Source organism: Neisseria yangbaofengii, assembly GCF_014898075.1.
GTDB classification, from domain to species: Bacteria; Pseudomonadota; Gammaproteobacteria; order Burkholderiales; family Neisseriaceae; genus Neisseria; species Neisseria yangbaofengii.
On sequence record NZ_CP062976.1, the window covers coordinates 920,520 to 1,035,862 of the forward strand.

General features: G+C 49.2%; 88 protein-coding genes, 1 tRNA gene, 1 other RNA gene and 7 pseudogenes (1 of these 97 only partly in view). 48 read left to right on the forward strand and 49 right to left on the reverse strand.

What is annotated here, in order from left to right; all coding sequences use genetic code 11:
* The first annotated feature begins 90 nt into the window (after positions 1-90).
* The 11 genes and pseudogenes from H4O27_RS04475 to H4O27_RS04530 all read left to right on the forward strand — a co-directional run bounded on the left by H4O27_RS04475 (position 91) and on the right by H4O27_RS04530 (position 17,099).
* Positions 91-183: transfer RNA gene (locus H4O27_RS04475), tRNA-Ser, on the forward strand.
* A gap of 740 nt (positions 184-923) precedes the next feature.
* Positions 924-1,242 (forward strand): annotated as a pseudogene (locus H4O27_RS04480) (hypothetical protein).
* Positions 1,243-1,745: 503 nt separating this feature from the next.
* The gene (locus H4O27_RS04485) at positions 1,746-9,314 is read left to right on the forward strand and encodes a two-partner secretion domain-containing protein (RefSeq protein WP_193004336.1); all 7,569 of its coding nucleotides are present in this window, start codon (positions 1,746-1,748) and stop codon (positions 9,312-9,314) included.
* Positions 9,314-9,670 (forward strand): DUF3969 family protein, encoded by a 357-nt coding sequence (locus tag H4O27_RS04490; protein WP_165011052.1) that lies wholly within the window; start codon positions 9,314-9,316, stop codon positions 9,668-9,670. Before H4O27_RS04485 ends, H4O27_RS04490 begins: the two co-directional genes overlap by 1 nt.
* 106 nt (positions 9,671-9,776) lie before the next feature.
* Positions 9,777-10,781: a VENN motif pre-toxin domain-containing protein gene (locus tag H4O27_RS04495; RefSeq protein ID WP_193004338.1), complete on the forward strand. Its 1,005-nt coding sequence runs from the start codon at positions 9,777-9,779 to the stop codon at positions 10,779-10,781.
* Positions 10,778-11,215 (forward strand): hypothetical protein, encoded by a 438-nt coding sequence (locus tag H4O27_RS04500; RefSeq protein ID WP_165011054.1) that lies wholly within the window; start codon positions 10,778-10,780, stop codon positions 11,213-11,215. Before H4O27_RS04495 ends, H4O27_RS04500 begins: the two co-directional genes overlap by 4 nt.
* 108 nt (positions 11,216-11,323) lie before the next feature.
* On the forward strand, positions 11,324-12,247 hold the full coding sequence (locus tag H4O27_RS04505; RefSeq protein WP_165011056.1) for a hypothetical protein: 924 nt from the start codon (positions 11,324-11,326) through the stop codon (positions 12,245-12,247).
* On the forward strand, positions 12,219-12,632 hold the full coding sequence (locus H4O27_RS04510) for a hypothetical protein (RefSeq protein ID WP_165011058.1): 414 nt from the start codon (positions 12,219-12,221) through the stop codon (positions 12,630-12,632). Before H4O27_RS04505 ends, H4O27_RS04510 begins: the two co-directional genes overlap by 29 nt.
* Positions 12,633-12,697: 65 nt before the next feature.
* Positions 12,698-16,441 (forward strand): annotated as a pseudogene (locus H4O27_RS12960) (hemagglutinin repeat-containing protein); the annotation flags it as partial.
* Positions 16,442-16,454: 13 nt separating this feature from the next.
* Entirely contained in the window at positions 16,455-16,733 is a 279-nt protein-coding gene (locus tag H4O27_RS04525) for a hypothetical protein (protein ID WP_226883434.1), read from the forward strand.
* A gap of 18 nt (positions 16,734-16,751) precedes the next feature.
* On the forward strand, positions 16,752-17,099 hold the full coding sequence (locus H4O27_RS04530; protein ID WP_165011078.1) for an Imm8 family immunity protein: 348 nt from the start codon (positions 16,752-16,754) through the stop codon (positions 17,097-17,099).
* A 385-nt stretch (positions 17,100-17,484) separates the two neighbouring features.
* On the opposite strand, the gene H4O27_RS13320 is transcribed toward H4O27_RS04530, so the two are convergent.
* Positions 17,485-17,610: a hypothetical protein gene (locus H4O27_RS13320; protein WP_255525193.1), complete on the reverse strand. Its 126-nt coding sequence runs from the start codon at positions 17,608-17,610 to the stop codon at positions 17,485-17,487.
* Positions 17,611-17,817: 207 nt separating this feature from the next.
* On the opposite strand from H4O27_RS13320, the gene H4O27_RS04535 reads away from it, so the two are divergent.
* Both H4O27_RS04535 and H4O27_RS13415 read left to right on the forward strand, forming a co-directional pair.
* Entirely contained in the window at positions 17,818-19,167 is a 1,350-nt protein-coding gene (locus H4O27_RS04535) for a VENN motif pre-toxin domain-containing protein (RefSeq protein ID WP_226883436.1), read from the forward strand.
* A gap of 50 nt (positions 19,168-19,217) precedes the next feature.
* A pseudogene (locus H4O27_RS13415) lies at positions 19,218-20,072 on the forward strand (IS630 family transposase).
* A gap of 192 nt (positions 20,073-20,264) precedes the next feature.
* Here the strand turns inward: H4O27_RS13415 and H4O27_RS04550 are convergent.
* A complete protein-coding gene (locus H4O27_RS04550; RefSeq protein WP_165007849.1) occupies positions 20,265-20,588 on the reverse strand; it encodes a Dps family protein in 324 nt (107 codons plus the stop codon).
* 364 nt (positions 20,589-20,952) lie between these two features.
* On the opposite strand from H4O27_RS04550, the pseudogene H4O27_RS13575 reads away from it, so the two are divergent.
* The 3 genes and pseudogenes from H4O27_RS13575 to H4O27_RS04560 all read left to right on the forward strand — a co-directional run.
* Positions 20,953-21,060: pseudogene (locus H4O27_RS13575) on the forward strand (ESPR domain-containing protein); the annotation flags it as partial.
* 489 nt (positions 21,061-21,549) lie between these two features.
* Positions 21,550-30,597, forward strand: coding sequence for a YadA-like family protein (locus H4O27_RS04555; protein ID WP_226883501.1), 9,048 nt, complete (start codon positions 21,550-21,552; stop codon positions 30,595-30,597).
* Between the two features lie 258 nt (positions 30,598-30,855).
* Positions 30,856-31,472, forward strand: a pseudogene (locus tag H4O27_RS04560) (NAD(P)H-hydrate epimerase).
* A gap of 22 nt (positions 31,473-31,494) precedes the next feature.
* Here the strand turns inward: H4O27_RS04560 and crcB are convergent.
* Both crcB and H4O27_RS04570 read right to left on the reverse strand, forming a co-directional pair.
* A complete protein-coding gene (crcB, locus tag H4O27_RS04565) occupies positions 31,495-31,866 on the reverse strand; it encodes a fluoride efflux transporter CrcB (RefSeq protein WP_165007851.1) in 372 nt (123 codons plus the stop codon).
* Positions 31,867-31,890: 24 nt separating this feature from the next.
* A complete protein-coding gene (locus H4O27_RS04570; protein WP_165007852.1) occupies positions 31,891-32,568 on the reverse strand; it encodes an energy-coupling factor ABC transporter permease in 678 nt (225 codons plus the stop codon).
* Between the two features lie 151 nt (positions 32,569-32,719).
* Here H4O27_RS04570 and H4O27_RS04575 point away from each other — a divergent pair, with 151 nt between their 5' ends.
* Complete coding sequence (locus tag H4O27_RS04575) at positions 32,720-35,887, forward strand: DNA translocase FtsK (protein WP_165007853.1); 3,168 nt, start codon at positions 32,720-32,722, stop codon at positions 35,885-35,887.
* Positions 35,888-36,243: 356 nt separating this feature from the next.
* On the opposite strand, the gene H4O27_RS04580 is transcribed toward H4O27_RS04575, so the two are convergent.
* The 3 genes from H4O27_RS04580 to nadE all read right to left on the reverse strand — a co-directional run bounded on the left by H4O27_RS04580 (position 36,244) and on the right by nadE (position 39,774).
* Complete coding sequence (locus H4O27_RS04580) at positions 36,244-38,148, reverse strand: ATP-binding cassette domain-containing protein (protein WP_165007854.1); 1,905 nt, start codon at positions 38,146-38,148, stop codon at positions 36,244-36,246.
* Between the two features lie 245 nt (positions 38,149-38,393).
* Positions 38,394-38,771, reverse strand: a complete 378-nt coding sequence (gene gloA2 / locus H4O27_RS04585; protein WP_165007855.1) for an SMU1112c/YaeR family gloxylase I-like metalloprotein — start codon at positions 38,769-38,771, stop codon at positions 38,394-38,396.
* A gap of 211 nt (positions 38,772-38,982) precedes the next feature.
* Positions 38,983-39,774, reverse strand: a complete 792-nt coding sequence (gene nadE, locus H4O27_RS04590) for an NAD(+) synthase (RefSeq protein ID WP_165007856.1) — start codon at positions 39,772-39,774, stop codon at positions 38,983-38,985.
* 204 nt (positions 39,775-39,978) lie between these two features.
* On the opposite strand from nadE, the gene H4O27_RS04595 reads away from it, so the two are divergent.
* Positions 39,979-41,520, forward strand: a complete 1,542-nt coding sequence (locus H4O27_RS04595) for an L-lactate MFS transporter (protein WP_165007857.1) — start codon at positions 39,979-39,981, stop codon at positions 41,518-41,520.
* Positions 41,521-41,751: 231 nt separating this feature from the next.
* Here H4O27_RS04595 and H4O27_RS04600 read toward each other — a convergent pair whose 3' ends face one another.
* The 3 genes from H4O27_RS04600 to H4O27_RS04610 are packed head-to-tail and all read right to left on the reverse strand — an operon-like array spanning position 41,752 to position 44,747.
* Positions 41,752-42,630, reverse strand: a complete 879-nt coding sequence (locus H4O27_RS04600) for an ABC transporter permease subunit (RefSeq protein WP_165007859.1) — start codon at positions 42,628-42,630, stop codon at positions 41,752-41,754.
* Complete coding sequence (locus H4O27_RS04605) at positions 42,630-43,607, reverse strand: ABC transporter permease subunit (RefSeq protein WP_165007861.1); 978 nt, start codon at positions 43,605-43,607, stop codon at positions 42,630-42,632. Before H4O27_RS04605 ends, H4O27_RS04600 begins: the two co-directional genes overlap by 1 nt.
* Before the next feature lie 15 nt (positions 43,608-43,622).
* Complete coding sequence (locus H4O27_RS04610; RefSeq protein WP_165007862.1) at positions 43,623-44,747, reverse strand: ABC transporter ATP-binding protein; 1,125 nt, start codon at positions 44,745-44,747, stop codon at positions 43,623-43,625.
* A gap of 50 nt (positions 44,748-44,797) precedes the next feature.
* Between H4O27_RS04610 and H4O27_RS13335 the strand changes: the two genes are divergently transcribed.
* The 3 genes from H4O27_RS13335 to radC all read left to right on the forward strand — a co-directional run bounded on the left by H4O27_RS13335 (position 44,798) and on the right by radC (position 46,961).
* Entirely contained in the window at positions 44,798-44,920 is a 123-nt protein-coding gene (locus H4O27_RS13335; RefSeq protein WP_255525194.1) for a hypothetical protein, read from the forward strand.
* A 422-nt stretch (positions 44,921-45,342) separates the two neighbouring features.
* Complete coding sequence (locus H4O27_RS04615; protein WP_165007864.1) at positions 45,343-46,137, forward strand: peptidase; 795 nt, start codon at positions 45,343-45,345, stop codon at positions 46,135-46,137.
* Between the two features lie 146 nt (positions 46,138-46,283).
* Positions 46,284-46,961: a RadC family protein gene (gene radC / locus H4O27_RS04620; protein ID WP_165007866.1), complete on the forward strand. Its 678-nt coding sequence runs from the start codon at positions 46,284-46,286 to the stop codon at positions 46,959-46,961.
* 113 nt (positions 46,962-47,074) lie between these two features.
* Here the strand turns inward: radC and H4O27_RS04625 are convergent, their stop codons facing one another.
* Positions 47,075-47,578: a DUF1841 family protein gene (locus H4O27_RS04625; protein WP_165007868.1), complete on the reverse strand. Its 504-nt coding sequence runs from the start codon at positions 47,576-47,578 to the stop codon at positions 47,075-47,077.
* 184 nt (positions 47,579-47,762) lie between these two features.
* Between H4O27_RS04625 and ssrA the strand changes: the two genes are divergently transcribed.
* Positions 47,763-48,126: a transfer-messenger RNA gene (gene ssrA / locus H4O27_RS04630) on the forward strand.
* A gap of 429 nt (positions 48,127-48,555) precedes the next feature.
* Positions 48,556-50,268 carry a proline--tRNA ligase gene (locus H4O27_RS04635; protein ID WP_165007870.1) on the forward strand — a complete coding sequence of 571 codons (1,713 nt, stop codon included), beginning with the start codon at positions 48,556-48,558 and terminating at the stop codon, positions 50,266-50,268.
* 344 nt (positions 50,269-50,612) lie between these two features.
* On the opposite strand, the pseudogene H4O27_RS12975 reads toward H4O27_RS04635, so the two are convergent.
* From H4O27_RS12975 to H4O27_RS04655, 4 genes and pseudogenes are all read right to left on the reverse strand, one after another.
* Positions 50,613-50,870: pseudogene (locus H4O27_RS12975) on the reverse strand (transposase); the annotation flags it as partial.
* The gene (locus tag H4O27_RS04645; RefSeq protein WP_165007872.1) at positions 50,845-50,997 is read right to left on the reverse strand and encodes a hypothetical protein; all 153 of its coding nucleotides are present in this window, start codon (positions 50,995-50,997) and stop codon (positions 50,845-50,847) included. The pseudogene H4O27_RS12975 and the gene H4O27_RS04645, both read right to left, overlap by 26 nt.
* 155 nt (positions 50,998-51,152) lie before the next feature.
* Positions 51,153-52,628: a S41 family peptidase gene (locus H4O27_RS04650; protein ID WP_165007874.1), complete on the reverse strand. Its 1,476-nt coding sequence runs from the start codon at positions 52,626-52,628 to the stop codon at positions 51,153-51,155.
* A gap of 238 nt (positions 52,629-52,866) precedes the next feature.
* Positions 52,867-54,645, reverse strand: coding sequence for a peptidoglycan DD-metalloendopeptidase family protein (locus H4O27_RS04655; protein ID WP_165007876.1), 1,779 nt, complete (start codon positions 54,643-54,645; stop codon positions 52,867-52,869).
* A 157-nt stretch (positions 54,646-54,802) separates the two neighbouring features.
* Between H4O27_RS04655 and H4O27_RS04660 the strand changes: the two genes are divergently transcribed.
* From H4O27_RS04660 to H4O27_RS04675, 4 genes are all read left to right on the forward strand, one after another.
* Positions 54,803-55,363 carry a CreA family protein gene (locus H4O27_RS04660; protein ID WP_193004342.1) on the forward strand — a complete coding sequence of 187 codons (561 nt, stop codon included), beginning with the start codon at positions 54,803-54,805 and terminating at the stop codon, positions 55,361-55,363.
* A 12-nt stretch (positions 55,364-55,375) separates the two neighbouring features.
* The gene (locus H4O27_RS04665; protein WP_165007878.1) at positions 55,376-55,924 is read left to right on the forward strand and encodes a YqgE/AlgH family protein; all 549 of its coding nucleotides are present in this window, start codon (positions 55,376-55,378) and stop codon (positions 55,922-55,924) included.
* Complete coding sequence (gene ruvX, locus H4O27_RS04670) at positions 55,917-56,384, forward strand: Holliday junction resolvase RuvX (RefSeq protein WP_165007880.1); 468 nt, start codon at positions 55,917-55,919, stop codon at positions 56,382-56,384. Before H4O27_RS04665 ends, ruvX begins: the two co-directional genes overlap by 8 nt.
* Before the next feature lie 279 nt (positions 56,385-56,663).
* Complete coding sequence (locus H4O27_RS04675; protein ID WP_165007881.1) at positions 56,664-57,086, forward strand: YidB family protein; 423 nt, start codon at positions 56,664-56,666, stop codon at positions 57,084-57,086.
* 103 nt (positions 57,087-57,189) lie between these two features.
* On the opposite strand, the gene H4O27_RS04680 is transcribed toward H4O27_RS04675, so the two are convergent.
* Entirely contained in the window at positions 57,190-57,774 is a 585-nt protein-coding gene (locus H4O27_RS04680; RefSeq protein ID WP_165007883.1) for a YqaA family protein, read from the reverse strand.
* 191 nt (positions 57,775-57,965) lie between these two features.
* Between H4O27_RS04680 and hda the strand changes: the two genes are divergently transcribed.
* The 5 genes from hda (at position 57,966) to kdsA (ending at position 61,066) form a co-directional block, all read left to right on the forward strand.
* Positions 57,966-58,634, forward strand: a complete 669-nt coding sequence (hda, locus tag H4O27_RS04685) for a DnaA regulatory inactivator Hda (RefSeq protein ID WP_165007885.1) — start codon at positions 57,966-57,968, stop codon at positions 58,632-58,634.
* Positions 58,631-59,299, forward strand: coding sequence for a histidinol-phosphatase (locus H4O27_RS04690; protein WP_165007887.1), 669 nt, complete (start codon positions 58,631-58,633; stop codon positions 59,297-59,299). Before hda ends, H4O27_RS04690 begins: the two co-directional genes overlap by 4 nt.
* A gap of 12 nt (positions 59,300-59,311) precedes the next feature.
* On the forward strand, positions 59,312-59,635 hold the full coding sequence (cutA, locus tag H4O27_RS04695) for a divalent-cation tolerance protein CutA (protein ID WP_165007889.1): 324 nt from the start codon (positions 59,312-59,314) through the stop codon (positions 59,633-59,635).
* A gap of 90 nt (positions 59,636-59,725) precedes the next feature.
* The gene (panD, locus tag H4O27_RS04700) at positions 59,726-60,109 is read left to right on the forward strand and encodes an aspartate 1-decarboxylase (protein ID WP_165007891.1); all 384 of its coding nucleotides are present in this window, start codon (positions 59,726-59,728) and stop codon (positions 60,107-60,109) included.
* A 114-nt stretch (positions 60,110-60,223) separates the two neighbouring features.
* Positions 60,224-61,066: a 3-deoxy-8-phosphooctulonate synthase gene (gene kdsA / locus H4O27_RS04705; RefSeq protein WP_165007893.1), complete on the forward strand. Its 843-nt coding sequence runs from the start codon at positions 60,224-60,226 to the stop codon at positions 61,064-61,066.
* A 68-nt stretch (positions 61,067-61,134) separates the two neighbouring features.
* On the opposite strand, the gene H4O27_RS04710 is transcribed toward kdsA, so the two are convergent.
* A complete protein-coding gene (locus H4O27_RS04710) occupies positions 61,135-62,721 on the reverse strand; it encodes a YdgA family protein (RefSeq protein ID WP_165007895.1) in 1,587 nt (528 codons plus the stop codon).
* A gap of 100 nt (positions 62,722-62,821) precedes the next feature.
* Complete coding sequence (locus H4O27_RS04715; protein ID WP_165007897.1) at positions 62,822-63,022, reverse strand: protein MIGRI; 201 nt, start codon at positions 63,020-63,022, stop codon at positions 62,822-62,824.
* Positions 63,023-63,152: 130 nt separating this feature from the next.
* Between H4O27_RS04715 and metX the strand changes: the two genes are divergently transcribed.
* Together metX and metW are read left to right on the forward strand one after the other, a co-directional pair.
* On the forward strand, positions 63,153-64,292 hold the full coding sequence (gene metX, locus H4O27_RS04720; RefSeq protein WP_165007898.1) for a homoserine O-succinyltransferase MetX: 1,140 nt from the start codon (positions 63,153-63,155) through the stop codon (positions 64,290-64,292).
* Positions 64,289-64,870 (forward strand): methionine biosynthesis protein MetW, encoded by a 582-nt coding sequence (gene metW, locus H4O27_RS04725; RefSeq protein WP_165007900.1) that lies wholly within the window; start codon positions 64,289-64,291, stop codon positions 64,868-64,870. The genes metX and metW overlap by 4 nt, the downstream gene beginning before the upstream one ends.
* A 205-nt stretch (positions 64,871-65,075) precedes the next feature.
* On the opposite strand, the gene H4O27_RS04730 is transcribed toward metW, so the two are convergent.
* The 3 genes from H4O27_RS04730 to typA all read right to left on the reverse strand — a co-directional run bounded on the left by H4O27_RS04730 (position 65,076) and on the right by typA (position 68,600).
* Positions 65,076-65,549 carry an acyl-CoA thioesterase gene (locus tag H4O27_RS04730; protein ID WP_165007902.1) on the reverse strand — a complete coding sequence of 158 codons (474 nt, stop codon included), beginning with the start codon at positions 65,547-65,549 and terminating at the stop codon, positions 65,076-65,078.
* A gap of 79 nt (positions 65,550-65,628) precedes the next feature.
* Positions 65,629-66,711, reverse strand: coding sequence for a magnesium/cobalt transporter CorA (gene corA, locus H4O27_RS04735; protein ID WP_165008009.1), 1,083 nt, complete (start codon positions 66,709-66,711; stop codon positions 65,629-65,631).
* Positions 66,712-66,788: 77 nt separating this feature from the next.
* A complete protein-coding gene (gene typA, locus H4O27_RS04740) occupies positions 66,789-68,600 on the reverse strand; it encodes a translational GTPase TypA (RefSeq protein ID WP_165007904.1) in 1,812 nt (603 codons plus the stop codon).
* A 433-nt stretch (positions 68,601-69,033) separates the two neighbouring features.
* Here typA and bfr (H4O27_RS04745) point away from each other — a divergent pair, with 433 nt between their 5' ends.
* Entirely contained in the window at positions 69,034-69,498 is a 465-nt protein-coding gene (gene bfr / locus H4O27_RS04745) for a bacterioferritin (protein ID WP_165007906.1), read from the forward strand.
* Between the two features lie 19 nt (positions 69,499-69,517).
* Positions 69,518-69,991, forward strand: a complete 474-nt coding sequence (gene bfr, locus H4O27_RS04750; protein ID WP_165007908.1) for a bacterioferritin — start codon at positions 69,518-69,520, stop codon at positions 69,989-69,991.
* A gap of 153 nt (positions 69,992-70,144) precedes the next feature.
* Here the strand turns inward: bfr (H4O27_RS04750) and H4O27_RS04755 are convergent, their stop codons facing one another.
* A complete protein-coding gene (locus H4O27_RS04755; protein ID WP_165007909.1) occupies positions 70,145-71,086 on the reverse strand; it encodes a bile acid:sodium symporter family protein in 942 nt (313 codons plus the stop codon).
* A gap of 118 nt (positions 71,087-71,204) precedes the next feature.
* A complete protein-coding gene (locus H4O27_RS04760; protein ID WP_165007911.1) occupies positions 71,205-72,119 on the reverse strand; it encodes an NAD(P)H-hydrate dehydratase in 915 nt (304 codons plus the stop codon).
* Positions 72,120-72,194: 75 nt separating this feature from the next.
* Between H4O27_RS04760 and H4O27_RS04765 the strand changes: the two genes are divergently transcribed.
* The gene (locus tag H4O27_RS04765; RefSeq protein ID WP_165007913.1) at positions 72,195-72,854 is read left to right on the forward strand and encodes a cytochrome b/b6 domain-containing protein; all 660 of its coding nucleotides are present in this window, start codon (positions 72,195-72,197) and stop codon (positions 72,852-72,854) included.
* A 59-nt stretch (positions 72,855-72,913) separates the two neighbouring features.
* Here H4O27_RS04765 and tadA read toward each other — a convergent pair whose 3' ends face one another.
* The 7 genes from tadA to purM form a co-directional block, all read right to left on the reverse strand.
* Entirely contained in the window at positions 72,914-73,633 is a 720-nt protein-coding gene (gene tadA / locus H4O27_RS04770; RefSeq protein ID WP_165007915.1) for a tRNA adenosine(34) deaminase TadA, read from the reverse strand.
* A 1-nt stretch (position 73,634) separates the two neighbouring features.
* Positions 73,635-74,585 carry a tRNA (adenosine(37)-N6)-dimethylallyltransferase MiaA gene (gene miaA / locus H4O27_RS04775; RefSeq protein ID WP_165007917.1) on the reverse strand — a complete coding sequence of 317 codons (951 nt, stop codon included), beginning with the start codon at positions 74,583-74,585 and terminating at the stop codon, positions 73,635-73,637.
* A 90-nt stretch (positions 74,586-74,675) separates the two neighbouring features.
* Positions 74,676-75,974 carry a 3-phosphoshikimate 1-carboxyvinyltransferase gene (gene aroA, locus H4O27_RS04780; protein WP_165007919.1) on the reverse strand — a complete coding sequence of 433 codons (1,299 nt, stop codon included), beginning with the start codon at positions 75,972-75,974 and terminating at the stop codon, positions 74,676-74,678.
* A gap of 308 nt (positions 75,975-76,282) precedes the next feature.
* Positions 76,283-77,413, reverse strand: a complete 1,131-nt coding sequence (locus H4O27_RS04785; RefSeq protein WP_165007921.1) for an aminotransferase class V-fold PLP-dependent enzyme — start codon at positions 77,411-77,413, stop codon at positions 76,283-76,285.
* 431 nt (positions 77,414-77,844) lie between these two features.
* Positions 77,845-78,732: a LysR family transcriptional regulator gene (locus H4O27_RS04790; RefSeq protein ID WP_165007923.1), complete on the reverse strand. Its 888-nt coding sequence runs from the start codon at positions 78,730-78,732 to the stop codon at positions 77,845-77,847.
* A 284-nt stretch (positions 78,733-79,016) separates the two neighbouring features.
* Positions 79,017-79,304 (reverse strand): hypothetical protein, encoded by a 288-nt coding sequence (locus H4O27_RS04795; protein ID WP_165007925.1) that lies wholly within the window; start codon positions 79,302-79,304, stop codon positions 79,017-79,019.
* Between the two features lie 43 nt (positions 79,305-79,347).
* Positions 79,348-80,382, reverse strand: coding sequence for a phosphoribosylformylglycinamidine cyclo-ligase (gene purM / locus H4O27_RS04800; protein WP_165007927.1), 1,035 nt, complete (start codon positions 80,380-80,382; stop codon positions 79,348-79,350).
* 210 nt (positions 80,383-80,592) lie between these two features.
* On the opposite strand from purM, the gene H4O27_RS04805 reads away from it, so the two are divergent.
* The 7 genes from H4O27_RS04805 to H4O27_RS13340 all read left to right on the forward strand — a co-directional run bounded on the left by H4O27_RS04805 (position 80,593) and on the right by H4O27_RS13340 (position 88,673).
* Positions 80,593-81,663 (forward strand): AI-2E family transporter, encoded by a 1,071-nt coding sequence (locus tag H4O27_RS04805; RefSeq protein ID WP_165007929.1) that lies wholly within the window; start codon positions 80,593-80,595, stop codon positions 81,661-81,663.
* Positions 81,664-81,771: 108 nt separating this feature from the next.
* Positions 81,772-82,488 carry an S-methyl-5'-thioinosine phosphorylase gene (locus H4O27_RS04810; protein WP_165007931.1) on the forward strand — a complete coding sequence of 239 codons (717 nt, stop codon included), beginning with the start codon at positions 81,772-81,774 and terminating at the stop codon, positions 82,486-82,488.
* A gap of 95 nt (positions 82,489-82,583) precedes the next feature.
* Positions 82,584-83,168: a molybdopterin adenylyltransferase gene (gene mog, locus H4O27_RS04815; protein ID WP_165007933.1), complete on the forward strand. Its 585-nt coding sequence runs from the start codon at positions 82,584-82,586 to the stop codon at positions 83,166-83,168.
* Between the two features lie 377 nt (positions 83,169-83,545).
* Positions 83,546-85,456 carry an alpha-amylase family protein gene (locus H4O27_RS04820; protein WP_165007935.1) on the forward strand — a complete coding sequence of 637 codons (1,911 nt, stop codon included), beginning with the start codon at positions 83,546-83,548 and terminating at the stop codon, positions 85,454-85,456.
* A 123-nt stretch (positions 85,457-85,579) separates the two neighbouring features.
* On the forward strand, positions 85,580-87,496 hold the full coding sequence (locus H4O27_RS04825; RefSeq protein WP_165007937.1) for an ATP-binding cassette domain-containing protein: 1,917 nt from the start codon (positions 85,580-85,582) through the stop codon (positions 87,494-87,496).
* Positions 87,497-87,667: 171 nt separating this feature from the next.
* The gene (locus H4O27_RS04830) at positions 87,668-88,219 is read left to right on the forward strand and encodes a hypothetical protein (protein ID WP_165007939.1); all 552 of its coding nucleotides are present in this window, start codon (positions 87,668-87,670) and stop codon (positions 88,217-88,219) included.
* 328 nt (positions 88,220-88,547) lie between these two features.
* Complete coding sequence (locus tag H4O27_RS13340; protein ID WP_255464536.1) at positions 88,548-88,673, forward strand: hypothetical protein; 126 nt, start codon at positions 88,548-88,550, stop codon at positions 88,671-88,673.
* A 219-nt stretch (positions 88,674-88,892) separates the two neighbouring features.
* Here the strand turns inward: H4O27_RS13340 and H4O27_RS04835 are convergent, their stop codons facing one another.
* The 8 genes from H4O27_RS04835 to H4O27_RS04870 form a co-directional block, all read right to left on the reverse strand.
* Positions 88,893-90,911 (reverse strand): site-specific recombinase, encoded by a 2,019-nt coding sequence (locus tag H4O27_RS04835; RefSeq protein WP_165007941.1) that lies wholly within the window; start codon positions 90,909-90,911, stop codon positions 88,893-88,895.
* 250 nt (positions 90,912-91,161) lie between these two features.
* On the reverse strand, positions 91,162-92,112 hold the full coding sequence (gene trxB, locus H4O27_RS04840) for a thioredoxin-disulfide reductase (protein WP_165007943.1): 951 nt from the start codon (positions 92,110-92,112) through the stop codon (positions 91,162-91,164).
* A gap of 192 nt (positions 92,113-92,304) precedes the next feature.
* Positions 92,305-92,886 carry a hypothetical protein gene (locus tag H4O27_RS04845; RefSeq protein WP_165007945.1) on the reverse strand — a complete coding sequence of 194 codons (582 nt, stop codon included), beginning with the start codon at positions 92,884-92,886 and terminating at the stop codon, positions 92,305-92,307.
* Between the two features lie 122 nt (positions 92,887-93,008).
* Positions 93,009-93,515, reverse strand: coding sequence for a hypothetical protein (locus H4O27_RS04850; protein WP_165007947.1), 507 nt, complete (start codon positions 93,513-93,515; stop codon positions 93,009-93,011).
* Positions 93,516-93,977: 462 nt separating this feature from the next.
* Positions 93,978-95,774 (reverse strand): assimilatory sulfite reductase (NADPH) flavoprotein subunit, encoded by a 1,797-nt coding sequence (locus tag H4O27_RS04855; RefSeq protein WP_165007949.1) that lies wholly within the window; start codon positions 95,772-95,774, stop codon positions 93,978-93,980.
* Positions 95,775-96,108: 334 nt separating this feature from the next.
* Complete coding sequence (gene glyA, locus H4O27_RS04860; RefSeq protein ID WP_165007951.1) at positions 96,109-97,359, reverse strand: serine hydroxymethyltransferase; 1,251 nt, start codon at positions 97,357-97,359, stop codon at positions 96,109-96,111.
* A 143-nt stretch (positions 97,360-97,502) separates the two neighbouring features.
* Positions 97,503-97,862 carry a hypothetical protein gene (locus tag H4O27_RS04865; protein WP_165007953.1) on the reverse strand — a complete coding sequence of 120 codons (360 nt, stop codon included), beginning with the start codon at positions 97,860-97,862 and terminating at the stop codon, positions 97,503-97,505.
* Positions 97,855-98,598 (reverse strand): nitroreductase family protein, encoded by a 744-nt coding sequence (locus H4O27_RS04870; RefSeq protein ID WP_165007956.1) that lies wholly within the window; start codon positions 98,596-98,598, stop codon positions 97,855-97,857. Before H4O27_RS04870 ends, H4O27_RS04865 begins: the two co-directional genes overlap by 8 nt.
* 231 nt (positions 98,599-98,829) lie before the next feature.
* On the opposite strand from H4O27_RS04870, the gene H4O27_RS04875 reads away from it, so the two are divergent.
* Positions 98,830-99,051, forward strand: a complete 222-nt coding sequence (locus H4O27_RS04875) for an HP1242/YdcH family protein (RefSeq protein WP_165007958.1) — start codon at positions 98,830-98,832, stop codon at positions 99,049-99,051.
* A gap of 53 nt (positions 99,052-99,104) precedes the next feature.
* Here H4O27_RS04875 and recB read toward each other — a convergent pair whose 3' ends face one another.
* Entirely contained in the window at positions 99,105-102,728 is a 3,624-nt protein-coding gene (recB, locus tag H4O27_RS04880) for an exodeoxyribonuclease V subunit beta (protein ID WP_165007960.1), read from the reverse strand.
* 100 nt (positions 102,729-102,828) lie between these two features.
* A complete protein-coding gene (locus H4O27_RS04885; protein ID WP_308806043.1) occupies positions 102,829-103,782 on the reverse strand; it encodes a Dyp-type peroxidase in 954 nt (317 codons plus the stop codon).
* Positions 103,783-103,873: 91 nt separating this feature from the next.
* Here H4O27_RS04885 and H4O27_RS04890 point away from each other — a divergent pair, with 91 nt between their 5' ends.
* Positions 103,874-104,959 (forward strand): metallophosphoesterase, encoded by a 1,086-nt coding sequence (locus H4O27_RS04890; protein WP_165007964.1) that lies wholly within the window; start codon positions 103,874-103,876, stop codon positions 104,957-104,959.
* Between the two features lie 55 nt (positions 104,960-105,014).
* Here the strand turns inward: H4O27_RS04890 and H4O27_RS04895 are convergent, their stop codons facing one another.
* The gene (locus H4O27_RS04895; RefSeq protein ID WP_165007966.1) at positions 105,015-106,130 is read right to left on the reverse strand and encodes a methyltransferase; all 1,116 of its coding nucleotides are present in this window, start codon (positions 106,128-106,130) and stop codon (positions 105,015-105,017) included.
* 213 nt (positions 106,131-106,343) lie between these two features.
* Between H4O27_RS04895 and H4O27_RS04900 the strand changes: the two genes are divergently transcribed.
* Positions 106,344-108,134 carry a 2-isopropylmalate synthase gene (locus tag H4O27_RS04900; RefSeq protein ID WP_165007968.1) on the forward strand — a complete coding sequence of 597 codons (1,791 nt, stop codon included), beginning with the start codon at positions 106,344-106,346 and terminating at the stop codon, positions 108,132-108,134.
* A 233-nt stretch (positions 108,135-108,367) separates the two neighbouring features.
* On the opposite strand, the pseudogene H4O27_RS13445 reads toward H4O27_RS04900, so the two are convergent.
* The 6 genes and pseudogenes from H4O27_RS13445 to H4O27_RS04925 form a co-directional block, all read right to left on the reverse strand.
* A pseudogene (locus tag H4O27_RS13445) lies at positions 108,368-108,568 on the reverse strand (hypothetical protein); the annotation flags it as partial.
* Between the two features lie 54 nt (positions 108,569-108,622).
* The gene (locus H4O27_RS13345) at positions 108,623-108,904 is read right to left on the reverse strand and encodes a pirin family protein (RefSeq protein ID WP_308806047.1); all 282 of its coding nucleotides are present in this window, start codon (positions 108,902-108,904) and stop codon (positions 108,623-108,625) included.
* A 141-nt stretch (positions 108,905-109,045) separates the two neighbouring features.
* Complete coding sequence (gene purE / locus H4O27_RS04910) at positions 109,046-109,528, reverse strand: 5-(carboxyamino)imidazole ribonucleotide mutase (RefSeq protein ID WP_165007969.1); 483 nt, start codon at positions 109,526-109,528, stop codon at positions 109,046-109,048.
* An 82-nt stretch (positions 109,529-109,610) separates the two neighbouring features.
* A complete protein-coding gene (locus H4O27_RS04915; RefSeq protein ID WP_165007971.1) occupies positions 109,611-110,384 on the reverse strand; it encodes a tetratricopeptide repeat protein in 774 nt (257 codons plus the stop codon).
* Positions 110,385-110,386: 2 nt separating this feature from the next.
* Positions 110,387-111,055, reverse strand: coding sequence for a class I SAM-dependent methyltransferase (locus H4O27_RS04920; protein WP_165007972.1), 669 nt, complete (start codon positions 111,053-111,055; stop codon positions 110,387-110,389).
* A gap of 13 nt (positions 111,056-111,068) precedes the next feature.
* Positions 111,069-111,254, reverse strand: a complete 186-nt coding sequence (locus tag H4O27_RS04925) for a DUF3460 family protein (protein ID WP_165007975.1) — start codon at positions 111,252-111,254, stop codon at positions 111,069-111,071.
* 251 nt (positions 111,255-111,505) lie between these two features.
* Here H4O27_RS04925 and H4O27_RS04930 point away from each other — a divergent pair, with 251 nt between their 5' ends.
* Positions 111,506-112,861, forward strand: coding sequence for a polynucleotide adenylyltransferase PcnB (locus tag H4O27_RS04930; protein ID WP_165007977.1), 1,356 nt, complete (start codon positions 111,506-111,508; stop codon positions 112,859-112,861).
* Between the two features lie 240 nt (positions 112,862-113,101).
* On the opposite strand, the gene mutL is transcribed toward H4O27_RS04930, so the two are convergent.
* Both mutL and H4O27_RS04940 read right to left on the reverse strand, forming a co-directional pair.
* On the reverse strand, positions 113,102-115,102 hold the full coding sequence (gene mutL / locus H4O27_RS04935; protein WP_165007979.1) for a DNA mismatch repair endonuclease MutL: 2,001 nt from the start codon (positions 115,100-115,102) through the stop codon (positions 113,102-113,104).
* A 110-nt stretch (positions 115,103-115,212) separates the two neighbouring features.
* Positions 115,213-115,343, reverse strand: the end of a protein-coding gene (locus tag H4O27_RS04940; protein ID WP_165007981.1) for a YagU family protein. It continues 427 nt past the right edge of the window; the window shows 131 of its 558 coding nt (coding positions 428-558); the start codon falls outside the window, past its right edge; the stop codon is at positions 115,213-115,215.

A 115,343-nucleotide genomic window follows, 5' to 3' on the forward strand; every position in this document is an offset into this window, starting at 1 on the left:
TTGTTCCCAATTAATTCAGATGTTTATTGAACCATTGTCTTTTCGTGCTTGACAGCCCGGCGGTAAAACAGTATAGTTCGGACTTCTTTAGGAGTAATGGCTGAGAGGCTGAAGGCACTTCCCTGCTAAGGAAGCATGTGGGGTCAACCTGCATCGAGGGTTCGAATCCCTCTTACTCCGCCAGTTTAAAGAAAAACCCACTGATTTTTCAGTGGGTTTTTCTTCTTGATTTTGCTGGTATACCAGTCTAACAATTAGTATGCCATTTTACGCAGATTTTAATTGGTACGCATTGGGCTTGCTTGGCTAAATCCCATGCAAGATAAGAAAATTTAAAGCCCCTTCTTTACTCAAACCTTTTTCTTCTCTGAATTTCTCAAAAGCCATCATGGGTTTTCTTGGTAAATAAGAATTTAGGGAGATACTATCTGACTTTTTCCTCTTTTCTCGACAAACTGGTTGCTTAATCGCTTGCTGTAATTCAGGCTGACTCAAAGCACGAGTTTGCTGAATTTTGCCGTCTATCTATGCTTTAATAATGACAAAGGAATTTTAAGGGAAAAGTGTTTGCGATATTGCGGGATGAATATCCACTGTCCCTGTACTTGTTTGGTTGCACGATCCAATGTGCCATAAATGTTTTCAAGCTGCTTTTCATTTTTAATATCATCAAGGGCACTAAGGCCTTATCGCTTTGGTTTAAATCTTATAGTTTAAGTTGCTTAACCAGTGCTCAAATGCTCCTATTACACACAAATAAATCTCAAATCTATGCAACCACTGAAAAATTGAATCTTGGCTATTGAGGTAGCTTTGAAAGTTAAATGGAATAAAATTACTGGGGCTGTATTAGATTAATAGTTATGTTACCCTGAAAAATGAAGATAACTAACTGTAAAATATATAAAAAAGTATAAAAGAAGCTGCTTGGATTTTTTGTGCTCGAAGTTACTGCCCGCTCTGCTGCCGATTTACCGTGTATCAATGCTAATTCGGCAGCGTTGTTTTACCGAAAAATCCGTCTGATCACAGCCTATCATTTAGAATTTCAGGTGGTTTTACCCGCCACCGCATCAACCGTTCGCAACTTTTTGCAACCATAAAAACCAGAACAACAGTATTGAAAACTTTTGGAATCAGACACAACGAGTCTTGCGCAAGTACAACGGAATCGACCGGAAACCTTTCCTGTTGTTCTTGAAAGAACGCGCGCTTCGTTTTAATTTTAGCAAACCTAAATGACAGATGAAAATTCTGCAAAATTGGTGTAGTGTTTGGGGCTAATCTGATACAGCCCCTTTAAAAATCAAAGCATTAATGAATATAAGCTATTATCTTGCCAAGCAAACGTTGCTGGATAGTGCAGCGAAACAGCAAGCAGCGCCTAAGGCACGATTTTTTAATGCGATTCAAATCACAACAGTAGAGGGGGATAGACGTGGCAGACCTAGAAAACAAGTAGAGTATGCAGAAACCCCTGAATTATCGAAGACGTTGAGAAGTTTGCGAGAAGAGTAAGGTTGTATTGTTTTAATAAAAAACTGAAATCAAAGTGTATCCGCTATAGTAGTTTCCCTTGAAGGGCAGCTAAGTAAATAATTTGATAAATAGCAGCGATTGACTTGCTAAAGTCATTAATTTAAAATGAATAAATTATCCAACTTATTTTTTGACAGTATTAAAATTTATCGTGCAATTTACTTGCAACAGTTTTTTTATAATAAATTAATTAAGGAAGTGAAATCATGAATAAAACGCTCCATCGTGTTATTTTCAATAAAAAACGCGGTTGCATGATGGTCGTTGCGGAAACCATCAGGAGCGAGAGGAAAAGCTGTGCAGATATCGATGCAAGCAGTGTTCATGTAAAATCTGTTGCTTTTAACACTGCTCGTTCAAATGCTTTTTCTATTTCTTTATTAGGTTTCTCCTTATTTTTGGCTTTGGGAGCAGCTAACATTGTCCAAGCGCAAGGCATTGCCGCCGATAAGAATGCCCCTAAAACCCAACAACCCACCATTCTGCAGACGGGTAACGGCATCCCGCAAATCAACATTCAAACCCCTACTTCGGTAGGGGTTTCTGTCAATCAATACCAACAGTTTGATGTCGATAACAAAGGGGCAATTCTCAACAACAGCCGCAGCAACACGCAGACCAAATTGGGCGGCTGGATACAGGGTAATCCGTGGTTGGCGCGCGGCGAAGCCAAGGTGATTGTGAATCAGGTCAACAGCGTCAGTCCTTCACTACTCAACGGCTATATCGAAGTGGCCGGCCGTCGTGCCGAGGTGGTATTGGCCAATCCTGCCGGTATCCGGGTGAACGGTGCAGGCTTTATCAATGCGGCGGGGGTAACGCTTACCACAGGCAAACCGCTGTTTGACAACGGCAATCTCACCAGTTTCCAAGTACGCGACGGCGATATTGCCGTCAACGGTGACGGCTTGGATACCTCAGGAGCCGATTACACCCGCCTGCTTGCCCGCGCCGCGCAAATCAATGCCGGCGTATGGGCAAAAGATTTAAGCGTGGTATCGGGCAGCAACGATGTGGCGACCGACGGCAGCCACACCCAAGTTTCAGACGGCCGCCCAGCTCCTGCCGTGGCCATCGACACCGCGCAGCTGGGCGGTATGTATGCCAACAAGATTACGCTGGTTTCCACCGACAAAGGCGCAGCCGTTCATCATGCCGGTCAAGCCTTTGCCACCGCTGGCGGTGTGACCCTGAGTGCCGACGGTAAAATCGGTAACAGCGGCAGTATTGCGGCCGCCGACAATACGCAACGCTCGAGCGCAGCGGCGCGTGTAAATATTCAAGCCACGGCGTTTGATAATAGCGGCACCTTGTCATCACAAGGAAAAACCGCGATTCAAAGCCCGAAAGTCGGCAACAGCGGCCTGATCACCTCATCCGACGAACTGAATATCCGCACACAAAACCTCGACAACCGCCAAACCATACAGGCTGCCCGTTTCGACATCGAAACCGGCCGTCTGAACAACAGCGGCGACATGGCGCAAACCGGTTTGCAAAGCCTCAATATTGAAGCCGGCAAATTGAACAATAGCGGTTTAATCGCTTATGCCGGCCAAGACCATGTTTCCGGCAACGGCGGCAATACTGCCCCAAGCACGCCTGCCACACCGACCACCGCCGCCGCGTCAGGCCGAATCCAAACTCAAAATGATGCGGCTGCCGTACCGCTGACCTTGGCCGAAGGCCGTCTGAAGGTTTCAGACGGCCTGGAAAACAGCGGCAGCATCACCGCCAACGGCGGCGTGGATATCCACGCCGCAAACAGCTTGGGCAACACAGGCAAACTACATCTGAACAAACTGGCCGTTGGCGGCAGCCTGCTGGATAACCGCGAAGCCGAAATCATCAGCCGCCAGGCCGAGATTACCGCGCAAACCTTGGACAACCGCCAAGGTAAACTGACCGCTGCCGAAACGCTCACCATCCGCAACCAAACCACCGATAACCGCGAAGGTACCCTGCAATCCGGCGGTAGTTTGGCTGCGGCCGTCCAAACCTTGGACAACAGCAACGGCCGACTCACCGTCAACCGACAAGCCGGTATCAAAGCCGCAGCCCTGCTCAATCAAAGCGGCCAAATCGACACAGGCCGTCTGAAAGCCGAAGCCGCCCGTCTAGACAATACCTCAGGCCAAATCCGCAGCGATGAAATGACCGAGCTCAAAGTTTCAGACGGCCTTGACAACCAACGCGGCCTCATCGGTTCGGCCAAAGACGTGAAAATACACGACGGCGGCAGCCAAAGTCTAAGCATCAACAATGCATCAGGCGAAATACTCGCCGAACAACACCTTGATATCCAAGCCAAAACACTGACCAAGCAAGGAGAGCTGGCGGCCAACCGAAACCTGTCGCTCAATCTTAAAGACAGCTTTACCGCCGCACAAGACATCCGTGCCGGACAAGGTTTGACCGTCAGCAGCAAAGGCGGCATCCACAACAGCTACACGCTGGAAGGCAGCCGTTTCGTACGCTTGGAAGCCGACCACATCGACAACACCGCATCCGGCACCATCCAATCCGGCAGCGACACCCGTCTCAAAGCCGACAACATTACCAACCGCGGCTTAATCAACAGCAACGGCCTCACCCTCTTGGATGCAGGCAATACCGTACTGAACATCGGCAGCGGACGCGTGTATGGCGACTGGGTGGCGATTGAGGCCGAGAAGCTGGTGAACCAAGAAAAAACGGCCAATGGCGAAACCAAAGCCGCCGTCATTGCCGCGCGCGAGCATTTGGCCGTGGGGGCGAAAGAGATTACCAATCAGGAAGAAGCGAAGCTTTCCAGCGAAGGCAGTTTGAATATTGGCGGCAGTTTGGATGAGCAGCATCAGGCGCAGGGTATGGCTGATCGTTTGATTAATGCCAGTGCCACGATTGAAGCAGGAGGAGACGCACGGATCGCAGCGAAATCTCTGGGAAACCTGAACAAGCACTTCGAATTGGAGGAATATCTGGCCGAAACCAGCGGACAAATCAAAGAATACGCACCAGCGGGAGAGGCTGTCCGTTATCGTGAAGGTAGAGATGGAACATTTGATAATTCTCGCGGTGAGAAAGACCAAAAGACCGCGGGCTTTCATTTCCCGGATGGCAGCCAAGTTGAAGCCGAGCATTGGAATGTATGGGACTACCATATCAAAACATACCGCCAGCGGATTAAAACAAGCAAGCCGGCGGAAATTCTGATTGGCGGCAATCTGATTGCTGCTGGCAGCAACTGGCTGAACTCAGACAGCCACATATTGATTGGCGGTAATTTGGATTCAGACGGCCTAGAGGAAAACATCAACAATCAGGGCACACAAGGACAAGGTCGATTAGAAAACATTGGTCAGCAGTATCTCTCAACTTGGGATAAACGCTGGTATTCCAGAAAGCGTCGCCCTCGTCGTGTAGAAAGAGAATATGTTGCATACACACCTGTCGAGCCTTTCACCCATGACCTTGACAGCCCGGCGCTTAAATATCAGGAAAATGCCTCACTCGGCAAGCTTCAAAATCTGGCAATAGCCGCCGCTCTCAACCCAACCGCCGTTACTCACGGCGGCAGCACCCCCGCACCCATTAAAACCCTCAACACCGATACCAAGCTGCCGACATCCAGCCTGTATGCCGTCAACCCGGCCCACCCGTCGTATCTGGTCGAAACCGATCCCGCCTTTACCAACTACAAACAATGGCTGAGCAGCGACTATATGCTCAATGCCCTCAAACTCGACCCAAGTAGAATGCACAAACGCTTAGGCGACGGCTATTACGAGCAAAAGCTGGTAAACGAACAAGTTGCCCGCTTAACCGGCTACCGCCGCCTCGACGGTTACACCAACGACGAAGCCCAGTTCAAAGCACTGATGCAAGCCGGCATCACCTTCGCCCGCGAACAGCAGCTCACACCGGGCATCGCCCTTTCGCCAGAACAAGTAGCACGCCTCACTTCCGACATTGTTTGGCTGGAAACCCAAACCCTTACCTTAATCGACGGCAGCACGGTTGATGTGTTGGCACCCAAAGTCTATCTCACCGTCAAACCCGGCGACATCAATGCCCACGGCGGTTTGATCAGTGCCGACCGACTGGCGATGAACGGCACGGGCAGCATCATCAACAGCGGTACGTTGGCCGGGCGTAAAATCGCCGACCTATCCGCCACCGACATCACCAACAGCGGTGTGGTTCAAGGCGGTAAAGTGCGCTTACGCGGCCAAGATGTGAACATCGAAGGCGGCACCGTCGCCGCCGACACCCTGTTGGCCGTCGAGGCCGACCGCCTCCGCGTTGCCTCCACCACGGCTACCGGTGGCGATGAGCGCAACGGCCAAACCCAAATCGACCGCGTTGCCGGTTTGTATGTCAACAACGCTTCAGACGGCCTCTTAAGCCTCAAAGCCAACCAAAGCATCGACTTCGTCGCCGCCAATCTGCGTAACGAAGCGTCCAAAGGCAAAACCCAAATCGTTTCAGACGGCCGCATCGATTTGGGCACCGCCAAGCTCGAAGCCCACAGCAAATGGGGCGAACTGAGCGATAAAAACCACCGCCATGTTGCCCAAACTTCCGAAGCGGGTACCGTCATCGGTGCGGCCGGCGATATCCTGCTTTCCGCCAAAGACGATTTGACCGTCCGCCAAGGCAGCATCGCCAGCGATAAAGGCAGGGTTACCCTCTCCGGCCGCAACGTCGACATCAGCGAAGGCCGTCAAACGCTGGATTTGGACGAATCAATCTACACCAAATCGCGCGGCATCGCTTCCAAAACAACCGGCCTCGACCAATACCGCCGTCAGCACGACGAAGCGGTCGGCAGCGAAATCAGCGGCGGCAAAGTGTTGATTGCAGCCGATAACAATTTAACCGTACGCGGCGGCAACGTGGTTTCAGACGGCCTGACCGTGTTGACGGCGGGCAATGATGTCAACATCACCGCCGCGCAAAGCACCTATAACGACAGCGAATTCCACCAAACCAAAAAATCCGGCCTGATGGGTTCGGGCGGCATCGGTTTTACCGTCGGCAGCAAAAAAGACACCGCCGACAGCGGCAGCCGTACCCGGGTGAATCACGGCTCGACCGTCGGCAGCTTAACAGGCGACACCGTCATTTCTGCCGAACAAAACTACCGCCAAACCGGCTCGACCGTCTCCTCGCCCGAAGGCGACGTACTGATTCGTGCGCGCAACATCGACATTAAAGCGGCGCAGGATACTTACGCCACCGACTACCGGCAGACCCTCGAACAAAAAGGCCTGACCGTAGCGGTCAACGTGCCCGTCGTTCAGGCCGTACAAAGCACAGCAGCCGCTGCCAAAACCGTCGGCAAAAGCAACAACGGCCGCGTCAATGCCATGGCCGCGGCCAATGCCGCATGGCAGACACGCAAGTTATTGGCCGAAGAAAGCAGTCCCGACAACCTCAAAGGCCTGGCAAACACCGCTGCCGCCCTATCCGCCGGCGATTGGCAATCTGCAGCAAACGCATCCAACGTCAGTGTCTCCCTTACCTACGGCCAACAAAAAAACACTGCCCAAAGCCACAGCGAAGGCAGTACCGCCCAAAGCAGCCAAGTCATCGGCGGCGGCCAAGTCAGCCTGATCGCCGACGAAGGCCGTCTGAACATCACCGGCTCAGATGCGGCCGGTAAAGAAGGCACATTATTGCGCGCCAAAGACATCGTACTGCAATCGGCCGAACAGAGCCACAGCGAACGCAGCGACAACCGCAGCAGCGGCGGGAACGCCGGCGTTGCCGTTGCATTTCAAAGCGGCAAACCGGTTATCGGCTTTACCGCCGGCGGCAACCACGGCAAAGGCTACGGCAACGGTGACGACGTAACCCACCGCCATACCCACATCGGCGACAAAGACAGCCGCACCGTCATCCAAAGCAGCGGCGACACCACCCTCAAAGGCGCGCAGGTAAAAGGCAAAGGCGTTGCCCTTAGCACCCGAAACCTCAACATCGAAAGCATACAGGATAGCGCCGTCTACCGCAGCAAACAGCAAAACCTCAGCGGTTCGGTAACCGTCGGTTACGGCGCATCCGCGACTGCCGGCTACAACCAAAGCAAAACCAACGCCGACCACCGCAGTATCAGCGAACAAAGCGGCATCTTTGCCGGTGACGACGGCTTCCAAGTCAACGTGGCAAACCATACCGACTTAAAAGGCGGCATCATCACCGCCACCGAAACAGCCGAAAGCGAAGGCAGAAACCGCTTTCAGACGGCCTCAATCAGCCACAGCGACATTGAAAACCACAGCCGCTATGAAGGCGACGGCTTCGGCATTGGCGTATCAGGCAGCATCAGCGGCCAAAGCCTCGGCCAAACCGCACCTGCTGCCGACAGCCGCATCCAAACCGTCGCCGCTAAAAACGGTATCGACAGCAGCATCGGCTACGGCAGCGACGGCGGCAGTCAAAGCAGTGTTACCAAAAGCGGCATCGGCACGCGCAACATCATCATCGGCAACGATACCGACGGCACACAGGCAGCAGCGGCCTACACCGGCACCCGCAGCGAAACCGCCGAACAAAACTCAGGCCGTCTGAACAACATCTTTGACAAAGAACGGGTGCAGAGCGAGATTGATTTACAGCGGAAGGTCAGTCAGGAATTCAGCAAAAATGTGCAGTCGGCCACCGGCGAAATCAACCAAAAACTGGATACGCTGAAAGAGCAGAAAGAAAAAGGCCTTATCAGCGAAACCGAGTACCGGCAAAAAGCAGGTAACTGGCAGAAAGGCAAAGTGCTGCTCAACAGCATTGCCGCAGGCTTAAGTGCGCCCACCCAAAGCACAGCAGGCATTGCCGCCGCAGCGGCAAGTCCGGCCGTATCCTATCAAATCGGCCAACACTTCAAAGAACTGGCGCAACAGAATTCAGACGGCAAACTTACCGGTAAACAGGAAACCGCCCACATCCTAGCCCATACGGTATTGGGTGCGGCCACCGCAGCGGCGGGAGGCAACAACGCCCTGGCCGGCGCCATCAGTGCCGGCAGTGCCGAAGCCGCCGCACCGTTAATCGGCAACTATCTCTACGGAGAAAAAGACGGCAGTAAGCTGACGGCGGAGCAGAAAGAAACCGTAACGGCGATTACAAACCTGTTGGGAACGGCTACGGGGACGGCGGTTGGGAACAGTACTGCGAATGCGGTGCAAGGCAGTCTGAATGCGGATAGTGCGGTGGAGAATAATTATGGTGTAAGTGCCATATCCAAAGGAAGGCGAGTTATCCGCGGCATTCAAAAAGGCAAGCGGCTTACCCCTAAAGATGCATTACCCGTTGCGGAAGCAGGGCTTGTTGTTGCTGCGGCTTGTGCAATAACGGGCAATTGTGATGCTTCACAGGTATTAGAAGACGTTTGGTCGGGCAAGTTTGAAGATGATTTTAGTCTGTCAGAGAATCAGACCGATAAACCCAATTCGGGTAGCTACAAAGCAAATGATATTTCACAGAGCACAGCCGGTGCACCTATGCCGCCTGATGATGAGGATGAAAATAATATCCGCACAACTCATAATTCTATTAAAGATTCACCAAACTATCCAAAAGGATTCAGGGATGTACAAAATGGAACTAAAAAAGTCAATATAAATAATCAATCGGTCTTGGAAAATCTACGAAAAGTTGAAAGTGGTGGTTGGAAAAAGGTATATAAAAATGGTTTTGATAGCAATGGAAACAAGGTATCTATACATTATTTCCAAAACACCCGAACTGGTAGAGTATTCAATGTGAAAGTTAAAAATTCTTGGAGTTCTTTCTAATGAAAACTAATTTAAACTTATTTACTCAAAATAAGCAGGATGCAGAGTTTTTCCTTAATACTTTTGTTTTAGGAGCCTTAATTTTATTGCATAAAAAAAAATTATCCATTTACGATACTGAAAAATTAATTTTTAGACTAGGGGTAGTGGAATATTTAAATAATATATCTTTTGATAAAGAAATAGTTGATTTAATTATGCTAGGAACTGAACTAGAAGATGTTGAAAGTTTAGTCCCTGAACAGTTAGATGTGGAAATTAAAAAATTAATTGATATGGCAATGACTAATTTATCTAGTAAAAAGTTATCGGATAATATTTCTATATATATTGAGCCAGTCTGCTTGGAGAAATAAAGCCAGCTTAGCCTGTATGGTAAGGTGTGGTGTTCGCACCCACGCATTCCCTCAGACAGTCTGAAAAAGCAGCGCAGGGATTGCCGCAGCCACCACATCTCTAGCATTGTTGTATCAAATCAGGCAGTACTTCAAAGACTTAGCCGGCCAAAACAAAGACGGCAAACTAAGTACCGGCCAAGAAACCGCCCACATCCTCGCCCATACGGTATTGGGTGCGGCGACTGCAGCGGCGGGAGGCAACAACGCCCTGGCCGGAGCCATCAGTGCCGGCAGTGCCGAAGCCGCCGCACCGCTAATCGGCAACTATCTCTACGGTGAGAAAGACGGCAGCAAACTGACTGCGGAGCAGAAAGAAACCGTAACGGCGATTACAAACCTGTTGGGAACGGCTACGGGGGCGGCGGTTGGGAACAGTACTGCGAATGCGGTGCAAGGCAGTCTGAATGCGGATAGTGCGGTGGAGAATAATGCTTTAGAAACAGCATGGGACGTTGTGAATATAGGCATAGGAGTCTCATCCTTGACATATAATATTTCCCAAGGAAATTATAGTTCGGCCACTTTGGATGCAGTAGGATTGATTTATGATAGTGTTGCAACAGCAGTTCCGTTTCTTCCTGCTGGTGCTTCTGCTGCAATTAAGGCAAAACGTGCTGGAAACTCGGTTAAGCAATCTATTGCAATTGGACAAGATGTTGCGAAAGCTACAAAAGCTGCTAATCAAGCAGCTAAAAATAGCAAAAATATAACATCAAGAGCAAGTACAACTGGTACAAAAATTCACCGTGAAACAGGTGAACTTTTAGGTGAAAGTAAAGGAAAAGCAAAAAAATTATCAAATTCAGCCAATTCTTATTTTAAAGGTGCAAATAAATCTACGGGTCTTCAACCTGATTTAAGTTGGAAAGGAACGGGGGTATGGGCTGATTTGACTACTCCCAAGCAGTGGGAGATACATATTAGAAAATATAATCAAACCCACGGGCAGGGAGTTCCCATTATCTATAAACCAGGTAAGGGGGTAGTTGATAGAAGGATGCCATCTATTGGAGGAACTATATCTGGAGCTAATACATTAAATAATTATGAAGGAAATAAGAAAAAATGAGTTATTTAGTTATGATATCTGATAAACATATTATTAAAAAACAACCTACTCTTTTAGATAATTTTGATGCTGTCTTCAAGCTTCTTACCGATGAGTTTGGATTTAAAGCACAAATAAAAGAAGATGGGGATTTTGAATTTTTTTATAATGATCAATTTCCTGAAAATATATTAGGCTATGAAGATTCAGTTTTATGGACAAAAAATCCAACTGATAATTTTCTACAATTATTAATCAATATTTCTAATAGAATTGAAAACTCAAGAGTCATTGGAGATGAAGGAGAATGGTACGTTTCACTGAATGAAATCAGCTATTTAGAAGTGAATTCAGAGTTAAGAGTTAATGTTTTTTTAGAATATTTGAAGGCGTGGTCTCTTGCTATTATTTTAATAGTTATAGCTATTGTCTTAAAAATATTTTTTGATGCTTAAGTACGCGTAGTAAAATCGTAGGATGCCACTCACTGCCCACTTTGTTTAATTAGGTTTTTATAAAAACAAGCCGTCTGAAAACTAAAATTTTCAGACGGCCGCATCGATTTGGGCACCGCCAAGCTCGAAGCCCACAGCAAACGTGGCGAATTGAGCGATAAAAAACACCGCCATGTTGCCCAAACTTCCGAAACGGGTACCGCCATCGGTGCGGCCGGCGATATCCTGCTTTCCGCCAAAGACGATTTGACCGTCCGCCAAGGCAGCATCGCCAGCGATAAAGGCAGGGTTGCCCTCTCCGGCCGCAACGTCGACATCAGCGAAGGCCGTCAAACGCTGGATTTGGACGAATCAATCTACACCAAATCGCGCGGCATCGCTTCCAAAACAACCGGCCTCGACCAATACCGCCGTCAGCACGACGAAGCGGTCGGCAGAGAAATCAGCGGCGGCAAAGTGTTGATTGCAGCCGATAACGATTTAACCGTACGCGGCAGCAATGTGGTTTCAGACGGCCTCACGCTGTTGACGGCGGGCAATGATGGAATTACTACGGCATTTGGTGCTGCAAAAGCATTAAATGTGGTTGGAAAAGGTAGTCGCTATTTTGTAAATGAATGGGTTAGTAGTCCGCCTAGTGGGTCTCGTGCTGCACAGCGTGGGGCTATTGATATTAACGATAATCTCATTAAAAGCATTGTTACATCACAAAAAATTGCACCAGATTTAATGACGAAAGGCGTTCACTTCAACATAGGAAAAGTTGAACTACAAGCTCTACCTGATCATCAGAGAGGAATTATTTTTAAACCTGTTTTTTCTGCAACTAACCCTAGAGATGCTGACTATGCAATTAGACAGGCAAATCAAGCACTCAATGATGAAGCTTTTAGAAATTTCTTAATTAAACACGCAGAGGCTGGCATGAATATGGCAACGCAATCTAACAATGCGAAAGTATTAGAGTTTAAATTTTTGAGAGATGCAGTTCGGAGATTAAATAATGCAAATTCTAAATCTAACCCGAAATAATATTTTTACTTTTTTAAATAACGGGAAAATTAAAAGTACTTTATTTTTAAATTCAGATAAGTATGATGTTATTAATGAATTTGGTAATCCGCCAAACCATAATCCGCAGAGAAAAAAGAATAAAGAAATTATGGGGTATGGCGCATTAAATATTTATTTATTCAATGATAAAATAGTCGGATTTAGTATTAATGCACTGACTAATTATCTTAATAATACTATTTTAGAAAAATTATATAAAAGTGAAATTATTGAATTTTTAAATAATAATGAAATAGTAATTGATAAAGCATATTTCCTTGATGATATTGAATTTATTGACATCCATAACAAAAAACTAGGTTTTTTAAAAGATGTACTGTGCTATATTTCTGTGGGAATTTAATAGCCAGCGTAGCCTGTGTCTGTAGCAACTGTATTTTCAACCCCGTCAGGCAAAAATACAGTTGCTACGAACAAAAAGGCCTAACGGTGGCATTCAGCTCGCCCGTTATCGATTTGGTGCAACAAATCAACTCAGTGGTACAAAGCGGCAAACAAGTCGGCCAAACCCAAATCGACCGCGTTGCCGGTTTGTACGTCAACAACGCTTCAGACGGCCTCTTAAGCCTCAAAGCCAACCAAAGCATCGACTTCGTCGCCGCCAATCTGCGTAACGAAGCGTCCAAAGGCAAAACCCAAATCGTTTCAGACGGCCGCATCGATTTGGGCACCGCCAAGCTCGAAGCCCACAGCAAATGGGGCGAACTGAGCGATAAAAACCACCGCCATGTTGCCCAAACTTCCGAAGCGGGTACCGTCATCGGTGCGGCCGGCGATATCCTGCTTTCCGCCAAAGACGATTTGACCGTCCGCCAAGGCAGCATCGCCAGCGATAAAGGCAGGGTTACCCTCTCCGGCCGCAACGTCGACATCAGCGAAGGCCGTCAAACGCTGGATTTGGACGAATCAATCTACACCAAATCGCGCGGCATCGCTTCCAAAACAACCGGCCTCGACCAATACCGCCGTCAGCACGACGAAGCGGTCGGCAGCGAAATCAGCGGCGGCAAAGTGTTGATTGCAGCCGATAACAATTTAACCGTACGCGGCGGCAACGTGGTTTCAGACGGCCTGACCGTGTTGACGGCGGGCAATGATGTCAACATCACCGCCGCGCAAAGCACCTATAACGACAGCGAATTCCACCAAACCAAAAAATCCGGCCTGATGGGTTCGGGCGGCATCGGTTTTACCGTCGGCAGCAAAAAAGACACCGCCGACAGCGGCAGCCGTACCCGGGTGAATCACGGCTCGACCGTCGGCAGCTTAACAGGCGACACCGTCATTTCTGCCGAACAAAACTACCGCCAAACCGGCTCGACCGTCTCCTCGCCCGAAGGCGACGTACTGATTCGTGCGCGCAACATCGACATTAAAGCGGCGCAGGATACTTACGCCACCGACTACCGGCAGACCCTCGAACAAAAAGGCCTGACCGTAGCGGTCAACGTGCCCGTCGTTCAGGCCGTACAAAGCACAGCAGCCGCTGCCAAAACCGTCGGCAAAAGCAACAACGGCCGCGTCAATGCCATGGCCGCGGCCAATGCCGCATGGCAGACACGCAAGTTATTGGCCGAAGAAAGCAGTCCCGACAACCTCAAAGGCCTGGCAAACACCGCTGCCGCCCTATCCGCCGGCGATTGGCAATCTGCAGCAAACGCATCCAACGTCAGTGTCTCCCTTACCTACGGCCAACAAAAAAACACTGCCCAAAGCCACAGCGAAGGCAGTACCGCCCAAAGCAGCCAAGTCATCGGCGGCGGCCAAGTCAGCCTGATCGCCGACGAAGGCCGTCTGAACATCACCGGCTCAGATGCGGCCGGTAAAGAAGGCACATTATTGCGCGCCAAAGACATCGTACTGCAATCGGCCGAACAGAGCCACAGCGAACGCAGCGACAACCGCAGCAGCGGCGGGAACGCCGGCGTTGCCGTTGCATTTCAAAGCGGCAAACCGGTTATCGGCTTTACCGCCGGCGGCAACCACGGCAAAGGCTACGGCAACGGTGACGACGTAACCCACCGCCATACCCACATCGGCGACAAAGACAGCCGCACCGTCATCCAAAGCAGCGGCGACACCACCCTCAAAGGCGCGCAGGTAAAAGGCAAAGGCGTTGCCCTTAGCACCCGAAACCTCAACATCGAAAGCATACAGGATAGCGCCGTCTACCGCAGCAAACAGCAAAACCTCAGCGGCTCGGTAACCGTCGGTTACGGCGCATCCGCGACTGCCGACTACAACCAAAGCAAAACCAACGCCGACCACCGCAGTATCAGCGAACAAAGCGGCATCTTTGCCGGTGACGACGGCTTCCAAGTCAACGTGGCAAACCATACCGACTTAAAAGGCGGCATCATCACCGCCACCGAAACAGCCGAAAGCGAAGGCAGAAACCGCTTTCAGACGGCCTCAATCAGCCACGGCGACATTGAAAACCACAGCCGCTATGAAGGCGACGGCTTCGGCATCGGCGTATCAGGCAGCATCAGCGGCCAAAGCCTCGGCCAAACCGCACCTGCTGCCGACAGCCGCATCCAAACCGTCGCCACTAAAAACGGTATCGACAGCAGCATCGGCTACGGCAGCGACGGCGGCAGTCAAAGCAGTGTTACCCGCAGCGGCATCGGCACGCGCAACATCATCATCGGCAACGATACCGATGGCACACAGGCAGCAGCGGTATACACCGGCACCCGCACCGAAACCGCCGAACAAAACTCAGGCCGTCTGAACAACATCTTTGACAAAGAACGGGTGCAGAGCGAGATTGATTTGCAGCGGAAGGTCAGTCAGGAATTCAGCAAAAATGTGCAGGAAGTCAGAACGGAAATCAACCACAAAGCCGAAGGCTACAAAGCACTCGCCAAAGCAGCGGAAGACAAAGCTGCCCAAGCATTACAAAACGGCGATTTGAATGCCTACCGTGAAGCCGTACAAACCGCCAACGAGCACCATCAAAAGGCCGACAACTGGCAAAAAGGCGGCGTAGCCCTAGCTGCCGTGGCCACAGGTTTGAGCGCACCGACCGACAGCGCATTAGGCATTGCCGCCGCAGCGGCAAGTCCGGCCGCTGCCTATCAAATCGGCCAATACTTCAAAGAACTGGCGCAACAGAATTCAGACGGCAAACTTACCGGTAAACAGGAAACCGCCCACATCCTCGCCCATGCGGTATTGGGCGCAGCAACGGCAGCGGCGGGAGACAACAACGCCCTGGCCGGCGCCATCAGTGCAGGCAGTGCCGAAGCCGCCGCACCGCTAATCGGCAACTATCTCTACGGTGAGAAAGACGGCAGCAAACTGACTGCGGAGCAGAAAGAAACCGTAACGGCGATTACAAACCTGTTGGGAACGGCTACGGGGGCGGCGGTTGGGAACAGTACTGCGAATGCGGCTCAGGGTGGTTTGGTTGCGGGGAGTGCTGTTGAGAATAATTATTATCTCACAAGCAATGCACTCAACAAAAAACCTGAAGAAGTTCGCAATATTTATAAGGTATTAAAGAACAAGGTAATCAAAGAATGTAATGGCGGAAGAATTCAGGAATGTCGGCAAGACATTGAGCGTATTATCAATTTCGCTCAAGATTCAAGATTTGCACAAAATCATAAAGACTTGCAAAATGAATCTATGCAATTTTTATCCCAGCATCAGACTTTGCTTGTCGATTATTTAACGGCACGATACGAAACACTGAGTCGGGAAGATAAAAGTATTCTTAATCGTTATATTACACCGGGAGCAGAGATTGTAGCCGGTGCTTCGGGAATTGTAATTTCCGTAAAAGGCGGGGTTGCTACCTGTCCCCAATCATTCGGTTTAACCTGCAGTGCTGCTGCTGTTGGCCTTTTTTCATCAACAGATCACTTGGCTACCGGTCTGAATAATTTTGGGAAGAAAGCCAGTGAACAAAGTCCCACCATCACTGTTCAAGAATTGAAGAAACTGGGTTTGTCTGAGCAGGCTGCTGATTATGTACAGCTTGCGATAGATACCTTGAGTGTAGGAAAAGCAGCCACAGGTATTCCTAAACCGAAGCCGATTCCGAAGATGACCATGCTGAGTACTTCGGAAGGGACTGCTAATGCGGCAACCTATCCCAAACTGATTAATCAGTTAAATGAACAAAACTTAAAAAAATATTGCTGAACAAGATTCAAGATTGGCTGCGGCAATTCAAGGACAAGGGAATTTTAATATTGGGACAGCTACTAAAAGTGAAGCTGATAAATTGGGAATGATTTGGGTTGGAGATGGTGCAAGAGAAACTAGTGGTGGCGGCTGGCTTAGTCGAGATGGAACAAGACAATATCGTCCACCAAGCAATAAACGGTCACTGTATGCTACAACTGGGGTACAGGCTAATTTCGAAACCTTTGAAATCAATCCGATAACTGGGATGAAAACATTAATTAAAAATGGTCATTTAAATATCAAATAATCAATTGGAACTTGATATATGAATTTAGAATTGAAAAAAATTTATAGTATTGACTATGATTTAAATAACTTTCCTTTAGATAAAATTGATAATTTTTTTATGGTAGTAACAATGTCTATTGGATTTATAAATGAAGATGGAGCAGATGATTTTACTGTATATATATATACAACCAAATGGCTACAAGAAAATATATTTAGCCCCCAACTAGGTAAAAACTCCATAATTATAAATAAATTTGATTTGCATGAGCTAATTGTTTTAATCAATTCTGTTTTAGAATTATGTAATTCTGAAAATGATGAACTCGCATTTTATAATCTATCTAAATATTTTCTATGGGAGTTTGATGGTTATAAAGATTAAAAAAACAACAAACTGTAGGGGTAATTCATTGGCTAACTCATCATCGGTAGCAACTATAGCAAAGATTATATCAGCGCCGACTACAGCCAAAGCAAGTAAGTGTAGGGTGGGCAACTTGTTGCCCACCTAACTGACAAAATGCTGGAACTGTTAGGACAAAATCAACGCCGACCACCGAAGCGTAACCGAACAAAGCGGCCTTTACGCAGGAGACGACGGCTTCCAAGTCAACGTGGCAAACCATACCGACTTAAAAGGCGGCCTAATTACTGCCACCGAAACAGCCGAAAGCGAAGGCAGAAACCGCTTTTAGACGGCCTCAATCAGCCACGGCGACATTGAAAACCACAGCCGCTATGAAGGCGACGGCTTCGGCATCGGCGTATCAGGCAGCATCAGCGGCCAAAGCCTCGGCCAAACCGCACCTGCTGCCGACAGCCGCATCCAAACCGTCGCCACTAAAAACGGTATCGACAGCAGCATCGGCTACGGCAGCGACGGCGGCAGTCAAAGCAGTGTTACCAAAAGCGGCATCGGCACCCGCAACATCGTCATCGGCAACGACCCGACAGGCAAAAAAGCCGAAGCGGTTTACACCGACACCTGAACCGAAACCGCCGAAGCCGCATCAGGCCGTCTGAAAAATACGTTTGATAAAGACAAGGTACAGCGCGAGATTGATTTACAGCGTAAGGTCAGTCAGGAGTTCAGCAAAAATGTGCAGTCGGCCAATAGCGAAATCAACCAAAAACTGGATACGCTGAAAGAACAGAAAGAAAAAGGCCTTATCAGCGAAGCCGAGTACCGGGAAAAAACCGGTAACTGGCAGAAAGGCAAAGTGCTGCTCAACAGCATTGCCGCCGACTTATCCGCACCGACCGACAGCGTAGCAGGCATTGCAGCCGCCACTGCAAGTCCGGCCGTATCCTATCAAATCGGACAACACTTCAAAGAACTGGCGCAACAGAATTCAGACGGCAATCTGACCGCTAAACAGGAAACCGCCCACATCCTCGCCCATACGGTATTGGGTGCGGCCACCGCAGCGGCAGGAGATAACAACGCCCTGGCCGGCGCCATCAGTGCCGGCAGTGCCGAAGCGGCCGCACCATTAATCGGCAACTATCTCTACGGAGAAAAAGACGGCAGCAAACTGACGGCGGAGCAGAAAGAAACCGTAACGGCGATTACAAACCTGTTGGGAACGGCTACGGGGGCGGCTGTTGGGAACAGTACTGCGAATGCGGTGCAAGGCAGTTTGGCTGCAGGGAACGCGGTAGAAAATAACTGGGCCCACACTCTAGGAGTGAATGACTTTGATATGAATGCCGATCAGGCTCAGCAAACACGGAAAAAAGAAATCCGGCATCTTGCCCGAACATTATTTAAGGGCAACGAAAAATATGCTGAAGAGTATATTAATTACTATAATCAATACGCAGGAGAGGTAAATCGAATCGGTATACAAGAAGTGGTCGCAGGAACATGGGAAGCCATTGTAAACTATAAAGATACATATGCAGCCTTTATTGATGTCGTTAGTAATCCTGCACAAACTTTTGATAAAGTAATTATCAGTTATGATGAATGGAAACTTATCCGAGATGAAGCATATCGGTCAGATCGAAAACTGGCAGCTCATATGGATGCTTTACTCGCTGCAAGAGTAGGTGCAAATGCAACTTCAATAATTTTAGGTAGTGGCACAGCCAATTTGCTCGCTAAATCTGTACCGGTACAGAAAACAGTCGGAAAGTTGAAAAATGTAGTCCAAAGCTCATCATTTTGGCAGGAAGCAAGGAAAAAAGCCGACATCCGCATATTATCTACTCAAATTCGGAAAGGAGCGAACAATGCAGCCTTACAAGCACCACAGAATAAACCACTTTCATCTTGGGTACAAAGTAATCAGCTACCTAACATAATCTCTAATAAATCGGTTGGTATTCAATGGGGTGCCAGTGTTGGCAAACAAGGTATGCCGTGGGAAAATTATGTTGGTAAAAATTTAGCGGCTGATGCTCGCCTACCGCCAAACTTCAAGACCTTTGATTATTTTGATGTATAGTATATTAAAATAAGAATTCCCAAATCAACACTGAATATTTAGAGTCCAAAATGTCATACTCAATAGAACTACGAGAAAAAGCATACCAATACTATCAGGCATGCAAAAATGCCAGCGAAGTTTGCAAAGCATACCAAATTGACCCAAAAACATTTCGAAGTTGGAGAAAACGCTATGAGCAAACTGGTTCATTTGAACATCAAGTCAAAGGTGGCAATGCAACCAAAGTCAATAAAAAACTGCTCATAGAATATGTTAAAGAACACCCTGATGCATACCAGCATGAAATTGCAGCTCATTTTGGGTGTACGCCGGCTAATATTTGTTATTTGTTCAAAGTATTGGGTATGACGCGTAAAAAAAGACCACGAGCTACAAAGAACAAAAACCAGAACAGGTAGCCGCTTATCAACAAGCATTAAATCAATATGCTGATTATCAAGTTGTTTTCCTTGATGAAACAGGATTTGATACTTTTTACTACCGTCCTTATGCCTATTCACCAAAAGGGCTTCCAGTTAAAGCGCAAATCAGTGGTAAACGATACCGGCGCACATCACCGGTTGCAGCTCAAATCAAAGACCAAAGTAATCTAATTGCACCCATGATTTATTCAGGCACGATGGATAGCCGTTTATTTGAAGCATGGTTTGAAGGCGTATTGCTGCCTGAATTAACTGAACAATCTGTTATCGTGATGGATAATGCCCGCTTTCATCGGATGTCTGTTTTAGCAGAGATTTCAGAAAAAGAGGGGCATAAAATCTTAGCTCTTGCACCTTATTCGCCAGAGCTTAATCCGATTGAAAAAGCATGGGCGAACATTAAAAAAGCATCTACGAAAAGTGCTGCCTGAAATAGGCAATTTTATGGCTGCACTAATGAGTAGTTTTTATTTTAATTAACTATATTTACGCCTAAGAAAGCGTTATTGCATTCAAATCAATTTCTCTTACGCCTGCACATAGCCGGTAATCTAATCTGCCGTGTCCCCATCACCGGCTTCGTCCGCCGCCTCGCTCTTCAATCAGCTCTTGCAAACTACTAATCAAACCTTCAACACACATTCGCGGCCATCAAATACGTTTTCATCCTCTTTATATAGAATATAGAAGAATGTCGGGTAAGTCGCCGTAAGCATGCAGCGGTGTACATGCAGGAGTCAAATTGCGCTCGGCAATTTCATCAATCTGTAATTGCAGATCGGTATAAAGCTCTTCAAGTTTGGTATGCAGCAAGAAAAAATGCTCGCCTTTGATATTCCGAGGATAGCTGCGCACATTTTGATAAAACACTTGATAGCTCGACAACAAAGCGTTCGGTTTCCCGTTAATAGGCACGGCTTCGCTTTTTTCCAAACCGATTTGGTTGGTTTCCACTTTTTCGGCTGAAGTAGTTTTCTCTTTTTCCGCTTTAGCCATGATGATTTTTTTTGAGCAAAAGAAGATTGGGATAATTAATCACTGTTTCATTTGTATTTCTAATTATTTTCTATAAATAACAACAATATACTTTATTGATGATGATCCGGTTGGGAATGAATAAATTGGCATATTAATTGCTTGTAAGATTTAGTTACTGATAATTTATTTAGAATAAAATTATCTTACTTTTTGATAAGTGGCTGATTTATCAGATTATCGGTATAAGTCAGCATAAGAGGCAACTATTTTAATAGATATTGGATATTGGGCGAAATTTGTTACAAGGTGACAATTATTGTCAACTTGCGTCTATTCATCAACTCAATATTGTTATTTCATTCAGCAATTAAGAAAGAGACCAATGAACAAAATCTACCGGGTGATTTACAACGAAACTACACGTACTTATACCGCTGTTGCCGAATTTGCAAAAGGTAAAAGCAAATCTGCCTCTTCTATAGTGGGCCATGCTGCTCATTCAGAACGCAGCATCCTTTCAAGAATTTTCGCTTTTAGCGGTGTAGCCTCTGCATTGTTGTTAGCAGCTAATCCTGCACTTGCTGCCACAGGAGCTGCACGGCCTGCGGGTAGTAATGTTTGTTATTTTGATACAGTGAGTAATTCTGTAATTTGCGGTAATGCAAATACAACTAATAACAACAAAGCAGGTACTGTTGTTATGGGTGCGGATGCCAATTCGGGCAATCATGTTGGTGCTGTTGTCATTGGTTCCAATGCCAAAACTGATATTGGCGGTAACATAGGTATCAATTATGGTACGGGACATCGTTCTTATAGAAACCCTTATTCATCATTCACAACTAATGGGAACTCCTTAGCCAATGCTAATGGAAACATATCATCGTCAGTGGTTGGTATTGGCAGAAATGTTGTTACTGAGTCCGGTGGCGTTGCGATTGGCGATGGTGCTTCTGCTATTATAGGCAACAAACGTTCTTTGGGTGTTGCCGTAGGCGCAAATGCACTTTCGCGTTCAGGCGGCGTTGTTCTCGGTTCATCCGCTGAAACTCAAGGTACCAATGCGGTGGCTATCGGCCGTCAAGCTGTTGCGGTGGGTGATGGTTCGCAGGCCTATGGTTCTGCTTCTGCCGCTGTGGGTAAAGGTTCATTGGCGATGGGCAACTCTGCTACTTCTATCGGTGAGCGTTCGATTGCCATCGGTATGTCTGAATCTTCAGAAGATTACACTAATACTACTAATGTTAAAGCTGAAGGTACTGATGCTATTGCCATCGGCTCAATTGCCCGTGCTAATACTGATACCTCTATTTCTATTGGCCGCAATGCCGGTAAAGAAAATGCCGATTTCGGCACAGCCGCAGTTGATGTTAGTAATGGTAAACGTAGTGCCGTAGCATATTTGTATACCGGTGGTGCAAAAACTGCTTCTCCGGAAACTGTAGCCACTCATACCAATATTTCTATCGGTAAAGAGGCCGGCTCTTATGGTGCAGGCAGCAACAACATTGCCATGGGTACAGGTGCCGGTGTGTATCAGCAAGGCGAGAATTCGGTTGCTATCGGCACGAATGCCAACAATTACCAAGCAAACGGTATGTCAGATCATGCCGTTAACCGCACGGTTGGCAATGGTACTAAAGATAGTAACGCCATTAACCGCAGCCGTTTCTCGGTAGCAATCGGTAATAACGCCATGACGTATGACGATCATTCTGTCGCGGTTGGCGATGGCGCCAAAGCGCTTCGCAATGGTTCTGTAGCCATTGGTAAAGATGCCAAAGCGATTACGCATTACACGACAGCAGGCAATGCCGGCCAAATAATGTCTGCTGTTGCCATTGGTGAGGGGGCTACTGCTGCATTAGGTGGCGATATCACCATTGGTATAAATTCAGGCAGCCAGGTAAACCAAAACACAACCCGCATCCTCAACATGGCTTCGCCAAAGAATATTACCGTCGGTAACTTTTCCGGAAGCAATGTTTATGGCTGGGACAATACCGTTTTGGGTAATAGTTCCGGCCAAAGAATCGGTACGGCAGAAAAGCCTAACTACGCCAATACCGCATTCGGTTATGATGTAGGCAATAATATTCTGGGCGATAATAATGTTAGTGTCGGCTATCAAAGCGGCTCTAATATTGTGAGCAACTCAAATACTTCTGTCGGTTCCCGTACGGGTGGCAATGTATTAGGCGCAAACAACGCAACTACCGGTTACGGCTCGGGTAACCGTATCAGAGGCAGTGGTAACTGGTCGGCAGGTCAAGGAGCAGGTAATAATATCGGTGTTTTAGAAAGTAATGCAACACTTGATGTTGCTGCCAACACTTTTAAAGTGGGCCAAGATGCTGCCATCACATCAGGATCGGATGCTAACGTAGCGGCAGGTAAAAGTGCCGGCAGCTTTATTGCCGGCAGTAATAACATCGCCTTTGGTGAAAATGCCGGTAGATATGTCGGTAACGATAAAACGAAATTGACTAACAGTAGCCATAATCTTGCAATCGGCTCAAACAGTGGTCAATTCATCAATGGCAATCATAATGTTGCAGTTGGTTTTGGTGCGGGTGCCGGTGCGGATGGCGATATCTTGAGCCGCGCCCGCTCGTTAAGCCAAGGCTATCAAGCCACTGCTTACACTAATGACAGCATTGCTGTAGGTTCGGATGCTAAGGCAGGAACTAAAGGCAGTAACACTGCTGTGAATGCCATTGCCATTGGTACAGGTGCACAGGCTGCTGCTAAAGACTCTATCTCTATCGGTACCGGTAATGTGGTTAGCGGCCAAGGTTCCGGTGCGATTGGTGATCCGTCTGTGGTACAAGGTACAAATTCGTACTCTTTAGGTAACAACAATGCCATTGGTTCCGCTAGTGATAATGTATTGATTTTGGGCGGCCAAAACAATGTAGGCGCAACCGCAACCCGCAATGGTTCAGGCATTATTACGGATACGTCGGCTTTGATCCAAACACAAAATGCAGACCGTGCATTTGTACTGGGTTACAAAAACACAGTAGCTGAGACGGCCGATGCCAGCGATTCTGTGATTATCGGTAATGAAAATACCGTTGATGCCCAAAATACCATGGTATTGGGTAACAACGTGACCGCTACTGCTGATAACAATGTAATTTTAGGTGCGAATAGTAGCGAAGATTCTGTTACAACGACAGCAGGTCAGGCGAATGATATTGAAAACGGTACGGTAAACGGCATTACTTATGGCTCGTTTGCCGGTAAGCCTGCGGGTATCGTTTCTGTTGGTGCTTCTGGTCAAGAACGCCAGATTATTAACGTTGCTGCAGGTAAAATTTCTGCCGATTCTACCGATGCGATTAACGGTAGTCAGCTTTACTTGACCCAAGATGTATTAGGTAATGTCGCAGAAACCACTAAAAATATTATCGGCGGTGAAACGACACTTGATCCAAGCACAGGTAAGCTGACTGCCAATAATATCGGTGATACCAACAAGAATACTGTTCATGATGCCATTAAAGCAGCCAAATCTACAGTAGTGGCCGGTACCAACGTCAATGATGTTGCTACCGAAACCAACGGTGATGGCTCCAAAACTTATACGGTTAACGCTAAGGGTACGAGTGTGAGCAATGGCTCCGATGCCGTGACCGTTACCGCAGGTAATAAAGACGCTCAAAACGTGACCGATTATAAGGTTGATTTGTCACAAGCTTCTAAGGATTCTCTGGCTAAAGCCGATACAGCCGTCCAAGAGTTCACTACTTCGGTAAATGGTACGCAAGCAGAAAAGCTGAACCAAAAGAACAAAGACATTAACTTTGTGAATGGTGTAGGCACAACTGCACGTGCTTCAGGCTCAGACATTACTTTTGATGTGAATAAGAGCGGTTTGACAACGGATGAGGCAGGTAAAGTTACTGCGAATACTGCAGGCGATAATTTCGCGACTGCAGCAGATGTTGCCAATGCTATTAACGAGGCGGCCGAACGTACTGAAAAAACCACTACAGTGGTAGAAGGCAGCAATACTCATGTTCAATCTAAGGCTGAAGGCAACAACACCGAATACACAGTTAGTGCAGATAAAGCTACGGTATCGGTAAGCGATGCTTTGAAGAAAACAGAAACATCTGCCACTGATGCGACTACGCAAGCAGTCACTACAGATTATGCACTGGATCTGTCTGATACAACCAAAGAAGACATCAAAAAAGGCGTAAATGCCAAAGAAGCGGTTGACACCCAAGGTTTGACGTTTACCGGCGACACAGGCAGTACCAATGTTGAAAAATTGGGTTCTACCGTTGCAGTGAATGGTGACGAGAACATTACTACGAGCGCAGCAGGTGACGCGATTACCATTAGCTTAAACAAAGATATTAAGGTAGGTAGCGTTACGGCCGGTAATACTGTCATCAATTCAGACGGCCTGACCATTAATAATGGCCCAAGTATTACCAATAAAGGTATTGATGCCGGTAATCTGGCTGTCAATAATGTTGCTCCTGCGACTGAAGATAACCAAGCGGTTAATTACAGCCAGTTGAAAGCTTCGCAAAGCAAGGTAGAAGCGGGTACAAATGTGGTTGTAGACAGTACAAGCAATAAAGACGGCACAACTTATACCGTGAATGCTTGGGACACAACTGCAAGTGGTTCTGATGCCGTTACTGTTATGCCTACCATCGATAAAGCTGGCCGTACACGTACTTATGCAGTTGATTTATCGGATAAAAGCAAAGAATCTCTGGCTAAAGCCGATACAGCCGTCCAAGAGTTCACTACTTCGGTAAATGGTACGCAAGCAGAAACGCTGAACCAAAAGAACAAAGACATTAACTTTGTGAATGGTGTAGGCACAACTGCACGTGCTTCAGACTCAAACATTACTTTTGATGTGAATAAATCCAGTTTGACTGTTAACAATGATGGCGGTGTCGTAGCCGGAAAAGAAGGCGATAACTTTGCAACCGCCAAAGCTGTTGCAGATGCCATTAATAACAGTGAAAAAACCACTACCGCTCAAAATACAGACGGTAACGTAAGTGTTATTGGGACAACTACCGGCAATAATACCGACTATGTGATTAATCTTAAAAAAGACATTGCGGTTGACAGTGTGACGGCGGGCGATACCACTGTTAATAACAATGGTTTAACTGTTGGTAATATAACTGTCAATAATCAACCTATGACTGTTAATGGAAATACTGTTAACAATGTTAATGATGCAATTAATCAGACTGCTGCCCAAGCATTTAGTCCGCTTACCTTTGCCGGTGATAGCGGTGATAACGTTGAGAGTAAATTAGGTGAAACGGTAAATGTTAAAGGCGGCGTCACTGAAGCAGCTAAACTGTCAGACGGCAATATTGGTGTGGTAGCTAATGGTAACGATACTTTGGACATCAAACTGGCCAAAGACATTGCCGTTGACAGTGTTACAGCCGGTGATACCACCATCAACAATGATGGTGTTAAGAACGGCGATACTAGCCTGACTAAAGACGGTATTACCATCAATAACGGTACAGAAGGCCAACCTGTTACGCTGACCAAAAATGGCTTAGACAACGGCGGTAATAAAATCACCCATGTCAAAGCAGGCGAAGCGGATACGGATGCCGTAAACGTAAGCCAGTTGGAAAAAGCCCGAAAAGCAGCCACCGCCAAAGTTGAAGGCGACCAAGGTGTTACCGTTACCCCTTTGGCAAATGAAGACGGCAGTACCACTTACACCGTGGCGGCCAAAACCGACGGTGTGACCACCAAAGTTGACGAAGCAGGCAATATTGCCGCAGTAACCGGCGACATTACCACGGACGATAAAGGCGTATCTGCCGCAACGACCCCGACTGCATTAGCCACCGCAGGCGATGTAGCCGAAGCCATCAATAATTCCGGCTTCAACGTTAAATCAGGCGGTAACAAAGCCGAGGGTGACGAAGCAGAAGCAACCTTGATTAACCCGGGTGAAGAAGTTGAGTTCAACGCAGGTAAGAACCTGACCGTTAAACGCGTCGGCAATGCCTTTACCTTTGCGACGGCGGACGATGTCGAATTTAAAAACGTAACGGCGAATAAGGTTACTGTGGGTGGCACAAGCCTGAATTCAGACGGCCTGACCATCAAAGATGGTCCGAGCATCACGAAGACAGGTATTGATGCGGCTGACAAACAAATCACCCATGTCAAAGCAGGCGAAGCGGATACGGATGCCGTAAACGTAAGCCAGTTGGAAAAAGCCCGAAAAGCAGCCACCGCCAAAGTTGAAGGCGACCAAGGTGTTACCGTTACCCCTTTGGCAAATGAAGACGGCAGTACCACTTACACCGTGGCGGCCAAAACCGACGGTGTGACCACCAAAGTTGACGAAGCAGGCAATATTGCCGCAGTAACCAGCGACATTACCACGGATGATAAAGGCGTATCTGCCGCAACGACCCCGACTGCATTAGCCACCGCAGGCGATGTAGCCGAAGCCATCAATAATTCCGGCTTCAACGTTAAATCAGGCGGTAACAAAGCCGAGGGTGACGAAGCAGAAGCAACCTTGATTAACCCGGGTGAAGAAGTTGAGTTCAACGCAGGTAAGAACCTGACCGTTAAACGCGTCGGCAATGCCTTTACCTTTGCGACGGCGGACGATGTCGAATTTAAAAACGTAACGGCGAATAAGGTTACCGTGGGTGGCACAAGCCTGAATTCAGACGGCCTGACCATCAAAGATGGTCCGAGCATCACGAAGACAGGTATTGATGCGGCTGACAAACAAATCACCCATGTCAAAGCAGGCGAAGCGGATACGGATGCCGTAAACGTAAGCCAGTTGGAAAAAGCCCGAAAAGCAGCCACCGCCAAAGTTGAAGGTGACCAAGGTGTTACCGTTACCCCTTCGGCAAATGAAGACGGCAGTACCACTTACACCGTGGCGGCCAAAACCGACGGTGTGACCACCAAAGTTGACGAAGCAGGCAATATTGCCGCAGTAACCAGCGACATTACCACGGATGATAAAGGCGTATCTGCCGCAACGACCCCGACTGCATTAGCCACCGCAGGCGATGTAGCCGAAGCCATCAATAATTCCGGCTTCAACGTTAAATCAGGCGGTAACAAAGCCGAGGGTGACGAAGCAGAAGCAACCTTGATTAACCCGGGTGAAGAAGTTGAGTTCAACGCAGGTAAGAACCTGACCGTTAAACGCGTCGGCAATGCCTTTACCTTTGCGACGGCGGACGATGTCGAATTTAAAAACGTAACGGCGAATAAGGTTACCGTGGGTGGCACAAGCCTGAATTCAGACGGCCTGACCATCAAAGATGGTCCGAGCATCACGAAGACAGGTATTGATGCGGCTGACAAACAAATCACCCATGTCAAAGCAGGCGAAGCGGATACGGATGCCGTAAACGTAAGCCAGTTGGAAAAAGCCCGAAAAGCAGCCACCGCCAAAGTTGAAGGTGACCAAGGTGTTACCGTTACCCCTTCGGCAAATGAAGACGGCAGTACCACTTACACCGTGGCGGCCAAAACCGACGGTGTGACCACCAAAGTTGACGAAGCAGGCAATATTGCCGCAGTAACCAGCGACATTACCACGGATGATAAAGGCGTATCTGCCGCAACGACCCCGACTGCATTAGCCACCGCAGGCGATGTAGCCGAAGCCATCAATAATTCCGGCTTCAACGTTAAATCAGGCGGTAACAAAGCCGAGGGTGACGAAGCAGAAGCAACCTTGATTAACCCGGGTGAAGAAGTTGAGTTCAACGCAGGTAAGAACCTGACCGTTAAACGCGTCGGCAATGCCTTTACCTTTGCGACGGCGGACGATGTCGAATTTAAAAACGTAACGGCGAATAAGGTTACCGTGGGTGGCACAAGCCTGAATTCAGACGGCCTGACCATCAAAGATGGTCCGAGCATCACGAAGACAGGTATTGATGCGGCTGACAAACAAATCACCCATGTCAAAGCAGGCGAAGCGGATACGGATGCCGTAAACGTAAGCCAGTTGGAAAAAGCCCGAAAAGCAGCCACCGCCAAAGTTGAAGGTGACCAAGGTGTTACCGTTACCCCTTCGGCAAATGAAGACGGCAGTACCACTTACACCGTGGCGGCCAAAACCGACGGTGTGACCACCAAAGTTGACGAAGCAGGCAATATTGCCGCAGTAACCAGCGACATTACCACGGATGATAAAGGCGTATCTGCCGCAACGACCCCGACTGCATTAGCCACCGCAGGCGATGTAGCCGAAGCCATCAATAATTCCGGCTTTATTTTGACCGCCCAAGGTGCAAACGGCTCATTGGTAAAACCGGGTTCGACAGTTGATATGAAAAATACTGATGATAATATTGTGATCAGTAAATCAGCCGATAGCAATGATGTGGTTTACAATCTTGCTAAAGACGTTACCGTTGACAGTGTTACAGCCGGTGATACCACCATCAACAATGATGGCGTTAAGAACGGCGATACTAGCCTGACTAAAGACGGTATTACCATCAATAACGGTACAGAAGGCCAACCTGTTACGCTGACCAAAGATGGCTTAGACAACGGCGGTAATAAAATTACCAATGTCAAAGCGGGTGAGGAGGATACAGATGCAGTGAACGTTAGTCAGCTGAAAGCAGCCCAAGCTGCAGCAACTACTAAAGTTGCTGGTGACCAAGGTGTAACAGTTACTTCTAAAGTAAATGAGAAAGACCGTAGCACGACTTATACTGTTGCGGCTAAAACCGACGGCGTAACCACTCAAGTTGACACTAACGGCAACATTGCTGCCATCACCGGCGGCATCACTACTGACGGCAAAGGCAATGCAAGCACGACCATGCCTAACGCACTGGCCACTGCCCAAACCGTGGCCGATGCCGTCAATAACTCCGGCTTTACTGCCAAAGCAAACGGTGATGCGGGTGAATTCATCAGTTCAGGCGATGAAGTTAACTTTAACGATGGCAAAAACATTACCATTACCCGTGATGGTGCTAACTTTACTGTTGCCACTAAAGACGATGTTGATTTCAACACCGTTACAGCCAAAACGGTAACCACCGGTGACAGCACCCTGAATTCAGACGGCCTGACCATTAACAATGGTCCAAGCGTGACGAAGACAGGTATTGAGGCAGCCGATAAAAACATCACCAACGTAGCAGCCGGTAAGATTGCCGCAGACAGCAAAGATGCGGTCAACGGCAGCCAGCTCTATGGTACCGCCAACAGCATTGCTAACCATTTGGGCGGCGGCTCGACTGTGAATGCAGACGGTACAGTAAGCGCACCTAGCTATACCTTGACTAATCCTGCAGACAACAGCACAACTGCGGTAAACAATGCCGGTGATGCAATTAGTGGTTTGAACAAAGCTGTGAATCAACCGCTCACCTTTGCCGGTGACAGTGGCGACAACGTTAATCGCAAGCTGGGTCAAACCGTGAATGTGAAAGGCGGCGTAACCGATACTGCCAAGCTTTCAGACGGCAATATCGGTGTGGTGGCTAACGGTAGCGATACCTTGGAAGTAAAATTGGTTAAAGATGTAAATCTGGGCCAAGAAGGTTCGCTGACTACCGGTAATACAGTTGTCAACAGCAACGGCGTGACCATTGCGGCGCCAACCGAAGCCAATCCGCAAAATACCGTCAGCATCAGCCCGATTGGTCTGAACAACGGTGGTAACACTATTACCAACGTGGCGCCGGGTAAAAACGGTACCGATGCGGTAAACGTGAACCAATTGGTCGGTATGGGTAATCAGTTGCAACAAAACATCGACAATGTCGGTAAGAAAGCTTATGCCGGTGTGGCCGGAGCGATTGCCCAAAGCTCGATTCCGCAAGTAACCCGCCCGGGTGCGACCGGCTTGGGTATCGGTGGCGGTCACTACGGTGGCGAATCTGCCATAGCCATCGGCGTGTCTTCAATGAGCGATGGCGGTAACTGGATTATCAAAGGTAACTTCTCAACCAATACCGGCGGCCATGTGGGCGTGGGTGCGGGTGCGTTGTACCAATGGTAATCTAATCGGGTTTCAGCTTGAATCAAGGCCGTCGGAAACTGATGTTTCAGACGGCCTTTTTATTTGCGGCCTAAGTGAGGGCATGAGAAGTAAGCCATTTTGACGTGATGGGACTATAATGAATCCACTTTAAAATAGTACAGCGTTGGCTCGACTGGCCGTATTATCGATACTGCCTTCGGCTCCGCCGCCTTGTCCTATTTTTAAAGTGAATCCACTATATAATTTTATGATGACTGTTCTAAATCAGACGCGGATATGAAAATTTACAATACCAAAGAAATGCGTGCCGCCGAACAAGCAGCGGTAGATAAAGGTACATCATTTGAGCAACTGATGGAAAATGCGGGGCAAGCTGCGGCGGCGGATATTTTGCAGCATTGTGTCGGTCGGCAGAAAGTATTGATTGCCTGCGGCAAGGGTAATAATGGCGGCGATGGTCTGGTGATTGCACGCGTGTTGCAGCAGCACGGCTGGCAAGTGGATATTGCCTTGGTCTGCGGCAATATCTTATCGGATTTATCAGAACTTAACCGCCGGCGTTTAAACGGATTGCCGGGTATCACTTTTTTAAACGAAGAAGATTTGTCAGGCTGTCCGAAAACGAAAAATGCTTATAATGTGGTGATTGACGGTATATTCGGCACAGGCTTTAGTGGTAATTTACCGCAAAATATCGTCGAAGTCTGCCAAGCTTTGAATGCTTCAGGCGGCCTTAAAATTGCTTTGGATATGCCCACAGGTTTAAACGGTGACACAGCAGAATACGATGAACACACACTTACGCTTTCGGCGCATACAAACCGGCACATATGAATGAAACCGCGCAAGCATTTTGTGGAGAAGTGGTGTGTTTGGAGATTGGGATAGATTAGTTTGACTAGGCCGTCTGAACGTTCAGACGGCCTTAAACATTTGCGCCAGCCAAATGCCTAAAGCCGTTAGCGCAAAGGAGCCGAAAACGTGCAAGGCCGCCGCACCGAAAGCCGCCCCCCAACGCTGCGCCTGCATAAGTTGGACCATTTCCAACGAAAAACCGGAAAATGTCGTCAAGCTGCCGAGAAAGCCGGTAATCAACAGCAGCTTCCACTGCGGATGCTGCACCAATTCGGCGAAAATGCCAATAAGAAGTGCACCAATCCAGTTGGCCGCCAAAGTGCCGAAAGCAAATGATGTGGCGATGCGGGCAAAGTAAAGCCCGAAAAACCAGCGGATGCCAGCGCCGAATGCGGCACCAATGACAATCGGCAGAAGAGAAGCGGGAGACATATCGTTCCTTGAGGCCGTCTGAAACTACCAAATTTGATTGGTTGGTTTTAAATAGCGGTTGTCGTCAAAAGTATTGATCCATTGCGGCCGTAAAGCCACAAAAATCGCAGTAGTGATGCCGCTTAAAAAGGCTTCCGCCCAAGCAATCAGAATAAAAACGGGCAGGGCGGTGGACCACAATACATCGCTCGGAAAAGCTGCTGCCCAATCCAAAACAGCGACCAATACCAAACCGGTAAACAAAATACTGGCAGCCGACCCGATAAAGCCGTTGACGAAAATAAAAATAAACAGGTTGGCCGGCAATAAATTCACCAAGCGGTGGAATAAAATATTGGTTATCAGCGGCGGCAGCAATAAGGCCAAAGCATTGATCGGGTACACCTGCCAATCACCGCCAAATAGCCACACATAAGGAAAAAGCAGCAATGCCCCCAGCCAAAAAGCTGCCGGGACGCCGATCATGAGCGCCGCCAAATTCATTGCCAAAAGGTGATAGCTCATGCCCGCAAGCTGGCCGTCATCAGGCGTCGCATTCAAAAGCCATGCCGTGGTTACAATCAAAATGACTAAATTCACGGCCGAACGATGTGCGGAAAAGGCTTTGAAAGCAGACTTGGCGCACACAGCCAGTAAAGCGGCCAAAACCGGCCATGCCGTGATAAAAGCAGCATACGAAAACCATTCGGCTTGAAAAATCATAAGGAACACGCGCTCAATATTTTCAGACGGCCTTATTATACGCTGAATCGTTAAAATATTGCGCCGATAGCGGTTTTGCTTATTCTTTTTAATGCGGAAACACGATAAAATAACCGCCTTTGTAGTTGAATCGGATATTAAGGTTTCCCCTATGTTGTGGACGGTGTTGATTTTCCTTCTGTTATGCGCCATCGGCGGATTGTTGTGGTTCCATTACCAGCAAGACCGACAATGGCGGCAGGAGCTTGGCCGCATGGAAAACGGTGAAGGAGGTGATTTGGCCGGATTGGCGCAATACTTCCAAAATCCCGAAGAAGAGCGGATGGCAAACAAATTCGGCCATCAAGCCAAAGCTGCTTACGGCAGAACAGTCGCCCGCCTGCGCCTGTTGGCTGCGCAACGCCATACTGCGAAATCAGCAGAGAATGAGCAGAAAGAATTAGATTATATTGATGATTCCTCTGCTTTTTCGGAGCAGTCTTACCATGAGGCCGACTTGGCGCAAACGGCAGAGGAAGCCGAATCCCGGAGAGAGTTTCAGCAACATACCTGTCAAAAAGCCAATCAACCTGTACAGCCGTTGGAGGAAGCGCGAGAGTTTACCCGTCCGGCGCGTGCTTCCAAACGCTTGTCTGCCGTGCCTGATCCGGTGATTGTGCCGTTTGAGAAAACCGATATTCCCGAATATGTGCCGCATAAAGTGCAGGGGGCGGTCTTCGAAGAAATCACCTTGGAAGATGCCACACGCTCGTTAAGCGAAGCCGTGTCGCAGGAAATGTCGGAACAAAAAAACATTAAAAAACAGGTGTTCTCGGAAAAACAACCGGTTCGGACGGCCTCTTCCCGGCCGTCACGCCGTCCGCGCCAAGATTTGGAAGTGATTGATTTGGATGACCCGGCTTTGCGCCGCACACGCGAGCGCGTGTTGGCGCAAGTGGAAGAAATCCACATCAATCCGGCGCAAAAACCACGTATTGAATCCGCACAAAATGCCTTGCGCACAGTGGAGCGCGAAACCATTCCGGTAAAAGACATTCCGAGCCGTTGGGATGAAATCGATGTGGAAAAAATTCATTCAAATTTGGCGCGCCAAACCGCCGCCCGCAGCCGCTTGGCCGCTGCTGTGGCGCCGATTCAAGATTATCAGCCGGCCATTATTCAAGATGCCGAAATTTTAGCGAACCTGTCACAAGGCACTTCTCCACTGAACCGCCGCGTGCAGCCGATTCGCCGCATCGACACCCGCACGCGTGAAAGCGTGATTCCTGATTCGGTGGTGGTTGAGAAAAGCAGCGCAGTGGTGCAGCCTGCCAAACCGATGCCGAAAGCATCGCGCTTCCAAAATAACGAAGCCTTTATTTCACGCCCGCCTGCGCCGAATGCAACCGTGATCGAGCCGCCTGCTGTACCGAAAGTCGAGCCGGTACCGGTGAATATTCCCGAGCCGCCTGCTTTCAAAGAGCCGCCTGCCGCGAGCTTGCCGGAAGTATCGGTGAATGCGCACGTGAGCAATCGCCCGTTACGTTCGCTGCAAGACTTTTTAATCAGTGAAACCGAAGAAATCATCACTGAGCCGAAACCTACCGTTCAGACGGCCTTGGATGAGGCAACGGTATCCGTGTTTGAGCAACGGGCGCATTCGGTTGGAAATGATTATATGCCGTCCGGATACTTGCATGAAGCAGCCGATTCGCATGAAAGCGATGAACAACAGCCGTCTTTAGACGATCAACGGCCTGAACAAAATGATGAAGTGGCAGCGCCCGTATCGACTGAGGCGAATCATGTCATCAACCAACCGACGTCTGCAGTTCATCACTCATTGACCATGCCGTCTGAAATGAATTTGCCGAGCGTGGATTTATTGTTGCCGCCGCAATTTGACCCGACGGCGATGCAAACCGAAGAAGCCTTGATTGAAAACGGCATCATCATTGAAGACAAACTGGCCGAATTTAAAGTCAAGGTCAAGGTAGTGGATTCTTATTCAGGGCCGGTGATTACACGTTACGAAATTGAGCCTGATGTCGGTGTGCGTGGCAGTGCGGTGATTAATCTGGAAAAAGACTTGGCACGCTCTTTGGGCGTGGCTTCTATCCGCGTGGTTGAAACCATTCCGGGCAAAACCTGCATGGGCTTGGAATTGCCGAACCCGAGCCGCCAAATGATACGCTTAAGCGAAATTTTCAATTCGCCGGTGTTTACCGGATCCGAATCCAAATTGACTTTGGCTTTGGGGCAAGACATTACCGGTGAGCCGGTAGTCACCGATTTGGCTAAAGCACCGCATTTGCTGGTGGCCGGCACCACCGGTTCGGGTAAGTCGGTGGGCGTGAACGCGATGATTTTGTCGATGCTCTTTAAAGCATCGCCGGAAGACGTACGCATGATTATGATTGACCCGAAAATGCTGGAATTGAGTATTTACGAAGGCATTCCGCATCTGCTTGCGCCTGTGGTGACCGACATGAAGCTGGCTGCCAATGCACTCAATTGGTGCGTCAATGAAATGGAGAAACGCTACCGCCTGATGAGTCATGCCGGTGTACGAAATTTGGCCGGTTTCAACCAAAAAATCGCCGAAGCCGCCGCACGCGGCGAAAAAATCGTCAATCCGTTTACGCTCACGCCGGATAATCCGGAATATTTGGAAAAGCTGCCGTTTATCGTGGTAGTAGTGGATGAGTTTGCCGATTTGATGATGACGGCCGGTAAGAAAATCGAAGAATTGATTGCCCGTTTGGCGCAAAAAGCCCGCGCAGCCGGTATCCATTTGATTTTGGCTACCCAACGTCCGAGTGTGGACGTGATTACCGGCTTGATTAAAGCCAATATCCCGACCCGCATCGCGTTTCAGGTTTCCAGCAAAATCGACAGCCGCACCATTCTCGACCAAATGGGCGCAGAAAACTTGTTGGGGCAAGGCGATATGCTGTATCTGCCGCCCGGAACCAGCTATCCGCAGCGTGTTCACGGAGCATTTGCTTCCGATGGCGAAGTGCACCGCGTGGTGGAATACCTGAAACAATTCGGTGAACCGGATTATATAGAAGAAATTTTGAGCGGCGGCATGACCGAAGATTTACCCGGCACGGGCAACCGCAGCGACAGCGACCAAGACCCGATGTATGATGAAGCCATCGCTTATGTGGTGAAAACGCGCAAAGCCAGTATTTCCGGCGTACAGCGCCAATTGCGCATCGGATACAACCGCGCCGCGCGTTTGGTGGAGCAAATGGAAGCCGACGGTATTGTGTCATCGGCAGAAGCCAACGGCAACCGGACGGTATTAATCCCGGGCAGCAGCCATTTGGATTAAGGTTTAGATTCAATCGGGGCCGTCTGAAAGTATTTGGTTTAAATATAGTGGATTCACTATATTTTCAGACGGCCTTGTTGTATGAGGTAAAACCTTGGCGGAACTTAATGTGAGCCAAGAAAATTATGTTTGTCATTCCCGCAAAGGCGGGCATACAGAATTTCAAATTACTGTGATATTTCAATAATATTCCTGACGCCGATAGGTCTGGATTCCTGCCTGCGCGGGAATGACGGCTTTAAAGGTTTTTGAAAATTTACGGCTTTTATAAAAGCCTCGGGTAATTTTTAAAGCAGCTTTGAAATCAAAATGCCGTCTGAAAAGCTTCAGACGGCATTTTGATAAGAATAGAAACCTTACTGCACACCATTTTGCTTGGCTTCCAAGCGTTCCCACAATTCCAGTTTATTCAACAACAGCATTTCAATTTCTTCCGCACGCGCTTGCAATGCGCCGGCTTTTTCGTAATCTTTGAAAATTTCCGGATCGGAAAGTTGCGTGTTGAGTTCGGCTTGTTCGGCTTCCAGTGTGGCGATTTCATCGGGCAGGGCATCGAGTTCGCGTTGTTCTTTATAGGACAATTTCACCGTTCGGTTGGCTTTGGGCTTTTCTTTCACCGGCTCGGCCGCGGCTTTGGGGGCTGAGGCCGTCTGAAGGGTTTGCTCGCGCTTTTTGGCATCGAGATAGTCTTCATAACCGCCGATGTATTCTTTCAGACGGCCGTTTCCTTCAAAAACAATGCTCTGCGTAATTACATTATCGAGGAACATACGGTCGTGGCTGACCAAAAACACCGTGCCTTGATAGTCCCGCAGCAGCTCTTCCAGCAATTCCTGTGTGTCGATGTCCAAATCGTTGGTCGGTTCGTCCAAAACCAGAATATTGGCGGGTTTGGTAAACAGTTTGGCTAATAGCAGGCGGTTGCGTTCGCCGCCGGAAAGTGAGGAAACGGGGCTTTGCGCACGTGCGGGGTGGAACAGGAAATCTTCCAGATAGCTCATCACATGTTTTTTCTTACCGCCGACTTCGACAAAATCATTGCCTTGGCCGAGAGTGTAAAACACAGTGTCGTTTTTGCTGAGTGCGCTACGGAATTGGTCGAAATAGGCGACCTCCTGCTTGCTGCCAATGCGGATTCTGCCGTAGGTCGGCTGCAATTCGCCCAGAATCAGCTTGAGGAAGGTGGTTTTGCCGATGCCGTTAGGACCGATTAAGCCGATTTTGTCGCCACGCTGCAAGATGGCTGAGAATTTGTCCATGATGACTTTGTCGCCGTAGGCAAACGAGGCGTGTTCCAGTTCGGCGATGATTTTGCCGCTTTTTTCGCCGCTGGCGAGTTTGAAGTTGACCTGTCCCTGTACGCTGCGGCGTTCGGCGCGCCGACGGCGCAATTCTTCCAAACGGCGCACGCGCCCTTCATTACGCGTTCGGCGTGCTTCGATGCCTTTGCGTATCCATGCTTCTTCTTGGGCGTGGAATTTGTCAAACAGGCGGTTGTGTTCGGCTTCAACGGCCAATTCCTGATCTTTTTTCTCGCGATATTTGGAAAAGCTGCCCGGATACGAACGCAGCGTGCCGCGGTCGAGTTCGACAATGCGGGTGGCGGTATTATCCAAAAAGCGGCGGTCGTGGGTAATCACCACCAGGCTGCCTTCAAAGGCTTTGAGCAGGTTTTCCAGCCAGACGATGGCATCGATGTCCAAATGGTTGGTCGGCTCGTCCAGCAGCAATACATCGGGCTTCTGTACCCATGCTTGCGCCAAAGCCACACGCTTTTTCTGACCGCCGGAAAGGTTGCCGATTTTTTCGTCTTCCGGCAAGCCCAATTCGCTGATGGTCTGTTTGACTGCCGCGTCAAGTTTCCAGCCGTCTTGTGCTTCGATTTGCAGCTGCAATTCGTTGAGTTTTTTTAATAAACCTTCATCGCTACCGTTTTCAAGCTGATGGCTGACTTGGTGATAACGACTTAACAGACCGCGCATTTCGCCCAAACCTTCGGCCACGGTGTCGAACACGGTTGCCGCGTTATCGAAAAACGATTCTTGCGGCACATAAACGATTTTCAGGTTGTTTTGCAGAATAATCTGGCCATCGTCCAGTTTTTGCACGCCGGCAAGAATTTTTAAAAACGAAGATTTGCCTGCGCCGTTGCGGCCGATTAAGCCGATTTTTTCGCCGCTGTCGAGCTGGAAAGCAGCTTTGTCCAATAAAGCGACATGACCAACGGCGAAAGAAGCGTTTTCAACTTGCAGAATATTCATAACGATAGCGGTAAAGTAACGGAAAGGGCGTATTTTAACTGATTTTGCAGCGGTTTATAAGGTGACAGGCCGAGACCTTTGCAAAACCTCGGATTTGAGAGCAGTTCAAAGCGAGCAGCGCAGAAAGTGTAGACATATCATCTGGATAGGCAATATTTTGAGCAGTGCATAACGAAGAAATGTGCCCAAAATGAGGATTTTGTAAACTCAGGCCGTCTGAAAACAAAGTTTCAGACGGCCTCATTTTATTCCTGATAAAACTCAATCGGCAAACCATCGGGATCTTGGCAGAAGAAAAAAGCTTTGCCGGTGTATTCGTCAATTCGGATGCCTTCGCAGGCAATGCCTTTTCCGCTTAATTCGTTGCGTTTGGCAGCGGCATCGGCCACAGCAAAAGCCAAATGGCGCAGGCCGCAGGCTTCAGGGTAGCTCGGGCGTGGCGGCGGATTAGGGAAGGAAAAGAGTTCCAACACATAATGCGAACTGATGCCTAAATCCAATTTATAAGAATCACGCTCGGCGCGGTAGTGCTCGGCGAGAATGGTTAAGCCTAGGATTTCGGTGTAGAAATGCTTGCTTCGCGTGTAATCGGAGCAAATTAAGGCGACGTGGTGTAGGCGCATGGTCGGATGGTTTTCTTTTTTTAATGAGGCCGTCTGAAAAAGAAGTTTCAGACGGCCTGAGACCTTTGCAAACCCCCGGATTTGAGTGCGGTTCGAAGTTATAGCAGCACAGAAAGCGCAGACATATCACTTAGATAGGCAAGCTTTCGAGCAGCGCATAACGAAGAAATGTGCCAAAGATGGGGATTTTGCAAAGGTCTTGGCCTTTGGGTTATTTCAATAATTCAGGCGGAATGTTGCACACCGGAATCGGATTGATTTTATGTTGCATGGCTTTGTGTAAGCGCGTGTAGATTTCCAAAACTTCGCGCTTGCGTCCGCTGAAATCTTCAGGCTTATGGGTATCGTAAACGCTCATCGCCCATTCGAGTTCGGGGTAGCTCGCCCCCATTTGTTCTTCATCGGTACGTTCGGTGTCCCACAAACCGTCGGTCGGCACGGCTTGTTGAATGGTTTCGATTACATTCAGTTCTTTGGCCAACCGGTAAACTTGGGTTTTGGTCAGATCGGCAATCGGGCTGATGTCCACGCCGCCGTCGCCGTATTTGGTGAAAAAGCCGACGCCGAAATCTTCGATTTTATTGCCGGTGCCGGTGACGAGCAGACCGTGCAGTTGGCCGTAGTAATAAAGCGTGACCATACGCAGGCGGGAGCGGGCGTTGGCCAGCGCAAGCTGTTTGTTAGGGAATGCACTTTCATCGACTTCTACCGTTTCGGCAAAGGTGTTAAATGTGGGGGTTAAGTCCACACTTATGGCGGTCACGTTGGTGTAGCGTTGTTGCAAATTATCCATGTGTTCGCGTGCGCGGTTAACTTGGTCGGCTTTTTGGCGAATAGGCATTTCAATCAGCAACACGTTTAGGCCTGTTTCGGCGGCTAGCGTGGACACAACGGCAGAGTCAATGCCGCCGGATACGCCGACCACAAAGCCTTTGGCGCGTGCGCTTTCAGCATAGTTTTCCAACCAATCGACAATATGGCGGATAACAGCTTGGGTTTGCATAAATCAGCTCCTGATAGCGGGATATCAGATGATAATGCTATTTGAGGCCGTCTGAAAGCAAATCAGGCAATTTCTTGGGGATTTTTATTAAAAATAGTTATTTTGTGGCATAGAGAAAAAGTTGAAAACTGATATAATTGTCGACAATTTTACCTGATTCATGGGTAAAATCAATTAATTGACTCATTATCATTTGAGGTTGCCATGAAATTTCTAGACCGTGAGGCTACCATAGCCAAGCCGGGTTTCAATCGATGGTTGGTGCCGCCTGCGGCATTGGCCGTGCATTTGGCCATCGGCCAGATTTATGCCTATTCTGTGTTTAATGCACCGCTGACGAAGGTAATCGGCATTACCGAATCGGTAGCGGGTGATTGGAAGCTGACCGCGGTCGGCTGGATTTTCAGCATTGCCTTGGCGGTATTGGGCGCATCGGCAGCGATGTTCGGGACATGGATGGAACGTGCCGGCCCGAGAAAAGCAATATTTGTGTCGGCCTGCTGTTTCAGCTTGGGTTTTTTGGTGTCGGCAGTGGGTGTCGGCACCCACAATTTAGCTCTGCTGTATTTGGGCAACGGCGTAATTGGCGGTATCGGCTTGGGGCTGGGCTATATCGGGCCGGTTTCTACCTTGATGAAATGGTTCCCCGATAAACCGGGCATGGCCACGGGCTTGGCAATTATGGGCTTCGGTGGCGGTGCGATGGTGGCATCGCCTTTGTCGGTATGGCTGATGGGCTTATTCGGCAGCGACACTTCCGTGGGCGTGGCGCAAACTTTTGTGATGTTGGCGTTTATTTATTTTGTGTTAATGATGTTTGGTGCGTTCACCATTCGCGTGCCGGCGGCGGATTGGAAGCCTGAAGGTTATGTTGCGCCGAAAGTGAAAAATAAACTGGTCAGCAGCAATCATGTCAATGTCAACCAAGCGATGAAAACGCCGCAGTTTTGGCTGCTGTTTTGGGTGTTGTGCCTGAACATTACCGCCGGCATCGGTGTGTTGGGGCAGGCTGCGGTGATGATTCAGGAATTGTTTTCCGAAGCATCAGTAGGCAGGCAGGCGGCGATTAGTGTGGGTGCGGCTGCAGGCTTTGTCAGCTTGTTGAGTTTGTTCAATATGGGCGGGCGTTTTTTCTGGTCGAGCATTTCCGATAAAATCGGCCGCAAAAATGTCTATACCATTTTCTTTGTTCTGGGTTCGCTGTTGTATTTTGCTGTGCCGTCGATTGGCGCCGGCGGCAACAAAACCTTATTTGTGATTTGCTTTTGCGTGATTATGTCGATGTATGGCGGCGGTTTTGCGGCGATTCCGGCTTACTTGAAAGACTTGTTCGGTACTTACCAAGTCGGTGCGATTCACGGCAGGATTTTGTTGGCTTGGTCAACCGCCGCGGTGATTGGCCCGTCGTTGGTCAACTATATCCGCCAAAGCCAAATCGACAGCGGTATTCCGGCGGCGCAAGCGTATAGCATGACTATGTATATTATGGCCGGTTTGCTGTTGGTGGGTTTGTTGTGTAATTTATGCGTGAAAGCCGTGAATGAAAAGCACTATGAAACCGATATTCACAAAGCCGCTTCAAGCAGCAATCCGGATGATGAAACCGCCATTTCCGATGCCTATCTGCTTCAAGAAAACATTAAGCGCGGTGGTATTGCGGTGTGGTGGCGCTGGGCATTGGTGGGGGCTCCGTTGGTTTACGGTATTGTGATGGTGTTTGTGAAATCATTGGATTTGTTCCGCTAATTTGGTGAAAGGCCGTCTGAAATATTTCAGACGGCTTCTGTATTTGTGAGCAGAGCATAAACAATATAGTGAATCCACTTTAAAATAGTACGGCGTTGGTTCGCCTAGCCGTATTATCGATATCTGTCTCCGGCTCACCGTCTTGTCCTATTTTAAAGTGAATCCGCTATATATTCCTAAGAAAAAGAGCCACTTTAAAAGTGGCTCTTTTGTTTGCACTATGCAGTTGATTTATTGAATCGCTGCTTTTTCCTGGCGGTAGGCTTCTGCTGCTTCCCGGTCACGTTTGGTGGCTTGGCGCATCATCCAATAGTTGCCGAGGATTACCAGTGTACCGATGACGGCGATAAAGATGGTCGCCAATACGTTCATCTGCGGATCCAAGCCCAGTTTGATTTTAGAGAAAATCACTTGCGGCAAGGTTGAAGACCCCGGTCCCGACAAGAACGATGTAATCACCAAATCATCCAGCGACAAGGTAATGCCCAGCAGAAAGCCGGAAGCAATCGCAGGAGCAATCAGCGGCAGGGTAATCACGAAGAAGATTTTCAGCGGACGCGCACCTAAGTCCATCGCGGCTTCTTCCAGCGATTGATCCAATTCGATCAGGCGCGAGCGAATCACCACGGTGATGTAGGCCATACATAAAGTTGTGTGACCCAAGAAAATGGTGAAAAAGCCGCGGTCGAAGTAGAGTGCTTGCAGCCATTCGCTGTTTTGCAAAAAAAGTTGCACCTGAATGATCAGCAGCAGCATTGACAAACCGGTAATCACATCCGGCATCACCATCGGCGCGGAAACCATGCCGGCGAATAAGGTGTTGCCACGGAAACGCTTAATACGCGCCATGGCATAGCCCGCCAGCGTGCCGAGTACCACCGCGGCCAATGATGAAACTACGGCAATGCGCAGCGACAACCAAGCAGCTTCCAAAATGGTACTGTTTTGCATTAAGGCCGAATACCATTTGGTGGAAAACCCGCCCCAAACCGTTACCAGCTTAGATTCGTTGAATGAATAAATCACTAATACAAACAGTGGGATATACAAAAACGCTAATGAGATGAACAGCATCAGCTTTAAGAACCAAGATAATTTTTGTTTGTGCATTATTTCGATCCTTCTTCAATTTGACGGTTGTCGTAATGCTGATACAGCGCAATCGGAATCACCAGCAGAATCACCATCACGACGGCAACGGCAGAAGCCAGCGGCCAGTTGTTTTGGTCAAAGAATGCCTGCCACAATACTTTACCGATCATCAGGTTTTCCGACCCGCCGACCAATTCAGGAATCACAAATTCACCGACTGCCGGTACGAATACCAGCATAGAGCCTGCGATGATGCCGGTTTTCGACAACGGCAGGGTAATGGTAAAGAATGATTTAACCGGTCCGGCACCCAAGTCCGAAGCGGCTTCCAGCAGACGGCCGTCGAGTTTCACCAATTGCGTGTACAAAGGCAGAATCATAAACGGCAGGTAAGCGTAAACCATGACCAGATTGAGTGAAAACGCGTTGTAAAACAAATCCAGCGGCTGGCTGATGATACCGTTTTTCATCAAGAAGTTGTTGATGATGCCGTTGTGTCCCAGCAAGCCCATCCATGCGTAAACGCGCAGCAGGAACGATGTCCAAAACGGTAACATAATTGCCAGCAGTAAGCCGTTGCGAAGCGACGGATTGGCACGGGAAATGGCATAGGCTGTCGGGTAGCCGATGAGCAGACAGATAATCGTCGTCGTCAGCGCGGTTTTAATCGAAGACCAATAAGTCAGCAGATAAATGTTTTCACCGTTGCCGTTGCTGAACGGGTTGGACAATTGACCCAAAGTCACCCAGAAATTCTGGAAAATATCCGCATAGTTTTGGAAACTGAGCAGAATATTCAGACGGCGCAAATCTTCATCGTAAGTGGCGAGCGGTGTAAACGGCGGAATGGCGATTTCTTGCTCGGCGAAGCTGATTTTCAGCACAATCGCAAACGGGATCAGAAACAGCACCAGCAGCCACAAATACGGAATGCCGATTACCATACGCTGCCCCGGCCTGCGGAACAGCTTTTTCTTTAATTGGGTTAAATTCATCTCTGTATTCCTTGTCTATCGGAACAACGGAGTAGGTTGGTTTTCAGGCCAGCTTACGTAAACGGTTTCGTCCCAAGTCGGCGGAGTGATGTTGCGTACATACCAGTAAGGTGCCGGTACTTGGCTCTTAATCACGCGACCGTTTGGCAACTGTATGTGGTAAATGGCAAAGCTGCCCAAGTAGGCGATTTCTTTAACCGTGCCTTGCGCCCAGTTGTAATTACCCAAATGTTCCGGTTTGTCTTTGTACATATCGATGTCTTCCGGACGAATACTCACCCACAGATCCTGTTCGGCAGGGCCGCCCAAACCGTGATCGATGCGTACATGGTTTTCCAAGCCTTCGCATTGGATAATTGCGTAATCGGCATGGTCTTCCACCACAATGCCTTCGAAAATATTGGTTTCACCGATAAATTCAGCGGTAAAGCGGCTATTCGGATAGTCGTACACATCGCTCGGCGTACCGACTTGCCGTAATTGGCCGTCAGACATAATCGCCACGCGCGTGGCCATAGTCATGGCTTCTTCTTGGTCGTGCGTCACCATGATGCAGGTTACGCCCACTTGCTCGAGCGTGTTCACTAATTCCAATTGGGTTTGCTGGCGCAGTTTTTTATCGAGCGCGCCCAATGGTTCGTCAAGCAACAGGATTTTCGGGCGCTTGGCCAAGCTGCGCGCCAGCGCAATACGTTGCTGTTGGCCGCCGGAAAGTTGGTGCGGTTTGCGTTTGGCAAATTTGGTCATTTGTACCAGACGCAGCATTTCTTCGACACGTCCGTCGATTTCGCCTTTGGGCATTTTGTCTTGCTTCAAACCGAAAGCGATGTTTTGCTCGACCGTCATGTGCGGGAATAAGGCATAGCTTTGGAACATCATATTAATCGGGCGGTCATACGGTGCCAGCTTGGTAATGTCTTGGCCGTCCAGAATAATTTTGCCCTGGTTAGGGGTTTCCATGCCCGCCAGCATACGCAGAAGCGTGGATTTACCACTGCCCGAGCTGCCCAAAAGAGCGAAGATTTCGTGTTGGTAGATATCCAAGTCGATGTTATCGACAGCGTAATTGTCACCAAACTTTTTCACCAAACCTTGGATTTGCAAATAAGGTTTGGCAGAAGACGCAGTGGTTGCGGTCATAATGGCAATACTCCAAAAATTGAAACGAGTACCGGCAAAACGGATTTTCGATGGGTGATAAAAAGCTGTTTGATTGCTGGAGGGCGTTTTCAGACGGCATAAAAAAAGGCCGTCTGAAAACGCTTGCAGAGCGCACGGGCAGCGGGAAAGGGGAACAACGTTCCCAAAATTAAATAAACTGGCTGACTTGCAGACTATTTAATTTTGAAGACGTGAAAAAGATATTGATTAAGTGAACTCGGCATTATATTAGCCTAAGTGGGTTGGGGGCAATATTAAATTTTTGGTAATGGCTTATTTAAACGGATTTGCCGCGATTTAGTGGCAAAAAAGGGATAAGGTGAAAAACCGATTGATTTAATCGAATGATATTTTTCAGACGGCCTAAAGGCTGTCTGAAAGTAAAATGGATATAAGTATATATAGTGAATCCACTTTAAAATAGTACGGCGTTGGTTCGCCTGGCCGTATTATCGATACTGTCTCCGGCTCGCCGTCTTGTCCTGTTTTAAAGTGAATCCACTATATTTATTTGGCCTGAATTTTTCGCTAAGATAAACATGTGAAAACTGCCGTAACAGCATGGAGGTAAGAGATGGAGCTCAAAAAATTAGTCAAAATCAGCAATATCATCGGCCTGATTTCGATATTGTTGCTGATGTATTGGGTGTTTTCATTTGTGTTGATTGAAGTGTTCGGGTTGAAAGTTTTCCGTGAAGACATGTCTGCCATGTTCGGCTTGAGTATTTTAGGCATTTTGGCCCTGATGGCCGGTGCATTGATGTTGAATATTATGGCCAACTTAACGCGTATTGCCGAGCGTGGAAAGGAAGCAGACGTTACCAGCGGTAAGAAACTTATTTACAGCGTATTGCTGGTGTTTCCTGTGTTGGCGGCAATTTTATTCGGCGGCAATTACCTGACCCTTCAGAAAAAACAGCAGCTGTTAGAATATTCTGCGCAAAGTTTGATTCAAGATAACCGGCAACAAGTCTCATGGCTTGCCGATTATCGTTTTGTCCCCGAGCAATTTCAGACGGCCAAAGAGATTTTGACCCTATTAAATAAGCAAGACAGCTCGTTTGCTCAGGTTTCCTTAATTGTGCCCGATAAAATTAACGGCAAACCGGTATTGCTGAATTTGAGCCTTAACCAACTGGCTTCCTTAGAGGATAAAATTCAACCGGCGGGCAAAAGTAATTTTCTTTATGCCACCAATTTGGCCGAGCGCGAATACTTAAACGCTGCTTTCCGGCAACAATCTATTGCGCCGCGTTTTGATTATGCAAATGGCCATTATGTCTTGCTTCATCCTTATCAAAAAGACGGTAAAACCGTTGCGGTGTTGCGTTTAAGTGATTATCAGGCTTATGGCAAATTAGGCAGCTGAAACGTACTCATGCCGTCTGAAACCGATTTCAGACGGCATTGTTGTATTTAGAAAACGTATCTGCATTTTTTTAATAAAGAAAGTTTGGGTATTGGCGTAAATTAATATACTATAAAACTATAATAAAAGTAATTATTAGGGTTTGTATGAGTATCAAACAATGGCCGGAAGGGGAACGGCCGCGTGAAAAATTATTGGCGCGTGGCGCAGCAGCATTGAGCGATGCCGAACTGCTGGCGATTTTGCTCAGGGTCGGCACGCGCGGCATGAGCGCCGTGGATTTGGCGCGTTATCTGCTACAGCAATTCGGCAGCTTAGGCAGGCTGATGAGTGCGGATGTACGTGCATTGGCCGCGCATAAAGGCATGGGCTTGGCCAGCTTTACCCAGTTTGCCGTAGTCAAAGAAATCGGGCGGCGGATTTTAAGCGAAGATTTGCAGCAAAACATGACGCTCGATAATCCGCAAGCTGCCGGTGATTATTTGCGGCTCAACTTGGGGCATGAAAAAGTCGAAGTCAGCTTGGCTTTATTGCTCAACCGCCAAAACCAACTGATTGCCGTGCGCGAATTGTCGCGCGGTACGGTGGCGGAAAATACGGTTTATATCCGAGAAATCGTCAAACTGGCACTTGAAGAATACACCGACAGCCTGATTATTGCCCACAATCATCCGGGCGGACACGCAAGGCCGTCTGAAGCGGATATTCAGTTTACCAAAAAATTGGGGCAGGCGTTGGATCTGGTGGATATTTCACTGCTGGATCATTTTGTGGTGACCGCGCGGGAAGCTTATTCCATGCGGCAGGCCGGATTGATGGATTGAAAATGAAACAAGGCGGCCTGAGTATGTAGAACGTTTTTATAGAGGGCCTTCAGTCGGGGCAACTCCCCCCAACTTCCGTCAGTTACAAAGAAAAAAGCCTTCTAATCGTTCAGTTATTCACGCTCGCTGATTTTATCGGACAAACCCACTTCATGCGGATTCAACCGCGCGTGTTCTTCCTGCCCCAAACCGACTAATTTACGCAAACGTGTCATGTAGGCATTCACATCCAAACCGCGGCCATAACGCTGCGCTTCCCACAACGTTTCCGCCAATGCGTCCATCATTTCATGCTCGGCACGAACCCAGTCATCATGATAACGGGCGCACAATTGCGCATGTATCGCACGAATGCCCGGCGGCTGGTCGATGGCTGCTTGTTCCTGCAAAGACAAATGCAGCGACATGTGTAAAAAAGGATTGCTTTCACCATCTTCCGGCAGCCAGTTTTTGTCTAAATAATTGTCGATATCGGCTAAGTAATGTTCATATTCCGGATGGGCTTCAATGATGCGCAAAGCCTTTTGCTGCAAGCCGTCCAGTTGCAGCGGCATGAGGCGGTGTTGCCAAACATGGGCAAAGAAACGGCGCACATCTTGTGTATTGACATCATACATATCGGTTTATCCTGTTCAGACTGCCTATTGATTAAAAGGCCGTCTGAAAATAAGTAGAAGTGTTGCGGAATAATCAAGAGAGTGTAGCCTTTTTTTACCCGGCTTGCCACAAACAATCGCTTAAGACAGCCTGATAAAGATTGGCAAAACCGCATACTCTGCGTATAATGGAAAATTCCTGTCTGGGGGCGATCTTGGTTTCGACGGGGGTTGCGAAGCAGATGCGGGCATACCGGGGTCTCAGATTCCCGTAAAACACTGAATTTAAATAGTCGCAAACGACGAAACTTACGCTTTAGCCGCTTAAGGCTAGCCGTTGCAGCAGTTGGCCGATGGGCTGTGTAGGGTCAAACCTACGGCAACGTCATTTTACATTGGCTGGTTTTCCGTCGGGTTACTTGTCGGAAAATAAGATTTAAGGTAACTGGCTTCCCAAGAGCCTGTCTGTCGGCGCAAGGGGAGCAAGATTTTAAGTAGGCAAGACTAAGTATGTAGAACGCTTTGTAGAGGGCTTTCGGACGGGGGTTCAATTCCCCCCGCCTCCACCAAATTCTCTAAACGCTATGTTGCAAAACATGGCGTTTTTTATTTGGTATTTGCTTCAAAAATTTTTGATAAGCGCATGTATATGATTGCAATCAGGCAGTCATCGTTATGACAAAAGATTATATTTTAGAAGCGTGAAAATCTATACACAAACTCTGTGGATAACCTTGTGGGTAAACTTTGAATAAACAAAAAAAACGTTTTAGCGACAATCATGCTGTTAATCTGCTTAAAAATTAATCAAATTAAATTCAATAAAATCAGTAAGTTATATATTTATTAAGATTTTAGGCCGTCTGAAAATAAAATTTCTAAGTAAAACAAAGCGCTGTAAAGGTGTGTACAGATTTCCGTTGACAGCTGAAAAATTATTAAATTTTTACCAATCGCGTTACAATAACCGCTTATTTTAAACATTCGAACCAGACATCATGAAAGCCAGTCAATTTTTTATCTCTACTTTGAAAGAAGCGCCTGCGGAAGCTTCGCTTGCCAGCCATCGATTAATGCTGCGTGCCGGTTTGATTAAATCGGTGGCGTCGGGTTTGTACACTTGGATGCCGATGGGCTTGCGCGTATTGCGTAAGGTGGAAAACGTGGTGCGTGAGGAAATGAATCGTGCGGGCAGCGTGGAATTGCTGATGCCGGTGGTGCAGCCTGCTGAATTATGGCAGGAGTCCGGCCGCTGGGAATTTTACGGTAAGGAATTGCTGCGTTTGAAAGACCGCAAAGATGCCGATTTCTGCATGGGGCCGACTTGTGAGGAAGTAATTACGGATATTGTGCGTAAGGAAATCAGCAGCTACAAGCAACTGCCGAAGAATTTCTACCATATCCAAACCAAATTCCGTGATGAAATCCGCCCGCGTTTCGGCGTGATGCGTGCGCGTGAGTTTGTGATGAAAGATGCATATTCGTTCCATGCGGATTTTGAATCTTTGCAGGCGACTTATCAGGATATGTATGATGCTTATTGCCGCGTGTTCAACCGTTTGGGCTTGGATTTCCGCCCGGTGGCGGCGGATACGGGCAGCATTGGCGGTACCGGTTCGCATGAATTCCAAGTGTTGGCTGACAGCGGTGAGGACGTGATTGCCTATAGTGATGCTTCTGATTATGCGGCCAATATAGAATTGGCACCGACGCTGCCTTTAAATGGTGAGCGTGCGGTAGCTCAAGCACAATTGAACAAGGTTCATACGCCGAATGTGAGGACGATTGCGGCGTTGGTTGAATTTTTGAATATTCCGATTGGGCAAACGCTGAAATCGATTGTGGTTGAAGGCGAGCAAGAAGGCGAAATCGTCTTGCTGCTGTTGCGTGGCGATCATGAGTTTAACGATATTAAGGCGGAAAAATTGGCCGGTGTGAAATCGCCTTTGAGTATGGCGGCGCCGGAATCGATTTTGGCGCAATTCGGTGCCAATGGCGGTTCGCTGGGACCGGTCGGCTTTAAGGGTAAGATTTATGCTGATTTCGCTACAGAAAAAGGCACGGATTGGGTGATTGGCGCCAATGAAGACGACTACCATTACACAGGCTTTAATTTTGGCCGCGATTCGGCAGAGCCTGAATTTGTCGATTTGCGTAATGTAGTGGAAGGCGATGCCAGCCCTGACGGACAAGGCCGCCTGAAACTGGCGCGCGGTATTGAAGTGGGGCATGTGTTCCAATTGCGTGATAAATATTCTAAAGCCTTGAATGCTTCTTTCTTAGACAATAACGGCAAATCGCAAATTATGGAAATGGGTTGCTACGGCATTGGTGTGACGCGTGTGGTGGCGGCGGCTATTGAGCAAAACCATGATGATCGCGGCATTATTTGGACGCCGGCAATGGCACCATTTGAAGTAGTGATTGTGCCGATGAACTACAAAAAATCCGAAGCGGTGCGCGAAGCGGCTGACCGCATTTATGCCGAACTGCAAGTGCAGGGTGTGGATGTATTGCTGGACGACCGTGATGAGCGCGCCGGTGTATTGCTGAACGATTCCGAATTGTTGGGTATCCCGCACCGTATCGTGATTGGCGACCGCGGTTTGAAAGAAGGCAATGTAGAATATGCGCAACGCCGCGATACCGAATCACAAAGTGTTGCGGTTATCGATGTTGTGGCTCAAGTTGTGGCAGCGCTGAAAGCTTGAGTATTTGCATTTATCGCAAAAAGCCGAGGTTTTTGTAAAACTCAATTTGAATCAAGAAAAAACTATGCTCACCATTCCTGCACAGGTGAGAATCCAGAATTTCAAATTACTGTAATAGCTCAATGTTCCTGAAACCGATAGGTCTGGATTCCCGCCTACGCGGCGCGGGAATGACGGCTTAAAGATTTCTGGAAATCTGAGACCTTTGCAAAATTCCCTTTCCCAAACAATAAAGGTTACTTGAGTTATCAAGTAACCTTTATTTCCCCTCCAAACACACATATTTCCCTAAATTCCCCCGAATCCTGCCACCCAAGCCCCCGATTTCCCGGGTGCTCCTCTTTTCAGGCGGCAGGCGCAATGAGGCTGAATTTGTTTGCCGTTTTGGGCAAATTCAAACACACCGCTTTCAAATGACTTTGCGCATTCGCTTTCCGTAAGCCGAAATATGTTGCCCTATGGCAGCGGAACTTGCGGTGCAATGTACCGAAACCCTGTTCCGCCGCATAACGGGTATTTGATAAGTGCCAGTTGCGTTATTTGCCTTCGTCTGTTAAGAGGCGGACACGGCGGGCTTTACGCATAAGGCCGTCTGAAAGTTTTTTGTTGCCGGAGACAAGTATGGATGGATTGCCAATCGGTGATTTGGTTGATTTTGAGCAGCAGGAAGCGGTCAATGCCGTTGATGGCAATGATGGTTTGGGCGGTTTGTTGGAAAAAGCTGCCCATGGAAAATCCTCTAAATTCGGTTTAGGGGAATTTAGAGTGTTTTGGGGGCAAAGGTCTCAATCTACAAGTTTTGCAAAAGTTTCGGCTTTTTTGATAACCAAAAACAGGGCAGAAAAATATTCTGCCCTGTTTGATTTTGAATTCAGAATTAAGGATTATTTCTTATCTTCTTTTTTATCGTCTTTTTTCGGTGCCGGTTTTTTCGCTGCCAGACCTAACGATTTTTGCCATTCGGCCGGGTTTTTCACCAAATCCAAGGCTTTGCGCAATTGGTCGTCTTTGGCCGGGTTCGGTGTACGGCGGGCGATGATGTCTTCTTCTTTTTCTTTGTCGGTTTTGGGTTTGGAATCTTGTTTCAAGGTTTCTTCGACCGTTTCAGGAATTTCATTGCTGCTGTTGACATCGGCACCGCCCGACGGATTGCCGATATGGCCGATTAAGTCGGCTTCGCGGCTTTCATAGGCGCGGTCTTTGTCTTTGATTTCGATATCCGGTACGATGCCTTGCGCTTGAATCGAGCGGTCGTTCGGCGTGTAGTATAAAGCAGTGGTTAATTTAACCGCGCTGCCGTTGGACAACGGAATTACGGTTTGTACCGATCCTTTACCGAAACTTTGTGTGCCGATGATTACGGCGCGTTTGTGGTCTTGCAATGCCCCGGCCACGATTTCCGAGGCTGAAGCAGAGCCTGAGTTAATTAAAACCGTCATTGGAATGGTTTTCAGCTCGGCAGGTAGGCCGTTAAGCGGGTCTTTACCACTGGATAAGATGTAATCTTCGGGCGTGGCTTTCAACACCATACCGGCTTTGCCGTCGCGGCCTTTGGTGCTGACGACATTGACATTATTCGGCAGGAAGGCTGCCGATACGCCGACTGCGCCGTTAAGCAGGCCGCCCGGGTCGTCACGCAGGTCTAAAATCAAGCCTTTTAATGGAGCAGCGTTTTGCTTGGTCAAATTTTTTGCGGCATCGTTAACACCGGCGATGGTGCGCTCTTGGAACTGGGTCACGCGGATGTAGCCGTAGCCCGGTTCAAGCAGGTGATGGCGCACGCTTTTCACTTTGATGATGGCGCGGGTCAGGTTCGCCACAATCGGTTTGTCGGCATTTTTACGCGACAGGGTCAGGGTGATTTTGGTGCCGGGTTTGCCGCGCATTTTTTTCACGGCTTCGCTAACGGTTAGGCCGCGGGTTGAGATATTGTCAATTTTGACGATGAAGTCGCCACTTTTTACGCCGGCACGCTCTGCCGGAGTGTCTTCAATCGGGGCAACCACTTTGATGAAGCCGTCTTCTTGGCCGATTTCCATGCCCAAGCCGCCAAATTCGCCGCTGGTGTTTTCTTTCAGGTCGGAATAGCCTTTTTTGTCCATGTATTCTGAATGCGGATCAAGACCGGCTACCATGCCTTTCATGGCACCTTCGAATAATTCTTCATCGGATTTGTCTTGGTAATAATTGGCTTTGATTTGGCCGTAAACTTCGGCCATGGTACGGATGGATTTAACCGGCAAAGATTCGTCTTTAGCGCTTTTTTCGGCGGCAATGCTTTGGACGCTGAGGCTGAGCGCCACGCCGCTGAAAGCGCCCAAGGTGTAAAGTGCAACTTTTTTCAAAGTAGATTTCGACATTATTGTTAACTTTCTTTGTGTGCTTTGTGAGGCCGTCTGAAAAGTTGGGTTTGTTTCAGACGGCCTAAATCATCATTCGTGAAACTTTAGGCGATTTGGCCTGATGAAACAACCGTTTTAGGGTAAAAAAATGCTAGCGACTGTTTGTTTGGCACGAAACCATGCTTTTTTATCATGCTGATCAATATTCAGGCGGCCTTGATATGCTTTGAATGCGCATATGAAGGCCGTCTGAACATCAATTAATCCAAGAGAGCGGATTCATGTTTTGGCCGTTGTAGCGGATTTCCAAATACAGACCTTCTTCGCCGCTTGGCAGGATGCCGCTGGTGCCGATTTTATGGCCTTGGCCGACGCCGTATCCTTTAACAACCCCGATTTCACTTAAGCCTGAATACACGCTGACGTATTTGTCGCCGTGATCGACCACGACCACATTGCCGTAGCCTTCCAATTCGCCGGCATACACCACATTACCGGCAGCGATGCTGTTTACTGCGGCAGGTGGTGTGGTGTAGAACACGCCTTTCCATATTTCACCGCTTTCGCGCTGATGCCCGAACAAGCCCGAGAGCATACCGTTAACCGGTTTTTTCAGACGGCCTTGCATGCGGCTGAAGCTGTTTGGATTGCTGATGGTGACAAAGCTGCCTGATTTCGGCGCTTGCAGCTTCATGTCTTCATCGGTGAGATTCGACATGGCGGCACGCTCCTTCGCGGCATGTTCTTCTTTGGCTTTGGCAGCTTGGCGGGATTTTTCGGCAGCGGCCAAACGCGCTTCCGCTGCTTTTTTACGCGCTTCGGCTTCTTTTTTGCGCTGTTCGGCTTTTTGCTTGTCCAAATCTTTAATCAGATTGTTCAAACGCTGCTCGTTGTCTTTTTGGGTGACTGATTTTTTCGCATCTTTGATCATCGTAGCATTTTGGCGGCGGCTTTCGACTTGTTCGGGTGCATTTAGGGTGCCTTGTTTTTTCAACGCAGCTTGCGCATTGGCCTGCAAGTGTTTCAGACGGCTTAATTCATTGTTGATTTTGGTTTCTTGTGCGGCTAATTCTTTTTGCTGCTTGGTCAAATCTGCCATCACTTTTTCGTTAGATGCATTGATGTAGCGGGTATAACGCAGGAAACGTTTTTTCTGGCCCGGCTCGGCATTTCTTAAAAACAGGGCTACGGCATTCGGTTGGCTATTTTTGTAATTGCCGGAAACAAAACGCGAAATTTGTGCGCGCGTGTTGCCGACTTCGGCTTTGAGACGGGTCAGATCTTTATCCAATTGCTGCAACTTGTTCCAAGCGTCGCGCTGTTGGCGGTTGATGTTGGATAAGCTGTTGCGGGTTTGTTGCAGTTTTTTCAAATCGGCGTTCACATGCACCAAGAAACTGGCCGTGCGTTTGTTCAAGGCTTGTTTGGCTTCCAAATCATTGGTGGCGGCGCTGACGGCGGCATGCAATTCATCGCTGTCTTTGTTTGGTGCGGCAGCGGCTTTTTTATCGTTGGCCGCATTGGTTTTAGTGGCTGAATTGGCGGTTTCTGTTTTATCGGCTGCTTTTTTTACGGTTTCTTGCTTGGCAGGCTGTTTGGCTGCTTCTTTTTTATTTTTATTGTCTTTTTTAGCGGCGGTTTCCGGTTTGGCCGCTTCTTTTGTGTTTTTGGCCGCAGCTTTTTTCACCGCTTGCTCTTTGGTCCGGGCAGCTTCTTTTTTATTGTCTGCCGTTTTGGCGTTGGTTTTTTTGTTGTCGGCTTTATCGTCTTTTTTTGCAGCGGCTTTGGCTTTTTCGGACGGTTTGCTGTCTGCTTTTTCTTCGGCTTTGGCAGACGTGGTTTTACCGCTGTCTTTTTTGTCTTTGATAGCGGTTTTCTTATCTGTGGCTTTGGCCGCTTCTTTTGGGGCAGTTGCTTTTTTGGTTTGGGTGTTTTTCTTCGCGGTTGCAGTTTTTTCTTTGGCAGAGTCGTTGGCAGCGAAAGAAGGTGCAGCAAAACAGAGTAATAAGGCGAGTAAAAGAGGTTTGTAACGCATGGTGTATTTTCTTAAAGTCATTAAAAGCAGCAAAGCCTGATTATACTGATTGTCAGGCCGTCTGAAAATCTTATTTGAACGCGTTTCGCAAATGCTTGCAATCTTATCAAACGGTCTTATATAGTATCCGTAAATTTTATGGATGAAAAAAGTAGCGATGTTGAAAGAATTAGCTTTGGCCGTCATTGCTGCGGCAGTGTTGGCGGCTTGCGGCGGCAGCGATTCGGATAAAATCGGTAAGGCCGGCACGGTGTTTCATATGTTGGGCAAAAACGACCGCATCGAAGTGGAAGCGTTTGATGATCCTGATGTACAAGGCGTGGCATGTTATATTTCCTATGCCAAAAAAGGCGGCTTGAAAGAAACCGTGAATTTAGAAGAAGACGCCAGCGATGCTTCGGTGTCGTGTGTGCAGTCGGCCAATATCATCCGCTATAACGAAGCGGCAGTCATTAAACCGAAAAAAGTCTTCAAACGCAGTGCCAGCGTGGCTTTTAAGAGCCAGCAGATTATCCGTTATTACGACCCGAAGCGTAAGGCTTTTGCCTATTTAGTGTACAGCGATAAAATTGTGCAAGGTTCGCCGAAAAATTCTTTGAGTGCGATTTCCTGCTTCGGCGGGCAACGTATCGGTGAAAAAGAAATCGCCGGTTTGACCGGTAAGCAAGTGTATGGTGCGTGTATTGTCGAAGTGGCTGCACCGGCACAACCTAAATAATCAAGAGAGCATATGAATTTAGCAAACTATTTTTTGGCGGCCATGCCCAATATGGATGACCCGTTTTTCCAAGACAGTGTGATTTATCTTTGCGAACATGATGAAGAAGGCGCGTTGGGCATCATCATCAATAAGCCGTCGCCGATTACGATGGACATGATTTTTGCCGTCAGCGACCGCAATATCCCATTACGCATGCAGCATGAAAGTGTGATGATGGGCGGGCCGGTGCAGGTTGACCGCGGCTATGTGGTGCATACGCCTTTGGGCAATTGGCAAAGCACGTTGGCGGTAACCGATAACGTGGCATTGACGTCTTCGCGAGACATTATCGAGAATTTATCCGAACCCGGTGCGGTGGATAAGGCTTTGGTGAGCATTGGTTATTCAAGTTGGAGTAAAGGCCAGTTGGAACGCGAGTTGGCCGGTAATGTGTGGCTGACCGTGCCTGCCGATGAGCATATTTTGTTTGATGTGCCGTATGAACACCGCTATGCCGCCGTATTTGAGAAGCTCGGCATTCAGCCTGACCGTTTGGTCACGGGGGCAGGGCATGCATAAGGCGCCTAAAGGTACAACGCTGGCGTTTGATTTTGGCGAAACACGCATAGGCGTGGCGCAAGGTGATGCCGAATTGGGTATGAGCCATCCTCTGGCAACTGTGACCGGCAACAGCAATGATGCCAAGTTTGAAGCCATTGCCAAGCTGGTGCAAGAATGGCAGCCACGTCAATTGGTGGTCGGCCTGCCCACGCACACCGACGGCACTGAGCATGACTTAACGCGTTTGAGTCGTAAGTTTGGCCGCCGTTTGCAGGGGCGGTTTAGTCTGCCGGTGTATTGGGTGGATGAACGCATGTCATCGCTGTATGCCGAAAGCTTGTTGGCTGAAGCGCAGGTGTTTGGCCGGAAACAGAAATCAGTGTTGGATCAGGTGGCGGCGCAAGCGATTTTGCAGGGCTTTTTTGAAGGCGGCGCGGCGGAATATTTTAATGGCCGAGAAGCGGAAGACAAGGAATAAAAAGACTTTTGAGGCCGTCTGAAATAAACTGACTGCTTTGCGCAACATTTTTTCAGACGGCCTTTGTATATTTGCGTTAAGAAAACAGGTAAACGCACTAATTTTTGCCACACTCAAGCCGTTTTATAGTGAGTCCACTTTAAAATAGTACGGCGTTGGTTTGCCTAGCCGTATTATCTATACCTAATACTGTCTTCGGCTCGCCGCCTGATCCTATTTTTAAAGTGAATCCACTATACAACAATGCATTATTTAAACGCATTATTTAAAGGATAAATCATGGCTTTAATGGATACTTTGTTGAACGCGGCAACCCAAGCCCTGAACAACAATAACAACGGCACCGGCCAAAACCCGCTGCTCGATATGGCAATGGATTTGGTACGGCAGCAAGGCGGGACGGGCAACTTGATTAACCAATTGCAACAAGGCGGTTTAGGTGATGCATTGGGTAGCTGGATTTCCACTTCTCAAGACAATGCGCCGGTTTCGGGCAATGCATTGCAAAGTGCCTTGGGCAGCGATGTTATCGGTCAGGTAGCTCAAAAATTCGGCATGGACGGCCAGCAAGCCAGCGATTTGTTGGCGCAAGTGTTGCCAAGCTTGGTCGATAGTGTCACGCCAAACGGCAATCCGCAAGAAGCAGACGGTTTCGGTTTGGACGATATTGCTTCATTGGTGTTGAAAAACTTCATCAAATAAGTTTTTAGATAAAAAGCCTTGGATAAATAATTTATCCAAGGCTTTTAATGCTAAGTGTTTAATTTGACAGGCCGTCTGAACGTTCGGACGGCCTGTAGATTGATTAATGAGTAAAACTGTACGCCGCATAACCGATAACGGCCAAGGCCACAGTGCCCCAGCCCAGCATTTCGATGTAATGGCGGATTTTGCCGGCATATTTTTCGCCGCCCCAAGCAGATAATCTGGCAATCAGGAAGAAGCGGGCAAAACGCGAGATGGCGGCTGATAATACAAACGGCAAAAACGCCATGTTCATCACGCCGGCACAAATGGTGAATATTTTAAACGGAATCGGCGAGAAACCTGCCAAAAACACCACGACTACGCCCCATGTTTCAAACCACAGCTGTGTCTGAGCGAATTTAGCCTGTAAGCCCCAGCTTTGAATATAGCCCGACACCCAATCAAAGGCAAAATGGCCGATGGCGTAACCAATTATGCCGCCCAAAACAGATGCCAGTGTGGTATATACCGCAAAACGCAAGGCTTTTTTAGGCTCGGACATCGACATCGGAATCAGCATCACATCCGGCGGCACGGGGAAGAAAATGGCTTCGATGAAGCTGACAAAACTCAACCAAAAGGGTGCAAAACGGTGTTTCGACCATTGCAGCGTTTTGTCGTAAACGGTTCCAAAAATTTTCATTAAAGGGCTTTCAAACAAGAAAAACGGCGGCCATGCACAAAGCATCCGCCAAAATCAGCGGGCATTTTAAACCAAATGCAGCCTTAGACAAGAAAATTTTGCTTAAGTTTGCAGGCCGTCTGAAATCTTGATACAAGCCGCTAAAACAACGTAAAATAACCCCGATTCCCATATTAGGCTAAAATATTTCCGTGAACCAGCTCATTTTCGATTTTGCCGCACACGACTACCCCGGCTTCGATAAATTTCTCGGCACCGAAAATGCCGAGCTGGTATATGTTTTGCGTCATGAACATGGCCAGTTTATCTACGTTTGGGGCGAGCAGGGCGCAGGCAAAAGCCATTTGCTGCAAGCGTGGATTGCCCAAGCCTTGGAAGCCGGCAAAAACGCCGTGTATATCGATGCCGCCGTTCATCCCTTAACCGAAAAAGTCTTTGAGGCCGACTATTTGGCCATCGACCAAGTCGAGCGGCTCAATAATGAAGAGCAAGCCCTGCTGTTTGCCATTTTCAACCGCTTTCGCAACAGCGGCAAAGGCTTTCTGCTGCTCGGTTCCGAATATACGCCGCAACAATTGGTTATTCGCGAAGACTTGCGCACCCGAATGGCCTATTGCTTGGTTTACGAAGTCAAACCCTTAACCGACCAAGAAAAAATCGATGCTTTAGCCAGCATGGCGGTCGCGCGGCAAGTCACCATCGACACCGAAATTTTCGAATATCTCTTAAATCATTGGCGGCGCGACATGGACAGCCTTATGCAAATGCTCGATACGCTCGACCATTACGCCGTAATGATGGGTAAACGCATCACCTTACCGCTTTTGCGCCAACTTTTGAAACAACAGGAAACAGAATGAAAAATCTCGCCATCTTCGATCTCGACAACACCTTAATCAACACCGATTCCGATCACGCATGGCCGCAATATCTGATGAAAAAAGGCTTGGTCGATGTCGGGTATACTGAAGCGCAAAATGAAAAATTCTACCAAGATTACCGCAACGGTTGCCTGAACATCGACGAATTTCTTAAATTCCATCTTGCCCCGCTGAAAGAATACAGCATGGAACAATTGGCCGGAATGCACCGCGAATTCATGGCCGAATTCATCACCCCGAACATCACTCCTATGCAGCGTATGCTGGTGGAGAGTCACAGAAATGCCGGCGACGAATTATTGGTGGTTTCGTCGACCAACGAATTCATCATTACCCCGATTTGTCATGAATTCGGCATTGAAAACGTCATCGGCACCCGGCTAGAAATCGGTTCAGACGGCCGCTACACCGGCAATTATCACGGTACACCGAGTCTGAAAGAAGGCAAAATCACTCGTTTGAACGAATGGTTGGCCGTGCGTGGCGAAACCTTGGACAGCTATGAAAAAGTATATTTTTACAGCGATTCCAAAAACGATTTTCCGTTGCTGCACCATGTGAACGAGCCGGTGGCAGTCAATCCCGATGCCGAATTGTTGGCCGAAGCGCAGGAAAAAGGCTGGCCGGTGTTGAATTTTAAATAAAGGCCGTCTGAAATGCCTGCTTTCAAACCTGTCATTATTACAACCACCGCAGCCACACGCGGGGAAGCCGAGAAAATCGGCATGGCCTTGCTGCAAGACCAAATTGCCGCCTGCGTGCAGTATGAAACGGTTCGCAGCCATTATGTGTGGCAGGGCGAAGTGTGTTGCGATGAAGAAATCCGCGTGGTGATTAAATCTTCGCGTTGTCATTATAAAGCGGTGGAAAAGCTGATTTTGGCGAACCACAGCTATGATTGCCCGCAAATTTTGATGCAGCCGGTATCGCGCGGCTTACCGATGTATTTGCGCTGGATGAAGGCGAAAATGGGATTATAATAGCGGTTTGTTTTTCAGACGGCCTGAGAAAAAGCTTGGGCTGCCTGAAATGCTGTAAACCCGAATTTATTGAGAAAGAAAAAGAAACCCATGTTCCGTACCATGCTCGGCGGCAAGATTCACCGCGCCACCGTAACCGAAGCCGATTTGAACTATGTCGGCAGCATCACCGTTGACCAAGATTTGCTGGATGCCGCCGGTATTTGCGTTAACGAAAAAGTCGCCATCGTCAACAACAATAATGGCGAACGTCTTGAAACCTACGCTATCCCCGGCGAGCGCGGCAGCGGCGTGGTGTGTTTGAATGGCGCAGCAGCACGTTTGGTGCAAAAGGGCGATATCGTGATTATTATGTCGTATGTGATGCTGTCCGAACCGGAAGTATCCAACCATGAACCGAAAGTGGTGCTGGTGGACGAACATAATAAAATCCGCGATGTAATTTCGTATGAGCCGCCTCATACGGTGTTGTAATGTACACAGGCCGACCGAACGGACGAAGCTTTCAGACGGCCTTTTAATATCCGGCCGTTTTTATAATAGTGACGAGTGCCGTTGTTTTCAGACGGCTTAGCAAAGGATTCAGCCATGAATGTTCAAATCAACCAAATCCAAGTCGGCAACGATTTGCCGTTTACCTTGTTCGGCGGCATTAATGTCTTGGAAGACATGGATTCCACGCTCAAAGCCTGTGCGCATTATGTCAAAGTAACCGATAAATTGGATATTCCGTATGTGTTTAAGGCATCGTTTGACAAAGCCAACCGCTCGTCGATTCATTCCTTCCGGGGCGTGGGTCTGGACGAAGGCCTGAAGATTTTTGAAGCGGTGAAGCGCGAATTTAATGTGCCGGTGATTACCGATGTGCATGAGCCTTATCAATGCGCCCCTGTGGCGGAAGTATGCGATGTGATTCAGTTGCCTGCGTTTTTGGCACGCCAAACCGATTTGGTGCTGGCAATGGCGAAAACCGGCAATGTCATCAACATCAAAAAGCCGCAATTCTTAAGCCCGTCGCAGATGAAAAACATCATCGAAAAATTCAAGGAAGCCGGTAACGGCCAATTGATTTTGTGTGAACGCGGCAGCAATTTCGGCTATGATAATCTGGTGGTCGATATGCTTGGTTTCGGCGTAATGAAGAAAACCTGCGGACAAACACCGATTATTTTTGACGTGACCCATTCGCTGCAAACGCGTGATTCCGGTGCCGCCGCTTCCGGCGGCCGTCGCTCGCAAGCAGTCGATTTGGCTTTGGCCGGTATGGGTACCCGCTTGGCAGGTTTGTTTTTGGAAGCACACGAAAATCCCGACCAAGCCCGTTGCGATGGCCCGAGTGCATTGCCGTTGGCTCAATTGGAAGATTTTTTGCTGCGCGTGAAAGCGGTTGATGAAACGGTGAAATCATTCGCACCGTTGGTGATTGATTAAGATTTTGTGTGATGATGAAAGGCCGTCTGAAACGTTTCGGACGGCCTGTTTAGATGGCAGTAAAAGATTTAGGATGCAGTAGATACAGCCGGCGCCGCTTCATCTTCAAAGGCTTCGTCGGGCAGTATACCGCCCTCGTCGAATGCCGCTTCCGGCTCGGTTTCTAAGACTTTTCCATTGAGCTTCAGCTTGCTGTTTTGCAGATTGAGATGAGTTTTCACATGATTATCCTGCAGGGTCAGGTATTGGTCGCGCGCCATGCTTTGGATGGTGCTGTCGACCATCAGGCGCAAGGTTTCGTTGATGTCTTCAATGGTGGCGCGGCCGGCGGCTTCGTCTTCGGGATTGACGCTGAAAATGCTGCGTGCTTGGTTGATGGCCATTTGTTCCAACAGTTTTTGCGGCACTTGCAGATTGAAATCGGCTTCGGTTTTCTTCAGCATATCCGCCAGATTATCCAAATCTTTTTGCACCAAACCTTTAAAGGCCAATGTGCCGGAAGCATCGACATTGCCTTGCGGCATGGTGAATTTGAAAGCCTTCACGTTTAATACCGGATTTTGGGTAAACAAGCCCGAAGCATCGGTTTTGGCCGTCTGAATCAATTCGTTTTGAATTTGTTCTTCGCTCATTTCCTTATCGGCAATTTGTGCCAATTTCGTTTTGAGTGCCAGCAGACCTTGTGCATCCAGATGTTCTGCAGCGACATTGATGTCGAGCGGGCCGTAGCGGTCTTTGCCGTAGGTCAGGGTATCGAATTGGAAACGGCCTTCGCTGTTGATGAATTTATCCACTTCATTGGTTTGAGTCTCAAATTTCAATTTGGCCACTTCAATAGTGGAAGGTGCAATCGTGCCCGTTGGGTTGATAAACGCACCGATTTGCAGATTGGTGACCAGATTGACCAATTCGTTTAGTTTGACATTGTAATCGATGCCTTCTTTCCATTGCAGCAGGAATTTATCCAACGTGATGCTGCTTTTGCCTAAGGAAAGTTTGTTGAGGCCGTCTGAAGTTTCCGATTTGAAATGCAGATTTTCCAGGGAAATATCGCCTTTGTCGGCCAATTTGACTTGCAATGAAGGGGCGGTGTAATCATGCGAATAACCGACAAAGTCGTTTTGATAATCGGTTTGGCCGGCCAAGCCTTGCCATGTCAGTTTGATGCCGGATAATTCTTCATAGTCGAATTCCGGAATGCTGAGTTTCATTACGCCGTTGCCGTTGAAGTAAACGGTGTTGGTCATGCTGACCGGTGTTTTGTCGCCGAAGAAACGTGCCAATACTTTAGCCGCTTCCGGATGGTATCGGAATTCGGTGTCCACTTTGGCACGCGTACCAAAGCCGCCGGCAAAAGGACCGTGGGTAACGTGGTTGACCACGGTAATCGGCTCTTTCAACACGGTTTTCAGATTGTCGGGCAGGTATTTTTGCGTGTTTTGCAGCAAGGTTGGCTTCAATCGGATGACGGTGGTTTCGGTGGATGTAAACCAGCCACGGTCATAGTCGTGCGACTCAACCGTCAGAAAGCCCGATTCTTGCAATAATTTTTGCTGCGAAGTCAGGCTTTTTTCGGCTTGAATGCCGAGATAATAAGGTGTGCCGAGTGCTGCGGCGATGACAAGAGCAGCGGTCGGGATAAGAAACTTTTTCATTGCTTCAAACAATCAGTTCGACAGATTTAAAGCGCAAAGCATAGCATTTTTTAGCGGATTTGTCTTGGACAAAGGCTGTTCAGACGGCCTTTTACATCAATTAGTAACTGTTCGGAATATGTTTGAAATACAGCGTGATCAAATACCAAATCAGTATTGCTGCCGAAGCGCCGGCCAGCACCCAGGCGCTGATTTGCGCCACTTCGCGCATGGCGCGTTTCTGTTTGCGGTTGAACAGGCGGTTGATAATCAGGGTAATGATGGCAAAAATGAAAAAGATTCGCAACAGGCGGCCGATCATGGGAGGCTCTTTGGTGATTTTTTAAATAAGGCCGTCTGAAAGAAGGCGGCAAAGGAATTTTATGGTCAAGATATGTCAAAATGTTGGCTAAACGTTATAATACATTTTTTGCATTATCCTTGGAATAATCATGAATAAAAATGGCTCGGTGGGCATTGTGGCACCCCGAAAAGTTGCATTTGAAACGCCCTTGGCGCTGGCAAACGGCCAGACTTTGCCGCGTTTTGATTTGATGATTGAGACCTACGGCGAATTGAATGCGGAAAAATCCAACGCAGTATTGATTTGCCATGCATTATCAGGCAACCACCATGTTGCCGGCTACCATACGGCGGAAGACAAATACCCGGGCTGGTGGGACAGCATGGTCGGCCCGGGTAAGCCGATTGATACCGAGCGTTTTTTTGTGGTCGGCTTGAATAATTTGGGCGGCTGCCACGGCACAACAGGACCTTTGTCAGAAAACCCTGCTACCGGTAGGGATTACGGTGCCGATTTTCCGGTGGTGACGGTAAAAGACTGGGTGAAATCGCAAGCCATGTTGGCCGATGCCTTGGGTATCGAACAATGGGCGGCGATTGTCGGCGGCAGCTTGGGCGGCATGCAGGCGTTGCAGTGGACGATTGATTTTCCCGAACGTGTGCGCCACGCTTTGGTGATTGCTTCTGCACCGAAACTTTCTACGCAAAATATTGCGTTTAACGATGTTGCCCGCCAAGCGATTTTGACCGACCCTGATTTCAACGAAGGGCACTACGCGCGCGAGCAAAAAATCCCGACCCGCGGCCTACGCATCGCCCGCATGATGGGGCATATTACTTATCTGGCCGAAGAGGGCTTGGGCAAAAAATTCGGCCGCGAACTGCATTCAGACGGCTATCAATACGGCTACGGCGTAGAATTTGAAGTCGAATCGTATCTTCGCTATCAAGGCGATAAGTTTGCCGGACGCTTTGATGCCAATACTTATTTATTGATGACCAAAGCCTTGGATTATTTTGATCCGGCGGCAGATTTTAATAACAATCTGAGCAAAGCGCTGCAAAATGTGCAGGCCAAATTTTTTGTCGCCAGCTTCAGCACCGACTGGCGTTTTTCGCCCGAGCGCTCGAAAGAGTTGGTCAAAGCGCTGATTGCCGCGCGTAAACCGGTGCAGTATATCGAAGTGCAGTCCAACCACGGCCATGATGCCTTTTTGATGGAAGACGATGCCTATATCCGCGCTGTCGCCGCTTATATGAACAATGTTGTCAAGGAGGTTCAGTCATGAATTTACGCGATGATTTACAATTGATTTATGACTGGATTCCGGAAGGCAGCCGCGTATTGGATTTGGGCTGCGGCGACGGTGAATTGCTGGCCGCCTTGGTGGCGCACAAAAATTGCAGTGGCTACGGCATTGAAATCGACACCGGCAGCATCATCGCTGCCATGGCGCGCGGCGTGAACGTGATTCAGGCTGATTTGGAACAAGGCTTGGAAGAGTTTGGCGACAATTCGTTTGATGTGATTGTGTTGAGCCAAACCATTCAAGCCATGCAGAATACCGAATTGATTTTGCAAAGCCTGATGCGCGTATCCAAGCAGGCCATTGTCAGCTTTCCGAATTTCGGCTATTGGCGCAACCGCGTTCAAATTGCGTTGGGCGGCCATATGCCGGTGTCTGAACGTATGCCGTATCATTGGTACAATACGCCAAATATCCATTGGTGTACGCTCAAAGATTTTGATTTGCTGTGTGCTAAAAACAAAATCCGTGTGCAGGAACGCGCGGTAATGGCCGGTAGCAAACAGGTGAAATATTTGCCGAATTTATTGGGCAGTTTGGCATTTTACCGCGTAGGTTGAGATGAATACCATGCCGTCTGAAAAATGTTTTCAGACGGCATGATTATTTCTATACTGAATTATCGAGTTGAATCCAATAATGACGGCATGAAGATTTTTGAGTTATTTCTAATTTTGTAAAAAAGCTTGGGATTCTGAATCACGATAAAACAATGCCGTCTGAAAAGTTTGAGACGGCATTGTTGATGCCGGTTTAAATTTAAGATTAACAAGAAATCTTGTTGCTTTGCAGGCTCATTTCTTTGCGTTTTTTGGCTTTTTCCCAGCGGCAGCGTTGCAGTTCGGTTTTCACTTCCAATTGCGGAATCTCAACGGTTTGGCCGTTTTCCATGGCGACCATGGTGAAATAACAGCTGTTGGTGTGGCGGATGCTACCGGTGCGGATGTTTTGAGCTTCGACGCGGATGCCGATTTCCATGGATGTGCGGCCGGTGTAGTTGACGCTGGCGTAAAAGGTGACCAATTCGCCGATGTGAATCGGTTCTTTAAACAACACGCGGTCGCAGGAAAGGGTGACGCAATAGTAGCCGCTGTAACGGCTGGCGCATGAGTAGGCCACTTGGTCGAGCAAGCGCAATAAGTCGCCGCCGTGGACGTTGCCACTGAAGTTGGCGGTGTCGGGCATCATCAGTTCGGACATGATTAATTCGTGTGATGCTTGGCGTTGGGTATTTTCCATATGGATGGCTCGTATTTGTTATAGATTTAATGATTATAGTAAATTAAAAAATATCATCCAATTTAATTTATAAATTTAGCTATAACCATTTTCTACGGAAGAAGAAAATCAGCAGGCCGATAATAATGGCCGCCATCAAGCCGAGCACAGCGTAATAGCCGTAATGCCAATGTAATTCGGGCATATTGTCGAAGTTCATGCCGTAAATGCCGGTGATCACGGTTAATGGCATAAACATGATGGTGATGACGGTTAACACACGCATTTGCCGGTTCAGGCGGTTGGATTGGAACGACAAATACACGTCCATCATGCTGACGACCATGTCGCGCGAGGCTTCCAGTGTTTCGATCAGTTGCAAGTTATGGTCGTACACATCACGTAGGTAAACGGTGGACTCGCCTTTGAAAATATCGTAGCCGCCACGCACGGCAAGCTGGTAAAACACGTCGCGCATGGGCAGTAAAGTACGGCGCAGACGCACGGCATCGCGTTTGAGGCGGTGGATGCGGCTTAAAAGTGTGTCGTCGTTGTCATTTTTGAACAGGGCTTTGTCGATGGCTTCGACGCGGTTGTCGTAATCTTCCAAGACGATGAAATAATCGTCAACAATGCGGTCGAGCAGATAATAAGCTAAAAATGCAGCGTTTTTGTCCAAAACATGATGCGGGTTGTGTCGCATAATCTGATGGAATTGGCTAAATAAACCCAGCGGCTTTTGCTGGAACGACAACACAAAATCGTTGCCGACTACCAAATACACTTGATCCGAATGCAACTTGGTGGTGCCGTAATTGTACACTTGCGCGGCGATAAAGATATAGTGGCCGTAATCTTCAATTTTGGGGCGCTGCTTTCGGCTGAGAATGTCTTCAATTACCAATTCGTGAATGCCATAGGGCTGAAGTGTGTGCCTGAGCAGGTCGATATTGTTGATGCCGACAAAATGCAGCCAATTGGTTTGACCGGCTTTGGCCGGTGCGATTTCGGGTGGTTTTTTGCCTTTGGCTAAATAATCGTGTTGTGCAAAGCTGTCGGCAGAATATAAGGTTTGGTGAATGGCGGCTTTGGGCGCATTGCTGGTGTTGCTGCGCGGAGCGGTTTGCTCGACATTGGTGTCGGGCTGTTCATCATTGGTAGTTTGAGCGGAATGATTTATCATGGCAGGCAAGTTAAAAAAGGCCGTCTGAAAAAAAGCATTATAGTTTTTCAGACGGCCTTTGTATGATTAAACCGAAATTAATCTACTTTTTTGAAGTGGCGGCGGCGCTCTTGTTCGCTCAAGTGGCGTTTACGCAAGCGGATGGATTGCGGCGTAATTTCGACCAATTCATCATCATCGATAAACTCTACAGCACCTTCCAAAGTCAGCTTGATCGGCGTGGTCAAACGCACGGCTTCGTCGGTGCCGCTGGCGCGCACGTTGGTCAGCTTTTTACCTTTTAATGGGTTAACGACCAAATCATTGTCGCGGCTGTGGATACCGATAATCATGCCTTCGTAGATTTTTTCGCCCGGAGACACAAACATGCGGCCACGGTCTTCCAAGTTCCACAAAGCATAAGCCACGGCTTCGCCTTGCTCTTGGGAAACCAACACGCCGTTGTGACGGCCCGGCATATCGGCTTTCACCGGTGCGTAATCATCAAAAACGTGGCTCATCAGGCCGGTGCCTCGGGTCATGGTCATGAATTCGCCTTGGAAACCGATCAAACCGCGCGCCGGAATGTGGTATTCCAAGCGGGTGCGGCCATTGCCGTCACTTTCCATATTGGTCAATTCGCCGCGGCGGCGGCCAAGCTCTTCCATTACCGCGCCTTGGTTGTCGTCAGGTACGTCAACGGTCAGGTTCTCATACGGCTCGCATTTTTCACCGTTGATTTCGCGGTACACCACGCGCGGTTTGCCGACAGCCAATTCGTAGCCTTCGCGGCGCATGTTTTCCAGCAAGATGGTCAAGTGCAATTCTCCGCGGCCTGATACGCGGAAAATATCGGCATCATCGGTGTCTTCCACGCGCAAGGCAACGTTGGTCAGCAATTCTTTTTGCAGGCGGTCGCGGATTTGGCGTGAGGTAACGAATTTGCCCTCGGTGCCGGCAAGCGGGCTGGTGTTTACCATAAAGTCCATGGTCAGGGTCGGTTCGTCAACGCTGAGCATAGGCAGGCCTTTAGGATTGTCTTTTTCGGTGATGGTTACGCCGATACCGATGTCTTCGATACCGGAAATAATCACGATGTCACCGGCTTCGCCTTCTTCCAACGGCACGCGCTCCAAGCCTTTGAAGCCCAACAATTGGTTAATGCGCCCTTGGGCGACTTGGGTGTCGTGGTTCATCACGGCAACCACTTGGCCCGGCTTGATGCGGCCGTTCAAAATGCGGCCAATGCCTAAGCGGCCGGTGTAGTTGTCGTAGTCGAGTTGGGAGATTTGCAGTTGCAGCGTTTCATCGGCGCTGCCGTTTGGTGCCGGCGTGTGTTTCAAAATGGTTTCAAACAACACGCGCATGTCGTTTTCGGTTCCGTCTTCTTCCAAGCGGGCAAAGCCGCCCAAGCCGGAAGCGTACACAATCGGGAAGTCGAGCTGTTCATCAGTCGCGCCCAAGGCATCAAACAGTTCGAAAGTTTGGTCGATTACCCAGCTTGGACGTGCGCTTGGTTTGTCGATTTTGTTGATCACGACGATCGGTCTCAGACCCAAAGCCAATGCTTTTTTGGTCACAAAACGGGTTTGCGGCATAGGGCCTTCTTGTGCGTCCACCAACAATACTACGCAGTCAACCATGCCCAATACGCGTTCTACTTCGCCGCCGAAGTCGGCGTGTCCTGGAGTATCGACGATGTTGATGTGGTAGCCTTCGTATTCGATGGCAGTGTTTTTGGCCAAAATGGTGATGCCGCGCTCTTTTTCGATATCGCCGCTGTCCATTACGCGCTCATCAACCTGCTGGTTGTCGCGGAAGGTGCCTGATTGGCGTAATAACTGGTCAACTAATGTGGTTTTGCCATGGTCGACGTGTGCGATGATGGCAATATTGCGGATTTGTTTCATGGCTTGAATCGTGCCTTAATAAGGATTTTTAAGATAACTTGGCATTATAACACGATAAAATTAGAGCCGTCGGATTGATGCGGATATTTTTCACGCTTGGTGCAATGGTGTTGCAGGAGAACGCGTAAAAGCAGTTGAGAATAATTCATAATTAAATTTGATGAATTTTGTTGCTTTATTTGCTTTTATTTATGGTTAAAGAATGTAAATATATGATTGTATTGTAAGAGATTCTTAATACCAATGACAATAAAAAGTGATAAAAATCAGCCAATTGATTTTTTCAGACGGCCTTTTTTCTTTAAGATATTTTTGATAATTGTTTGTATTTTAAATAGAAAAATTGTATTGGGCAGCAATCTTCAATACAATACACCCAATCCCGAAACCAACACATTTGCCCGAAGCGGCATTTCAAGAAAGAGGAAACACCATGCAAGGCAATCAAGCAGTTATCGACTATATGAACGAATTGCTATCCGGCGAATTGGCCGCCCGTGATCAATATTTTATCCACTCGCGTCTGTATTCAGAATGGGGCTATACCAAATTGTTCGAACGTCTGAATCACGAAATGGAAGAAGAAACCCGGCATGCCGAAGACTTTATCCGCCGTATTCTGATGTTGGGCGGCACACCGAAAATGGTTCGTGCCGACATGAATATCGGTACCGACGTAAAAAGCTGCCTGCAAGCAGATTTGAACACTGAATACGAAGTGCGCGATGCACTGAAAAAAGGCATCAAACTGTGCGAAGAAGTTCAAGACTACGTGACCCGTGACTTGATGATTCAGCAATTGAAAGACACTGAAGAAGATCATGCCCACTGGCTGGAACAACAATTGCGCCTGATCGAATTGATTGGCGAAGGCAATTATTACCAAAGCCAAATGTAATTGAACGAGGAGGCTATCTATGAAAGGCGACCGTTTAGTTATCCGCGAGCTGAATAAAAACTTAGGCTTGCTCTTGGTAACCATCAACCAATATTTCTTACATGCCCGCATTTTGAAAAACTGGGGCTTTGAAGACTTAGGCAAACATTTCTACAAGCAATCCGTCATCGAAATGAAAGCAGCCGATGATTTGATTGAGCGTATTTTGTTTTTGGAAGGTTTACCGAATCTGCAAGAGTTGGGCAAGTTGCTGATTGGCGAGAGCACTGAAGAAATCATCGCGTGCGATTTGACCAAGGAAAACGAAAAACGCGGGGCCTTGGCCGCTGCCATTGCCTTGTGTGAAGAAAAACAAGATTACGTCAGCCGCGAATTGTTGGAAAGACAAAAAGACACCAGTGAAGAGCAAATCGACTGGCTTGAGACCCAGCAGGAACTGATTGCCAAAATCGGTTTGGCAAACTACCTGCAAACCGGGGCGCAAGAGGACTAAAACACAAACCACTGCCATATATAGCGGTTCTCTTAACCCAATCAACGGCATATCTGTGAGGATATGCCGTTTTCTTTCTGATGGTTTCAGTCATCAAAAGGCCGTCTGAAAGAAATGAATTTTTCAGACGGCCTTGTTTTAACTCATTAAGAATTAAGCATTTTTATCTGCTTTGCCGGCCCAATAAGAAGCCAGCAGCGAGCCGGAAATATTGTGCCATACACTAAACAGCGCGCTTGGCACGGCCACCACCGGTGCGGTGGCAAAGTGTGCTGCCGCCAAAGCCGCGCCTAAGCCGGAATTTTGCATGCCCACTTCGATGGACAAGGTTTTTTGCGCATCGTAAGGCAGCTTGCAGAATTTGCCTGCCAAAAAGCCCAGCAGATAACCGATGCCGTTGTGCAGCACCACCACACCAAAAATCAATAAGCCGCTTTCAACGATTTTGTCTTTGCTGGCGCCGACCACTGCACCGATAATCAGGGCAATCGCAACCACCGAAATCAACGGCAACACGCCGACGGCTTTTTCGGTTTGGGTTTTAAACAGCGTGTGCGCAATCACACCCGACACAATCGGCAGCAACACCATCTTCAGAATCGATACAAACATTGCTGCGGCATTGATGGCGAGCAATTCGTTGGCCAGCAGCATAAAAATCATTGGTGTGAGAATCGGTGCCAATAAAGTGGAAATCGAAGTCACCGCCACCGATAAGGCCACATTACCGCGCGCGAGATAAGTCATCACGTTGGATGACGTGCCGCCCGGACAGCAGCCGACCAAAATCACACCGACGGCCACTTCAGGCGGCAGGTTAAATAATTGGGTCAGCAGATAAGCCGTCAGCGGCATAATCACAAATTGTGCCACTACACCGACAATCACGGCTTTAGGATGACGGGTGATGATTTTGAAATCTGACGGGCTGAGCGTCAAACCCATGCCGAACATCACGACGCCAAGCAAAATCGGCACATATTGCAGCACCCATTTGAAGGTTTCAGGGGAAACAAACGCGATGATGGCGCACAATGCCGCCCAAAAAGCAAAGGTTTTACCAATAAAATGGCTGATTTGAGTAAGCTTATTCATGATTGTTGACAATAAAATAAAAATCGCAAGCATACACGTCTTAGCGGGAGAATGCAAAACAGGCCGTCTGAAAATACATTTTATGGTTTCAGACGGCCTGTCATTCATCATTAAACTATTACGCGTGCCAAAGTTTGACCGGATTAGCCGTTTGATTGGTGAGCCAATTGCGCAGCCAACGTGCGGCCGGTGCAATTTCGCCGGCCAGCATACCGATTTCACCGATTTGGCTGTCGCGTAATACGTCCGCCGCGGCACCATGCAGCCACACACCGGCTTGCACGGCTTCTTGCATTGCAATACCTTGCGCCAACAGACTGCCGATGATGCCGGTCAACACATCGCCGCTGCCTGCCGTTGCCAGTCCGGCATTGCCGCTGAAATTGGTGTAAACCTGCCCATCGGGTGTGGCAACCAAGGATTGACGGCCTTTTAATACGGTGACAGCATTGAATGTTTGGCTGATGGCTTTTGCCGATTTCATGCGGTTGGCCTGAATGTCGGCGGTGGTGGTTTGCAACAATCGCGCTGCTTCGGACGGGTGTGGCGTGAGCACTAAGTTGCCGTGTTGTTTGGCCAATTTGCGGTCGGTTTGCGAGCGGGCGAGTAAGGTGAGCGCATCGGCATCGAGTAACAAAGGCTGATTTTGGGTGTGTTGCAATACCCATGTGATGATGTGCCGCGCATCTTCCTGTAGGCCTAAGCCGCAGCCGACCGCCCATGCGCCGATGTCTTTACGTCGGCAAAGCTGTTCTGCTGTGGCCAGCATGATTTCAGGCCGTTCAGAGATCACGGCAAAGGGCAAACCGGCTTGGTTAAATCCTGTCCAGACCTTGCCGCAACCTTGATAAATCGCTGCCGTGGCTGCCAATATTACTGCGCCGCTCATTCCCGCAGCGCCGCCGATAACGGCCAGTGTGCCGTAAGTGCCTTTGTGTGATTCGGCCACGCGCGGGCGGAATACATTGGGAAATTGGGCGGCCGTCTGAAAAATATGTTCCGGGTTAAGAATTTGATAAGGTGGATAAATCATGATGATACTGCCGGTGAATTTGGTTAAAATAGGGCAAACACAAACTTTTTCCATCTTATAAGAAAGAACACGACAATGAAACAGAAAATCAAAGTTTGGGATTTGCCTACGCGTATTTTTCACTGGACATTGGTGTCGGCGGTTGCCTTTATGTGGTACAGCGGGCAAACCGGCGGTAACTTATTGGCTTGGCATTTGCGCTGCGGCCTGTTGATTTTGGCTTTGGTAGTGTTTCGCGTGTGTTGGGGTTTGTGGGGCAGCGATACGGCCAAGTTCCGCCAATTTGTGCGCGGGCCGAAGCAGATTATTCGCTACCTCAAAGGCGAAATCACTGAAAACGAGCAGCCCGGCCACAATCCATTGGGCGCATTGATGGTGTTGGCTTTGTTGGGCGCAGTGTTGGTGCAGGTAACCACCGGTTTGTTTTCGCCGGATGACAACACTTTTATTTACAACGGCTATTTAAACAGCTTGGTGAGCAGCGATACCGCTGCGGTCATGCGCAAAATCCACTTTGGCTTTTTCAATCTGCTGCTGATTTTGGCGGCTGTGCACATCATCACTATTTTGGCGTATAAGATTTTGAAAAAACACAATTTGATTACGCCGATGATTACCGGCCGCAAAGAATTGGAAGGCAGGCTGCCGTTGCTGAAATTCGCCGGCTCCGGCAAATTTATTTCGGCTTTGGCGGTGGCGGTGATTGTGGTGGCAATTGTGGCGAATATCGGTTAAGTGAATGTTTGCCTAAGTTCAAGGCCGTCTGAAAGATTTTGTTTCAGACGGCCTTTTGTTCAACTGCGTCTTTTTTGAAAAAAATCCTGCAATGCATTGCGGCATTCATCGGCCAATACGCCGCCCAAAACGGCGGTGTGTTTGTTTAAGAAACTATTCTCAAACAAATTCAACACGCTGCCCGCCGCGCCGGTTTTCGGTTCGGCAGCGCCGAAAACCACCCGTTTCACCCGTGCTTGAATCAGGGCGGAAGCGCACATGGCGCAGGGTTCGAGCGTGACGTAGACATCGCAGCCGTCGAGGCGGTAATTGCCCAATGCCGCTCCTGCTTGCGCCAGCGCACGGATTTCAGCGTGGTGGCTGATGTTGTGGTCGTGCACGCAAGTGTTGTGGGCGGCGGCGATGATTTGGCCATTTTCTACCACCACCGCACCGACGGGAATTTCGCCCATTTGGGCAGACTGTCCGGCTTGTTGTAAAGCTGCCTGCATAAAGTTTCTCATTTCGGACGGCGCGGGGAACACGGTCACGGGCGGGTGCTGCTTGATTTGTTCGCTTAATGCGGCTTTTTGCGTATCGCTTAAATCGGTAGCGGCAACGCCCAGCAGCAGGGCTTCGAGTTGCCATAAGGTGCTCCGGGTGATGGTGTAGCCGGCGGCCTTGAGCAGTAAAAACGTTTTGGACGAACCGGTTGCACGCAAATCTGCCATGGTCGTGATGCCCAAGCGATTGAGCGCAGCTAAGGTTTTCGGGGCGATGGGCGGGGTGCTTAATTTCATTTCAGACGGCCTGTCGGTCAAAATGATGACGCACCAAATTCAAGGCCGTCTGAACATAATCGTCTTCACCATAAGGATCAAGCGCGTGGGCGAATGGGATTTTGCGCAGCCAAGTAAGCTGGCGCTTGGCCAGTTGCCTTGTGGCGATGATGCCTTTTTCGATAAAGGTATCGTAATCGGTCAAGCCGTCGAGATAATCCCATGCTTGGCGGTAGCCGACACAGCGCATGGCGGTGGAATCGGGCATCAGTTCAGGGTAGCGGTTTTTGAGTATTTGCATTTCGTCTAAAAACCCCCTCGCCAACATCTGCTCGAAGCGTTTGCCGATTTGCGCGTGCAATAAGGCGCGGTTTTCGGGAATCAGCGCGATGGCGTACAAATCCAGCGGCGGCGTGCGGGCTGATTGTTCAGTAAAATGTCGGCTCAAGGGTTTGCCGGTAAGCATAAACACTTCCAAAGCGCGTTCGATGCGTTGGCTGTCGTTGGCTTTCAGACGGCCTGCGGTTTCGGGATCGATTTCCTGCAAATGCCGGTACAGATGCGCCAAACCGTGCGTAGCTTTATCGGCTTGGAGCTGAGTGCGGACGGCGGCATCGGCTTCGGGTAAATCGTTCAAACCTTCGGTCAGTGCGTGGAAATACATCATGGTGCCGCCGACAATCAAGGGCAGCTTGCCGCGCGCATGAATCTCGTTGACCAAGCGCACACAATCAGCGACAAATTCCGCCGCGCTGTAACTTTCCAGCGGCGAAATGATGTCAATCAAATGATGCGGCACGGCGGCGCGTTCTTCGGCGGTGGGCTTGGCGGTGCCGATGTCCATGTCACGGTACACCAGCGCCGAATCCAAGCTGATGATTTCCACCGGAAGGCTTTCGGCGATTTTGAGTGAGAGGTCGGTTTTGCCGCCGGCAGTCGGGCCGAGAATGGCAAAAGCTTTGGGCGTGTTCATAAAACGATTCAAATAATAAGGAACGGTAAATTATAACAAAAAGGCCGTCTGAACGTTTTGAAGTTTCAGACGGCCTTGGAATATTGAATCTTACAACGCCTCGGTAATCTCACCGAACACGTCAAAATAAGCCGGGAAGGTTTTATGCGTACATTTCGGGTCGTTGATGATGACCGGCACGCCCAGCAGCGACACCAGCGAGAAACACATGGCGATGCGGTGGTCGTCGTAGGTATCGATAGCGGCATCGGCATTTAATTGCGCCGGCGGCGTGATGTGGATGGCTTCGGCTTCCTCCGTCACTTTTGCGCCGAGTTTGCGCAATTCGTTGGCCATCGCGGCGATGCGGTCGGTTTCTTTGACGCGCCATGAGCCGATGTTGCGCAGGGTGCAAGGTTTGCCGCTGGCTAAGGCGATTACGGCCAAGGTCATGGCCGCATCGGGGATATGGTTGGCATCCAAATCAAAGGCTTCGACCGCTTGATTTTCCGCGCGCGAGATTTCGATAAAATTATCGCCCCACACTACATCGGCGCCGATTTTTTCCAGTTCGCGCGCAAAAGCCACGTCGCCCTGAATGCTGTTCAAACCAATGCCGGTGACGCGAATCGGTGTGCCCGAAATCAAGCCTGCGCCTAGGAAATAAGATGCGCTTGAGGCATCCCCTTCAACGTGCAGCACGTCCGGAGCACGGTAGCGGGCATTGGCGGGAATTTTGAACGAGCGGTAATCGTTGTGTTCAACGCGGATACCGAATTGCGCCATCAGTTTTAAGGTGATGTCGATGTAGGGCTTGGAAATCAGTTCTCCGACCATGTGGATTTCAAACGCTTCGCCGGTAAGCGGCAGCGCCATCAACAGGGCGGTCAAAAATTGGCTGGATACGTTGCCTTTAATCGGAATCGCGCGTGTGCCGTTGTCGCTGAAGGCGTTGATTTGCAGCGGCGGATAATGCTCGTTGCTCAGATATTGAATGTCGGCACCGGCAATGCGCAGTGCATCAACCAAATCGCCAATCGGGCGTTCGTGCATACGCGGCACGCCGTGTAAATGATAATTGCCGCCCGATACGGCCAAAGCTGCGGTCAAAGGGCGAAATGCGGTGCCGGCGTTGCCCAAAAACAAATCGGCTTCAAGGTTGGGGAATGTGCCGCCCGTGCCGTGTACTTTCAGACGGCCTGCTTCCAAGAATTCAATTTTCACGCCCAGTTTATCTAAGGCTTCGAGCATACGGTCGGTATCGTCGGACTTGAGCAGTGAGCGGATTTCGCAAACGTTGTCAGACAATGCGGCCAACAGTAAAGTACGGTTGCTGATGCTTTTTGAGCCGGGCAGAGCAACGGTGGATGGTTTGAGGCGGGAGGCGGGTAAGCGGATGGATTCGGTCATGATGTTGGGAATGAACAGAGTAGGCTAACAGAATAAACGCATTATACACAGTTCGCCTTGATTACGGATAAGCAGTATTCAAGCCTGATGTTGATTTTCGCTATTTTAACGAAGATATAGTGAATCCACTATAAATGAATTTTCATACGGACTTGTGTTGGAAAATAGATAAATCGCGCATAAAAATGGCGCAACTTAGATAAATAAAAATATAAATGATTGAATATGGACAGGTTGAAAAAAGGCCGTCTGAAAGATATTGCTTTCAGACGGCCTATCATAGCGAATCCGCTATATTTATATTGCGTTTAGCTCACTTTGGCCAAGGCATCGGCGAACGAAGCAACCGTGCGGTCGACGTTTTGCAGTTTATCCAAGCCGAATAAGCCTAAGCGGAAGGTTTGGAAATCACTGCGCTCACCCACTTGCAGCGGTACGCCCGATGCGATTTGCAAGCCTTGTGCGATAAAGGCTTTGCCGTTTTGGATGTCGGGATTGTCAGTGTAGGCCACCACGACGCCCGGCGCTTCGAAGCCTTCGGCGGCTACGCTCGGGTAGCCGCGTTCGGCCAACAAGCGGCGGATTTTGTGACCCAACTCGGTTTGTCGGTCGCGCAGGGTTTCAAAACCGATGGTTTCGGCTTCGCGGATAACTTCGCTTAAGCGGAACAAACCGTCGGTTGGCATGGTAGCGTGATAAGCGTGGCCGCCGTTTTCAAAGGCTTCCATGATTTGCAGCCATTTTTTCAAATCCACGGCAAAGCTGTCGGACCGGGTTTCTTGCGCTTTTTGGTAAGCGGCTTCGTTCAACATTACCAAACCGGCGCAAGGCGAACCGCTCCAGCCTTTTTGCGGCGCGGAAATCAATACGTCGATGCCCAGTTTTTCCATATCCAGCCAAATGCAGCCCGATGCAATGCAATCAATCACCAGCAAGCCGCCGATTTCGTGTGTGGCTTCGGCCAAGCGGGCAATGTAGTCGTCAGGCAGGATAATGCCGGAGGCGGTTTCAACATGCGGCGCAAACACCACGGCCGGACGGTATTCGGCGATTTCGGCGCATACTTCATCAACGGGCGCAGGCGCAAAAGGTGCTTGGTATTCATCGGCTTGGCGGGCGGTCAAGACTTTGGTGTCGCCGGTAATGCGGCCTTGCTCGATGATTTGCGTCCAACGGTAGCTGAAAAAACCGTTGCGCACAATCAGGCATTTTTGATCGCGGGCAAACTGGCGTGCCACGGCTTCCATGCCGGTGGTGCCGCTGCCGGGAATCACGGCAACATGCCGGGCGTGATAAACAGATTTTAAGGTGGCGGAAATATAGCGTAAGGCCGTCTGAAATTTTTGCGACATGTGGTTTAGGGCGCGGTCGGTGTAAACCACGGAATATTCCAGCAGGCCGTCTGAATCGGTTTCGGGGCGGGGCAATGGGGCAGGCATAGCGTTTCTCCTTGCGTTGTAGTCGGATGTTGTGCGGAAATCATATCATTTAAAAAAGGTAAATAAAAGGTGACTTTGTGGCCTAAATTAAGTCAGGCCGTCTGAATTTGATTTTCAGACGGCCTTTAAAAAATAACAAAGAGGAATGTAAAGAATTTTGATTGGTTTTGAATATTTTAACTTATTGGGATATATATTTTTTTTAATAAATTATCAGTAAAAATGATGGAAATTATCAAAAAAGAAAATTAGCCAAACCGCATGCTTGCGTTTTTAATGGCATCAATGACAAGTACTTGCCGATAGTCAGGCGAGGTTTCGGGTTAACAATTTGCGTGTATCGCAAACTTAAGCGGTATGGCTTGAAGACGGCCATACCGTTCTTTTTCTGTTTTTGAAATGGGCCGTCCGAATTATTCAGACGGCCTCTTTTAATTCGGCTTAATCTGCCAAATTTCTTTTACGCTTTGCTTCAAAAGCTGCAAATCGGGATTGTCTTCGTATTCGCCGGCGTAAATAAAATGCATCGGCATGGTTTGCCGGTATTCTTCCAATACCGACAGCGGGCGGCCGTCACGGATGGCGGCATCGGCCTTGTTGCTCGGTACCATTGCCACGCCTATGCCGTTAATCACCAAATCCAAAATGGCTTGCGGGTAATCGCACAAGATTTGCCGCTTGGGGGATAAGCGGTTGGCGCGCCAGAATTGTTGCAGATGCTTGCTGCTGCCGGATACGCCCGACATTTCGATCCAGGTGTAGTTTTCCAGGCTTTTCGGATTGGCGCGGATGGCGGCTTCTTCGCCTTGCGGGCAAATCAGCGAGTAAGACAGATTTTGCAGAAACAGGCTGCAAATGCCGCGTTGGTTGATGTTGCCCAAGAAAAAACCGCCGTGTAGCGTTTTATTTTGAATGCGCGAGAGAATCTCGCCGCTCATGCCGTATTGAATATGCAGGCGGGTATTGGGGGCGTTTTGGTTGATGAGGGCGGTCAGGTTGGCGAGCTTGGTGGAATCAATCGGGTGGATAATGCCCAATTGGGTTTCTTCGGTGAAATCTTGCGCCAGTGTTTTGGCGAATTGTTCGAGCTTGTGTTTGTGTTGCAGCAAGGCTTCGGCTTCGGGTAGGAATACTTCGCCCGCGCGGGTAAGCGTCATGCCGTTGCTGGTGCGGTTGAAAAGCGGGGTGCCCAAGTCGTTTTCAATGGCTTTGATTTGGGCGGAAACGGCAGGTTGTGAGAGAAGAAGACGTTCGGCCGCTTGGGTCAGGTTGCCTTGATGCGCGACGGTCACAAAGGATTTTAATTGGTTGATGTCCATTTTTCCGGTTTTGTTTTGTTTTCTTATTAATCGGTTTTTAACATAATTTTGCCTTTTCTGAAAGTCAAAACAGGCTATTAAACCAATGCGTTCAGTAAACATTATCAATAAATCGGATAGCAGCTATCAGAAAATAAGATTTGTTTCCTTGTTCAGACGGCCTTTTAACAGGCGGCGGTTTGCTGTTGGAGGAGAATTATAGTGAATCCACTTTAAAATAGTACGGCGTTGGTTCGCCCAGCCGTATTATCTATACTGTTTTCGGCTGGCCGCCTTGTCCTATTTTAAAGTGAATCCACTATAAATACGCAGGCGGCATATTGGCGTTGGCTTGATGAATCAATCGGGCCGGCGGCATCAGCGATGCGGTTGAAGGCAGTGCAGTCGGCCGGTTCGCCGGACAATGCTCCTTCGCGCGCGTCTTCAAACGGTGTGGCTTTATTGTCGATTTCGCCGATGTCGCGAAGCAGCATTTTTACGGCACGGTTAATATCAACTTCGGGCAGGGCGAAACGCTGCATGGTCAAATAAAGCGATTTGCCAACTGTGGCGTGGTATCTCCGATAGAGCAAGGCCGTCTGAAAATGCTTTCAGACGGCCTTTAATTGGCTTTAGTTAAGCGACTTGGGTTTGGTGTTCGTCGCCGTTGCGCCCGCGGATTCCGCCCAGGCGGTAAACGGTTTCACCTTGTTCGCGCAAGAATGCGGCCACTGCTTCGGCGTCTTCTTTGGCGACAATCACGACCATGCCGATGCCGCAGTTGAAGGTGCGGTACATCTCCTGCGTTTCAACGTTGCCTGCCTGTTGCAGCCATTGGAAGAGTTTCGGCAATGTCCATGAAGCGGCATCGATTTGGGCGACGGTGTTTTGCGGCAAAACGCGCGGTACGTTTTCGGTAATGCCGCCGCCGGTGATGTGCGCCATGCCTTTGATGGTGAATTGTTGCAAGGCGGCTAAAATCGGTTTCACATACAGACGGGTCGGGGCGATGATGGCTTCGCGCAGGGTTCTGCCGTTGTCGAATTCGGCATCTAAATCGGGATTGTCGCGCTCGATGATTTTGCGGATCAGGGAATAGCCGTTGGAATGTGCGCCGTTGGAAGCCAAGCCCAACACGACATCGCCTTCGGCAATGCTGCGGCCGTTAATCACACGGTCTTTTTCAACCACGCCGACGGCAAAACCGGCCAAATCGTATTCGCCTTCGGGATACATGCCCGGCATTTCGGCGGTTTCGCCGCCAATCAGGGCGCAACCGGATTCTTCGCAACCTTGGGCAATGCCTTTAATCACGTCGGTGGCTCGGGCGACATCGAGTTTGCCGCAGGCGAAATAGTCTAAGAAAAACAGCGGCTCTGCACCTTGAACGAGAATGTCGTTTACGCTCATCGCTACCAAATCGATACCGACGGTATCGTGTTTGTCCCAATCAAACGCCAGTTTCAGTTTGGTGCCGACACCGTCGGTGCCGCTGACCAAAACCGGGTTTTGGTATTTTTTGCCGATTTCGACCAATGCGCCGAAACCGCCCAAGTCGCCCAACACTTCAGGACGCATGGTTCGTTTGGCAAAGGGTTTGATGTTTTCAACCAGTTGGTCGCCTGCATCGATATCGACGCCTGCATCTCGGTAGCTTAATGAAGTGCTCATGCGGGTAATTCCTTGTGTAAGGTATGGGACGAAATAATTGCGCGCTATTTTACCTTATTTTGCGCAATTTGGCGTGGCTATGTCGGCAAAATTTTGCTGATTTTGTAAACAATCGCCAAGCGGCTTTCGTGCGGCGCATTTCTTTATTCTACATTCAGACGGCCTCTGTTATACTTTAGCCCGTCTGGATGTTTATGAACGGTTTAACCCATGTATCAAAAGAAACCGCGCGGCTATAAGCCGTGGATTATCATGACCGTGGTTTTGGTCTTGCTGGTATGGTTGCTTTATGCGCTCGGTAATATTCTCACGCCGTTTATTGTGGCGGCGGTGTTGGCTTATGTGCTCAATCCGATGGTGGAATGGTTGCAGCGCAAGCGTTTCAAGCGCGGCATCGCTTCGATGATTGTGATGATTTCCGCGTTGGCAGTGTTGCTGGCCTTGCTGCTGATTATTATTCCGATGTTAATCGGTCAGTTTAACAATTTAATCGGGCGCTTGCCGCAGATAGTCGATTTTATGCAAAACACACTCTTGCCGTGGGCGGAACGTGTCGGCGGCGGTTTTATCGACTTTGACACGGAATCGTTGATTGCTTGGGTACAATCGAACACAGGCGAATTGAGCAACACGCTCAAATCGGTGATGCCGACTTTAATGAAACAAAGCAGTAATGTGGTAATCGGCTTGACCAATTTAATGCTGCTGCCGTTTTTGTTGTATTACTTCCTGCTTGATTGGAAACGTTGGTCTTACGGTATCAGCGCCTTAGTGCCGCGCCGATTTATCGACAGCTACACGCGCATTACCAATAATATGGATCGCGTGCTTGGGGAGTTTTTGCGCGGCCAGCTGATGGTGATGCTGATTATGAGCTTGGTATACGGCATTGGCTTGATGTTGGTCGGTTTGGATTCAGGATTTGCCATCGGTATGATTGCCGGTATTTTGGTGTTTGTGCCTTATTTGGGTGCGTTTACCGGTCTGTTGTTGGCAACGATTGCGGCGGTGCTGCAGTTTGGCTCGTGGCCGGGATTGTTGATGGTGTGGGGCGTGTTTGCAGTGGGGCAATTCTTAGAGAGTTTCTTTATTACTCCGCAAATCGTCGGCGATCGCATTGGTTTGTCACCATTTTGGGTGATTTTTTCACTGATGGCATTCGGCCAGTTGATGGGTTTTGTCGGCATGTTAATCGGCTTGCCTTTGGCCGCGATTACGCTGGTGTTGGTGCGTGAAGGCGTGATCAATTATTTCGACAGCCATTTTTATAAACATAAATAAACACGTGTTAATCAGGCCGTCTGAAAGCGATTTTCCAGACGGCCTTTTATTGCATTTTTTACCGATAACCGTTAAGCTGAACCCGCCTGATATTCAACGGAGAACATTATGCTGGCAGTAATCGGCGGAAGCGGCTTCACCAAGCTGCCCCAATTGAGCATTACCGATCGCCGAATTGTGCGCACGCCTTATGGTTTGACCAGCAGCCCTTTGCTGTTTGGCAAGCTCGGCAGCCAAGACATTATGTTTTTGGCACGACACGGTTTCGGCCACACCATCGCCCCGCATGAAATCAACTACCGCGCCAACATTTGGGCATTGCATTCCATTGGCGCGCAAGACATTATTTCCGTGGCTTCCGTGATCAGCATTAATGAAGCCTTGGAAAGCGGCAGCTTGGTGATGCCGCATGATTTGATTGACTACACCCACGGCCGTGGGGCGACCTTTTTTGAAGGGCAGGAAAAACCGGTCGTCCACACCGATTTCACCTCGCCTTATACCCAAAGCCTGCAGGCAAAATTAATTGTCCATGCGCAAGCCCATGATACGCCGGTTTACCGCAAAGCCGTATATGGTTGTTTACAAGGCCCGCGCTGGCCGACCCGTGCCGAAATCAACCGCTACCGCCAAGACGGTGTTGATGTTTTGGGCATGACCGGTATGCCCGAGGCTATTTTGGCACGTGAATTAGACATGAACTACGTGCATTTTTGCGGCATCATCGGCATGAGTTGCATTGGAGAAGGCGCGAACCAAGACGGCTGCGTGATTGATTCGCACCAATCCATTGAAAAAATCCGCCGGTTATTGGTTGATTTGTAAATCAGTTTCAGGCTGTCCGAAAATTTATCATTGATTCAATCCGCAGGCCGTCCGAATGTTTCAGACGGCCTGCTTTAAGTAAAAGAAAGCGACACATGACCGAATCTACTTTAGCCACCGTAACCATCGGTTTAGTATCTGCCAGCGACCGCGCCAGTAGCGGCGTGTATGCGGACGAGGGCATTCCTGCATTGAAAGACTGGCTGGAAAATGCGGTGGAAAATCCGATTCATTTTGTCGAAGCCCTGATTCCCGACGAGCAAAACGAAATCGAAAAGGCCTTGAAAACCATGGCCGATGAGCAGCAATGTGATGTCGTGTTCACCACCGGCGGCACCGGCCCCGCACCGCGCGATGTCACGCCCGAAGCCACGTTAAATGTAGTCGAAAAAGAAATGCCGGGCTTCGGAGAACAAATGCGCCAAATCAGTCTGTATTATGTGCCGACTGCCATTTTATCGCGCCAAACCGCCGGCATTCGCGGAAAAACCTTAATCGTCAATCTTCCCGGCCGCCCCAAAGCCATCGCCGAAACACTCGGCGGTGTGCGCGGCGAGAATGGCGAGGTTAAGGTGCACGGCTTATTCAGCGCGATTCCGTATTGCGTCGACTTAATCGGCGGCGCATTTATCGAAACCGATGAAACGGTGAGCAAAGCTTTCCGTCCTAAGCAGAAATAATGAAAAAGCACATCAAAGGCCGTCCGAAAGCGATTCAGACGGCCTTTGATTTGAATCAAACGACATGTATGATTTCTATATTGGATAAGAATATTTATTTGCAGCGGACAGTTGATAAAATTTGATTATGATTTAAATTCTATTTTCACCAAATCAATTGGATAAATGTGATTTCATTATCAACGCCGCATGATTGGCAAACGGCCGTCTGAAACGGTCGGCAATATTGCAATGAAAACCTACCGGCAGCCTCTAGGCATGGGTTATGAGTTGCAGTATGATGTTTGGCGGTGTAAAAGAATTTTAAAAATTTTCCTGTTAAGTCAGGCTGTTTGGCATTTTACCTTGAATATTTTACCTTAATCGGAGCAGACATTATGTTGACTCAAACCCAGCAGGTCGATTTGACCCTTCGGCACTTAAAAGAGCGTGTATTGACGATTTACACGCCCGAGCAGCGTGCAAGCATTGAGCGTTCGGAAGATTGGCAAAAATTCAGCGAGCGTTTGCAAACGCATTTTCCGAGATTGATGTATGAGTTGGATAGTGTTTATGGCAACAATGAAGCCGTTCTGCCGATGCTGGAGCAATTGTTTGCCCAAGCATGGCAAAGCTATTCGCAACGCGCCAAACCACTGAAACAAACCGATGCGGCACGTGAAGCCGATCCTGATTGGATTTTGTCGAATAAGCAAGTTGGCGGCGTGTGTTATGTCGATTTGTTCGCCGGAGATTTGCAGGGTTTGAAAGCAAAAATCCCTTATTTCAAAGAATTGGGGCTGACTTATCTGCACTTGATGCCACTGTTTAAATGTCCGGAAGGCAAGAGCGACGGTGGCTATGCCGTGAGCAGCTACCGCGATGTCAATCCTGCTTTGGGCACAATTGACGATTTGCGCAGTGTGATTGCGGCCTTACATGAAGCCGGTATTTCTGCTGTGGTGGATTTCATTTTCAACCATACCTCAAACGAGCATCATTGGGCGGTAGAATGCGCGGCCGGTAATCCTTTGTATGACAATTTCTACTATATTTTCCCCGACCGCCGGATGCCCGACCAATACGACCGCACTTTGCGCGAAATCTTCCCTGATCAGCATCCGGGCGGTTTCTCGCAATTGGAAGACGGGCGTTGGGTATGGACGACCTTTAATTCCTTCCAATGGGATTTGAACTACAGCAATCCTTGGGTGTTCAACGCCATGGCAGGGGAGATGATGTTCTTGGCCAATTTGGGCGTGGATATTCTGCGCATGGACGCGGTGGCCTTCATTTGGAAACAGATAGGCACCCCCTGCGAAAGCCTGCCGCAAGCGCATGCCTTGATTCGTGCGTTTAATGCTGTGATGCGCATCGCCGCGCCGGGTGTGTTCTTCAAATCCGAAGCCATCGTCCACCCTGATGAAGTAGTGCAATACATCGGGCAAAACGAATGTCAAATCGGCTACAACCCATTGCAAATGGCCTTGTTGTGGAACACCTTGGCCACGCGTGAAGTGAACTTGCTGCATCATGCATTGACCTATCGCCACAATCTGCCGGAACACACTGCCTGGGTGAACTATGTACGCAGCCATGACGACATCGGTTGGACATTTGCCGACGAAGATGCCGGCCAATTCGGTATTCACGGCTATGACCACCGCCAATTCCTCAACCGTTTCTTTGTCAATCATTACGACGGCAGCTTTGCCCGTGGCGAGCCGTTCCAATACAACCCGACCACCGGCGATTGCCGCGTAAGCGGTACGGCGGCGGCTTTAGTCGGTTTGGCGCAAAACGATCCGTTTGCTGTTGACCGTTTGAAACTGCTCTACAGCATCGTGATGAGTACCGGCGGCTTACCGTTGATTTATCTGGGTGATGAAGTCGGTACCTTAAACGATACCGGTTGGGCGCATGATGAAAACAAACGCGACGACAGCCGTTGGGCGCACCGTCCGCGTTACAACGAAGAATTGTATAACCGGCGCCACGACGAATCGACCGCCGCGGGTCAAATCTACCAAGGTTTGCGCCACATGATTGAGATTCGCCAAAACAATCCGCGTTTTGACGGTGGCCGTTTGGTGACATTCTACACCCATAATAAACACGTTATCGGCTACATCCGCAACAATGCGCTTTTGGTCTTTGCCAACTTCAGCGAATTCCCTCAAACCATTACTGCGCACGCGTTGCAGGCAATGCCGTTCCAAGCTGAAGATTTAATCGGCGGCGAAACCGTGAAATTGAACCAAGACTTGGAATTGCGTCCGTATCAAGTGATGTGGTTGGAAATCGCATAGTGCTTTAAATTTGCTTGAAGCTATTTGAAGGCCGTCTGAAAACTTGTTTTTCAGACGGCCTTTTTATATGGTTTTCAGGTAAAATACCGCCTTTGCGCTTAGCCATCTCGATATAGGGTTCTCATGATTGAATTAAAAAACCTGACCTTACAACGCGGCTTGAAAGTGTTGCTGGATAAAGCCGGTGTTACCATCAACCCCAATCAGCGCGTGGGCTTGATCGGTAAAAACGGTACGGGTAAATCGAGTCTGTTTGCGTTGATTAAAGGCGAAATCAGTCAGGAGGGCGGCGATATTCTGATTCCGCGCACATGGAAGCTGGCTGCCGTGGCGCAGGAAACACCGGCTTTGGAAACATCGGCGCTGGATTATGTGTTGCAGGGCGATACGGAACTGCAAATGTTTCAGACGGCCTTAAGCCAAGCCGAAGTTCAAAACGACGGCATGAAGCAGGCCGAGTATCATGCCAAGTTGGAAGAAATTGATGCCTACGCCGCACCGGCCCGCGCAGCCAAATTATTGAGCGGCTTGGGTTTTTCGCAAGAAGAATACGCCAAGCCGGTGAAAGCGTTTTCCGGCGGTTGGCGGATGCGCCTCAATTTGGCGCAAGCCTTGATGCGCCGTGCCGATTTGCTGCTGCTTGACGAGCCGACCAACCACTTGGATTTGGAAACTGTGTTGTGGCTGGAAAACCATTTGGCCAATCTGCCGTGTACGCAAATCATCATTTCGCACGACCGCGATTTTCTCAATGCTACCACCACGCAAACGATTGAACTATCAAATCAAAAATTAACCCAATACGGCGGCAATTACGATTTTTACCAAAACGAGCGCGCCCGGCGTTTGGTGCAGCAGCAAGCTGCGTATGTGAAGCAGCAGACACAAATCAAGCATTTGCAGTCGTTTATCGACCGCTTCAAAGCCAAAGCCACCAAAGCGACGCAGGCGCAAAGCCGCATGAAAGCCTTGGCAAAATTGGAACGCATCGCGCCTGCACATTTAGACAGCGGGTTTTCGTTTGAATTTGAAAGCCCGGTGCATTTGCCTAATCCTTTGTTGAAATTGGATAAAGCGGATTTGGGTTATGGCGGCAACGTCATGCTGCATGATTTGAGTTTATCACTGGAAAGCGGGGCGCGCTATGGTTTGCTGGGTGTCAACGGCAGCGGTAAATCGACGTTTATCAAGGCATTGGCAGGCGAACTGGATTTGCTTTCCGGCCGGATTGTGCGCTCGGAAAAACTCAATATCGGCTATTTTGCGCAACATCAGCTGGATACGTTGCGTAACGACCAAAGCCCGATTTGGCATATTCAGCAGCTTTCGCCGGAAGTACGCGAGCAGGAAATCCGCAATTTTTTGGGCGGTTTCAACTTTGTCGGCGACATGGCTTTGCAGAAAATCGAGCCGTTTTCCGGCGGCGAGAAAGCGCGTTTGGCTTTGGCGGTGATTGTGTGGCAAAAGCCGAATCTGCTTTTGCTTGACGAGCCGACCAACCATTTGGATTTGGACATGCGCCACGCATTGACTTTGGCTTTGCAGAGTTTCCAAGGTGCATTGATTGTGGTGTCGCATGACCGCAGTTTGCTCGAAGCCGCGACTGACGGTTTCTTATTAATTGACAAAGGCTGTCTGAATCCGTTTGACGGCGATTTGAATGATTACCGCCAATGGCGTTTGGCGCAGGAAAATGCTGCTGCCGCACCGGCCGCATCCGCGCAATCGCAAAACCGTAAAGACACCAAGCGCATTGAAGCGCAAATCCGTCAGGAAAAAGCCAAGCGTGGCAAGCCGGTTCGGCAGAAAATCGACAAAGCGGAAAAAGAAATTGCCAAGCTGACTGAAATTCAGACGGCCTGTGAAGCATTTTTGGCACAAGAAGCTGCGTATTCCGATGAAAACAAAGCCAAATTGCAGGAAACGCTCACGCAATTGGCTGAAACTAAAGTAAAATTAAACGAATTGGAAGAAAATTGGCTGCTTTGGCAGGAAGAGTTGGAAGAGATTTTGACTCAGATTGAGGCCGAGTTTGCATGAATTGCTCCATCTTAAATAATAAAAAGGCCGTCTGAAAAATCATAGCAAGATTTTTTGAAATAAATCGTTTAGATGATTTTTACCGCCGGCCGGCCAAACGCACATTGTCCCACTCACTTTAAATCGTCACCATGCCGTCTGAAAAGCATGGCTTGGTGTTTCAGAATGAACATGAAATACTTTGCTTTAAACACATTTGCCGCCGTTATCGCGTTTTCAAGCTTCGCAGCAGAAGCCGGTAAAATCTATACCTGCGAAATCAACGGCACGGTCGTCTATACATCGCACCGGTCGGGCGGCTGCCATGCGCCTGATTTGCCGCCGATTGGCCGATACAGCAGCGCGCGTTACGATGCGCCTGAAATGGCGGCTACACCTGAACCCCAACGGAAGGCGGCTAAAGCTGCCAATAATACCAAGCGTGATCCAAGTAAAACAGTGGGCGCCAAAGAGAAAACACCGGTGGCGCCGATTCGTCCGACCACGCCATCTGTTGCCTCGCCCGCGTCTAAGCCTGCTGCCGGCAACAGCCGCCGTGCCATTTTGGAAACCGAATTGAGCAACGAGCGTAGGGCGTTGTCCGAAGCACAAAAATCTTTAGCACAAGCGCGCGCAGTGAAGGGCGGTATCATCGACCGTCAGCAAATTAAAGATCTGGAAGGATCGGTACTCGACCGTCAACAAAACATTCAAGCCCTACAACGCGAATTGGGGCGCATGTAAGGTTGGGTTGGGCCGTCTAATGATTTAATATGGATCAATGAATGCAGCATTATAGGAGCGAAATAATGCAGAAGCCATTTTTCAGACAAACAGTTTTGCTCCTGTTGCTGATATTCATTGTTCAAACGGTGTCATTTTTGCCCGTTCGGTGTAATAAGCATCGGGATATTGTTCGACATCCTGAAACAGTGCTTCTTTTGTGATTTTTAGGGGTTTTCTGTCTTTGGGATAGCCTTTGGGGATTGGATTCTTTTTCCATGAGCGGGTTTGGCTAAGGCGAGGTTGCGGAAGCCTGCTGAATAGGTCATGAAGGAGATTGTGATTTATATTGAGTGGGTTGACGATAGCGGCGCAGGCGGTGCAGGCGCCGTCTTTGTATTGGCTGGGTTTGAGTGTGTGGAAAGATTGGGCGAGCTGTCAGGCGGCTTCGGGCGATAAATTGCCCATGCGGTAAACAAATTTTCCATGTTGATTTTCTTCTGAATTTTGTTCTTTGGAATAGCCTGATGCTTGCGGCAACGGCTAATCGGCATATTATCGTTGCTTTTCGATTAATCAATTATTTTTGTAGTCGGATATTTATGATTTTGACGAAATTAAGCCGTCCGAACACAAAAAAGCAGGATTCTTTTGCTGAAGAATCCTGCTGATAATTTCTTTTAAGCTAAAAGGTTCAGTGTGGTTTATGTTCGCTGTTGTCTTTACCGTTGGTATTGCCATTGCTTGGTATCTGCACCGGATACACCAATTGCAGCGGATTGGTCTTGACTTGTGTCCACACGTTTTTGATCAGGTTCGGCATGCTGCTGATTTCGGTGCCGCGTGAGCGTAGGGCGACGTATAAAGCCAAAACAAAGCTGACAATCAGGTTTACCGTGCCGATGGCTAACACGCCAATCATGCCGTAGATGAACGCGGCCGCGCCGATATTACCGCTCACCGCTGCATAGCCCAAGTTGGCCGAAGAGAAAGCGACATGGCGGATGTCGAGCGGCAGGTTAAAGAGGTGGCCGAAAAAGCCGGTCATGCCCAATAACATACCGAAAATAAAATTGCCCATCAGCGAGCCGTAATGATTATGCATGTATTCGGCAAAGTGTTTGCGCAAGGCGGCAGGCATGATTTTGCGTAAAAACGGATTCACAGTCAGGCGGTTGCGCAAATCGAGATAGTCGGAACGGTTGTCAAAAAAGCCGGCGATAATCCCCGAGCAAAACAGCCATACACCGGCAATGGCGGCGTACCATAGTGTCGGCCGGGTGAAGATATCAATTGATTTTAATTGATAGGCCACGCTTTGTTCGCTTAATAAAGGCTGCTGATTGCTGCTGATAAAAGCCGCCGAAATTACACCGGCCAATAAAATCGCCACCACCACATTGCCGAACACGGCCACACTTTGCGAGCGGCACACGTCAATCAACAGTTTGGCCAATTTATTGTCGACTGCGCGACCGCGTTCGTTTAAATCGACTTTTTCGGCAAAGCGCGCAGCGGTCATGGCGGGCTGCTTGGTGGCGACGGTGAAATGCAGCATATGGATAATCATAAAGCCTATGCCGTAATTCAGACCGGATAATACGGACGTAAGAAATTCGCTGTAGCCCAGTGTGCCGATGTGGATTTTATTCAGCGCCATCAGGGCGATAATCACGCCGCCGCCGGCCGCCGAGTAGAGCATACTCATGTATTCTTTGCGATCGCGTGTGATGTAGTGTTCGCCGTGGTTGCTGGTATTTTCGGTGATGCTGCGTGCCAGCATGCGGATGCTGCTGCGGCGTAATTCGCGCGTGCTGTATTGGCCGACAGCAGCATTAATCAGGTCATTCATCAACACGATGGTCAAACGCGTGCGCTGATGCGGTTGGGTTTGAATGTTGGTTAAAAGTTTCAGGCGGTCTAAGGTTTGCTGCAAACGCCCCAATAAATGCGCTACTTTGACTGATGAGCCGGAGCCTGCGCCGGTGCCGCGACGGGCTAGGTATTCTACTTGCTTGATGCATTGGTCGAACATGACTTCCAAATGTGCCGTATCGTAAGGCGTGGTTTCGATACGGTAATGCTCAATCAGCTTGGCCATTTCGCGTTGCAAGGCCACAAAAGGCGAATCGGAATGCAGCAAGCGCGGCGCAATGCGCACCAGTTCCGGCTCGATGGCTTCGGATGCGATCCAAAGCGAAAGCATTTCCATCGAGCGCAGCAATGAATCGGTCAGCTTGCGTTGCACGCTTTGCAGCAAGGCCGGATCGGCGTGCTCTTCAATCAGCTCGTATAAAGCCAGCCATTGGCGCAGACTGAGGGTTTGCAGCCATTTTTCATCATTTTGGGTATGAAAAAGATAGAGAAAAACTTCTAATAAGTTACTGAAATCTTTGAAAGACGGACTGAATCGCTCGTAAATTCGGCTGCTGATTTCGCGGATAAAGCTGTCGCGGGAAAATAGGCCTAGTTTGATGAGCGCAGGGTAAACGTGTACTTTTTCCAACCAAATGTAAAAGCGTTGGCTGAATTTGCGGGCTAAATCCGGATTGTTTTTCAGCGTGGCAATGATTAAATCAAAACGCTGTGATGCTTGTTTTCTACCGCCGCTGCGCAAAAATTTGATGATTGCGTTGAGAATCAACACAAATTCTTTGCTTTCGAGCGCTTCGTTAAGCTGTGTGTGCAGGTTTTGGGTAGTGAATTTTTTCATTGGGTGCTTTCCATAAAAATATGGGCTTAATGAATATTGCTTGAGATGGATAACACAAGACTTTGATTTTTTATGTATAGTAAGATTTTTCGCGCGGATGGGCACACGCGTGATGCCGATTATAACCATATTTTGCCTTGGCCATGTGCCAAACACACACAAAGGCATAAGCCAAACAGTAATCCTTTATATTTGAATCACATCAGAAAAGGCCGTCTGAAACGTTCAGACGGCCTCAGTGAATGGGTGTTTAGAGGTTTTGGCTGTCTAACCAACGTTCTGCATCCAAAGCTGCTTGGCAGCCGGAAGCCGCGCTGGTAATGGCTTGGCGGTAAGTATGGTCTTTCACGTCGCCGGCTGCCCATACGCCTTCGATATTGGTTGCGCCGACATTGTCTGCCGTGCCGCCTTTGGTTTGCAGATAGCCGGTGGCATCCATATCCAATTGGCCTTTGAAAATATCGGTGTTCGGTTTGTGGCCGATGGCAATAAACACGCCTTTTACGTCGATATTTTCGGTGGAGCCGTCGTTGTGTTTCAAACGTGCGCCGGTCACGCCCATATCATCGCCCAATACTTCGTCTAAGTTGGCATTCAGTTTTAGAATGATTTTGCCTTCTTCAACGCGTTTCATCAGTTTGTCGACCATGATTTTCTCGGCGCGGAAGGCATCGCGGCGGTGAATCAGGGTAACGGTTTTGGCGATGTTGGCCAAGTAAAGCGCTTCTTCGACTGCAGTATTGCCGCCGCCGACCACGGCCACGTCTTGCCCGCGGTAGAAAAAGCCGTCGCAAGTGGCGCAAGCGGATACGCCTTTACCGGCAAAGGTTTCTTCGCTCGGCAAGCCCAAGTATTTGGCGGACGCACCGGTAGCGACAATTAACGCATCGCAAGTGTATTCGCCCATGTCGCCTTTGAGCGTGAACGGACGGTTTTGCAAGTCAACGGTGTGGATTTGGTCGAAAATCATTTCCGTGCCGAAGCGTTCGGCGTGGGCTTGGAAACGCGCCATCAGTTCCGGACCTTGCACGCCTTCGGCATCGGCCGGCCAGTTGTCGACCTCGGTGGTGGTCATTAATTGACCGCCTTGTTCGACACCGGTAATAATCACCGGTTTCAGATTGGCACGTGCAGCGTAAACGGCGGCGGTGTAACCGGCAGGGCCTGAACCCAAAATAATCAGTTTGTGATGGTTGCTCATGCTGTTTCCTTTATGATTGGCATTTCAGATGGCTTATTGTACTGAAAAGGCGTGTACTTTGGAATAAATGGGGTTTTTTTACCATCTTTATAGCAATGAAATATATTAAATCGATTAGATTTTATATTTTGATATATTTTAAAATGAATAGGCCGTCTGAAAGAAAAATTTCAGACGGCCTGCCTGTTTCAATTAACGTCGGCGGCCAAAACCACGGCGGGCAGGTGCAGCGCGACGGGTATTAGACGGTGCGGCCTGTGTTTGGCGGTAGTTCGGCGTGGTAGCGGCACGGTTTTGCGCCGGTACGGAACGGGTGTTCAACTGTTGGCTGGTGCGGGCGTTCGGGCGGGCACTTTGGTAATAGCTGTTGCGCGCACGTTGGGCGACCGGGCTGTTTTGGTTATTGGCTTTGGTAAATTTATTAGCCAAAGCGTTACCGATAAATGCACCGGCGGCGGCACCAATCAGGCTTTGCAGCAGCCAGCTGCCGGTAGATTGGTCGTAAATATATTGTTGGCCGTCGGTGCCGGTCACCGGCCCGCCGTTGCCGTTGTTGGCCAAGGCTTCGGCAGGAATGGTTTCTTTAACGGCATCTTCCGCCAATTGATAAACGGTGTTGTCTTCTTGTGCGCTGGCTTGGTTATTTTGTTGGCTTAATTGTTGTTGCAACGCTTCGATTTGTTTTTGCTGTTGTTCCAATTTTGCTTGAGTATCGTCTTTGCAGGCAGCTAACGCGAAAGTCGATAATACGGCTAAGGCAATGATTTTTTTCATTTTGGCTTCCATAATAAAGATGGTGTTGTGTCTGAGCCGATTGACTCGGCAAAATCCGTCAAACAGATTATGAGCCGTAATATAGAGGAAATTCAATATTTATCAAGTCGGGTTGCGGTTTTTTACAAAGGCAAACGCGGTAATTTGGCAGCAAAAGCCAGAGTATTGGCGATTAAATTACCGTGGTTTTCCATTTCGTGTTCGGTTTCGATGATGAGCAGGTTGGACGGGCGGTTGGGGTACAGCGCCATTTGCATATCGGCCGGGGCGAAGGGTAAATTGTGTTTGAGTGCGAAGGCTTGCGCGCGTTGGTTGGCAGTTTTGAGCATAGGAGTCAGGGTGATGTCGAGATGAAAGCGGCGAACGCCCAAAACTAAAATACGGGCGGCAAAGAAATCGGCTTCTTCGGTGAACACGGCAGGGCTGGCTTGGTTGAACTGATGGCGTTCGGCAGCGATTAAAGTGGCGATGGTGCGGATATTCGGCAGCATGGATTCGCTAATCAGGTTTTCCGGGGCATCGGGCAATGTGCCGTCGCACAAGTCGCTGCGGTGGATATTGCCATCCACGATCATACGGCAGCGGTGTAATGGATTGGTTTGGGTGAAGGTGTTGGGGGCGGGTTTCATGGGTTGCTCCTTAAAGTTTGGGTGTTTTTGATTTTTGGGCGGCAACCGTTGAATCTGAAAAACAAAAATGCCGCCCGATGTCACGTGGCGGCATGTTTCGCGTTTGTTTATTTCTCTATGCTTCAGACAAGCGCAAAAAAGTACCGCACGTTGGTGTGGTACCAATAGAAATAAGCAACTGAGCGAATTTGCGTTTGCATGATGGAAAATCTGCTTCAATAAATAATTGGGCTTAGTTTAAAACAAAAAGTCGAGTAATTTCAATATCCAATTCACAAATGCGGTTAACATTTGTATAAGCTGTTGTAATCCTTCCAATTTATTTTACCTTATTGCTGTGTTTAAGCGACATTATACTGGATTTTTACTGTCAAATACGTAAAGGCCGTCTGAAAAAAAGCCGTCCGAAACATTTCAGACGGCATAAGCTACTTCAAGGTAGAGGAAAATCGATACGTTCAATCAATACACATCCCGTTGGTAGCGTTTGTCTTCACGCAATTCGTTGAGATAATCTTCCGCATCATCGCGGCTCAATCCGCCTTGCTCGGCAATCACGGCCAGCAGGGCTTCTTCGACATCGCGGGCCATGTGGGTGGCATCGCCGCACACATACACATGCGCACCTTCTTGTAACCATGCCCACACTTCGGCGGCGTTTTCAGTGATTTTATGCTGCACATACACTTTGTCTTTGCCTTGGCGGCTCCAGGCCAAATCGGCGCGGGTCAATAAGCCGTCTTTGCGGAATTGCTGCCATTCGATTTGATACAGGAAATCATCGGAAAAACGTTGGTTGCCGAAGAAGAGCCAGTTTTTGCCGCTGTCGCCGTTGGCTTCGCGCTGTTGCATAAACGAGCGGAACGGCGCCACACCTGTGCCTGCGCCAATCATGATAATCGGTGTGCCGCCATTCGCAGGCAGACGGAAATGCGGGTTGTGCTCGACAAATACTTTTATTTCTCCGCCTTCTTCCAAACGCTCGCCGATAAAGCCAGAAGCTGCTCCGGTGTAGGTTTGGCCGTGATGGTCAAAACGTACCACGCCGACGGTGAGATGCACTTCTTCGCCGACTTCATCTTGTGCCGAAGCGATGGAATACAGGCGTGGGGTTTGCGGACGGAACAGGCCGAACAAAGTTTGCGCATCCAAGGCTTTCGGATAAGTCGCCAACACGCCAACCGGCGGCGTGATGGCCAGATAAGCATCGAGTTTGTCGCTGTCGGACACAATCTCGCGCAATTCGGCGTGGTCGGTCAATACGGCATATTGCTGCAAGAATGCAGGAGCATTTTGGGTGATGTCGGCAAACTCGGTTAAGGCCGTCCGAAGGTCGGTTTCTCTGCCATCGGCAAGTTTAACCGTTTCCGAACCGCTCAATTGGGCAAGATTCAGGATTTCCTGTACGGTATCCGGCGCGTTCAACGGCCAAATGCCCAAAGCATCACCGGCTTGGTATTGAATGCCTGAGCCGCTCAAATCGATTTCGATGTGTTCGACATCTTTTTCGGCATTGCGTGCGGTAATTTTTTGACGCACGGATAAAGTGGCGGTATAAGGCTGCTCTTTGGTGTAAACCGTACCGCCGGTTGCTGCAAAAGAGATAGCCGTATTGCCTGCGGGAGCGGCAGAAGCTTGAGTAAAGAGTTCGGCCACTTTCGGCACCAGTGCATCAACCCATGCATCGGCAGCGGCTTGGAAATCCAAATCGCACACGCCTAAATCAATCAATCGGCTGCCGCCCAATCCGGCGAACCTGCGGTCGAAATCTTTGCCGGCTTGGCAGAAATTCGGATAAGAGGAATCGCCCAACCCCAATACGGCAAAGGTAAGTTTGCTCAAATCAGGCGATTTTTTGCCGAACAAGAATTTATACAGCGGTACGGCTTCTTCCGGCGGTTCGCCTTCGCCTTGGGTGGACGTTACCAGTAGTAAAATGTCTTCTTCGGGCAGGGTTTTGCTCTTGAAATCGGCCGCACCAACCAAGTGCGCGCTCACGCCTGCGGCTTCGAGTTTTTGATGCAAGGATTCGGCCACGCGGCGGGCATTGCCGGTTTGCGAAGCAGATAATACGGTAATACGGCGGGCAACGGCAGGGGCGGCAGATTCGGCGGAAAATGCGGCCGGAGCCACACCGGCACAGTTTGCCGCGCCTTGGCTTTGTGCCCAGCAATAGCCCGACAGCCAAGCCAGTTGGGTTGGCGACAGGGCGGATAAGTGCGCCGAAATTTCGGCAGGTAACGGATTGGCTTGACTCATGACGGTTCCTTTGTCGAGGCGGTGTGTTCTGGATATTGCCGGCAGCGGCCGCCGCATTTTGACTTTGTGCTGCGTATGCCTGCAACGGCAGGCATTTGAAGGCAGCGTTACTTTATACAGGCCGTCTGAAAAAGGGAAAGAATGGTTGGTTTTAATTTAATGCGTTTTCGTTATAAGTTTGCAGACGGTATACGCCATGCGGCTGTCCGAATCAGTAAGATATTCATTATTTGAATAAAATAAGAAAAGGCCGTCTGAAACGCATTCAGACGGCCTTTGAAATACAACAAATCGGTTTCAGGCAGCCCTATTAAAAACAGGCCGTCTGAAAAGATTATGCGCCGTAAACCGGATATTTACTGCACAATTCACTTACTTGCCCGCGCACTTTGGCCAAGTTGGCTTCGTCTTCCGGATTTTCCAATACGTCGGCTACCAAGTTGGCCAATACGCGGGCATCGGCTTCTTGGAAACCGCGGGTGGTTATGGCGGCAGAGCCAATGCGGATGCCCGAAGTCACGAATGGTTTTTCAGGGTCGTTCGGGATGGCGTTTTTGTTCACGGTGATGTGCGCGTTGCCCAAAGCGGCTTCAGCGGCTTTACCGGTGATTTTCATCGGTTGCAGGTCAACCAAGAAAACATGGCTTTCGGTGCGGCCGGAAACGATGCGCAAACCGCGTTTTACCAATTCTTCCGCCATTGCCGCAGCGTTGATTTTCACTTGTTTGGCGTATTCTTTAAATTCAGGTTGCAGCGCTTCTTTGAAGGCCACGGCTTTGGCCGCGATAACGTGCATCAGAGGGCCGCCTTGCAGGCTTGGGAAAATGGCCGAATTTAAGGCTTTGGCGTGGTCTTCGTTGCGGGACAAAATCACACCGCCGCGAGGGCCGCGCAAGGTTTTGTGGGTGGTGGTGGTCACGAAATCGGCAAAAGGTACCGGATTCGGGTATTCGCCGCCTGCCACCAAACCGGCATAGTGTGCCATATCGACAAACAGATATGCGCCCACTTTATCGGCGATTTCGCGGAACTTCGCCCAGTCGATTTCCAAAGCGTAGGCAGATGCGCCGGCCACGATCATTTTTGGTTTGTGTTCCAAAGCCAAGCGTTCGACTTCGGCGTAATCCAATACTTCGTTTTCATCCAAGCCGTAGGTCACGGCGTTGTAGAGTTTGCCGGAAATGTTCACGCTGGCGCCGTGGGTCAAGTGGCCGCCGTGAGCCAGGCTCATGCCCAAAATGGTGTCGCCCGGTTGCAATACGGAAGCGTAAACCGCTTGGTTGGCTTGCGAACCGGAGTGCGGCTGCACGTTGGCATAAGCCGCACCGAACAACTCTTTCACGCGGTCGATGGCCAATTGCTCGGCCGCATCAACGTGTTCGCAACCGCCGTAGTAACGTTTGCTTGGGTAGCCTTCGGCGTATTTATTGGTCAATTGTGAGCCTTGGGCTTCCATAACGGCGCAGCTGACGTAGTTTTCAGAGGCAATCAGCTCAACGTGGTCTTGTTGGCGCTGCACTTCCAAATCCATGGCGGCGGCTAATTCCGGGTCGTATTGTGCGAGGGTCACGCTTTTTGAAAACATGGGCTTATCCTTTGTGGTGTGATGGTCGTGAAGGAGGGAAATGGTGTTGCAGACAAAAATAAACCGGATAATGTACCAAATTGGCTGGAATTGTCAACAATTTTAGGCATTCATTGGAAAATATTATTAAGGCCGTCTGAACGTTAGCGGTCGAATATATCTTCCTGCTTTAAATAAAAATCGATTTTGCCGATGAGTTGTTCCAAGTCATATTCGGCCTGTGCCGCTTGCAGGTTCTTGGCCAAGTCTTCCAGAGCCAACATCTGCAAGCGTTTTTCTTCCAAGCGGCGGGCTTCTTCGCTGAAGATTTTCACGTTATCAGGCAGTTCAAACGCCACGTCATTGCCGTTAATCGGGTAAAAGGCTTCATCGTAAATGTTAAATTCGCCGCTTAATTGGGGAGCACGGTCGTAATCGGCATCGTTGGCCGGCATCCAGTAAGGGCGGTCGGCAAACAATACAAACTGCCCGCCCGCACCGAAAACGGCACGGATTTTAGTCATGCTGGCCGCCGCCCAGCCAGCCTTGTTGGAAAATCAACGGCTCGTTTTTCGGCTTAGTGCTGCTGTAATAGCGGGCGAATTTTTCGCGGTAAGGCAGTTTTTCGCGCGCTTCGCCGAATTCAGTCATGGTTTGCTCGTAGGCTTCGAGGCCGTCTGAAAGCGTTTGGTCGTCGGGATAGCGGTTTTCGGCGTAAACGGTGTGTTCCGGCAAACGCGGTTTGACGCGCATTTCGATATCGGGCGTGCCGATGCACAGGCCGAATAATGGGAAGGTGTTTTTCGGCAGATTCAATAATTCGATGATGTGCGCCGCAATCATGCGGATGCCGCCGATGTAGCAAGTGCCGTAGCCCAGGCTTTCGGCAGCGACAACGGCATTTTGTGCCGCCAGCGAGGTATCTGTGACGGCGGTAATCAAGTTGTCGGAATGAGGGGCGGCGGCAAACGTGCCGTCACAGGCTTGTGAACACAATTCGCTGCGGTGTAAATCGGCGATAAAAATCAAAAATGTGCTGCAGGTGCCGACTTGCGGGTTGGCCGGTTGAAGGGCGGCGATTTGGCTGCGTAGGGTTTCATCTGTGATATTGATGATGGTGTAGTGTTGGCCGTTCATCCACGAAGCCGCTTGGCGCGCGCAATCGATGATGTTCTGCACGTCTTCCTCAGGCATGGCGATGCCGGTTTTGAAGTGGCGGAATGCGCGGTGGTTTTTCATGGTTTTGATGGTGTGATTCATGATTTTGTCCTTGCGGTTGCATGTTTTAATGATTGTAGGGCGGTGTTTTTACGGCGTCCAGGGGAAAGGCTGTTCCTTGGTAAAAAGAATTTGATTTAAAGCAGGTTGCAACCGTAAAAAAGCTGGCTAAAAATATTGCCTTTGCTATAATGTAATCAAGAAATCGACAACACGACACAGGTTTTACCGTGTTATTTTTACTTTGATTTGAAAAAAGAGAGGAAAACAGATATGTTCCCGGAATATCGCGAATTGATTTCTAAATTAAAACAAGAAGACGCACACTTCGCCCGCTTGTTTGACGAGCATAACGAATTGGACGACAAAATCACCGGCTTGGTCAATAATCCGGTAACTGCAGGTTCGGACGATATTGAAGAACTGAAAAAAGAAAAACTGGCATTGAAAGACCGTTTGTACGAAATCCTGTTAAAAGCCGACGGTAAGGCTTAAGCAGCAATATAAAAGGCCGTCTGAAACGAATAAGTTTCAGACGGCCTTTCTTGTTATACCCAATCTGCCAAATCTTCTGCATCAATATCCCACGACCAAATGCCGTTTTCCGGACCGTCCATGCCGCGCAAGAAAAGATAGCGCACGGCAATTTGTGGCAAAGCAAGTCCACGCAATTTGAAATAGCGGCCGACGGCAATGGCGTAAATCAGGGCTTGCAGGTAATAGTGGTGTTCACCCACGGCTTCATTCATGGCTTGCAGGGTGTAGGCTGCTGTGCTGCCGCCCAAGTAATTGGATTTGTAGTCAATCACGCAGACTTGGCCGTCTGAAGCGATGCAGGTCATGTCGATAAAGCCGGTGAGATAGCCTTGCACATCTTGAAAATCCAGCCTTTGCGCCGCTTCAATGCATTCCGGCGGCAAGCCCAAATGCGGCCGGGCAAACCATGCGCGTAATGCGGCAAGGTTGAAATCTTGCATATACAAGGTGAAGCCCATTTCGGGTAAACGCTCGTCCGCCGGAATGTCCGACAAGGTGTCTTTGCCTGAAACCGGTGTTTCGCGGCAACAATCCAACAGAGCCATCACGGCAGGCAGCCATTTGTCTTCAAAGCCGTATCGGGTTAAGGTTTCCAAAATCTGTTTGCTTTGTTCGGCGGCAGGGCTCTGGAAATCAAGGTTTTCCAGCATATCGTGCAGGCACAAACCGGCATTTGTGCCGCGCGGAAAATGATGGATGCTCAATTCGTTATCATCGCTTTCTTCAATCACGTTTTCAGACGGCCTGATGTTGCTTTCTGCGGCATCCAAGCCCGGTTGCAATTCTTCGTGTTCGCTGTCGTACGCTTTGACGCGGCGGCTCAAGCCGGTGAAGCTGGTGTGGCGGATGTATTCGAAATCGCGCGGCGGAATGTCGGCGGCCTGATATTGCACATCGGTTTGTTGGCCTGAATGATAAGCGGCGGAGAGGGGCGTATCTTCCGTGAATGTAAAGTCGGTATTTTCGTTTTCGGCCTGACCGTCGATAAATGTTATCCAATTGTTTTTAAGCATGGCCATTTCTGCGACGCCTTTTCCGGCTTTGCGTTCGCTTTCATAAGCAGCTTGGACGGCTTCGCGCGTGCTGTCGGCACGGCCTTCAAGCAAGTAGGCGAAAGTGTTGTCGTCGGTGTCTTGGCAATAGGCAGCGTAGATATTCAATTGTTCTTCGGCGCGGGTAAGGGCAACATAGAGCAGGCGCAGACGTTCCGCCATTTCTTCGTCAGCCAATTGGGTGCGGTCGTCATTATCCAGCTGATGCTTGGCCAGCAATTCACTTTCGCCGCCATCTCGGTGCAGAATCTGCCAATCGTGTGCTTTATTGTCTTGCGCATCCCATACAAAGGGGCAATACACCAGTGGATATTGCAAACCTTTGGCAGCGTGCATGGTCACGATTTTGACCAAGGCGTCATCGCTTTCCAAGCGCAAAACATTGCTTTCGCTTTTGTCACCGTTTTCCGCCAGATCAATTTGCGCCAACAGCCATTGATGCAGCAATGCCGGGCTGCGGTTTTGCTCGTTTTCTTCGGATAAGCGTTCCAGCAATTGATGATAATTGGTCAGGCTGCGGTCGTTGCCGTCTGAAAGAAGTCGGGTTTCGATGCCGTGTTTTGCAGAAAAATACTGCATGGCGGTGTAAATGCCTTTTTGCTGCCATTGCCGGGCGGCGTGTTCGGCGGACTCAATCCACGCCAACAGGTCGGCTTCGCTTTGGTTGAGTGCGTAAAGTGCATCGGCATCGTAGCCGAACAGCACGCTGCTTAAGGCAAAACGCAGTGATTCGGTGCGGTGCGGATTGAGCCAGAAATCCAATAGAGCTGCCAAGCCTTGCGCTTCGGGCGAGGCGAACACGGATTCCCGGTGCAGTAATACGCTTTGGATGCGGCGTGATTTCAAAGCTTGCGCAATCATGCTGCCTTCGTTGTGGGTGCGTACCAATACGGCAATGTTGCCCTGTTCCAACGGCTGCCCTTTGAAATTCAGACGGCCTTCCGCCGCTTCGTTTAAGGCAAAAGCGATTTCATCGGCGCAATATCCGGCGGCACGTTTGCGCAAGGCATCTTTGTTCAGCGGCTCGGTTTCGTCGCCGTGCAGCCAACGTACCTGAACAGCAGGGCGGCTTGGTGACAAACGGCTTTCTTCACGCGCCGCACCGACCGGGTTGTAATCAATATTTTCCAACACAAACGGGCGGTTTTTACATCGGAACAGCGCTCCAATGCCGTTAATCAGCTTGGCATGGCTGCGGAAATTGGTTGCCAGCGTGTAATGCTGTTGCGCATCTTCCGCCGCCTGCAGATAGGCATAAATGTCGGCACCGCGGAAACTGTAAATCGCCTGCTTGGGGTCGCCGACTAGAAACAACGGCTTGTTTTGGCGGATAAAAATCTCACTGAAAATCCGGTATTGCAGCGGGTCGGTGTCTTGGAATTCGTCAATCAGGGCGACTTGCCAAGTAGATGCTACCGCTTCGGCCAAGGCTTGGGCGTGCGGATTGGCCGGTTGCAGCGCGTCGGACACATCTAACAACAAATCGTCAAACGTGCGTTCGCGGCGGGATTTTTTCTGTTCGGCCAAGGCTTGGTCGATATAGTCCAGCAGGTCGAGTTTGAGCAGGGTAAGGGCGTTTTCTTCTTCTGCGGCGGCTTGGGTCAAATCGCGCCCGAGATTGGCCAGCATCTGCAAATCAGCCAGGGCGGCGGCATCAAGGCTTTGGCCTTTTTTGGCTTTGCCGCCCAACACGTCTGCACCGAACATCGGCAATTTGTCGTGATTTTTCGGCAGATAATCTTGTTCGGCAGCGTGTTTGAGCCGGTTGAACAATTCTTGGAAAGTGTCGGTTCGGTAGCTGTTGCCGTTCAGATTGGGGTGAATCCGCCAAAAAGTTTCTTCCAGTTTGGGCAGATTGGCTTTGACGTCCGCCCATGTCCGGGCAGCGTTTTGCTGCGATTCGGCCAAAAGGCTTTCGGGCCGTCTGAAACGCAAATACGGGCGGCAGGTAAAGCTTTGCATCTCGGCCAACATGTTTTGCGGCGTGTATTGGTGTTTGAAAACCAGCTTGGCCAATTGCGGGTTATTGCTCACGCGCTTACGCCAAAAATCCTGTGCAGGCACCAGCAAACGCTCGCGGCTGTCGTCGGTAAGCTCGACATCAAATTGCGTTTGGCACAAAAAGGCGAAATCACGCAGCACACGCTGGCAAAAGCCGTGAATGGTGTAAATCGAAGCATTGTCGAAATCGCCGACGGCGGCTTTCAGGCGCACGATTAAGCGTGCTTGGCTTTCTTGTTCTAACGCTTTTTGCAGCAAGCCTTTGAGAAACACATCTCCGGGGTGTTCGCGTTCGCAATATTGGTTGAGGCCGTCTGAATCTCCGGCAGCATTGTCCACGCTTTCCAAGGCTTGCAACACTTCGTCCAAGCGCGCGCGCAGACGGGTTTTGAGCTCGGCGGTGGCGGCTTTGGTGAAGGTCACTACCAACACTTTATCTACCGGCATTTTTTCCAACACAATCAAACGGGTAAACAGGGCGGCGATGCCGTAAGTTTTGCCGGTGCCGGCGGATGCTTCAATCAGGTTGGTGCCTCGGATGGGAATCGACAGCGGCGCAAAAGCGTGAACGGAACGGGACATAATCGCAAAAGGCTTGAATGAAAAAGAATGTGCTTATCATAACAGAGGCCGTCTGAAAACTCATGGACTTTCAGACGGCCTTTAAATATCAAATTGCCGGTTAAAGGTTTTGCAAACGCTCAACCGACGGCGCGAAATAATACGCACCGGAAACAGCAGTCGTAATATGTTTCAGCAGCAAATCGACTTTGCCGTCGGTTTCGCCGAACATGCTCGATAATTGCGCTTCGATGTTGTGCAGCGTGTGGCAATAGGCGAGGAACATCAAGCCGTGTTCGCCGGTGATTTTGCCATAGGGCAGGCTGCGGCGCACGATTTTCAGGCCGATGCCGTTTTCTTTCAAGTCTACGCGGCCTAAGTGCGAATCGGCCAACCGAACGCTTTTATCCAGCTCTTCATCGGTTTCCTTGCTGCGGCCGATGTAGCTTTCTTGGTGCGGCACATCGACTTTACCCCAGCGTTTCAAATCGTGGCGGTATTTTTGTAGCAACACATAGCTGCCGCCCGCATCGGCTTGGCCTTCAGGAATAATGCCCGCTTCGTAAATGGCTTGGCCTTGCGGGTTTTCCGTACCGTCGACAAAGCCGTCCAAACCGCGCTCTTGATACAGGCGGTAGCCGTGTTCTTCGGTGACGATGGTTAAGCTGTCGCCGAAGGTTTCCAATACGTTTTGCGCCAAAGCCAAAGCCGCATCTTGTTGCAGCGATTGAATGTGAATCAAAACGTCTTGCTGCGTGGCCGGTGCCAAGCCGTTGCCCAAAGGGGTAAACGGTTTGATTTCACTGCCTTCGCCGGCATGGCCGAAAATGCGCCAGGCTTTGCTGCCAAAGGCGATGACCAAGCCCAAATCGGCTTGCGGAAACTTGGCCTGCAAAGCCTGAAGACGGGCAACGCTGTCGCGGCAAGCGGCTTTGACGGCATCGATTTGGCCGATGCGGATGCCGGCTTCGATAAACACGCCCGATTTGGCGTGGTCGGAGATAATGGCGGTTTGCGGATTCATGGTTTTCTTCCAAATATCAGTTTCATCGGGCAATATTATAACGCAATTCATCTAGGCGGTTTACAGTTGTTTGTGTTCAGACGGCCTTTGTTGACACGGCTTTATGCTAGAATGTGCGCCTTATTTTTAGACAGGTTTACTCATGCGCATCGGTTTTTTTATTATTGTGTTGGTGTTGATGCAGCTCTTTACCTTTGGTTTGGGGTGCTCGCTGCAATGGCTGCTGGCACCGTTTATCGCCAAACACGGCCGTCGCCGGCTGATGGGTTTGGCCTATTTTATTACCAATAGTCTGATTGTCGGCCTGTTGCTGAAAGTCGATCACGCTATTTTCCGCGTGACGGCGTTTTGGATGGTGTTGCTGCTGTTTGTGATGTATTCGGCACTGGCAACGTTTATCCTGTATTTATTGCTGCGCAAATTTATGGCACAGCCGCCTTTATCGCGTAGCTTGCGATTGTTTGCACCACTGTTTCTCGTGTTCTTGACTGTTTTATCGGTGTACAACGCCTATACGCCTGTTGTGCGCCGTCAAAGCATTACCATCAATAAGAAACTAGACCGCCCGCTGCGCATCGGTTTGGCCAGCGACACTCATTTGGGCTTGCTGATGGGCACCAAACAATTGGACAAACTCGCCGCCATCATGCAGCGGGAAAAAGTCGATTTGATTTTGCTGCCGGGTGATTTGATGGATGACGATACCGAAGTGTATGTCGCCAAAAACATGCGGCCGCATTTGGCCAAGCTGACCGCGCCTTTAGGTGTGTATGCCACGCTGGGCAATCATGATTTGTTCGGTCATCAAAACGAAATTTATGCCGAATTGGAAAAAGCCGGCATCCGCGTGCTGGTGAACGAGACCATCGAATCGCATGGTTTGCTGCTGGTCGGCCGTAACGATGATATGGACAAATCGCGTCCGTCCACCGAGCAGCTATTGCAAGGCCACAACACCAATCTGCCGGTTTTGCTGCTGGATCACAGGCCGTCTGAAATTGATTTGCACGCTAAATTACCGGTGGATATCCAAGTGTCCGGCCATGTGCACAACGGCCAAGTGGCGCCGGCCAACTTAATTGTGCAAACCATCAACCGCGTGGCCTACGGCTATGAAGCCATCGGCAACGGCCATTATTTTGTGACATCGGGCTACGGCTTCTGGGGCATCCCCATGCGCTTGGGTTCTCAAGCGGAAGTGTGGATTATTGATGTGAAGGGTAAATAGGTTTGATCATTTAAAAAAAGCCGTCCGGAAAATCCAGACGGCTTTTTTATATTTTTTAAGCCATTTTCAAGCGGTAGAGAAATGTGGTTTCCTGCGAGCGGGCAAAAGCAAGCGGATCATCGGGATTGGCGGCTTTGCCGTGTTCCGGTTTGATATGCAGCATATCGATGATTTCCAGTGAGGCCGTCTGAAACCATGAGCGTAATTCATCGGGCCGGCGCAAACGTAAATGCTCGGCCAAGTCGGAAATAATCAACCATGCTTCGCCGTTGTCGTTCAGGTGTTTGCCGACGCCGTTGAGAAAAGCCTTGAGCATGCCGTGATCGGGGTCGTATAGGGCGGTTTCGATGGGCGAGGTAGGTTTGGCGGGCAGCCAGGGCGGATTGCAGACGATTAAATCGGCACGCCCTTCGGGGAACAGGTTTGCTGTTTGAATTTCAACTTGCTTTTCATAGCCGAGATTGCTGATATTTTTTGTAGCGCAACCGATGGCTTGCGGGTTGTTGTCGGTGGCGGTGATGCGGGCAATGCCGCGCTTGGCCAACAGGGCGGCGATGACACCCGAGCCTGTGCCGATGTCAAAGGCCGTCTGAAAGTTTGAATCGAGCGGTGCCGTGGCGATTAAGTCCAGATATTCGCCGCGTAAAGGCGAAAACACACCAAAGGGCACATGGATTTTACCGCCTAAGGCTTCGAGATGAATGCCTTTTTTGTGCCATTCGTGCGCACCGATAAAGCCAAGCAACTGATTTAACGGCAATAAAAAGGCACGTTCATTTTCTTCGCCGAACACGTCCAAAAGTGCGGAACGGATATTGGGCGCACGGGGAATATTCAGCGTAAATCCTGCGCTGATCTCCACTGCCAACATGTTTAACACGCGGCTTTGCTGCGCCTGCCGCATGCGATGGGTATGAAAGGCCGTCTGAACATCAACAGGCGTTTGCTTAGATTTGGCCGGTTTGCGCACACGCTTTTTCATGGCAGCCAACACCTGCTTGGCTTGGTGAAAATCGCCTGTCCAAACCGTGGCGGTGTGTCCGTAGGCGGCTTTTAATACCGTGTCGGTGTTAGCGTCGTGCAGATAAACTGCTTTTTGTGGCGGCTTTTGCGTACTTTGGTTGCGCCATTCGATTTCGGTATGTTGAGAAGTGGGAATCAGCGAATTCATGGGAAATCACATATTTGCAGAGGCTTGAGAGTGTACTATATTTTTCAGACGGCCTCATTAATAACGATTAAATTGGACAATATGTATAAAAAATAAGCCGTGCAAAATATTTATGAGATTTTTAGTAAAAAAATTATTGTCGTTTTGTCTAATTTGCGTATAATACTTTCTAACTCAACTAAAAAATTTCCAAAGTTTTAGACAAGGAACACTATGCAACTGGACATTGACCGCTTGGTCGCTTATTTCGGCGGCGTCAACGCCTTGGCGGAAGCATTGCAGCAGCACGACCCTGAAAATGCGGCAACCACGGCAGCCATCTATAAATGGCGTACCCGCGGCTCTTTGCCTTTGGCGCAGCTGCAAAAATTGACTGCTTTGGCGGAAGCGCAGGGCAGACCGATTGATTTAAATGCGTTTTTACACAACCAAAACGCTCTGGAGAGAAGCGAAATGACACAAACAAACCGCGTTATTATTTTTGATACCACCCTGCGCGACGGCGAACAGTCGCCGGGTGCCGCTATGACCAAAGAAGAAAAAATCCGCATTGCCCGCCAGTTGGAAAAAATGGGCGTTGATGTCATTGAGGCAGGTTTTGCCGCCGCCAGCCCGGGCGATTTTGATGCGGTTCATTCGATTGCCAAAATTATTACCAAATCCACTGTCTGCTCGCTGTCGCGTGCGGTAGAACGGGATATCCGCCAAGCCGGCGAAGCGGTTGCGCCTGCGCCGAAAAAACGGATTCACACCTTTATCGCCACGAGCCCGATTCACATGGAATACAAGCTGAAAATGAAGCCGAAACAAGTGGTTGAGGCAGCGGTAAAAGCAGTGAAAATCGCCAAAGAATATACTGATGACGTAGAATTTTCCTGCGAAGACGCATTGCGTTCCGAAATCGACTTTTTGGCAGAAATCTGCGGTGCGGTGATTGAAGCCGGCGCAACCACCATCAATATTCCCGATACCGTCGGCTATTCGATTCCGTATAAAACCGAAGAATTTTTCCGCGAACTGATTGCCAAAACGCCGAACAGCGGCAAAGTCGTGTGGTCGGCACACTGTCATAACGACTTGGGCTTGGCTGTGGCCAATTCGCTGTCGGCACTCAAAGGCGGCGCACGCCAAGTGGAATGTACCGTTAACGGTTTGGGTGAGCGTGCAGGTAATGCCTCGGTTGAAGAAATCGTGATGGCATTGAAAGTGCGCAACGATTTGTTCGGCTTGGAAACCGGAATCGACACCACCCAAATCGTGCCGTCTTCCAAACTGGTATCCACCGTTACCGGCTATCCGGTGCAGCCGAACAAAGCCATTGTCGGCGCCAATGCCTTTGCCCACGAATCCGGCATTCATCAGGACGGCGTGTTGAAACACCGGGAAACTTATGAAATTATGTCTGCCGAATCAGTAGGTTGGGCGACCAACCGCCTGAGCTTGGGCAAACTTTCCGGCCGCAATGCCTTTAAAACCAAATTGCAGGAATTGGGTATCGAACTGGAAAGCGAAGAAGCCCTTAACGCCGCATTTGCCCGCTTTAAAGAGCTGGCCGACAAAAAACGTGAAATTTTCGATGAAGATTTGCACGCTTTGGTATCCGATGAAATGACTTTGGCAACCGAGCAGTACAAATTTATTTCGCAAAAAATCCACACCGAAACCGGCGAACTGCCGACTGCCGAAATCGTGTTCAGCGTGAATGGCAGCGAACACCGCGCGACAGCCAACGGTTCAGGCCCTGTTGATGCGATTTTCAAAGCCATCGAAAGCGTGGCGCAAAGCGGCGCAACCCTGCAACTTTATTCGGTAAACGCCGTGACCCAAGGTACGGAAAGCCAAGGCGAAACCTCCGTCCGACTGCAACGCGGCGACCGTGTGGTGAATGGCCAAGGCGCAGATACCGATGTTTTGGTTGCTACCGCCAAAGCCTACCTTTCTGCGTTGAGCAAACTGGAATTCGGTCAGGCCAAACAAAAAGCCCAAGGCAGCGGCTTGATTTGAGTTAGTACATAAATAGGCCGTCTGAAAAGCAGAAATGTTTTTCAGACGGCCTTTCTTTTGCCTAATTTAAAAGCTCATCGGCACTTCTATCAGCAAGATTTCGCTGTCGCCGATGGATTCGATGGTAAAGCTGACGGTTTCCCAAATTCCCAAGCCGCCACGTTTTGCCAATTTTTGGCACGACCTTTGATCACAAAAGCGTAAACACCATTATCGGACTGTTTGAGTTGATAGGTTTTATTCATGCCATCTGAAAATTTAGCCGGCGAGAACCAGGCATCTTGGTGTATCCATACGCCTTTATTTGTCGGGATTAGGTAAAGGAATTTGCTGAAAATCTTGATGCGCAATGTCGCTTGCCAGCGTGATTTGTTAATAGCGCGGGGTAACATTTTTCTCGCACGGAAATACCCAAATTTGCAGGAATTTGACATCTTGATCGGGATTGGGGTTCATTTCGCTGCGGGTTACGCCGGTTTAGGCGGACATCACTTGAATGTCGTCGCCGCGAATAACGCTGGCTTTACCCATGCTGTCGCGGTGTGCCAAATCACCGGATAATGAATCGAGATAATTTCCATATTGTGATGCGGATGCGTACCGAACCCCATACCGGCGGTAACATGGTCGTCGTTGATTACGCGCAAGGCACCGAAGTTTGTCTGCTGGGGATTGTGATAGTCGGCAAAGAGGTATGACGGCTGTGCAGCCGGCCGTGGTGGACTTCTCCGCGTGTATTGGCGGCATGGTAAAAGGTTTTTATGCAGTATTTTCTGTCAGGGAGTAATCGGCATTTTTTATGGTGGGTTAAATCTAGTGAGTAAAGATTGAAATAATTTTTCCTAATAGGAAATAATCGAGGCCGTCTGAACATTCAGACGGCCTTGATTGATATCTTAGAACGAGATTATTTAATCTTCCAGTGTCATTGCTAAAACTGTTTGCTCTTGTTTGGCTCGAAAATCCGCCAGCTTTTGCCCTAATTCAGGGTTTTCGTTCGCCAGCAAAGAAATGGCAAACAGCGCTGCATTGGCCGCACCGGCTTCGCCGATGGCAAATGTCGCCACCGGCACGCCTTTAGGCATTTGCACGATAGACAGCAAAGAATCTTCGCCGCGCAAATATTTGCTCGGTACCGGCACACCCAATACCGGTACGGTTGTTTTCGCAGCTACCATGCCCGGTAAGTGCGCCGCGCCGCCGGCACCGGCGATAATCGCTTTAATACCGCGCTCGCGAGCGGTTTCGGCGTATTCAAACATCAAATCCGGCGTGCGGTGTGCGGAAACGACACGCGCTTCAAATTCTACGCCAAACTCTTTTAAAAACTGCGCGGCCTGCTGCATAACCGGCCAATCGCTGTTGCTGCCCATAATAATGCCGACTTGAACCATGATTTTTCTCCAAAAATAAGGCATTCAAATAAATAAAAATTTCAGACGGCCTGCATGATGCCAAAGGCCGTCTGAAAACCGTTTAGCGTTGTTTGATTCTGACTGCGGCGCGTTTGGCAGCATCGCTGTCGGGATAAGTCTGAATCAGTTTGCGCCATGTGCTGCGGGCGATGTCTTTTTGCTGCATGTTGTATTGGCAATGGCCAATGCTGAAGAGTGCTTCCGGCGCTTGGGCGCTGCGGCGGAAACGGTTGGCATAGCGGCCGCCGATTTCAATCACCGATTCACAATTGCCAATGCGTTGTTGGCTTTGCAGCAACAAATACATATTGCGGCGTGCCGCTTCGCTGCCATTACCGCCGTCTGCGCCGCGCAATACCGCCGCAGCCGCTACATAATTGCCGCGTTGGTAATATTTCAAGGCTTGGTTGTACAGGCGCGTTTCATTCAGCGCCACTGCATCGGCGTCGCTGACGGCCACGCCGTCGTTTTTCAGATAAGCCGCTTTGAGTTTGACATCGTTCAAACGCTGAGCCGTAGCCGGTTTTTTAACCGTAATAATAGGGTTGGCCGCCGGTTTGGAGGGCAGGATTTTGTTCACGCGTTCGAGATGTTCAATGCGGGTTTGCAGCGTACCCATTTCGCGTTCCAAACGTGCTACCTGAATGCCCAGTTGGTCGATTTGGGTTTGCTGGTTTAATTGAGGATAGGGAATACCGCTTGGCGGTGGCAAGGGTCCGTCCGGAATGTCCGGCAGAATGAAGGATTCTTCCTGATAAGAAGCCGGTTGGGTGGCGGCGCACGCGCTTAAGGCGAGTGCGGATAAAACGGTAAGGAAGAGCTTGAGAGTAGTCATTTTTATTTTTTTAATAATAGGGTTAAGCCGTCTCCGACGGGTAAGGTAATCGGCACAATGCGGTTATCGTGCGGCAGATTGAGGTTGAATTGCCGCAAAATATGCAGGCTTGGCGGGGCATTGCCGGACACTTGGTGAATCACGCGGCCATTGAGCAATACATTATCAATCGCCACTACGCCGCCGCTGCGCACCAATTGCAGGCAACGCTCGAAATACTGCGGTGTGGGCGGTTTGTCGGCGTCAATCAAGGCCAAATCGTAGCTGCCGCTTTTGCCTTGGGCGATTAAATCGTCCAACGTCAGTAAAGCAGGCTGAAGATGCAGGCTGATTTTGTGTGCCACACCGGCAGCCTGCCAGGTTTCGCGGGCGATGTCGGTAAAGGTTACATTGATGTCGCAGGCGGTGATGCGGCCGGTTTCGGGCAGGGCTAAGGCCATTGCCGTGCTGCTGTATCCGGTGAATACGCCCACTTCCAGATAGTTTTCCACTTTGAGCAAACGTGCCAACCAAGTCAGCAAAGCCGCTTGTTCGCGTGCAATCGCCATTTTGCCCAAGCGGTGATGCGCCGTGCGGTTGCGCAAAGCCGCAAGCACCGGGTGTTCTGTTTCGCCAATGGCATTCAGATAATCCTGCAGTTCCGGCGCGATGTTGTGCGTGTGGGTGGTCATGCCGCCTGAACCATCAATCTTGGTAGTAAGTGTAAGGTTTTTTCGCCACTTTTGCGGCTTCAAAACCGGCTTGCTCTTCAGGCTTGAGTTCGACATCCCATAATAAACCGCGGTTGGCCAAACGTTCTTGCTCCAGCTCGGGATTGCCGGCAATCAATTGGTCTAAAAATTGGGTGGCATCGGATTTGTAGTGATACATTTTTGTTGCTCCAAAGGCGCGTAAAGTGCGTTAAGGGCGTTATTATAGCTGATTTTGTTGGGGAAAACAGGGTTTCGGGTATAATGGCGGATTATTGTTGCAAAATGTCGGTTCGGGGTGTTTTGCGGTTTGAATTTTAAATGAAAGGCCGTCTGAAACCTTTGCACAATGTTTTGCCCACAGAATATTGTGCAAAGGTTGCTTCCCGCTGTCAGCGTTTCAGACGGCCTCAATTGAAAAGAATCTTGAGTATGTTGAAAAAATGGTTGCACAAAGTTTTGCCGTCGAAAGCAGGCAAAGCGGTGCAAAAAACGGTTTTACCGTATAGCGAACACCGCATCAGCGCGGATATGTTGAGCTTTGCCGCCGAAAAAGTGGTGAAACGATTGAATAAAGAAGGCTTTCAAGCCTATGTGGTCGGCGGTGCGGTGCGCGACTTGTTGTTGGGCGTGGAACCGAAAGATTTTGACGTTGCTACCAACGCCACGCCAGAGCAAGTGCATAAGATTTTCCGCCGCAGCCGCATCATCGGCCGCCGCTTCCAAATTGTGCATGTGACGGTCGGTCCCGAAACCATCGAAGTCACCACTTTCCGTGGCGGTAATAAAGCTGTGCAAAACGCGCATGGCCGCATCATGAAAGACAATACCTACGGCAGCATCGAAGAAGATGCCATGCGTCGCGACTTCACCTGTAATGCGCTTTATTACGACCCGATTAATGAAGAAATTCTCGATTTCCATCAAGGCGTGAATGATATTGCCGACCGGAAACTGGTGATGATCGGCGAAGCGGCCGAGCGTTATCAAGAGGATCCGGTGCGTATTTTGCGTGCGGTTCGATTATCGGGCAAACTCGGTTTTGATGTGGAAGAACATACCGCCGCTGCGATTCCGCAATATGCAAGCCGTCTGAAAAACGAGCCGGTGGCGCGATTGTTTGATGAAATCATGAAGCTGCTGTTTTCCGGCCATGCCCGCCAATGCCTGCAAAAGCTGAATACCTTAGGCGTGGGCAACGATATTCATCCGCTGTTAACCGCTTTGAAATCCGCAGATAAAGCCGAAAACCGCATCATCGCCATTGCGCTGAAAAATACCGACGAGCGTTTGCGCGCCGATAAATCCGTGTCGGTCGGTTTCGTGTTGGCAGCAATTTTGTGGCCGCAGCTAAACGCTTATTGGCAGGCATATCAACAGCAAGGCCAAAAATCGGCGCCGGCATTAAACGATGCCATCATCACTTTGCGCGATACCGTTGAAAAGGGCTGGGGCGTGCCGCAACGCTTTTCCGCCACCATGCGCGAAATTTGGCAGTTGCAACCGCAATTTGACAATATACGCGGTGTACGCCCGCACAAATTATTAAGCCAACCGCGTTTCCGCGCAGCTTACGATTTTCTCGTGTTGCGCGGTCAAGTCGGCGAGGTGGACAATGCCGCCGTGCAGTGGTGGACAATCTTCCAACATGCCGATGACGAAACCCGCAGCCAAATGAGTATGGCCGCGCAGCAACGCCAGCAGCAGGAATATCGCGGTGACAGCGAAGCACCGAAACGCAAACGCCGCCGCAAGCCGAGAAAAAAGAAAACGGTTGAAGCTGAATAATATCGGTTGGGAATCGATTGAAAATGCCGTCTGAAAGGTTGAAGTTCAGACGGCTTTTCTTTCGTCACATTTTCATTTTGTAGATTGATTTGATACGCTCAACAGGCTGTTCGTATTTAGAAGATGTTGAATCATGCACCAATCTGCCTACTTCATCTGTTTGTAATTCTTGTTTTTAGGGCTGTCTGAAGCTTTCAGACGGCCTTGTTATTTAATCAGCAATCATTCAAATTCAATTCTTTACTGCCCGCGCAAAAACAACGCATCCAATTCTTTCAAAGTCAGTTTTACCCAAGTCGGGCGACCGTGGTTGCATTGGTTGCTGCGCGGGGTGTTTTCCATGTCGCGCAGCAGGGCATTCATTTCGGGAATGGTGAGCTGTCGGCCGGCGCGCACGGAGCCGTGGCATGACATGGTGGCCAAGATTTGGTTTTCACGCGCGGCAATGGTTTGGCTCCCGCCGGTCTGTGCCAACTCTTGCAACACGTCTTTGGCCAGAGCGGCAACATCGGCTTTCCCCAGCATATTGGGTACGGCGCGCACGGCGATGGTGTTGCCGCCCATATCGGACATATCCAAGCCGAATGCCTGCAAGGTTTCGACATGGTCGGCAAGGGTGGCGCATTCTTCGTGGCTGGCGGCGAAGGTAACGGGAATCAGCAGCCGTTGGCTTTGCAGGCTGCCCAGATTATCTCGCTGGCTTTTCATTTTTTCGTAATTCACTCGCTCGGCGGCGGCATGCATATCGACCAGCAGAAGGCTTTCTTCGGATTGGGCGAGAATGTAAATGCCTAATAATTGGGCAATGGCAAAACCGAGCGGCGGCGTTTCCGGGCGGCTTAGGCCGTCTGAAAGCGGGTTGGGCATTGGGGAAATATGAGGCTCGGTGCCACCAAACCGGGTTTGTTCGAATTGCGCCAACTCGATGTCGTCGTCAGGTTTGGTGCGCTTGAACAATTCGGCATAAGTGTTTATCGCCGCTTGGCTTTCGCGCAGGGACAGCGAACGCTGCTGCGGTGTGCGTGCGGCTTGATAAGGCATGGGTGCGCTTTTGCCGGAAGAAGATGGCAGGCCGTCTGAAACATTCGGGCGGGCGATATTGGCATAGTTGGTGTGAAACACTTGGTTTTCCGCTTGGGCGGAATGTTCGGGCGGCATATTGCTTGGCATGTTTTCTGTTTCAGACGGCCTGTCCGTACCCAGTATATCGTGCAGAATGCCGCCGGCGTTGGTAACACTTTCGGTTTGGTCGGCGCGGGTGCCGGCCAGGGCTTTGTTGAGGGTGTGGAACACCAATTGATGCACCTGCTGGCTGTCGCGGAAACGGATTTCGGTTTTGGTCGGATGCACGTTGACATCCACCGCTTCCGGCGGCAAATCGAGAAACAGCACAAAAGCCGGTGTCAGCGCATTGTGCAGCACATCGCGGTAAGCCTGTTTCACTGCGTGTATGATGACTTTGTCTTTCACAAAGCGGTGGTTGACGAAGCAATATTGCTTGTCGGTTTTACCTTTGGCAAAAGTGGGTTTGGCAATCGCACCGTATAAACGCAAAGCACCGTTGCCGCTGTCGATTTCCAGTGAGGCCGTCTGAAAATCATCGCCGACAATCGCCGCAATACGCTGAGTTAAGCTTTGGATCGGATACTGAAATACGCTTTTGCCGTCGCGCTTGAGTGAAAAGGCGATGTGCGGATGCGCTAAGGCCAAGCGTTCGAACATGGTGGCGCAATGGGCGTATTCGGTGTTTTCCGATTTGAGAAACTTGCGCCGCGCAGGCGTATTAAAGAAAAGCTCGGCCACTTCGACGGTGGTACCGGCAGGATGCGCCGCTGCGATTGGCCCGCTGATTTTGCCGTCTTCCGCTTTCACTTGATTGGCGTGTGCACTGGCGGCTTGACGGCTGGTTAAGGTCAGGCGGGATACTGACGCGATGCTGGCTAAACCTTCGCCGCGAAAGCCCATGCTGGCGACATGTTCCAAATCGTTTAAGCTTTTGATTTTACTGGTGGCATGCCGGTGTAGCGCTAATTCAATGTCATCGGCGTGAATACCCGATCCGTTGTCGGTCACGCGAATCAGGCGGATGCCGCCGCCGGAAAGCTCGACATCAATCGCCGTTGCACCTGCATCGATGCTGTTTTCAACAATTTCTTTCAACGCATTGGCAGGCCGTTCAACCACTTCGCCGGCGGCAATTTGGTTGACGAGATGATCGGGCAGGGCGGCAATTCGGGACATGGCAATTTTCCGTGTAAAAAACTTAAAATCAGAATGGCGATTATAGCAAAAGGCCGTCTGAAAAGCTGTGTGGCTTTTCAGACGGCCTTTAAGCCATCAAAACTAAATTATTAATCTTTCCACCATACACCGTAAATCGGGCGGGCAAAGTGTGCCAAAACGGCAATCATACAAATCTCAATCGAAACCGACCAGTAAATATGGCCTAAGAATTCGCTCCACAATTCGGCGGCGTTTAGAT

Excerpts from the sequence above, each read along its gene's own strand:
- mog (WP_165007933.1), top strand. The coding sequence starts at position 82,584 with ATGACCGAATCTACTTTAGCCACCGTAACCATCGGTTTAGTATCTGCC.
- mutL (WP_165007979.1), bottom strand. The coding sequence starts at position 115,102 with ATGTCCCGAATTGCCGCCCTGCCCGATCATCTCGTCAACCAAATTGCC.
- H4O27_RS04675 (WP_165007881.1), top strand. The coding sequence starts at position 56,664 with ATGGCTTTAATGGATACTTTGTTGAACGCGGCAACCCAAGCCCTGAAC.
- H4O27_RS04665 (WP_165007878.1), top strand. The coding sequence starts at position 55,376 with ATGAATTTAGCAAACTATTTTTTGGCGGCCATGCCCAATATGGATGAC.
- purE (WP_165007969.1), bottom strand. The coding sequence starts at position 109,528 with ATGGTTCAAGTCGGCATTATTATGGGCAGCAACAGCGATTGGCCGGTT.
- H4O27_RS04870 (WP_165007956.1), bottom strand. The coding sequence starts at position 98,598 with ATGAATCACACCATCAAAACCATGAAAAACCACCGCGCATTCCGCCAC.
- corA (WP_165008009.1), bottom strand. The coding sequence starts at position 66,711 with ATGATAAATCATTCCGCTCAAACTACCAATGATGAACAGCCCGACACC.
- H4O27_RS04765 (WP_165007913.1), top strand. The coding sequence starts at position 72,195 with ATGAAACAGAAAATCAAAGTTTGGGATTTGCCTACGCGTATTTTTCAC.
- H4O27_RS04850 (WP_165007947.1), bottom strand. The coding sequence starts at position 93,515 with ATGAAACCCGCCCCCAACACCTTCACCCAAACCAATCCATTACACCGC.
- H4O27_RS04660 (WP_193004342.1), top strand. The coding sequence starts at position 54,803 with ATGTTGAAAGAATTAGCTTTGGCCGTCATTGCTGCGGCAGTGTTGGCG.
- H4O27_RS04895 (WP_165007966.1), bottom strand. The coding sequence starts at position 106,130 with ATGAATTCGCTGATTCCCACTTCTCAACATACCGAAATCGAATGGCGC.
- H4O27_RS04550 (WP_165007849.1), bottom strand. The coding sequence starts at position 20,588 with ATGGCTAAAGCGGAAAAAGAGAAAACTACTTCAGCCGAAAAAGTGGAA.
- H4O27_RS04755 (WP_165007909.1), bottom strand. The coding sequence starts at position 71,086 with ATGAATAAGCTTACTCAAATCAGCCATTTTATTGGTAAAACCTTTGCT.
- H4O27_RS04855 (WP_165007949.1), bottom strand. The coding sequence starts at position 95,774 with ATGAGTCAAGCCAATCCGTTACCTGCCGAAATTTCGGCGCACTTATCC.
- panD (WP_165007891.1), top strand. The coding sequence starts at position 59,726 with ATGTTCCGTACCATGCTCGGCGGCAAGATTCACCGCGCCACCGTAACC.
- H4O27_RS13335 (WP_255525194.1), top strand. The coding sequence starts at position 44,798 with ATGGGTGATAAAAAGCTGTTTGATTGCTGGAGGGCGTTTTCAGACGGC.
- H4O27_RS04865 (WP_165007953.1), bottom strand. The coding sequence starts at position 97,862 with ATGACTAAAATCCGTGCCGTTTTCGGTGCGGGCGGGCAGTTTGTATTG.
- H4O27_RS04785 (WP_165007921.1), bottom strand. The coding sequence starts at position 77,413 with ATGCCTGCCCCATTGCCCCGCCCCGAAACCGATTCAGACGGCCTGCTG.
- H4O27_RS04655 (WP_165007876.1), bottom strand. The coding sequence starts at position 54,645 with ATGCGTTACAAACCTCTTTTACTCGCCTTATTACTCTGTTTTGCTGCA.
- recB (WP_165007960.1), bottom strand. The coding sequence starts at position 102,728 with ATGTCCCGTTCCGTTCACGCTTTTGCGCCGCTGTCGATTCCCATCCGA.
- H4O27_RS04930 (WP_165007977.1), top strand. The coding sequence starts at position 111,506 with ATGTTGAAAAAATGGTTGCACAAAGTTTTGCCGTCGAAAGCAGGCAAA.
- glyA (WP_165007951.1), bottom strand. The coding sequence starts at position 97,359 with ATGTTTTCAAAAAGCGTGACCCTCGCACAATACGACCCGGAATTAGCC.
- trxB (WP_165007943.1), bottom strand. The coding sequence starts at position 92,112 with ATGAGCAACCATCACAAACTGATTATTTTGGGTTCAGGCCCTGCCGGT.
- H4O27_RS04885 (WP_308806043.1), bottom strand. The coding sequence starts at position 103,782 with ATGAATTGCGTTATAATATTGCCCGATGAAACTGATATTTGGAAGAAA.
- H4O27_RS04615 (WP_165007864.1), top strand. The coding sequence starts at position 45,343 with ATGGAGCTCAAAAAATTAGTCAAAATCAGCAATATCATCGGCCTGATT.
- metW (WP_165007900.1), top strand. The coding sequence starts at position 64,289 with ATGAATTTACGCGATGATTTACAATTGATTTATGACTGGATTCCGGAA.
- H4O27_RS04730 (WP_165007902.1), bottom strand. The coding sequence starts at position 65,549 with ATGGAAAATACCCAACGCCAAGCATCACACGAATTAATCATGTCCGAA.
- miaA (WP_165007917.1), bottom strand. The coding sequence starts at position 74,585 with ATGAACACGCCCAAAGCTTTTGCCATTCTCGGCCCGACTGCCGGCGGC.
- H4O27_RS04625 (WP_165007868.1), bottom strand. The coding sequence starts at position 47,578 with ATGTATGATGTCAATACACAAGATGTGCGCCGTTTCTTTGCCCATGTT.
- H4O27_RS04490 (WP_165011052.1), top strand. The coding sequence starts at position 9,314 with ATGAAAACTAATTTAAACTTATTTACTCAAAATAAGCAGGATGCAGAG.
- H4O27_RS04510 (WP_165011058.1), top strand. The coding sequence starts at position 12,219 with ATGCAAATTCTAAATCTAACCCGAAATAATATTTTTACTTTTTTAAAT.
- H4O27_RS04645 (WP_165007872.1), bottom strand. The coding sequence starts at position 50,997 with ATGGGCAGCTTTTTCCAACAAACCGCCCAAACCATCATTGCCATCAAC.
- H4O27_RS04810 (WP_165007931.1), top strand. The coding sequence starts at position 81,772 with ATGCTGGCAGTAATCGGCGGAAGCGGCTTCACCAAGCTGCCCCAATTG.
- H4O27_RS04890 (WP_165007964.1), top strand. The coding sequence starts at position 103,874 with ATGCGCATCGGTTTTTTTATTATTGTGTTGGTGTTGATGCAGCTCTTT.
- H4O27_RS04575 (WP_165007853.1), top strand. The coding sequence starts at position 32,720 with ATGTTGTGGACGGTGTTGATTTTCCTTCTGTTATGCGCCATCGGCGGA.
- kdsA (WP_165007893.1), top strand. The coding sequence starts at position 60,224 with ATGAATGTTCAAATCAACCAAATCCAAGTCGGCAACGATTTGCCGTTT.
- H4O27_RS04830 (WP_165007939.1), top strand. The coding sequence starts at position 87,668 with ATGAAATACTTTGCTTTAAACACATTTGCCGCCGTTATCGCGTTTTCA.
- aroA (WP_165007919.1), bottom strand. The coding sequence starts at position 75,974 with ATGACCGAATCCATCCGCTTACCCGCCTCCCGCCTCAAACCATCCACC.
- H4O27_RS04835 (WP_165007941.1), bottom strand. The coding sequence starts at position 90,911 with ATGAAAAAATTCACTACCCAAAACCTGCACACACAGCTTAACGAAGCG.
- ruvX (WP_165007880.1), top strand. The coding sequence starts at position 55,917 with ATGCATAAGGCGCCTAAAGGTACAACGCTGGCGTTTGATTTTGGCGAA.
- H4O27_RS04825 (WP_165007937.1), top strand. The coding sequence starts at position 85,580 with ATGATTGAATTAAAAAACCTGACCTTACAACGCGGCTTGAAAGTGTTG.
- H4O27_RS04920 (WP_165007972.1), bottom strand. The coding sequence starts at position 111,055 with ATGACCACCCACACGCACAACATCGCGCCGGAACTGCAGGATTATCTG.
- bfr (WP_165007908.1), top strand. The coding sequence starts at position 69,518 with ATGAAAGGCGACCGTTTAGTTATCCGCGAGCTGAATAAAAACTTAGGC.
- crcB (WP_165007851.1), bottom strand. The coding sequence starts at position 31,866 with ATGTCTCCCGCTTCTCTTCTGCCGATTGTCATTGGTGCCGCATTCGGC.
- H4O27_RS04600 (WP_165007859.1), bottom strand. The coding sequence starts at position 42,630 with ATGCACAAACAAAAATTATCTTGGTTCTTAAAGCTGATGCTGTTCATC.
- H4O27_RS04595 (WP_165007857.1), top strand. The coding sequence starts at position 39,979 with ATGAAATTTCTAGACCGTGAGGCTACCATAGCCAAGCCGGGTTTCAAT.
- bfr (WP_165007906.1), top strand. The coding sequence starts at position 69,034 with ATGCAAGGCAATCAAGCAGTTATCGACTATATGAACGAATTGCTATCC.
- H4O27_RS04500 (WP_165011054.1), top strand. The coding sequence starts at position 10,778 with ATGAGTTATTTAGTTATGATATCTGATAAACATATTATTAAAAAACAA.
- H4O27_RS04875 (WP_165007958.1), top strand. The coding sequence starts at position 98,830 with ATGTTCCCGGAATATCGCGAATTGATTTCTAAATTAAAACAAGAAGAC.
- nadE (WP_165007856.1), bottom strand. The coding sequence starts at position 39,774 with ATGCAAACCCAAGCTGTTATCCGCCATATTGTCGATTGGTTGGAAAAC.
- typA (WP_165007904.1), bottom strand. The coding sequence starts at position 68,600 with ATGAAACAAATCCGCAATATTGCCATCATCGCACACGTCGACCATGGC.
- H4O27_RS04805 (WP_165007929.1), top strand. The coding sequence starts at position 80,593 with ATGTATCAAAAGAAACCGCGCGGCTATAAGCCGTGGATTATCATGACC.
- H4O27_RS04845 (WP_165007945.1), bottom strand. The coding sequence starts at position 92,886 with ATGAAAAAAATCATTGCCTTAGCCGTATTATCGACTTTCGCGTTAGCT.
- H4O27_RS04580 (WP_165007854.1), bottom strand. The coding sequence starts at position 38,148 with ATGAATATTCTGCAAGTTGAAAACGCTTCTTTCGCCGTTGGTCATGTC.
- H4O27_RS04820 (WP_165007935.1), top strand. The coding sequence starts at position 83,546 with ATGTTGACTCAAACCCAGCAGGTCGATTTGACCCTTCGGCACTTAAAA.
- H4O27_RS04635 (WP_165007870.1), top strand. The coding sequence starts at position 48,556 with ATGAAAGCCAGTCAATTTTTTATCTCTACTTTGAAAGAAGCGCCTGCG.
- radC (WP_165007866.1), top strand. The coding sequence starts at position 46,284 with ATGAGTATCAAACAATGGCCGGAAGGGGAACGGCCGCGTGAAAAATTA.
- H4O27_RS04570 (WP_165007852.1), bottom strand. The coding sequence starts at position 32,568 with ATGATTTTTCAAGCCGAATGGTTTTCGTATGCTGCTTTTATCACGGCA.
- H4O27_RS04790 (WP_165007923.1), bottom strand. The coding sequence starts at position 78,732 with ATGGACATCAACCAATTAAAATCCTTTGTGACCGTCGCGCATCAAGGC.
- H4O27_RS04485 (WP_193004336.1), top strand. The coding sequence starts at position 1,746 with ATGAATAAAACGCTCCATCGTGTTATTTTCAATAAAAAACGCGGTTGC.
- metX (WP_165007898.1), top strand. The coding sequence starts at position 63,153 with ATGAATAAAAATGGCTCGGTGGGCATTGTGGCACCCCGAAAAGTTGCA.
- tadA (WP_165007915.1), bottom strand. The coding sequence starts at position 73,633 with ATGAAATTAAGCACCCCGCCCATCGCCCCGAAAACCTTAGCTGCGCTC.
- H4O27_RS04710 (WP_165007895.1), bottom strand. The coding sequence starts at position 62,721 with ATGAAAAAGTTTCTTATCCCGACCGCTGCTCTTGTCATCGCCGCAGCA.
- H4O27_RS04915 (WP_165007971.1), bottom strand. The coding sequence starts at position 110,384 with ATGACTACTCTCAAGCTCTTCCTTACCGTTTTATCCGCACTCGCCTTA.
- purM (WP_165007927.1), bottom strand. The coding sequence starts at position 80,382 with ATGAGCACTTCATTAAGCTACCGAGATGCAGGCGTCGATATCGATGCA.
- H4O27_RS04610 (WP_165007862.1), bottom strand. The coding sequence starts at position 44,747 with ATGACCGCAACCACTGCGTCTTCTGCCAAACCTTATTTGCAAATCCAA.
- H4O27_RS04690 (WP_165007887.1), top strand. The coding sequence starts at position 58,631 with ATGAAAAATCTCGCCATCTTCGATCTCGACAACACCTTAATCAACACC.
- H4O27_RS04925 (WP_165007975.1), bottom strand. The coding sequence starts at position 111,254 with ATGTATCACTACAAATCCGATGCCACCCAATTTTTAGACCAATTGATT.
- H4O27_RS04605 (WP_165007861.1), bottom strand. The coding sequence starts at position 43,607 with ATGAATTTAACCCAATTAAAGAAAAAGCTGTTCCGCAGGCCGGGGCAG.
- H4O27_RS04530 (WP_165011078.1), top strand. The coding sequence starts at position 16,752 with ATGAATTTAGAATTGAAAAAAATTTATAGTATTGACTATGATTTAAAT.
- H4O27_RS04900 (WP_165007968.1), top strand. The coding sequence starts at position 106,344 with ATGCAACTGGACATTGACCGCTTGGTCGCTTATTTCGGCGGCGTCAAC.
- H4O27_RS04680 (WP_165007883.1), bottom strand. The coding sequence starts at position 57,774 with ATGAAAATTTTTGGAACCGTTTACGACAAAACGCTGCAATGGTCGAAA.
- H4O27_RS04715 (WP_165007897.1), bottom strand. The coding sequence starts at position 63,022 with ATGATCGGCCGCCTGTTGCGAATCTTTTTCATTTTTGCCATCATTACC.
- H4O27_RS04760 (WP_165007911.1), bottom strand. The coding sequence starts at position 72,119 with ATGATTTATCCACCTTATCAAATTCTTAACCCGGAACATATTTTTCAG.
- cutA (WP_165007889.1), top strand. The coding sequence starts at position 59,312 with ATGCCTGCTTTCAAACCTGTCATTATTACAACCACCGCAGCCACACGC.
- H4O27_RS04650 (WP_165007874.1), bottom strand. The coding sequence starts at position 52,628 with ATGTCGAAATCTACTTTGAAAAAAGTTGCACTTTACACCTTGGGCGCT.
- gloA2 (WP_165007855.1), bottom strand. The coding sequence starts at position 38,771 with ATGCGCCTACACCACGTCGCCTTAATTTGCTCCGATTACACGCGAAGC.